The organism is Pseudomonas sp. Y24-6, from assembly GCF_020295325.1.
GTDB classification, from domain to species: domain Bacteria; phylum Pseudomonadota; class Gammaproteobacteria; order Pseudomonadales; family Pseudomonadaceae; genus Aquipseudomonas; species Aquipseudomonas gregormendelii.
In genome coordinates this window covers 1-115,343 of the sequence record NZ_JACBXG010000001.1, presented here as the reverse complement: position 1 = coordinate 115,343, position 115,343 = coordinate 1, and the positions used below count along the sequence as shown (strand labels likewise).

Genomic DNA, 115,343 nt, shown 5'->3' with positions numbered 1-115,343 from the left:
GCCGACCGTGAATTTTCCGGGGTCAAGGCGTCCGCCGACGTACCCGATGAGTGCTGCGGCCAGCACAATCAAAGGGAAGGGCACGTTCAACAACAGGATCGCGGCAAAGGAGGCGCCGGCAATGCCCCACAGCCAGTTGTTCTGCAACACCCTGGAACCCATGCGGTGCGCGGCTTGCAGCACGATGGCGGTGACCGCCGGCTTGATCCCGTAGAACACCCCGACCACGACCGGCACTTCGCCGAAAGCAACGTAGACCCAGGATAATGCAATGAGGATGAACAACGACGGCAGCACGAACAGCGCGCCGGCAATCACGCCGCCCCAGGTGCGGTGCATCAACCAACCGAGATAGGTCGCCAGTTGCTGAGCTTCGGGGCCCGGTAGCAACATGCAATAGTTGAGGGCGTGCAGAAACCGGCGCTCGGAGATCCAGCGCCGGCGCTCCACCAGTTCCTGGTGCATGATCGAGATCTGCCCGGCCGGGCCGCCGAAACCGATCAACCCCAGTTTGAGCCAGAACCCGAAGGCTTCCCGTAGCGGGACCGCCCGGGGTGATGCCTGAGCCTGTTGGTCGGCGGAGCAGGGGGTATGGCTCAAACAGGTGCTCCCGAATGACTTAACCGTGACCCAACGCGATCGCAAACGACACCACGATCATGCACGCAAACGCGAAATTGAGGTTCATGAGGGCTCGTTCCGTAAAGTGCTAAAAGTGCAGCCATCTTGAACAGGTCGCGCAGAAATAAAAAATTCGCCTTCATGATTTGAAAGATCGAAACAATTGATACCTCGGTCATTACTGGGTGCCAAACATCGCCGTCCAGTAAATCCCCGCATCGCTCTTCGGGTCTACTGCGTAGGCCGCGCCCAGTTCCTTGTACGCGGGGTTCATCAGGTTGGCGCAGTGACCGGGGCTGGCGATCCAGCCGTCGACGACCTTGCCCACGGTGTCTTGCCCTGCGGCGATGTTTTCGCCGATCTGCTGGCCGATGTAGCCGGCCAATTCCACCCGGTCACCCGGCGTGCGGCCGTCGCGATCCTTGTGATCGAAAAAATTGTTGTTGGCCATGGCTCGCGAATGGGTCTCGGCGGCGCTCGCCAATGTCGCGTTCCATGCCAGCGGGGTGGTGGCAGCGAACGATTGCGTGCCGCACTGGCGAGCCTGGCTGCGGGCGTTGTTGAGCAGGGTCAGGACTTTCTGGCCTTCGGCCTGGGAATCGCCCAGGCGTGCGGACATCAGCGGCCGCGCCAGCACGATGCGCCAATCGCGGTCGTCGCGACTCACGCCGATGTCGACAAACTGCGGGTCGAGCACCACGTGGCAGAAACTTTCCCGAATGGCTTGCATGGCCGATTGCGCATCGCGGGGGCCGGACAGGGTGATCGCCTGCACATTGACCATCGGGTAGCCGGCACTGGCCATGGCTTGCTGCAGGTTGCGCACGTTTGTCGCCGACAGTGCCAGGCGTGGATCACCTGCCAGTGGCGGCAGTTCCGGCGATACCTGGTCGGCGCAACGCTGGGGCTGGGTGCGGTAGAGGTTGATCGAATCGATCAGTTGTTTCTCATCGACCGCCAGCGCCTGGGCGGCAAATGACAGGCCCAGCGACAACGCGGCAAGGCGCATAACGGATGGAATGAAGCGCATGAAAATCCCCTTGGGCAGACTGCGCCCATGATGCGCGATTTCACCCCCGCTTGCGCAATGCCTTTTTTGCGCCTGAAACAGTTTTATTGGCCACCGGATGAAATGAATTTGGGCGACTACAATCAAGCCAGGGCGGACACAGTGCGTAACAGCGTCGATAATGCGCTGCCCCATCCGGTTCTTTGAGAAGGGTCGATCATGCGCTTGATGTGGACTGCAACCTGCCTGGCACTCTCCCTGATCGGCAGCCAGGTGATGGCCACTGAACTTGAACAGCAAAAAGCCGAGGACAAGGCTGAGGTGCTTGAGCAAAAGGCGGCGGAAAAAGGCCCCGACGTCCCGGTGCCCAAGGCCGAGGCGATCACCACCTCGGAGGTGCAGGCGGTCGATCCCGCCGGCTCGGCGCCGCTGGATGACGCCATAACCTGTCTTGCGCGCTCCATCTACTGGGAAGCGAAGGGCAGGCAGACCCGGGAAATGGAAGCCGTGGCCAGCGTGGTCATGAACCGCCTGGGGCACGAAGGTTTTCCCGACACGGTATGCGCAGTCGTCAAGGAGGGCTCGGAAAGCCGTAACTGTCAGTTTTCCTGGTGGTGCGACGGGCGTTCGGATCAGGTCAGGGAGGATGCCGAGTATGCGGTCGCCAAGGAGATCGCGCGCAAGGCGCTGAACCGCACACTCAACGACCGGACACTGGGGGCGATGTATTTCCATGACAAGACGGTGCGGCCGGATTGGGCGGCCAAGTACATCAAGACGGCGGATATCGGCAGGTTCAGGTTCTACAAGCCGCGGGGCGGGGACGCGAAGTAGCGGCGTGGGGACGACCTTCAAGAATGGACGACAAAAAAGGCACCTTCCCAGGTGCCTTTTTCGTGTGCCGCCGTTTTACAGTTCCTGACCCAGGAAGATCAGCGTATTGCCATGGGCTTCAGCCGCAGCGCGCTGGTTGTAGCTGTCGCGGTGCGAGCAGTTGAAACCGTGTTCGGCTTGCGGGTAGATGACGATTTCCACGAAGTCGTTGTTCTCGAAGCGCTCGGCGATTTTTTCCACGGCTTCCAGTGGAATGTGGCTGTCCTCTTCGCCGAAGTGCATCAACAGCGGCACGGTGATTTCGTCGGCGCGGTCCAACTGGTCCTGGATACCGCCACCGTAGTAGGTGATTGCCACGTCCACCAGGCCGTTGGCGGCGGTCAGGTAGGACAGCAGGCCGCCGAAGCAGTAGCCAATCGAGGCCACGCCACCATCCAGGCCCGGCTGGTCCTTGAGAGCGGCAATGGCCAGCTTGATGTCGTCCTGGGCTTTGGTGATGTCCGTGGCATTCATCAGTTCGACGGCGCGTTTCCAGCCGGCTTCGTCGTAGGTCAACTCGATGCGCGGGCCGCTACGCCAGAACAGATCCGGCACGACCACCAGGTAGCCGTCGGCAGCGTATTGTTCGGCGACCGAGCGGATGTGCTCGTTGACGCCGAAGATCTCCTGGATCAATACGATCCCCGGGCCTTTTTGCGTGTGGGGAATCGCCAGGTAGGCACCGAATTTACCGTCGGCGCTGTCGATCTCGATCCATTGGGTGGTTACGCTCATGGTGGCTCCTGTCTACGCGAGTGAGGGGGGTGTAGCTTGCCACGGTAACATTTCAACGAATGTTACGGCGCCAGAAAGTGCATGCCAGCAGCGCATCAAGGCTGAGTTTACCTGCCCCGGTCAATACCAGCGGAAGGAGCGCGGCGAGGTAGATCAGCGGCAGCTTGAAATTGCCATGTCCCTTGTTGCTGATGGCGTAGCCTTGGGCCAGCTCACTCAATGTAGACCAATCGGCCGGCCAGTGGACCGCTGCGGTGGCGACCACGGTCACTACCATCAGGATGAGCGCCGAGACTCGCGTGCCCAGGCCCACCAGCAGGGCCAGGGCGCAGATCAGCTCGGCCCACATCGACAGTTCCCAGTTGAAGGTGGCGGGGACATGGTTGAACGGAAACGGAAATCGCTCCTGAATGTCGGCAAACCAGTTCTGTCCGTTCCATTTTTCCAGGCCCGACTCGAAGAATTCCCAGGCCAGGAACACCCGCAAGGTCAGCGGCGCCATCCAGCTGCCGGCGCGGTCGAGGTTGAAGTGCAGGCCTTTGACGGCCGAAGACAGTGAGGTGTTCATGGGCGGGATCTCCGTTGCGCGTTTTGATCGGCCAGGCCAATCGACAGGCGGATTTCATCAGCCGGGTGTATCAGCGATGTGTCGTGGGCCAGGGAGATTGGAGGGTTAATGTGTCGGGGATGGAGGTGGATACACGTGGATACGCTTGAGCGAGTTGAAAGGCCGGGAATGACGCTCCGGGGATTTTCCGGTACCTTTTCTGCCCCTCCATTGCATGGTGAAACCGCTTCATGTCTCTTGCGCTCGATCGTCTAGTCGCTGGCACGCCCATTCCATTCGCCGGGAATCGTGTCACTGTCGTCAGCCCCGAACTGGCTGAGCGGTTCCAGCCCGGTGACCACCTTCTGGTGGAGCAGGTCAGTGGTGAATTGCTCTTGATTCCGGTGGCTGACCAGCAAGCCGCAGCCGTGGCGATCGAGCGCGCCGAAGCGGCTTTCAAGGCGATGTCGGCCGTGTCGGATGAGGCGATCAGCGAATTTTTCGACCGTTTCGCGCAGCGCCTGGAAAGCCCGCAGGCCTGGGCGTTGATCGAGGCGGCGAACCTGGCCGATATCGAGCGGGCCAAGTCCCGTGGACGTTCCACTACGCGACTGCTGGCCAATGAGCCGATGCGCCGCGACATGATCGCCGGACTCAAGGCCTGGCGCGATGCGTCGGCGTCTCGCGGAAAAGTCATCAGTTGCGTCGAGCATGACGGCTGGAAGGTCGAGCAGGTGGTCTCACCGCTGGGCATTGTTGCGTTTGTATTCGAGGGCCGGCCGAATGTCTTCGCCGACGCTGCTGGCGTTCTGCGTACGGGCAATACCGCCGTGCTGCGTATCGGCAGTGATGCGTTGGGCACCGCCCAGGCCATCGTTACCTATGCATTGAACCCGGCGCTGGCCGATGCAGGCTTGCCCGCCGGCGCTGTGTCGCTGGTGGAAAGTGTCAATCACGCAGCGGGTTGGGCCATGTTCGCCGACCGGCGCCTGTCGCTGGCCGTGGCCCGAGGTTCTGGCCGCGCAGTCAGCCAGCTGGGCAGTATCGCCCAGCAGGCCGGCACCGCCGTCAGCCTGCACGGCACCGGAGGTGCCTGGCTGATAGCGGACAAGGACGCCGACGCCCGGCGTTTTGCCGCCGTGGTGCGCAACTCCCTTGACCGTAAGGTCTGCAACACCCTGAACGTCTGCCTGATTCACCGCAACCGGGCGGCTGAATTGGTGCCGTTGTTTCTCGACGCCCTGCAGCAGGCCGGCAACAGCCGTGGCCAGGGCTGCAAATTGCACATCGTCGAGGGGAGCGAAGGGCGCTTGCCGCCGCAGTGGCAAACGGCGAGCGTCGAGGTCTATCGCGCCGATGGCTACCGCACCGAAGCGCTGGCTGAGCCATTGCCCGAGGCGCAACTGGGGCGTGAGTGGGAATGGGAGGAAACGCCCGAAGTCAGTCTGAAAATCGTGGATGACCTGGATCAGGCCATCGACCTGTTCAACCGCTACAGCCCGCAATTCACGGTGTCGTTGATCAGTGAGGACGCCAGCACCCAGGAGCGCTTCTACAACGCGGTGAATGCGCCTTTCGTGGGTAACGGAATCACCCGTTGGGTGGATGGCCAGTACGCATTGAACAAGCCGGAGCTGGGCCTTTCGAACTGGGAAAGCGGTCGCCTGTTTGCACGCAGCGCGATTCTCTCGGGGGATGGGGTGTTCACCATTCGCAGCCGCATGACCCAGATTGATCTGGGCGTTAAACGCTAAGGCAACTTCGCAAATAAAAAGGGCCTGCTCTTTGGCGAGAGCAGGCCCTTTTTATATTAGAGGTGTGAAGTTTCAGTAGAACCGGTCAATCACCCGAACTTCGTTCTGGTTCTGCATCGACGCCCACGCCTGCTTCAGCGTTTGCAGAACACTGCCGATGAAGTCTTTATCAGCGGCGGCTTTCTTGCCAACGTAGCCCTGGCCGCGACGGTACATTTTCAGTCGGGCAAGCAGGTTCTGGTTGTTCTTGTCGAATTCCGTCTCATCGGCGTGCGTTGCCAGGCAGTCCATATGAACCTGGCCCGACTTGCTGATCCACAGAATATGGCTGTCGTGGCTGTCTTTTTGCGCCGCGAACATGCGAGCCAGTTCTTCGATAGTTGGTTGATTGTTCAGATTCATGATTTGCCCCTTGACCATTTGGTGATCTTTCAAAGTTGGTTCGCTAATACAGGTAGCCCATCGGTTAGTTGATCCCTGGCACCGAAACCAGGACGTCAGCGTTCATTCGCCGAATGTGGCGAGGTCCCGCGTCTGTTGCATGTAGTCGTGTTGAATAACTGCTACGCAATAGCGTCACAACGAAGAGAAGCAGCGAAACCTGGAGGCCACTGCCGACTTTTCAGGGTCGGCCACAAGCTTCATGAGGATTGATCGCCAGCGCTTCTCGTCCTTGTACTGGACGTTCGGGCCAGGTCAGCTTCTTCAATCTGCCTTGTGGGCAGCGTGTATCCGGGAATAACAGCTCGGCGGTCAGACGAGCTTGCTCAAACATGTTGCCGTACTCCCGATCGGGGAGATGTCTGCATCATGCAAGGGCAAATCGGAGGCGTCAATGGTTATGTAGTGATTATTTTTGTGCACTACATATTGTCGGACAAAGCGGTTTGGAATTAGCAGGGAGGGCCAGTGTGCCCGGTTCAGACCGACTGGGGCGGGGTTTCAAAGCGGTAAAAGGTGCAGGGATATCCATCCACCGTTCGCTGGTGCACGCTGTAGCGATTGCCGGTGAGAATTGGTATGAGTCCGGCCCAGAACCGCCGCGCCGGCTGGTTTGCATCGATATGGAAAATTTGCCATTGACCCGGGTGGGCGCTCAAGAGGGCAGAGACGACAAACTTCGCGACGCCTTGGCCACGAAAACGTCGAGTGACGAACAGATAACCCACATTCAATTGCGCACCATCGAGGTGGGTCTGGTCGTCGACGGTCATGAAGCCGGCCAGTTCGCCGTCAACCGTGATCAGGAAGGGCCGGGTGGCCGGCTTTCTCCAGTAGTCCACCTGGGGCTGGATGCTGAAGAACCCGTGCCCTGCGAGCTTCAGCGGGAGCCATTCACTGAAGTCGTACAGGTAGAACTGCATCAGGTTTTCAATGGTGTCCAGATCGTCGCGTTGGGCGGCGTGCAGTTCTATCACGGGCATTGAAAGCGGCTCCTGACCGGGTTGATCAGTGGGGCGCGAAATCGTATGGGCCGCCGGTCTTCAGTGCGGCCGCGTAGGCTGGACGTTTCTGGAAGCGGTCGACCCACGCGGCGACGTGCGGGTACTGACCGAGTTTGCCTTGCGCCCTGGCGATCTCGCCGATAAAGCTCATCTGGATATCCGCAGCGCTGAATTCAGCGCCCAGCAGGTAGTCGCCCTGGCTCAGCGCAGTGTCGAGGTAACCCAGGTAGTTGGCCACTTCCGAGTTGATCCGTGGATGCAATGGCGCGCCAGCCTCGCCCAGTCGACCCACGTACAGGTTCAGCATCAATGGCAGCATCGCTGACCCTTCGGCGAAATGCAGCCATTGCACGTATTGATCATAGGCGGCTGTGGCGGGGTCGGGTTGCAGGCGTCCCTGGCCGTGGCGCCGGATCAGGTAATCGATGATGGCCGCAGACTCGATCAACTTCTGTTGACCGTCTTCGATGACCGGGGATTTGCCCAGGGCATTGACCGCCTTCAACTCCGGCGGTGCAAGGTTGGTCTTCGGGTCACGCTGGTAGCGCTTGAGCTCATAGGGAATGCCCAGTTCTTCCAGCAGCCAGAGAATCCGTTGCGAGCGAGAGTTGTTCAGGTGATGGACGATAATCATGTTGGAGGCCTTTTCAGGTAGTGGGCTGGCGCCGGGCTTGAACAACACTAGACCATCACGGTCCTTGCGAAGTGCCCTTATGGTTTGCTCGCCGGTTTTGCCGCGCGCCGGGCGCTGGTGGCCGGTTTGCGCTTGGCCGGTTTGCGTTTGTTTTTCCACGGCGTGGCTCCGTGCCCTGCCGGGCTTGCAGGCCCGCTGATGGTCAGGCTAAGGCCTGCGCAGCGGGCCACCTGTTTGCTCATCCAGGCGGCCTGTTTGGTGACAAACTCTTCCAGGCTCATCTCGCCGCTCTGCACCATGTCCAGCGCCTGTTCCCAGATCGCCGTGGTACCCGGGTCGGCAATGGCCCGGGGCACGGCGTCGATCAGGCTGAATGCCGCCGGGGTCGCGGCCAGCGCCTTGCCGTTTTTAATCAGGTAGCCGCGGTCGAGCAGCCCCTGGATGATCGACGCGCGAGTCGCTTCGGTACCGATGCCGGTAGTGTCCTTGAGTTTTTGCTTGAGCAGCGGATCTTCCACGAGCTTGGCGACATTTTTCATCGCCTTGATCAGGTCGCCCTCGGTGAAGGGTTTGGGCGGCTGAGTCCAGAGGTCCTTGAGCTTGACGTCGACAACCTTGCATTCACGACCTTCGGCCAGGGCCGGCAAGGTTTGCGGAACCGGCGCTTCGCGTCCCTTGGCCGGGGCCAGGGCCTCGGGCAGGGCGCGTTTCCAGCCGGGCTCGACGATCTGCTTGCCGACGGCCCGCAGTGCTTGACCGGCGCAATCAAAGTCGGCCTGGGTCCGGTCGTACTCGTGGTTGGGCAGGAACTGCGCCAGGTAGCGTGCGCGAATCAACGTGTACACCGCCCGCTGCTTGCCCACCAGTCGCTCGAGGTTGTTTGCCGCTGCCGTGGGGATGATCCCATGGTGAGCGCTGACCTTGGCATCGTTCCAGGCGCGGGAGCGTCGGTGCGGTTCAAGGTGATCATTCAATGCGTCCAGGCCGGGATCGGTCTGCCTCAACGCGGCCAGAATGCCAGGCGCCTCGCTGTGCTGACTGACCGGCAGGTAGCCGCAGTCGCTGCGGGGATAGGTGATGACCTTATGGGTTTCGTAGAGTGCCTGGGCGATGTCGAGCGTCTCCTGGGCACCGAGGCCCAGTTTCTTCGAACAGACCTCCTGCAAAGTGCCCAGGTCGAAGGGCAGGGGGGCGACTTCACGCAGGCGCTCGGTACGCAGCTTGACCACCCGGGCGCTGGCCGCCTGGCTGATAGCTGCTGCGGCCTGCCGGGCCAGTTCCGGGTTCAGGCAGCGGTCCTGGTCGTCGCAAACCTCGGAAGCTGCGCGCCATTGTGCGGTGAATGGTGTGCCCTCGTGCAGCAGTTGCACGTCAATCGCCCAATAGGCGACCGGGACGAAATCGGCAATGCTGCGATCCCGATCCACCACCAGGCGCAGGGTGGGCGTTTGTACTCGACCGACCGGCAACACGCCCTGATAACCGGACTGCCTTCCCAGCAGGGTGAACAGGCGGCTCATGTTCATGCCGATCAGCCAGTCGGCCCGAGAGCGGCCCAGGGCGGAGTGGTACAGGCTGAACGTCTCGGCTCCCGGCTTGAGCGCCGCCAGCGCCTTGCGAATTGACGCGTCGTCCAGCGCCGATAGCCAGAGGCGACGAATCGGCCCGCGATACCGGCAGTGTTCGACCAGCTCCCGAGCGATCATTTCGCCTTCGCGGTCGGCGTCCGTGGCGATCACCAGCTCATCGGCTTCGCCCAGCAATCGTTTGACTGCCTTGTACTGGCTGGCAGTGCGCGGCTTGACGGTCATCTTCCATTTATCAGGGATGATCGGCAGGTCTGCCAGCACCCAGCGCTTGTAGCGAGCGTCGTAGGCATCCGGTGGCGCGGTTTCCAGCAGGTGGCCGATGCACCAGGTCACCGTGACATCCGTTCCCAGCCAGCAGCCATCGCCGCGACGCCGGGCGCCGAGCACGGCCGCAATATCCTTGGCCTGGGAAGGTTTTTCACAGAGGTACAGCCGCATGACCACCATCGTTGTTCAATGTCCGAGAGGTTCACAGAATGGCGGTTGACGGGCGAGGGATCAACCTTTATCTGTATGGATGTACAGCGGATGAGTTTCCGATCATTGCCCTGAGCCACTGCCATCGGGCCGAGCCCATCACCGAAGAGCCTGGAGTGAAGCTTCCGTTCGGCTGTGAAGCGTTCGTGCAGGCGTAACTTGGGTTATACCTGATAGCTGGTGATGCAGGTTTTGACGACGCCAAGCTGCCCTTTAAGAGGATGCTTGCCCTGCGCGGGCACGCGCTTTCGCACCAATCGAGTCAAGTCTTCCAAGAGGAACCCACTCCATGCCAACTCCCCCCGCGGTCATAACCATTGCTGAACAACCGGGCTGTCTTCTGGTGAAATTCCACGGCATCCAGGTCGCCGCGTCCTCGCGCGCGCTGGTGCTGCTGGAGGCCAATTACCCGCCGGTGTATTACGTCCCGCGCGAAGACATCGACGAGAAGTACTTTGCCCGCACCGATCACACCAGTTATTGCCCGTACAAGGGCGATGCCAGCTATTTCAGCCTGCAGGTTCCCGGGCATGAGGGGGCCAACGCGGTATGGAGTTACGAGAAGCCCAAGGTGTCGGTGGAACAGATCAAGGATTACGTCGCGTTCTACCCGGATCAGGTGAAGTTCGAATTGCTGGACGCCGAGGTCTGATAAAACGCGTTCGGATGATGGGTATTGCCAATGACCTGTTACAAACATGACAATGCGAGTCATTATCAGTCGCGAATAATTCCATTGTCATGCCCACCCACGAATTGTCCCTGCGCAGTGCCGTCAATGAGCTGTACTGCGAACACCATGGCTGGCTCAGCAGCTGGTTGCGCAAACGGCTGGGTAACACGTTCGATGCAGCGGACCTGGCGCAGGATACGTTCGTCCGGGTGATCAGGGCGCGCAACGCGCTGGAGATCCGTGAGCCGCGCCCCTACCTGTCGATGATCGCCAAGGGCCTGCTGGTGGACCTGTTCCGGCGGCGCTCGCTGGAGCAGTCCTATCTGGAAGCGCTGGCGACCATGCCTGAATCGCAACAACCGTCGCTGGAAGAGCAGGCGATCCTGTTGCAGGCGTTGATGGAGATTGATCGGCTGCTGCAGGGCCTGGGGACGAAGGTCAAGCAGACGTTCATCCTGTCCCAGTTCGACGGCCTGACCTACCCGCAAATCGCCGAACGCCTGGGTATCAGCACCCGCACCGTGAACAATCACATGGCCAGGGCCATGGAGCACTGCTGCCTGATGCAGATTCAGTTGCAACTGACATGAGCCCTTCTGCAGAGGAGTTGAAGTCGATCAGCGCAGCTGCCCGCTGGTACGCCAGGCTTCAGTCCGGCGTAGCCACCGATGCAGAGCGAACCGCGTGGCGCGACTGGTTAAGCGCGGACCCTGCCCATCATCTGGCCTGGCAACGAATTTCAGCCGTGTGCGAGCAGATGACAAGCGTTCCCGGTGCCCTGGCATCCCCGGCCCTGCGCGGTGCCGAGCGGTCGCGTCGACACGTCTTGCGCAGTGTCCTGGTGCTGGCGTCGGCCGGGTCTCTGGGGTGGCTGGGCTGGCGTAGCGACGCTACGCAAACGCTGTTCGCCGACTTGCGCACTGCGGTGGGAGAGCGCCGTGAATGGCGGCTGGCCGATGGCAGTTCGTTGCTGCTCAATACCGCTACTTCGGTCAACGTGCGCTTCGACGGTCACCAGCGGGTACTGGAGCTGGTGCGCGGGGAAATTCTTGTGACAACGGCTGTCGATACTTCCCGGCGTCCGTTCAAAGTGGTCACCGGACACGGCGAGGTCCTGGCGTTGGGAACGCGCTTTATCGTCCGCGCCGAAGGCTCGGGCGGTGAGGTGGCCGTGCTGGAAAAAGCCGTGGAGGTCAGTGCGCACAAAGGCAGTTCGACGGTTCGCCTGGAGGCAGGCCAACGCATGGATTTCACCCTGCGCACGCTGGGCCCGGTGCGCCGCAATGATGCGTCGGTCGGCGCCTGGCAACAGGGCAGCATCATTGCCATCAATCGCCCGTTGGCGGATCTGCTCGAAGATCTTTCGCGGTATCGCTCGGGCGTGTTGCGTTGTGATCCGCGTATTGCCGATTTGAAAGTGTCGGGGGCATTCCCGATCGACAATACGGATTTGGCGCTGGCGGCGCTGGAGAGCGGGTTTTCGTTGCGGCTCGTTCGGTACAGCCGTTATTGGGTGACGGTTTCGCGGTAGGCGCCTGCTTGCTGGCGATCGCCGCGCCATCTGAGTGCCGCTTTCGCGAGCATGCATTGCTCCCACCGAGCCGGGCTGGCCCCACTGAAAATAATTTCAGAGCCCTTGCACTTTTCAGCAGCACCGTTCGGCTCATCCCTCAGTGAGATTTTATTGATGGGTTCTGGGGGAGGGTAAACATGTCTCGGGTGTACATGCCAGGTCGTCTGGCGATTGCAGTAAAAATCGGCTTGCTTGCAGCGACTACCAGCGCAGCCTGGCCAGGCGTAGCACTGGCTGCGCCGGCACACCAGCAACGCGCCGTGCAAACCTACGATATTGCTGCCGGCAGCCTCACCGAAGTGCTCAGTCGTTTTGCCAGTACGGCAGGCGCGGCCATCTCGTTTGATGCGCGTCAGACTCAAGGCTTGAGCTCTCCCGGCATCAATGGCGCGTTTGCTATCAGTGATGGCTTTGCGCGGATCCTGCACGGCAGTGGCCTGCAGGCCGAGCCCCAGGCCAACGGTACCTACGTATTGCGACCTGCACCGTCTGCCGGCTCGGCGCTGGAGCTTGGCGCCACCAACATCAATGGCCAACTGCTTGGGGCCACCACCGAGGACAGCGGCTCCTACACCACGGGCGCAATCACTATCGGCAAAGGCGAACATTCGCTCAAGGAAACACCGCAGTCGGTCACGGTGATGACCCGCAAAATGCTCGATGACCAGAACCTCAACACCATCGACCAGGTGATGGAAAAGACCCCGGGCATTACCGTCTATGACTCGACCATGGGCGGCAAGTATTTCTATTCCCGGGGCTTCCGGATGTCCGGCCAGTATCAGTACGACGGCGTGCCGCTGGACATGGGCAATCTGTATGTCCAGGCCGACAGTTTCAGCGGTGACATGGCGTATTACGATCGGGTCGAAGTGCTGCGTGGCGCTGCGGGGATGATGAAAGGCTCGGGCGGCACGGCGGGCGGCGTCAATTTCGTGCGCAAGCGTGGCACCAGCGCTGCACACACCGATATCACACTGTCTGGTGGCAGCTGGGACAACTATCGCGGCCAGGTCGACACGGCTGGCCCGTTGAACGAAGCGGGTACCCTGCGGGGGCGGGCGGTGGTGGCCGAACAGAGCCGGCACTACTCCGTCGACGATGCCAGTCGCAAGGATCAGGTCTACTACGGCGCGCTGGATTTCGACCTGAGTTCCGACACCACCCTGGGCCTGGGCGTGGCCTATGAAGACGTTGATGCCAGCCCATGCTGGGGCGGCCTGCCGCGTTACCGCGATGGCAGCGACCTGAAACTGGGGCGCTCGACCTGTCTGGATCCGTCCTGGAACACTTGGCGCAGCCAGCGCACCACGGTGTTCGGTGACGTGAAACACCAGATCAACGAGGACTGGGCGCTGAAGGTTGCCAGCGTCTACACAAAAAACACCCAGGACATCAAGTACGCCTTTGCTTCCGGCGCCGTCACCCCGGGTGTCGGTACCACCGGCATGCTGGGTAGCCTGTATGACTACGATCAGGTCGATTACGGACTCGATGCCTACGTGGATGGCAAGTTCGCTGCGTTTGGCCAGCAACACGAACTGGTTGTGGGCGTTAACGCCAGTCGATCGAAAAAAGATGATTTCTACAGCGTGGCGTTCCTGCCCCAGCGGCAGAATGTGTTCAACCCCGACAAACATATCCCGGAGCCGGATGAGAGTTACTTCATCGATAATTCCTCCCGCGGTGGCCCGGTCAACTCCGTCACCAGACAACAGGGCCTGTACTCGACCCTGCGCCTGAAGCTGGCAGATCCCCTGACGCTTGTGGTCGGCGGGCGGGTGAGCTGGTACGACTCCGACACCGACTCGGTGTTCATCAATTCGGGTACTTCCGAGCACTCAAGTACTACCGAGACCGGACAGGTCACGCCGTTCGCCGCAGTGCTGCTGGACCTCAACGAGAACCTCACGGCCTACGCCAGTTACTCGGATATCTTCACGCCCCAGGGTAACTACCGCTCCGAAGACGGATCGGCGCTCAAGCCGCTCGTGGGCCAGAGCTATGAGCTGGGGATCAAGGGCGCCTGGTTCGACGGTCGCCTGAACAGCTCGTTCAACCTGTTCCGTACCCTCCAGAAGGACCAGGCACAGACCGACTTCAACTCCTCATGCCCGTCATCGGATGGCTACTGCTACGTCAACGCGGGCAAGGTCCGGGCCCAGGGGTTCGAGGCGGAGATCAGCGGTGAGGTGATAGAGCGGCTGCAGCTGCTTGCCGGCTATACCTACACCCAGACCAAGACTCTCGATGACATCGATACCAGCCTCAATGGCGCGGCGTTCAACAGTTACGTGCCACGCCATGTGTTGCGCATGTGGGGCGACTACGCGCTCGATGGCGTCCTTGAACGCTTTTCGATTGGCGCTGGGGTGAACGCTCAGAGTGATAATTTCCGGGTGTCGCCGTCTTCCGGAAACAAAATCACTCAGTCGGGTTACGCGATCTGGAACGGGCGCATCGGCTACCGTATCGACGACACCTGGTCGGTGGCGCTCAATGGCAACAACCTGTTCGACAAGCGCTACTACGCAACGATCGGTACCGAGGCGTTCGGCAACTACTATGGGGACCCGCGCAATCTCATGTTGTCGGTGAAAGCGAGTTTCTAAGAGGCACAACTGTAGGAGCGAGCTTGCTCGCGATGGTCGTTAACGATAACGCGGGGGCCCAAATACCCCGCGGCGTCCTCTGGTTTTTCGCGAGCGAGCTCGCTCCTACAGTAGACGCAGAGACGCAGAGACGCAGAGACGCAGGGACGCAGTAGAAATAGCCGAAGCAGTCGAATCAGTTAAACCAGGTCCGATAGCTTCTGTGCCTGGACCAACGTGGTTTCGTCGATCTGATCGATCGACGTCACCCCGGTCAGCGTCATGGCCACGCGCATTTCCCGGGCAAAGATATCCAGCATGTTTTCCACTCCGCGTTGACCGTCGGCGGCCAGCGCGTAGGCCATTGATCGTCCCAGAAGGACGCCTTTGGCACCCAGCGCGAGCATGCGCACCACGTCCAGTCCCGAGCGAATGCCCGAGTCGACCAGCACGGTCAGGTCATTCGCCACGGCTTGCACGATCGGTGGCAATGCCCGGGCGGTCGAGAGCACGCCGTCCAGTTGGCGGCCGCCATGGTTCGACACGACGATGCCGTCAGCCCCGAAGCTGACAGCGTCCCTGGCATCCTGGGGATCGAGGATGCCCTTGATGATCATCGGCCCTTGCCAGAAATCGCGTATCCACTCCAGGTCACTCCAGCTGATCGATGGGTCGAAATTATTCGCCAGCCAGCCCATGTAGTCCTCAAGGGTCACGGCCTTGCCCAGGTATCTGGAAATGTTGCCCAGGTCATGGGGACGGCCCATGAGGCCGACGTTGAAGGCCCAGTCGGGCCGGGTCATGGCTTGCAGCATGCGCCGTGACGAAGCGTACGGACCGGACATCCCCGAATGCGCATCGCGATAACGCGCGCCGGGCGTTGGCATGTCCACGGTGAACACCAGGTTCCTCACGCCGGCCGCCTTGGCGCGCTCGAGTGCGTTTTTCATGAAACCGCGGTCCTTGAGCACGTACAGCTGGAACCAGATCGGTTGCTGGCTCTGGGCGACGACTTCCTCGATCGAACACACCGAGACCGTCGAAAGGCACAAGGGAATGCCTTTGTTCTGCGCAGCCCTGACGGCCTGGACTTCACCCCGGCGAGCAAACATGCCCGTCAGGCCGACCGGCGCCAACACGATCGGCATCGCGAGTTTCTGTTCGAACAGGGTGGTCTCCAGGCTCAGGGTCTCGACGTTTTTCAGGATCCGCTGGCGCAGGCTGATGCCGCTAAGATCGGCGCTGTTGGCCCGCAACGTATGCTCTGCATAGGCCCCGCCGTCGATGTAATCGAACAAAAAGCGCGGGAGTTTGCGCCGCGCCGCCTCGCGATAGTCGGATGCAGATGAAATGATCATGAAGACGCTGCCTCGGTCTGGTGATTGCGATGACCCATGTGCTCAGGTTAACGAAAACGCCCCGCGTGTGCGGGGCGTTTTTTCGTCTGCTGTCAGTTGGTGTCCAGGTCGACGTTTTTCGTCTCACGCAAACAGATCAAGCCGACCACCAGGCTCACCCCGGTGATCAGCACCGGGTACCAGAGCCCATAGAAAATATCCCCGGTGTAGACCACCAGCGCGAACGACACCGTCGGCAGGAAGCCACCGAACCAGCCGTTGCCGATGTGATAGGGCAGGGACATCGAGGTGTAGCGGATGCGCGTCGGGAACAGCTCGACCATCAACGCTGCCAGTGGGCCGTAGCACATGGCGGAGATGATGATCAGCCCGACGATCAATGCCACGATCATCGGTTTGTTGATCAGCTGGGTGTCTGCCTGTGAGGGATAACCGGCCAGGGTGATCGCACCGCGCAGGGCGGCTTCGTCATAGCCGTCGATCTTCACGTCGCCGACGCTGACCTGTACGGCGCTACCCGCAGGGGCGGCGGCGCTGCTGTAGGGCAGGCCTTGCTTGACGAGGAAGGTCTTGACCTTGTCGCACGGGCTGTCGAATTTCGCTTTGCCCACTGGATCGAACTGGAAGGTGCAGGTGGCCGGGTCGGCCAGTACCGTAATCGGCGCTTGTTGGCTGGCCAGGTCAATGGCCGGGTTGGCGTAGTGCGCCAGGGATTTGAAGATCGGGAAGTACAGGACCGTGGCCAGCAGCAGGCCGAGCATCAGCACCGGTTTGCGCCCGACCTTGTCCGACAGCCAGCCAAAGAAGATGAAGAACGGCGCGCCGATGATCACGCTGATGATCAGCAGGCTGTTGGCCAGGGCCGGGTCCATCTTCAGGAACTGGGTGAGGAAGAACAGCACATAGAATTGCGCCGCGTAGAAGGTGACGGCCTGACCGGCGTTGATGCTGAACAGGGCAATCAGCACCACCTTGAGGTTTTCCCATTTGCCGAAGGAGTCACGAATCGGCTGCTTGCAGAGCTTGCCTTCCTCTTTCATTTTCACGAATGAGGGGGACTCGTGCAGGCTCAGGCGAATCCAGGTGGAAATCCCCAGCAGCACGATGGAAAACAGGAACGGGATTCGCCAGCCCCAGACTTCGAATTGGTCGCCGGTGAAGTAGCGGCACCCCAGTACCACCAGCAGCGACAGCAGCAGGCCGAGGGTTGCGGTGGACTGGATCCAGCTGGTGTGGAAGCCGCGCTTGCCGATCGGTGCGTGTTCCGCCACGTAGGTCGCCGCGCCGCCGTATTCACCGCCCAGGGCCAGGCCCTGGAGCATGCGCAGCACCACCAGGATGATGGGCGCGGCAATGCCGATACTGGCGTAGGTGGGCAGCAGGCCGACGCAGAAGGTCGCCACGCCCATCAGCACGATCGTCGCCAGGAAGGTGTACTTGCGCCCGATCATGTCCCCCAGTCGGCCGAACACCAGCGCGCCGAACGGCCGCACGATGAAGCCTGCCGCGAAGGCCATCAGGGCAAAGATGAACGCCGTGGTGTCATTGACCCCCGAAAAAAACTGCTTGCTGATCACTGCGGCGAGCGCGCCGTAGAGAAAAAAGTCGTACCACTCGAAGACCGTTCCAAGTGACGAGGCGAAGATGACCTTGCGGGTGTCGTGACCGATCTCGGCGCGGCCCACGGTCTCCAGCGGCTGAACATGTTCTGACATATCGGTATCCCTTACAGTGATTGTTGTTTTTGTTCCACTGTCGGCGCCTGCCTTGTGGGCGGGTGCCGGTACTTCGATGTAGGTAGTGCGTGCGCGGGGGTTTCAGGTGGTGGTGACCCGTTCCTTTGGCGTGGTGGTGCTCCTTAAGGTTGGATTGAGGATCAACTCTGCGGCCTTTTCCGCAATCATCAGCGTAGGCGAACAGGTGTTGCCCGAGGTGATTCTTGGCATGATCGAAGCGTCGGCAATCCGCAGACCGGGAATGCCGTGGACTTTGAGCTGCGCGTCGACCACCGCGTCCCGATCGTTGCCCATGCGGCAGGTACCCACCGGGTGAAAAATCGTCGTGCCGATGCGCGCGGCCGCTTCGTGCAGTTCTTCCTCGCTTTGCAAACTGTCCCCGGGCAGATATTCCACCGGGTTGAAGCGGGCGAGGGCGGGGGCCGACACGATGCGCCGGGTCAGGCGAATGGCATCCGCCGCGACCCGCAGGTCTTGCGGATGACTCAGGTAGTTGGGCTGGATCAATGGCGCGTCCTGGGCATTGGCGCTGCGGATTTCCACGCGACCACGACTTTGGGGGCGCAAATCACACACCGACGCAGTGAAGGCGGGAAAGGCATGCAACGGCTCGCCGAAGCGCTCCAGCGACAGCGGCTGCACGTGGTACTCGAGGTTGGCCGAGGTCTGCTCCGGCCCCGACCGGGCAAAAGCGCCCAGCTGGCTCGGCGCCATCGACAGCGGCCCGCTGCGGTTGTAAAGGTAACGCAGGCCCATGCCCATCTTGCCCCACACGCTGCCGGCGATCTGGTTCAGGGTGCGGGCATTTTCCAGCTTGTAGATCAGGCGCAGTTGCAGGTGATCCTGCAGGTTGCCGCCAACCCCCGGTAGTTCATGGGCCACACCGATGCCGAGTGATTGCAGGAGTGGGCGAGGGCCGATGCCCGAGCGTTGCAGGATACTTGGCGAGCCGACGGCGCCTGCGCACAGGATGATCTCCTGGCGAGCCCTGAAGGTTCTCGGTTGGCCCTGGCAGCGGCTGATGACCGCCGAGGCGCGGCCATTGTCCAGTTGTACGCGATCGACTTCGACGTCAGTCAGTACCGTGAGATTGGGCCGGTGCCGCACGGGCTTGAGAAACGCCTTGGCCGCATTCCAGCGAACCCCGGCTTTCTGGTTGACCTGGAAATACCCGCAGCCTTCGTTATCGCCCTGGTTGAAGTCATCGACACTGGCAATTCCGCGCTGTTCGGCGGCGCTACGGAACGCGTCCAGAATCGGCCAGGACAGGCGCTGGCGTTCGATCCGCCATTCCCCGGCAGCGCCATGAAACTGCGAGTCGCCGGCAAAGTGGTCTTCACTTTTCCTGAACAGCGGCAACACCTGGTCCCAACCCCAGCCGGGGTTGCCGTCGGCGGCCCAGCTGTCGTAATCGCCGGCCTGGCCGCGCATGTAGATCATGCCATTGATCGAGGAGCAGCCGCCCAGCACCTTGCCCCGAGGATAGCTCAGGGCACGCCCTTGCAGGCCAGGTTGCGCCTCGGTCTTGAAGCACCAGTCGGTACGCGGGTTGCCGATGCAGAACAGGTAGCCCACCGGAATGTGAATCCACGCATAGTTATCGCGACCGCCCGCTTCGAGCAGCAAGACCCGATGCTGCGGGTTGGCCGAGAGTCTATTGGCCAGCAAACAACCGGCCGGACCGGCCCCGACTACTACATAGTCGTATTCATCAAGGGAAGTCGGCATCCCTGACCTCGTATTGTTGTTGTTCTTGTTGTCAGTCATCCTAGTTGTTAGCTTTCGTTTAAAGAATGTTAATTTTTGCGCAGCCGCTGTGCGTTTTTAAACAGTGCGGCCTTGGGGACGATCGATGTTCGACTGGAATGACCTGCGGTTTTTTCTTGAACTCCAGCGCAGCGGGCGCTTGCTCACCGCCGCGCGTCGTTTGAACACCACCCATGCCACCGTCGCCCGGCATATCGAAGCCATCGAAAAAAGCCTGGGGACCGCGCTGTTCGTCCAGCATGCCCAGGGTTACCAGATGACGCCTGCTGGCGAAGCGCTGCTCAAACATGCCGAGGCCATGGAAAACGTCGCGTTGCTGGCCCAGGAAGAAATGACCCAATCGACGGCGCCCCTCGGCAAGATCCGCGTGGGGGTCACCGAGGGGCTGGGCATCATGTTTCTCGCCAGCCGCATGAACGACCTCTTCGAGCGTTACCCCGGTCTGGAAGTGGAGCTGGTCGCGGTGCCGCGTTTTGTCAGCATCCTCAACCGCGAAGCCGAAATCAGCATCCACCTGGAACGGCCGGCGGCCGACATGTTGGTCACGCGCAAGCTCACGGACTACCGCCTGGCGCTCTATGCCAGCCAGGACTACCTGGATCGCGCGCCACCGTTGCGCAGCCGTGAAGACCTCGGCCGGCATGCGTGGATTGGCTATGTCGACGACCTGCTGTTCAGCCAGGAACTGATGTTCCTCAACAGTTTCTGCCGCAACCCCCAGGTGGTCTTCCACAGCACCAGCGTCATCGCCCAGCAGCAGGCGGCGCGCTCGGGGCTGGGGATCGCGGTGCTGCCGTGCTACATGGCCAGTGCCGATCCGGGGTTGGTGGCGTTGCTGCCGGATGAAAGCCTTCTGCGCAGCTACTGGATCAGCACCCGCCGCGAGCTGCACAAGTCGGTGCGGCTGCGGGTGTTGTGGGACTACGTGGTGGCGTTGTGTGAAAGCGAGCAGGAGCTGTTGCTGGGCACGGATCAAGCTGCACTGTAGGAGCGAGCTTGCTCGCGAGGGTCTTAAGGTCGCGGCGGGTCACCTGTTGCCCCGCGTTCTTGCGTACCTCCATCGCGAGCAAGGGATGGGTATTTCACGGGAGGATTTCGAAGGACGTTGTGGCCAACCGCTCGCCGTTCACCATCACATGCACCGCGTGCTTGCCCGCGTAATGGCGGCGGGTGGTGAGCTCCTTGATCTGCTGGCTGCGCGCCACTCGTTCGCAAGCCTTGCCCGGCAGGGTCAGCGCCTTGAGCTTGAACACCTTAGCCGAGGTGCTGCCATTGCCCTTGACGTAGTCGATCGCATAATCGATCACCAGCCGCTGGCCGTGCTCGACCGTGGATTGCACGGCAAACGACAGCGTGATCTTCTCCCCAAGCGTAATGACTGGCGGCTCAACCCGAACGTCCGTGATCTGGACTTCGGCCTTGCCGCCTGCGCCGATGATCGCCAGTGCCCGTCGGTTGCCTTGCTTGATCAGGCTGCGCAGGGCGTGCTTGGCGATCCAGGCAGTGTGCCGGTTTTCCAGCGACCAGCCTTCGATCAGGTCCAGCACCCAGTCGGGATGCTCCTTGGTGATGTCGTTCAAATGATTGGCCACGGACTTGCGCACGTACAGGCTGTCGTCGGCCTTGAGGTTGTCGAGGATCGCAGCGGCCAGGCCCGGATCAGCCTGGATCCGCTCCAGCCGGAAAGACCAGGGCAGTCGCGGCCGGCTGCCTTCGCTTGCCAGGCGGCGGACGTGTTCGTTGTCATCCAGCGACCACTGGTGCATGACCGCCAGGGTGCGTTCGAAATCGCTGCGCAGGAAATATCGGATTGCAAATTCCGATGAACCAAACACGGTGAAGTATTTGAGCGCGGCCATCGACTCTTCGAACGCATGGCTGCCATAGGTCGCGACATAATGCGGCAATGAAATGCTGACGAATCCGCTGTTCAACCTAGGCGCCAAGGCCCGCAGCACGCCGAGGGTTTCCTCGTAGCTCAACGGCAGCACCGCATGCAGGCATTCACTGACCCGGGCCATGCGCTGCATGATTGACAATTCGGCGAGGCCTTCGTTGGCCATCTTCATGAATGCCTTGGCGTTGAACTCGGGATACACCGCGCTCATCTCGGTCGCGATGTGCCGGAGGCGCTCGGCGTTGAAGATTTCCTTAAGCGCAGGAGCGGGTTGATCAGCAGCCATTGTGGGTTCCTTAGGTTGTGTGAGCTGCCTGGGGTAACGGCCCACCCTGTACTGAAGCAATCAGACCTTGCCCAGTTTTTCCTCTTCCAGCTGATCGGACTCAAACAGCTTCGCCAATTCCGCCCGGGCTTCCTGCGCCGTCTGCAGCACTTTGGCCTCATCGTCATAAATCGCATGCTGGGCTTCCAGCACCTGTTCATCGTGATGCTTGAAGCGTTTGATGCGGGCGTCGGCCTGGGCCTGGGTCAGGCCCAACCCTACCAGCGTGCGGCGGCTCATTTCCAGGCTCGAATAGTAGGTTTCCCGAATCGCCTCGGCTCCCAGGTCCACCAGGCGGTGCACATGCTGGCGGTTACGGGCGCGGGCGATGATCTTGATGTGCGGGTAGAGCTTGTGCACCACCTCGGCAGTCTTGATGTTGGTGTCAGGGTCATCGGTGGCAATCACAAAATATTCCGCCTGTTCGACCTTGGCGGCGCTGAGGATTTCCGGGCGCATAGGATCGCCGTAGAACACCGGCACGCCGCCAAAACTGCGAGACAATTCGATGGTTTCCACTGAAGTGTCGAGGGCGACGAACTTGATGTTCTGCGCCCGCAGGATCCGCGCGACGATCTGCCCCATGCGGCCCATGCCGGCGATCACGACTCGCGGGGCATCGGTGTCGATCTCACGAAACTTCTCCGGCACCACCACCGGCTGCACCTTCGGGCTCACCAGGCGTGCGCACACCAGCAACAGCAGCGGGGTCACAGCCATGGACAAGGTGATGGTCAACACCAGCAAATCGTAAAGGCGCGGCTCGAACAGGCCCTGGTCGCGGCCGATCTTGAACACGACAAAGGCGAATTCACCGCCCGCTGCCAGCACGATACCCAGGCGAATCGCACTGACCTTGCCCAGGCCACCGGCCAGCCGCCCGACAACAAACAGCAGCGGCAACTTGATGGCGATCAGCAACAGGGTCAGGCCCAGCACGGTGATGGGTGCACTCAGCAGCAGGCTCAGGTTGGCGCCCATGCCGACGCTGATGAAAAACAGGCCCAACAGCAAACCCTTGAACGGTTCGATCTGCGCTTCGAGTTCATGACGGTACTCGGAGTCCGCCAGCAGCAGCCCGGCGAGAAACGCCCCCAAGGCCATCGACACGCCCACCAGGTCCATCAGCCACGCCGTGCCGATCACCACCAACAACGCGGTGGCGGTGGACACTTCCGGCAGCCCCGTCCTGGCCACCACGCGAAACACCGGCCGCAACAGGTAGCGCCCGCCGATCACCACCACGGCGATACTGCCCAGCACCCGCAACCCATGATTGACATCTTCGGCTGCAGTGGAGGTGTGGTCGCCTCCCGCCAGCAGCGGCACCATGGCGATCAGCGGGATCGCTGCGATGTCCTGGAACAGCAGGATCGCAAAGGCCAGTCGGCCGTGGGGGCTGGTCAGTTCCTTGCGCTCGGCGAGGCTCTGCAGGCCGAAGGCGGTGGAGGACAGGGCGAGGCCCAGACCCAGCACGATGGCACTGTTGAGCGGCTGGCCGAACATGAACAAGGCGGTCACGCCAATCACCGAGCCGGTCAGCAGGACCTGTGCAAGGCCGACGCCAAACACGGATTTGCGCATCACCCACAACCGTCTCGGTGATAACTCCAGGCCAATGATGAACAACAGCAACACCACGCCGAGCTCGGAAATATGGCTGACGCTCTGTAGATTGCCGATCAGGCCCAGCACCGACGGGCCAATGATCACTCCCGCAAACAGATAGCCCAGCACCGCGCCCAGTTGCAGGCGCTTGGCCAGGGGCACGGCCAGCACCGCCGCAAACAGAAAGACGACAGCGGCTTGCAACAGGTTGCCTTCATGGGGCATGGCTTACTCCAGAACTCGGTACGGCGGGGGCGACAAGGATAAAGCCTGAAACCGGACGCGTCAGCCATGGGCCGGCATGATTGTATGAATGCAGCCTGTTTGGCGGCTTCGGCGAATCGTTGCGTCCTGAGTGAATGATTTTCTCCGCCCGTAGTCGGAGTTCAGGTATTACGACATTTCTGGAGGATCAACCATGAACAGCAAAACCCTCATCGCCGCCCTGGCCATTGCCGCCGGCGTTGCCGGAATCAGTCCCATCGTTCAAGCGGCTGACCCACCTGAAAAAACCGTGCAGCCAAGTGCTACCAATACCCGTGAACTGAATGTCAACGACCGCGCCCCGGATATCTATCAGCGTCCTGAAAAAGCGCTGAAAAACTGGAAGGCCAAAGGCTTGAAAGCGCCGGTGGAGCAAGCTCAGTGGGTGCAGGTGCATGACAAGTACATGATGGTGATGATTACCAACGGGACGATCGTCGATATCACCCCGGTGGAAAAATAAACGCCCGGTCATGCGCTAAAGTTTCGGCAATGCGGGATAAAGGCCGCTTCTGAAACCTCTTGCCAGGCTACAGGAGATTGAGTGGCCAGCCATCGGCTGACTTATAGCACTTCGCCCTTGTCCCACAGATTCACCAGATCCACAGGTGCCTGGTCTTCAGGCACTTTCATCAGCATCCGGTCATCTTGCTCGCCGCTACGATAGAGCACTTCAATTTCGTAAAAGCGCTGATCACCCTGGCCTGCGGCCTGTTCGGTGTAGGGCAGGCAGCCTTCCAGCACGCTGCAGATGCGCGAGCGCTGCTCCATGTCGCATTGGGCGAACTCGATGCTGCGCGGGCGTGTCAGGGCATGGATGGCGGCGACGCCGCCCTGGCGGGAAAGGTGGACGACTGCATCATCGCCCAGGGTTGGCAGGGTTTTCATGATGACTCCCGATTCGGTTCTACGCCCACATCGGACCAGGCTTGCGCCACCGCGTGCTGTTCGTCCGGGCCAAAGCGCTTGAGCGCCTGCTCGAGGGTCAGCGCGGCAAACTCACTGAATGATGCTTGCGTACCCAGACGCGGGTCGCACAACGTGTCGTACCAGATATGGCCGGCTTTCTGCCAGGCGAATCCGCCCAGCGCCTGGGCCGCCAGATAAAACGCCCGGTTGGGGATGCCGGAATTGATGTGCACGCCGCCATTGTCTTCCTGGGTGATGACAAAATTGCGCATGTGCCCGGGTTGCGGGTCCTTGCCGAGCAGCGGGTCGTCGTAGGCGGTGCCAGGGTGGGCCATCGAGCGCAGGCCGTCGCCTTTGATCTGCGGCGCGAGCAGGTCGGCGCCGATCAACCAGTCGGCCTCCTCGGCGGTCTGGCCCAGTACATGCTGCTTGATCAATACACCGAACACGTCCGATATCGATTCATTCAGCGCCCCGGACTGATCGGCGTAAATGAGCCCGGCTTCACTTTCGATCACGCCGTGGGTCAATTCGTGGCCGATGACATCCAGGGAGCGAGTGAAGCGCTCGAAGATCTCGCCATCGCCGTCGCCGAACACCATCTGCGCACCGTTCCAGAACGCATTCTCGTACTCCTGCCCGTAATGCACGGTGCCAATGAGGGCAAAACCCTGATTGTCGATCGAGTCGCGAGCGTGCACTTTCCAGAAAAAATCATAGCTGGCCCCCAAGGCGTCATAGGCTTCGTCGACCGCAGGGTCACCCGTGGCCGCCTGGCCCTCAACGCGTACCGGCATCCCTGGCAGGAGCATTTTGCCCTGAGCGTCATGGATACTGCGCTCGGCCACGCCGGGCCGAGTGGAGGGTGGCAGCAGGGTGGTCGCAGGCGGGCGCGCCGGCGGGCGAGGGGTGTGGCGCAGCGTGCGCACGTGGGTGAGGGTGCTCTGCGCACTGGAACGCTGCCGCTCGGAGCCGTGGGCAATGATGCGGTTAAGAATGTAGGGCGGGATGAAACTGCGCGGTGAGTCGGTCATCAGAGCGTCCTTTCCTGAGTACGGAGTCGATACTCATGTGGACGGACGGTTGCCGTTTCAGTTCCATGGATTGCCAACCACGCCGAATTCTGCGAAAACGCCCTGATTAACCGCTAGCGAGCAAGATTGATGAACGACGAATTACAGATCATTGACCTGTTGCCAGGCGACGGCAAGGCGGCGGTCAAGGGCGCCCTGATCACCACTCAATACCGCGGCTGGCTGGAAGACGGCACAGAGTTTGATTCGTCCTACAGCCGGGGCAAACCGTTTCAGTGCGTGATTGGCACGGGTCGGGTCATCAAGGGTTGGGATCAGGGAATCCCCGGCATGCAGGTGGGCGGCAAGCGAAAATTGCTGGTGCCGGCGCATCTGGCTTATGGCGAGCGGACCATGGGCGCGATTACGCCAAATTCGAACCTGATTTTCGAGATCGAATTGCTGGAAGTGCTGACCAGGGACGATTGAGCGCAGTCAACATCACAATCGCCAGCTCCGTAGGCGCCACGTCGGAGCTGCGTAGGCGCTGTCGAGTGCAACGAGGCTGCGATCTTTTGACCTTCTCTGAACTCTCAGACAATCAGACCAAGGGCCGTTTAACAACTTGAACCCCGACCCACGACCCTATACTGTATATCCAAACAGTTAGCGGCGTGCCCCCCATGGAACTCATCGACAAACTCAGCATTCTCGCCGACGCCGCCAAATACGACGCGTCCTGCGCCAGCAGCGGGGCGCCCAAGCGCAGCTCCGAGGGCAAAAGCGGCCTGGGTGCGAGCAATGGCATGGGCATCTGTCACAGCTATACCCCCGACGGGCGCTGTGTGTCGCTGCTGAAGATCCTGCTGACCAACTTCTGTCTCTATGACTGCCAGTACTGCGTCAACCGCCGCTCCAGCGACGTGCCGCGGGCGCGTTTCACACCGGAAGAAGTGGTGACGCTGACCATGGATTTCTATCGTCGTAACTGCGTCAGTGGGCTGTTCCTGAGCTCCGGGATCATTCGCTCGGCGGATTACACCATGGAGCAGTTGATTCGGGTGGCGCGGCTGTTGCGTGAAGAGCATGAGTTTCGCGGGTACATTCATCTCAAAACGATTCCCGAGGCCGACCCGGCGTTGATCGAGCAAGCGGGGCGCTATGCCGACCGGCTGAGCGTCAATATCGAGTTGCCCACGGACGCCAGCTTGCAAACCCTGGCTCCGGAAAAACACATCGGTTCGATCAAAGGCGCGATGCAGACCATCTACACGGGCGTTCAAACCGTTCTCAACGAGCCGCGAGCCCCCAGGTTTGCGCCGGCCGGTCAGAGCACGCAGATGATCGTGGGCGCCGATGACACCGATGACAGCACCATTCTCCACAGCGCCCAGTCGCTGTACGGCAACTTCAAATTGCGCCGGGTCTATTATTCGGCGTTCAGTCCGATTCCCGACAGTCCGAAAAGCGTGCCCCTGGCCGCGCCGCCATTGATGCGCGAGCACCGGTTGTACCAGGCTGACTTCCTGCTGCGCAGTTATGGCTACACCGCCGGGGAGCTGTTCAAAGGCCCGGGCCACCTGGCGTTGGACATCGACCCCAAATTGGCTTGGGCGCTGGAGAATCGGGATATTTTCCCACTGGACCTCAATCGCGCCGAGGCTTCCCTGATCTCGCGCATTCCCGGTATTGGACTGCGCACGACCGAGCGTCTGGTGGAACTGCGCCGCCAGCGTCGCATCCGTTATGAAGACCTGGCGCGCATGCGCTGTGTGCTGGCCAAGGCCAAGCCGTTCTTCATCACCAGCGACTACCATCCGCAGCAAGCGGAAGTCACCAGCCATCTGCTGTATCAACAACTGCGCGACCGCCCGCAGCCGCAGCAAATGGGGTTGTGGGGATGATTAATCTCAATTGCGACGACTTGTTCGAGACCTGGCGCCTGCAAGCGCGCTGGCTGCTAAGCCATGAGGTTGATCCTAGCCTGGTGGCGTGGGCCAGCGAAGGTGTGCAGGACCTGTTCGCCAGCGATCACGCGCTGCCCGAATCACAGGGGCCGTTCCTGGCGCGCATTCCGCGACTGCTGCTCGACACCCTGGAACAAGCCGCCCGTTATCGCGGTGATCAGCGCTGGAGTCTGTTGTATGAAGTGCTGTGGCGAGTCAGTCATGGGGATCGCACTGCAATGATGTCCGGGGACAAGCTGGGCAGCGAATTACAGAGAAGAATCAAACAGGTACAGCGTGAGTCTCATCATTTACATGCATTTGTGCGGTTCGTTGAATTGCCCGGCTGCGTCGGGCCGCAATATGTCGCCTGGCATGAGCCCGCCCACGACATTCTGCACAGTGCGAGCGAGCATTTCATTGGCCGCATGGGGCGCCATCGCTGGATGATTGCCACGCCCAGGGATGGGGTCTATTACGATGGCGAGCAGTTGAACTACCTGCGTCAATGCCCGGAGCAATGGCAGCAGATGGCGCAGAACGTAGACGATCCGCACGGTGACATGTGGCTGACCTATTACAGCCATATTTTCAACCCGGCGCGGTTGAACCCCAAGGTCATGCAAGGACACTTGCCCACCCGATTCTGGAAGAACCTGCCGGAGGGGGCGTTGATCCCGGGGTTGATCACCCAGGCCCGTACGGGCAAGCAGCAGGATGGCCAGGCCAGCGGGATCAAGGGGCGGCAGGGCAAGCGGATTGGTCAAACCAAGATGGAGTCGTCCCGTGGAACCCTATGAAACCCTATGAACCCCGCATCAGCTCCTACAGATCTATCCAAAATCTGTTATAGCCCAGGCAAAAAAAACCCCCCATTGCGGCAGCAATGGAGGGTCGGGGTGTCGCGAGCGTCAGGTCAGACCTTGACGATCCAGCCAGCGGGCGCTTCGATATCGCCGGTTTGTACACCCGTCAGCTCCTTGTAGAGCTTTTGGGTAACCGGACCAACCTCGGTTTCGCTGTGGAACACATGCAGATGATCGTTGTAGCTGATTCCGCCGATCGGCGTGATGACAGCAGCAGTACCGCAAGCACCGGCTTCCTTGAAGTCCGACAGCTTGTCGATCAACACGTCGCCTTCAATCACTTCCAGGCCCAGGCGCGATTTGGCCAGTTCGATCAGTGACAGACGGGTGATGCCCGGCAGCACCGACGGCGAGTTCGGCGTAACGAACTTGTTGTCGTGGGTGATCCCGAAGAAGTTGGCCGAGCCGACTTCTTCGATTTTGGTGTGGGTCATCGGGTCCAGGTAGATGCAGTCGGCGAAGTGAGCTTTCTTCGCCTGGGAACCTGGCATCAGGCTGGCCGCGTAGTTGCCACCGACCTTGGCCGCACCGGTGCCTTGTGGGGCCGCGCGGTCATAGCTGGAGATCAGGAAGTTATGCGGCGTCAGGCCACCCTTGAAGTAGGCACCGACCGGAATGCAGAAAATCGAGAAGATAAACTCCGGCGCAGTACGCACGCCGATGTTGTCACCTACGCCGATCACGAACGGGCGAAGGTACAGCGCGCCACCGGTACCGTAAGGCGGGATGAAACGCTCGTTGGCACGAACCACTTCTTTGCAGGCTTCGATGAACTGCTCGGTTTCGACGAACGGCATCAGCAAGCGCGCACAGCTGCGTTGCATGCGCAGGGCGTTCTGGTCAGGGCGGAACAGGTTGATCGAGCCGTCCTTGCAACGATAGGCCTTCATGCCTTCGAAGCACTGCTGGCCATAGTGAAGGGCCGTGGAGCCTTCGCTGATGTGCAGCACGTTGTCTTCGGTCAGGGTGCCTTTGTCCCACTCGCCGTTACGCCAGTACGAGAGATAGCGCTTGTCTGTCTTGATGTAATCAAAACCCAGCTTGTCCCAATTGATGCTTTCGTTACCCATGACACCCTCTATCACTGAACAACCGCCAAAGCGGTTCAAGGCTTCTGACGTTTTTTGGATGGGGACAACAATACTTCATTCCGGGCCTGTTTCGCAGCCCGGACTATCGGATGACAGGCAGATAAATCGAGTTGGCCTCGAGAAATCGCCAGCGGGCTAGCTCCCACAAGAGAACGCATTCCAAATGTGCGAGCCAGCCTGCTGGCGATGGGGCCATTTCTGCCGCCATCCATTGTTCTGAATTACAGATGCAACGCATGCCCCAAAGCACGCAATGCCGCTTCCTGCACCGCTTCGCCCAAGGTCGGGTGCGCATGGATGGTGCCGGCAATGTCTTCCAGGCGAGCGCCCATTTCCAGGCTCTGGCCGAACGCTGTCGATAACTCCGAAACCCCGACGCCGACCGCCTGCCAGCCGACAATCACATGATTGTCCCGACGTGCCACGACCCGCACGAAGCCGCTTTTCGATTCCAGTGTCATTGCCCGGCCATTGGCCGCGAACGGGAAACTGGAAACGATACAGTCCAGCCCGGCAGCCTTGACGTCGTCCGGAGTCTTGCCGACCACGACCAGCTCCGGGTCGGTGAAGCACACGGCGGCGATGGCGGTCGGGTTGAACTCGCGGGATTTGCCGCTGATCAGCTCGGCGACCATTTCGCCCTGAGCCATGGCGCGGTGCGCGAGCATCGGTTCGCCACTCAGGTCGCCGATGGCGTACACGTTGCGCATGCTGGTCTGGCAGCGGCCGTCGATTTTGATCGCCGCACCGTTCATGTCCAGATTCAGGGCTTCAAGGTTCCAGCCCTGGGTGTTGGGTTTGCGACCGACGGCCACCAGCACCTGATCCATTTCCAGGTTGAGCGTCGCGCCCCCCGGCTCAAGAACCTGGAGGGTATTACTAGAAGAATCAAAGCCTTGGACGCTATGCTTCAAGTAAAGCTTCACGCCCAGCTTCTTCAGTTCCTCATGCACAGGCTGGGTCAGTTCGGCGTCGTAAGCCGGCAGAATGCGCTCCTGCGCCTCGACCACACTCACGTCAGCGCCCAGTTTGCGATAGGCAATCCCCAGCTCCAGGCCGATATAACCGCCGCCAACGACAATCAGGCGCTTGGGCACCGAGGTCGGCGCCAGGGCTTGCGTCGAGCTGATGATCGGACCGCCAATCGGCAGCATCGGCAGGTTCACGGTTGTGGAACCGGTGGCCAGCACCAGATGCTCGCACTGGATTCGCGTGTCACCGACCTCGACGGTTTTGCCGTCGATGACCTTGGCCCAGCCCTGAATGACCTGGACCTTGTTCTTTTTCAGCAACGCGGCAACGCCAGTGGTCAGGCGGTCAACGATACCGTCCTTCCACTCGACGCTCCTGCCGATGTCGAGGGTGGGGGCCGCCACGCTGATCCCCAAGGCCGAGTGCTGGCTGTGTTGGCGGGTCTGGTGAAACTGCTCGGCGACGTGAATCAGTGCCTTGGACGGAATGCAGCCAATGTTCAGGCAGGTGCCGCCCAGGGATTGGCCTTCCACCAGGATGGTCGGGATGCCCAACTGGCCGGCACGGATCGCGGTCACGTAACCGCCAGGGCCGCCGCCGATGATCAGCAGCGTGGTGTTCAAAGTCTGATGCATGACCTACTCCACAAACAGGGTGGCGGGTTGTTCGAGCAAGCCGCGAACGGCCTGGATGAATTGCGCCGCGTCCATGCCATCGACCACGCGGTGATCGAAGGAGCTGGAGAGGTTCATCATCTTGCGGATCACGATCTGGCCTTTGACGACCATCGGGCGCTCGACGATTTTGTTCACGCCGACAATGGCCACTTCCGGCAGGTTCAGCACCGGCGTGCTGACGATACCGCCCAACGCGCCAAGGCTGGTCAGGGTAATGCTCGAGCCGGACAGCTCGTCGCGGCTGGCCTTGCCATTACGTGCAGCGCTGGCCAGGCGCGAGATTTCTGCGGCGTTGTCCCACAGGCTGCGGGCTTCGGCGTGACGCACCACCGGCACCATCAAGCCGATGTCGGCCTGGGTGGCGATGCCGACATGCACGGCACCAAGACGGGTGATGACCTGGGCTTCGTCGTCGTAGCGGGCGTTGATCTGCGGGAAATCACGCAGGGCAACTACCAGGGCGCGGACCAGGAACGGCAGCAGGGTCAGCTTGCCGCGGGTTGCGCCGTGTTTTTCGTTCAGGTGCGCGCGCAGTTCTTCCACGGCCGTGACGTCGATTTCCTCGACATAACTGAAATGGGCGGCGCGCTGGGTGGCATCCTGCATGCGCTGGGCAATCTTGCGGCGCATGCCGATCACCGGGATTTGCTCTTCGTCGTTACGCTGTGCGTACGCGGCGGTGGCGCTCGATGCGCTCGACTGACCTTGCGCCAGGTAGGCGTCGAGGTCTTCGTGCAGCACGCGACCGGCAGGGCCGGTGCCACGCACCAGGCGTAGCTGGATGCCCAGATCGAGCGCATGTTTGCGCACCGCCGGGGAGGCCAGCGGGCGTTCATCGGCCTCGCGAGCGACTATCGGGCCCTGGCAAACAGCTGCCCGTGGTGGCGCAGCGGCGACCGGTTTGTGTTCTACAGCGGCTTCGACTTTCGGCGCCGATGCTTCTTTTACAGCGGCAACGACCGGCTGGGCCGACTCTTTGACGTTGCCGGCGCCTTCGACTTCAATGCTGATCAGGACGCTGCCGACCGCCATGACTTCCCCGGGCACGCCGCCCAGTGAAATCACCTTGCCATGCACCGGCGATGGAATATCAACCATCGCCTTGTCAGTCATGACATCGGCCAGCACCTGGTCCTCGACGACCAGGTCCCCGACCTTGACGTGCCATACCGACAATTCCACTTCTGCAATGCCTTCGCCAATGTCCGGCATCTTGATAACGTGCGTGCCCATTCAGACCTCCATAACCCGATGCAAAGCCGCGCCCACTCGGGTCGGGCCAGGGAAATACGCCCACTCTTGCGCGTGTGGGTAGGGGGTGTCCCAACCGGTGACGCGTTCGATGGGCGCTTCCAGGTAGTGGAAGCAGTGTTCCTGCACCAGGGCGGACAGTTCGGCGCCGAAACCGCAAGTGCGGGTCGCTTCGTGAACGATCACGCAACGACCGGTCTTCTTCACCGACTTGACGATGGTTTCCAGGTCCAGCGGCCACAGGCTGCGAAGGTCGATGACTTCAGCGTCGATGCCGGTTTCTTCCGCGGCAACTTGCGACACATAGACCGTGGTGCCGTAGGTCAGGATGGTCACATCCTTGCCCGGACGCGCAATCGCGGCCACGTCCAGCGGTACGGTGTAGTAGCCATCCGGGACTTGCGCCGACGGGTGTTTCGACCAAGGGGTTACGGGGCGGTCGTGATGGCCGTCGAACGGGCCGTTGTACAGGCGCTTAGGCTCCAGGAAGATTACCGGGTCATCGTTCTCGATGGACGCGATCAGCAGGCCCTTGGCGTCGTAGGGGTTGGACGGCATCACCGTGCGCAAGCCGCAGACCTGGGTGAACATCGCTTCGATGCTCTGGCTGTGGGTCTGGCCACCGTAGATGCCACCGCCGCAAGGCATGCGCAGGGTCATCGGCGCGGTGAATTCGCCCGCCGAGCGATAGCGCAGGCGCGCCGCTTCGGAAATGATCTGGTCGGAGGCCGGGTAAACGTAATCGGCAAACTGGATTTCTGCCACCGGACGCAGGCCATAGGCACCCATGCCGACGGCTACGCCGACGATGCCACTTTCGGAAATCGGCGCGTCGAACACCCGGGAGGTGCCGTATTTGGTCTGCAGGCCTTCGGTGCAACGGAACACACCGCCGAAGTAGCCGACGTCCTGGCCGAAGACCACGACGTTGTCATCACGTTCAAGCATCACATCCATGGCCGAGCGCAGGGCCTGGATCATGGTCATGGTGGTCGTGGTCATGGCGGTTTCCAGCTCGATATTGTTGTTGTGATCGTTCATGTCAGATCCCCAACTCCTGACGCTGGCGCTTCAAGTGCTCCGGCATCTCTTTGTAGACATCCTCGAACATGGTCGCGGCGCTCGGAATCTGGCCCCCGGCGAGGGTGCCGTACTTCTCGGCTTCTTTCTGCGCGGCAATGACTTCGGCTTCCAGTTCGGCGCTGACGGCGACGTGTTCCTCTTCGGACCACTGGCCAATCTTGATCAGGTGCTGCTTGAGGCGCGCAATCGGGTCGCCCAACGGGAAGCAGCTCCAGTCGTCGGCAGGACGGTATTTGGATGGATCATCGGAGGTGGAGTGCGGGCCGGCGCGGTAGGTGACCCATTCGATCATGGTTGGGCCAAGGTTGCGGCGGGCGCGTTCGGCGGCCCAGGCAGAGGCGGCGTAGACCGCGACGAAATCGTTGCCGTCGACCCGCAGGGAGGCAATGCCGCAACCCACGCCACGACCGGCGAATGTCGTGGCTTCACCACCGGCAATCGCCTGGAAAGTCGAGATCGCCCACTGGTTGTTGACCACGTTGAGGATGACCGGTGCACGGTAGACGTGGGCGAAGGTGAGGGCGGTGTGGAAGTCCGACTCAGCGGTGGCGCCGTCGCCGATCCACGCCGAGGCGATTTTGGTGTCGCCCTTGATCGCCGAGGCCATGCCCCAACCCACGCCCTGTACGAACTGGGTGGCGAGGTTGCCGGAAATGGTGAAGAAGCCGTAATCCTTGACCGAGTACATGATCGGCAGTTGGCGTCCCTTGAGCGGGTCGCGTTCGTTGGACAGCAGTTGGCAGATCAGGTCCACCAGCGGCACGTTGCGCGCCATCAGAATGCTCTGCTGGCGATACGTCGGGAAGCACATGTCGTCGACATTCAGCGCCAGGGCCTGGCCGCTGCCGATGGCTTCTTCGCCAAGGCTTTGCATGTAGAACGACATTTTCTTTTGACGCTGGGCAACCACCATGCGGTTGTCATAGATGCGCGTCTTGAGCATGGCGCGCATGCCTGTGCGCAGGATCTCGGACGGTACGCCTTCAGCCCATGGACCCAGGGCATTGCCCTGGTCGTCGAGCACGCGAATCAGACCCTTGGCCAGGTCCGCGGTGTCGGCCGGTTCAACATCGATTGGGGGTTTGCGCACCGTGCCGGCATCGGTCAGACGCAGGTAGGAGAAGTCGGTTTTGCAGCCTGGGCGACCCGAAGGTTCGGGAACGTGCAGGCGCAGCGGTTCGTACGCTTGATTCATGGCTTCTACGCTCGATCTTGTGAATTTCTTGTAGTGAGCTGACGGTCATTCTTCTGTGGAAGAAATCTTGTCCTACAACAATCATAGGCCGGCTCAAGAAGAATATTTCTCTCTGTTTCGTTGCGCCGAAGATCATTTGAGGATAAAAAACCTGCATAAACATAAAAAACAGGTGATTTTGTCTCATGCGCAAACTGGACCGTACCGACATCGGCATTCTCAACAGCCTTCAGGAGAATGCGCGCATCACCAACGCCGACCTCGCACGCTCGGTCAACCTGTCACCCACCCCGTGTTTTAACCGGGTCAAGGCAATGGAAGAACTGGGCCTGATTCGCGAGCAGGTCACGCTGCTGGACGCCGAGCTGCTGGGGTTGCACGTCAACGTGTTCATTCACGTCAGCCTGGAAAAACAGGTGGAGGAGGCGTTGCAGCATTTCGAGGAGGCGATTTCCGATCGCCCGGAAGTGATGGAGTGCTACCTGATGGCCGGCGACCCGGATTATCTGATCCGCGTACTGGTGCCGACCATTCAGTCGCTGGAGCGTTTCATGATGGATTTTCTGACCAAGGTGCCCGGGGTGGCGAACATCCGCTCCAGCTTTGCGCTCAAGCAGGTGCGCTACAAGACCGCGCTGCCGTTGCCGGCGAACGGGTTGACGCTGGCTACCTGAAGATCAAAAGATCGCAGGCTGCGCCAGCGCCTGCATTGTCTACATGCACCGGGGGATCTCTGTAGGAGCTGTCGAGAGAAACGAGGCTGCGATCTCTTGACGTCAAAGCCGATTTACCGGGATCTTCAAGTAGGTAACGCCATTGTCTTCCGCCGGCGGCAGATTCCCCGCCCGCACATTCACCTGAATCGCCGGCAGCAACAGGTTCGGCATGCCCAAACCGGCATCGCGCTGGTTGCGCATGGCCACAAACTCGCTTTCGTCGACGCCGTCACGCACATGAATATTGCTTCGGCGCTGCTCACCAACCGTGGTCACGCAGCTGGGCTCGCGGCCCTCTGGCGGGTAATCGTGGCAGACGTACAAATTTACGCCGGCCGGAAACGCCAGGAGCTTCTGGATGGAAGCGAACATCTGGTTCGCGTTTCCCCCTGGAAAGTCGCAGCGGGCGGTGCCGACGTCCGGCATGAACAGTGTATCGCCCACTAGAATCAGGGTGCTGTCGACCAGATAGGCCATGTCCGCCGGGGTGTGCCCGGGCACGTGCAAGGCCGTCGCCTTGAGATTGCCGATCATGAATGACTCGTCCGGTGCAAACAGGTGATCGAACTGCGAGCCATCGGCGGCAAACCCGGGCTCCAGGTTGAACAGGCGCTTGAATACGTCCTGGACCTTGCTGATCGACTGGCCGATCGCGATCTTGCCGCCCAGTGCACGACGCAGGTAGGGCGCCGCTGACAGGTGATCGGCATGGGCGTGGGTTTCCAGCAACCACTGCACCTGCAATTGGTGAGTACGCACAAATGTACTGATGCGGTCGGCCTGGACCGTACCGGTGCGACCGGCCGCCGCGTCGTAATCCAGCACCGGGTCGACGATGGCGCAGGCACTGCCATCGCCCTCGTGGACTACGTAGCTCCAGGTCGATGAGGCAGGGTCAAGAAAAGCTTCAATCAGGGCAGGCATGTTGGCCGGTTCTTCGTTGAACAAGCGGTCAGCGTAGATTCATTTGCCCCGGATTGGCCAGCCCCTGGCAATTGGGGGAAGGAAAAATCGCGCCCTGGCTCTATCCTGTACACCATCGATACTGGGCGTTCCCGACTTTTCATGGATTAAGATTTTTTATGCTACTGGCAATTTTTTTTGGTGGGGTGATGGGCCTGGTCCTTGGGTTGACCGGGGCGGGGGGCGGCATTCTGGCGGTGCCGGCGCTGGTATTGGGGCTCGGCCTGAGCATGACCCAGGCAGCGCCCATTGCTTTGTTTGCCGTGGGCAGTGCGGCCGCAGTGGGCGCCATCGACGGTCTGCGCCACGGGCTGGTGCGTTATCGCGCAGCGTTGCTCATTGCGCTGCTGGGGGCGATCTTTTCGCCGGTGGGGGTTTTTTTCGCTCATCAGCTTCCGGAAAAGGTCCTGATGATGCTGTTCAGCCTGCTGATGATCATGGTCGCCTGGCGCATGCTGCGTCGCGAGCGCCATGGCGAAGGGCCGAGCGACCACGGCCATGCCAACTGGGGCCAGAAAAACTGCATGCTCGACCAGCAGACCGGGCGCTTTTCCTGGACCGCCAAATGCACCGCGACCCTGGCCGCGTTGGGCGCAGTCACGGGAGTGGTGTCCGGCTTGCTCGGGGTAGGCGGCGGGTTCCTGATCGTCCCGGCGTTCAAGCAACTGACCGACGTGCAGATGCGCGGCATCGTCGCCACTTCCCTGATGGTGATCAGCCTGATCTCGGCCATCGGTGTGATCGGCGCATTCCACGCGGGAGTGCGCATCGAAGGCCTGGGCGTGAGCTTCATTATCGCCAGCATCGTCGGCATGATCATCGGTCGGCGATTCTGTGCGCGGGTCCCGGCCCGGGCCCTGCAAGTCGGGTTCGCCAGCCTGTGTCTGGTCATTGCAGCCTGTATGTTGCTGCGTGCGAGCGTCTGAGCGTCTTACACCTTAAGTGGCGGGCCCAGGCGCGGGCCGGTCTTACGCCCAACTTGCCGCCTCACGCCAGCCAGTCCAAAGCACCTGCTGATCGCCCCCAAGGCAGCGTATGACGCCGCCGGTGCACTTTCGATAATCGCCTCCGACATCCAGTCCCCGCTGCGGAGCGCGTCATGCACAACAATAAGAATTTCAAGCATCGTTATTTGCCTGCCTTGATCGCCAGCCTGTCGGCCCTGGGCTTGAGCCCGATGGCCCAAGCCGAGATCGTGCTGTACGACAAGGACCAGACGACTTTTTCCACCGACGGTTACATCAATGCCTTTTACGTCAACAGTGATGTGGACCGCGAGGGCGAGCAGTACGACCGGCGCCAGTCGCGGGTCAAGATGGGCTTCCTGCCCAATTACCTGGGCTTCAACATGGGCAAGCAGATCGATGACCTGAAGCTCGGTGCGCGCGCTTCTTTCTGGGTGACCATCAACGACAGTGAAACCAATGGCACCGACACGGCCATCGACGTCCGCCAGTTCTACGGTACGGTCGCCAATCCCGAATGGGGCGAGGTGTTGATCGGCAAGGACTTCGGCCTGTTTGCCCGCTCCAACATCCTGCTCGACGAACTGCTCGCCGGGTACGGCCAGGTCAGCGATACCCTGGGCCTGGTGGACGGTGGCGGCGTGTCGTTCGGCAATATCGGCAGTGGTTATCCGTACCCGTTTCCCACTTCGCAGATCACCTACCGTACGCCGGTGATGGACGGTTTGCGGGTGGCGGTGGGGATCATGGACCCGGTGGACACCAACGACAGTAGCCCGACGGGCAAGGCCTACCAGGAGAACCCGCGAACCGAGAGCGAGATCACCTACCAGTTCGACCTGGCCGGTGCGCAGATCTACAGCTGGGTCAACGGCAGCTACCAGACCTCGGACAACACTGACTCAAGCGTCGAGTCCGTGACCTCCAAGGGCGTTGGTTACGGCGTGCAGGCGAAGATGGGGGGCTTGTCGCTGACCGGTTCCGGCTTCCAGGCCAAGGGCATCAACCCGTTCTTCACCAACAACGCCGGGGAGCCGACGTTGCGCAACGTCGACAGCGACGGTTACCTGCTGCAAGGCTCTTACAAACTCGGCAAGAACCGCCTGGCACTGTCCTACGGCAAGACCAAGGACGACGGCAACGGCGTCGTCGGCAGCGGCGCGGATTACGAGACCCGCGGTATTGCGCTGTTCCATGACGTCAACAGCAACCTCAAGCTGGTGGCCGAGTACAACCAGTTCGAAATCAACGGGCACGACACCAGTGCGCAGAATGAAGACACCGATACCTTCGCGGTGGGGGCGGTGTTGACCTGGTAAGAGCAAATTCGCCTCCCTTGTAGGAGCGAGCTTGCTCGCGATGGACGCACAGGCACCGCGTGTATGCAGGCAGTCCCCGTCATCGTTAACGTCCATCGCGAGCAAGCTCGCTCCTACAGGGGGGCGTTGTTTGGGAGATTCGGTGCGGCTCTCATCCCATCGAAGCGGCTACCCGCTACCCAAGTAGCATAGGTCGCAGCCTGCCGCGTTCGTACACTCGTGCCTCATACACGCGCACCTGCGGGAGGCGACAATGCAGCAGGTTCACAGTGATGGTGTGGTCAGTGCGATGTCCCAGGCCACCGATGCCCAGCAGGTGGCCCAGGAGCTGGCGCGGCAGTTACTGCATCCGCACCTGGGCTTCGTGCTGTTCTTCTGTTCCGCCGAATACAACCTGCAGGCGCTGGGCCAGGCGTTGCAGCAGAGCTTTGGCGGGATTCGCCTGGTCGGTTGCACCAGCGCCGGGGAAATCACCCCGCTGGGCTACGGGCGCAATTGCGTGACGGCGGTGGGGTTTGATCACCGGCACTTCTCCATCGACGCCGAGCTCATCGACGAAATGGAGCGTTTCAGCCTGATCGACGCCCAGCAGATGGTCGAGCGCCTGGTCAGCGGTTGTCGCAGCAATACCCTGGCACCGATCAAGGGCAACAGCTTCGCCCTGACCCTGCTCGATGGCTTGTCGAGTCGTGAAGAAATGGTCCTGGCTGCCCTCAGCGCCGCCTTCGGCGATATCCCGCACTTTGGTGGCTCGGCCGGTGACGACAACTATCTCACGCATACCCACGTGTATTTTGGTGGCGAGTTCCACAGCGGCGCGGCCGTGGTGGTGCTGGTCAACACCTGGCTGGATTTCGAAGTGTTCACCACCCACCACATTCTGCCCCGGGCGGAAAAACTGGTGGTGACCGGCGCCGACAGTGCGTCGCGGCGGGTCTTTGAGCTCAATGCCGAGCCCGCCGCCGAGGAATACGCCCGGCACATCGGCGTGCCGGTGGCCGAGCTCGATCACCGGATCTTCGCCGCGCACCCCTTGGCGGTGCGCATCAACGACCAGTACTACGTGCGGGCCATCCAGCAGGTTCATCCGGACCTGAGCCTGAGTTTCTACTGCGCGGTGGAAAACGGCATCGTCCTCACGGTCATGACGCCGGGGCCGATGCTGCCCAACCTGCAAGACCTGTTCGACGGCTTGCACGAGCGACTTGGCGAGCTGCTGCTGACCCTCGGCTGCGACTGTTTCCTGCGGCGCATGGAGCTGGAAAACAGCGGCAACCTGGAGCAGGTCGGGGCATTTTTGCGTGACCAGCGGGTGATGGGTTTCAACACCTACGGAGAACAGTTCAATGGCATGCATATCAACCAGACCTTCACCGGCGTTGCCATTGCCCGGGGCCGCACCCCTGGACAGCGCTGAACTCCAGGCGCAACTCGCCAGCCTGCGCCACGAAAATCAAAAGCTGCAGCGGATCAACAGCGCGCTGATCGAGCGCATCGAGTCGGGCGTCACCCGGGGCAATGATCCCTACGCGGCCTTCCAGCACTCAGTGGTACTGGCCGAGCAGGTGCGTGAGCGCACCGATGCGTTGAACCAGGCCATGGCCGAGCTCAAGTCGGGCAATCACTTGCTCAGCGAAGCACGCCTGCGCGCGGAAACGGCCCACCAGCATTTGATCGACGCCATCGAGAGTATTTCCGATGCATTCGTGCTGTTCGATGCCGACCAGCGCATCGTCCTGTTCAACAGCCGCTTCAAGGCGTTCTGGATCCATAGCCGCGTGAGGATCAATGCAGGCATGCGCCTGGCCGAGGTCAAACGGCTGATGAGCGCGACCGGGCTGTTCACCGAAGAGCCTCGTGGGCACGCCGACGAAAGCCTGTTGTATCGTCTGCAGGACGGGCGCTGGTTGCAAGTCAGCGAGCGGCCGACCCAGGAAGGCGGCCGGGTGATCCTGTTCACCGACATCACCGACGTCAAACTCAACGAGACCCTGCGCCGCGAGCAGGCGGTGGCGCAAAAATCCCACCTGTTGCAGCGTGCGGTCGACAACCTGTCCCAGGGTGTGGCGATGGTCAATGCCGACGGCGTGCTGGAATTGTGGAACCGGCGCTTCCTCGAATTGAGTGGCCTGGCGCCGGTGGCGGCCCACCGACCGTTTGCCGAGGTGATCGCCGACAGTGAGCTGCACCTGCTGACCCCTGCCAGCCGCGACGTCAACGGGCGGCCGGTGCAGGAATGCGAACAGCGCCTGTACGATGGCCGGGTGCTGGAAATTCGCACTCACCCGCTGCCCACCGGCGGCTTCGTCAACACCTTCACCGACATCACCGAACGCTACCAGCACGCGGAGGCCCTGAGCGAGAGCGAGCGCTGGATTCGCCTGATCACCGACCACGTGCCGGCGCTGATCGCCTACCTCAATGCCGACCTGGTCTACGAGTTCACCAACAAGGTCTACGAACAATGGTACTGCTGGCCCCGGGGCGTGATGCTTGGCCAGAGCCTGCGCGAGGTGCACAGCGAACAACATTATCAGCGCCTGGAAGCCTATGTGGCGCGGGCCCTGGCCGGGGAGAGCGTGACGTTCGAGTTCGCCGAAACCAATATCAACAACCAGGAGCGCTACATGTTGCGCTCCTACGTGCCCAATCGGCTGGCCACCGGGGAAGTGGTGGGGATCTTCGTGTTGATCCGCGACATCACCGAGCGCCGCCGCACCGCCGAGGCGCTGCATCAGGCGTATCAGAACCTGGAGTTGCGCGTGCGTGAGCGCACGGCGGAACTGACGACCCTCAACGACCAGTTGCTGCGTGAAATCGATGAGCGTCGGCGAGTGGAGTCGCGGCTGCGCGAGGCCAAGCTCGAAGCCGAACAGGCCAACCTGTCGAAGACCAAATTTCTTGCCGCGGTCAGCCACGACCTGCTGCAACCACTGAATGCCGCGCGTCTGTTTACCAGTGCCTTGCTTGAGCGCCGGGAGCCGATGGCCAACGAAATCCTGGTGCGCAACGTCAGCAATTCCCTGGAGGACGTGGAAAACCTGCTGGGAACCCTGGTGGATATTTCCAAGCTTGATGCCGGGGTGATCAAGGCCGACATCGCGCCGTTCGCCCTCAGCGAACTGCTGGAGAACCTCGCCGCCGAGTACACCCAGGTGGCCCGCAGCGAGGGACTTGAACTGCACTTCATCGGCTGTTCGGCATTGGTGCGCAGCGACATCCAGTTGCTCGCCAGGATCCTGCGCAACCTGCTCAGCAACGCCATTCGCTATACCTACAGCGGTCGTGTGGTGCTGGGTTGCCGACGGCATCATCAGCGCTTGTCGATCGAGGTCTGGGACAGCGGCATGGGCATCGCGGAGAACCGCCTGGAGGAGATTTTCCAGGAGTTCAAGCGCGGCGATGTCCAGCGTCCGGATCAGGATCGCGGCCTGGGGCTGGGCCTGGCGATCGTGGAAAAAATTGCCGGGATACTCGGGCACCGGATTCACGTGCGTTCATGGCCGGGCAGGGGGTCGATGTTTTCTGTCGAGGTGCCGATCAGCGCGACTGCGCCCAAGGCGTTACCCAACCCGTTGATGAGTGAGCCCATGCTGGAACGCCTGCGCGGGGCACGGGTATGGGTGCTGGATAACGACGCAGCCATTTGCGCGGGCATGCGCACGTTACTGGAGGCCTGGGGGTGTGTGGTGGTCACCGCGTTGTCAGAGCAGGACCTGGCACGGCAGGTGGACAATTACCACCAGGATGCCGATCTGCTGATCGCCGATTATCATCTGGATGACGAGCAAAACGGCGTGGACGCTGTCGCCCGTATCAATGCGCGCCGGGCCTGCACGATTCCGGCCATGATGATCACCGCCAACTACAGCAACGAACTGAAACTGCAGATTCGCGAGCTGGGCCACACCCTGATGCACAAGCCGGTGCGGCCAATGAAACTGAAGACGGCGATGAGTCATTTGCTTGGCAGGCCTTGAGCCTCGAGCCTTGCGCGGGTACTGCCGGCCTCATCGCGAGCAGGCTCGCGATGGGCACGATCCGACCTTGCAGGCCACTTAACGCCGCAGATATGAGCCGAAATCTATATCCCCTGCACTCAAGATCGCCTGCACCCGGTTGTGCACATTGAGTTTGCGCAAAATCGCCGACACGTGCGCCTTCACCGTGGTCTCGGCAATTTCCAGGGTGTAGGCGATCTGCTTGTTCGACTCGCCCTTGGTCATGCGCTCCAGTACCAGCAACTGCTTGCGCGTCAGCGCCTGGAGCAGTTCCGGGGGAAAGCTGGGGGTATCGTTCATCCGCCGATGGGTCCCGCTTTTCTGCGTGCGGATGATGTCTGGCGGCAGGTAGACGTTGCCGTTGAGGATCTGCTGGATGGCCTCGGTCATCTGCACCCGTGGCGAAGATTTGGTGATGAAGCCCACCGCGCCATAGGTGATGGCTTGCAGCACGATCTGCTTGTCCTGTTCGGCTGAGACAATCACTACCGGAATGGTCGGTGCCTCGTTGCGCAGGTTGATCAGGCCATTAAGGCCATGCATGCCCGGCATGTTCAGGTCGAGCAGGATCAGGTCGAGGTCATCGTGGTCCTGGGTCAACAGCAGGGCGCTGTCCAGGTCGGCGGTTTCCATCACTTCACTGCCGGGGAATCCGTCGCTGATGACATTGTGAATGGCTTCGCGAAACAGCGGGTGATCGTCGGCAATCAGAATTTTGTACATAGCCTTTCACCTCATTATTTTGATTATGGTGGGGCAACAACACGCAGGCGTAAAGATCAGGGAAAGGGTTCGGGCTGGGCGGGTGTCACGGGCAGGTTGGCGGCCTGCCAGGCGTCCAGGCCGTCGCGGTACCAGTACAGTGTCTTATAGCCCATTGCGGCAGCGCGCTTGACCGCGTTCCAGCTCAACCAGCAGTCCGAGCGGCAGTAGAACACCAGCGGTTGTGCCTGATTACCCTGGGTCAGGGCTTCAAGGTTACGCGCGAAATACGCAGTCCAGGCCGCAGTCAGGTCACCGTCACCGGTGTTGGCCAGCCAATGGCTGCCGGGTAGATTTTCGTGGGGCTGGTCTTCGATGAATTTCCCTTGCAGCCATTGGCGGCGGTATACGTCGATCAGCACCGGGCGCGGGGTCTGGCTCAGCAGGGCTTGCAGGGCGGCGGTGTCGATGATCGTCGCGCCCTGCGCTTGAGCCGGGGTAGGGCTGCGGTACAACCCGATGCGATAACCCTCGGCTGAGAACAACGCGGTCTCGGCGTGGGCGGTGCAAAGGAGCAGGCTCAGGGACAGCGCAGCGAGTGTGGGACGCAGAAGGCGACGTCGGGCACGGGACATGGGGGCAATCCTTATAGTTATGGGCCCATTACATGCCAGTCGCGGTGCGTTGGGAATGCGACGATAGACAGGAAAACCCGTACTAAAGTAGTAATTTTTACCCTGCGCACCCCGTTCCCGGTGAATGAATGAAGCTTCCACAGTGGGTCCCTGTCGGGGTGTCGAACACGATGCAGGCTCAGGTCGATTTGCGCAGGGCCGCGTGTTGCGGGTTGAAGGTCATCACCGCGAGCAGCGCAAACACCAGGGTCAATGCAACGCAGACGGCCAGCGCCAGCGGATTGAACCGCTCATACAACGCAAACCGCACCAATTCCACCGCATGAGTAAACGGGTTGATCGCGCACAGCCAATACAACCACTCACTCGACTCGCGCATCTTCCACAGCGGGTACAGGGCCGATGACAGGAAAAACAACGGGAAAATCACGAAGTTCATCACCCCGGCAAAGTTTTCCAGCTGGCGGATGGCGTTGGACAGCAACAACCCCAGGGCGCTGAGCATCAACGCCACCAGCAGCAACGCGGGCAAGGCGACCAGCAGGCCCATGGCCGGCGGTTGCACGCCGTACACCCAGGCAATCGCCAGGAAGGCATACACCTGCAACAGCGAAATCAGCGCGGTGGCCAGCAGCTTGCTGCACAGCAGGAAGGTCCGCGGCAGCGGGCTGGTCAGCAGCACGCGCATGCTGCCCATCTCCCGGTCGTAGACCATCGACAGCGAGCCCTGCATGCCGTTGAACAGCAGGATCATGCAGGCAAGGCCCGGGATGATGTACACCTCGTAGGGGATGTAGGTGTCGTAGGGCTCGATGATCGCGATCCCCAGCGCTGCTCGGAAACCGGCGGCGAACACCAGTAGCCACAGCAAAGGCCGCACCAGCGCGCTGAGGAAACGCGTGCGTTGCAGCACAAAGCGCAGCCATTCGCGCAGCACGATGCCGCTGAAGCATTGCCAGTACGCATTCATCGTGGAGCTCCCGGGTTGGTCAGGTGCGCGAAAGCCGAACCCAGGTCGCCGCCGTGCTCAAGGCTCAGGGCATCAGCCTGGCCACTGGCGACCAGGCGTCCTTGATGCAGGATCAACAGGTCGTCGCCGGCTTGCACTTCGTCGAGCAGGTGAGTGGTCCAGAGCACGCTGATCTGCTGCTCGCGGCACAGGCTGCGGATGTGCTGGTTCAGGGCCAGGCGGCTGGCTGGATCGAGGCCCGCACTGGCCTCGTCGAGCAGCAGCAGGCGCGGTTCGTGCAACAGCGCACGGGCGATTTCCACCCGACGGCGGTGCCCGCCATTGAGCTCGCGAACCCGTTCACCACGCCGCTCTGTCAGGCCCTGGCGCGCCAGCTCGGCATCGACCCGCAGCGCGGTCTGGCGGCGGCCCAGGCCATGCAACGCCGCGTGATAGCGCAGGTTCTGTTCAACGCTGAGGTCCAGGTCCAGGGTACTTTGCTGGAACACCACACCCAACTGCCTGAGGGCCGGGTGTGGCGCAGTGCGCAGTGAGCACTGACCCACGACAATGTCGCCGCGTTGCAGGTCGTAGAGTCGGGTAAGCAAGGCGATAAGCGTGGATTTGCCGGCGCCGTTGGGCCCCAGTAATGCGGCAAACCGCCCTGGCGCGAGGCTGAAACTCACCTTGCGCAACGCCTCACGCGCGCCGTAGGCAAAGCTCAGGTCACTGACCTCCAGCGCGTTCATGGCGTGACCACCACGCCCCACGGATAACGTCCAACCTTGACCGACTTGCTGACCTTGAGGCTGTCGACATCGATCACCGATACGTCACCGCTGACCCCGTTAGTGGCCAGCAGCTGCTTCTGATCCGGGGTAAACGCCATCTGCCAGACTCGCCGGCCCACCAGCAGGTAATCGAGGATCTCGAAGGTCTTGGCGTCAATCACCGCCACATGATTGGCCGGGCCGAGGGCGACGAAGCCGTATTTGCCATCGGCACTGAGCTTGATGCCCACCGGCTGCACCTTGTCCGGGTGCACACCCTTGATCTGGAACGTCAGGGTCTTGAGCACCTGGCGGGTCGCCACGTCGAGAATGGTCACCGTGCCGCCGATTTCCGCCGAGGCCCACAATTGCGCACCGCTCGGGGTGAACTCGACGAAGCGCGGGCGCTGGTCTACCAGCGTGCTGTCGGCCAGGGTCTGGGTGCTGGTGTCGATCCAGTGCAGCATGTTGGTGGTTTCGCTGGTGTTGACCGCCCATTTGCCGTCGGGACTGACGGCCATGCCTTCGGGTTCGACGCCGACACTGATCTGGCCCAGCACCTTGGAGGTTTCGGTGTCGATCACCGTCACCAGCGCATCGTCTTCGTTGGAGACATACAACCAGCGATTGTTAGGGTGCAGGGCGAACTGCTCGGGGTCCTTGCCGGATGGCAGTTCCTTGATGATCTTGCGCGTGGCGACGTCCATGACCTGCACGCGATCCGAGTCGCTGGCGCAGATGTACAGCAGCTTGTTGTCGTGGGACAGCAACAGGCCTCGTGGACGCTGGCCGACGGGCAGGGTATCGGTGACCTGCAGGGTCTGCATGTCGATCAGGCTGAGGCTGTTGTCCTTCTCGTTGGAGACCCAGGCGGTGCTCGCCGCGGCATGCCCGGCGGCGAGCAGCAGGGCGCATGAGAGCAGGGTGCGGCGCATGGCGGATTCCTTTTTGTTGTTGTAGTTGTTGAACGTCAGGGGTCAGGGAAAGCGGCAGCTGACCTCGGGCTTGTCGTAGCCCAGGCTGTCCATCTCATTGAAGGGGTGCAGGAAGCCTTCCTGGGGCGAGGTGCTGACCAGCGCCCGGGGTTGCACGACAGGAATGGGCTGGCGCAGTTGACCGTTCCACGGCCGATAACTGAGCTTGCGGCCCTTGAAACCGTCCAGGGGCAGTTGATCGCTGAGTTGCAGCTGACGGATTGCCAGGGGATCTGCCTGGCGCAGCTTGCTCACCGCGCTGGCGACGCTGCGCACGGCGATCCAGGCGGCAAAATCCCGGTCGTTCATCCAGCGGCCGGCCAGGGCTTCGAAACGCTTCTGCAACTGCGCGGCGCCGTAGGTTTCCACGGTTTTGTGCCAGCCCACCGGGGTCAGGCCCTGGGTGCCGGCGACGGGACGTGGGTACCAGGTCTGGTAGGGCACGTATTCACCAAAGTCGCCGCGCTCATCGGCTACCAGCACCACTTCGTACTCGGCGGTCTGGGTGAACAGTGGCATGTCGGCCTGGGCGCTGCGGCGCTGGTCGTTGTCGAAGCTCCAGGCTTTCTCCGCCACCAGCTTCAAGCCGAAGCGTTTCGCTGCACGCCTCAGGGCTGCGGCATAGGCTTGATCGTCGGCGGTCGGGCCGACGATCAGCAGCGCCCGCTGCCATTTGCGCACCACCAGGAATTGCGCCAGGGCGTCCGCCAGCATCGCCCGGCTCGGCAGGCTGTGCAGCACGTTCGCCAGGCAGTCGGTGGTGCGCAAGCTGTCGTCGGGGCTGCCCGCGTTGAACAGCAGGCTGTCGGGCAGGGCCGCACTGAGCTGGCGCAGGCTGTCGACAGGGACGTTCACCACGAACAACCGCAGACCTTGCTGGTGTTGCGCCTTGGCCGCCTCGAGCAGGGCTTGCTGGCTGTCGGCACTGCCGTCGACCAAGGTGTAGCTCTGGTTGAGAAAGCGCCCGGTACTGTTGCTGTCGGTGATCGCCAGTTCGGCGCCGCGCAGGCCGGCATCGACCGGTTCGGCAATGATGTTCGACAGCAAGGGACCCGGGTCGGGGCGATAGCCCAGGTAGCCGATCCGCACCTGCAACGGCGCCTCGGCGGCCCGGCTGTGAGCGGACGGCACGGCGCTGCAGGCGATCGCCAGCAGGCAGGTCAGGGCGTAGGGGGCTAGCTGGCGCATGGTGCACTCCGTTCCAGGTAGCGCCAGCATAGGAACCCGAAGGGCGATAAGAAATATGCAGAAAGTACCAGTCAGCCAGTACCAAGGTAGTAACTCCACCTGCGCGGCGCGGTTTTAGCATGGGTTGTAACAGCCACGACCTCTGGAGGCGCTCGGCCATGCGGATTTTCAAAGCGCTACTGCTGCCGTTCCTGCTGATCCTCAGTCTGATCGGCGTGGATAAACTGCACGGCCCGCGCCCCGCGACGCTGCCGGTGTTCTCCGCGACGCCGGGGCGATAGGCATGTCGGCGCTATGGCGAATCAACCTCTGGGTCTGCGGTTTTTTCACCCTGGTGACGCTGGCGTGCACGGGCTTGCTGTTGCATCAGGCGCTGGCGGATGTGGAGCGCGAACTGCAATCGGCCCAGGCCGTGGTCGAGTACCTGAGTGAAACTGCCGAGCGCGACCCGGCCAGTTTGCAACCCGGGCTCACCCGCAGCTTGCGGCATGTGCGGGTGCGCTGGCTGGAACCCGGCGAGGCGCCTCGGGAGGACGCTCAACATGGCCCGGAGGCGTGGCTTGCCGGCGTGCTGTTTGCCCAGACGCGGCACCACGAGCGGGTGCTGGCGCTGCAGGATGGCCGTCGGGTGCAGATTGCGGTCGATCCGCGTGACGAGATCGACGAGGTCTGGGATTCCCTCCAGCAACTGTTGGCATTGTGCGGCCTTGCGCTGCTGGTGAGCCTGCTCACCATTCGCTGGGCGGTTGGCCGCGGCATGGGCCTGCTCGATGAATTACTGCGGGCCCTGCAGCAGGTGTCCGACGGCCAGCTGAAGGTGCGCCTGCCCACCGAAGGGGTCCCTGAAGCACGGCAGCTGGCGACGCATTTTAATCAGATGGCCCAGGCGCTGGAGCAGGCTTGCGCCGATAACGCGCATTTGACCCGGACCTTGCTGGCAGTGCAGGAGCAGGAGCGCACTCATCTGGCGCAGACCCTGCACGACGATCTCGGCCAGTACCTGGCGGGTATTCGCGCCCAGGCCTGTCTGCTGCGCTGGGTCGCGGACCAGCCGCAAGCAGTGGAACGCACGGTGCGCGAACTGGAACACAACTGCGAGCATCTGCAGCAAGGTTTCCGCGCCCTGGTGCAGGACCTTTACCCGGTGGTACTGCAGCACCTGCCCCTGGAGGAGGCAGTGGCTGTGCTGGTGGAGCAATGGCAAGCCCGCCAGGGCATCGAATGCCAGCTGCGGGTCAGCGTGCAGATGCCAGCGTTGTCCAGCAGCAGTAAAACTCATCTTTATCGACTGCTGCAGGAGGCCTTGACCAACATCGTGCGCCATGCCGATGCCAGCCAGGTGCGGATCCGCCTGCAGCATCAGGGTGGTCGCTTGCGTTTGCTGGTGCGTGACAATGGCCGAGGCGCACGGCAACCGCAGCAGCCGGGCGTCGGCCTGTACTCGATGTGCGAGCGCGCCCGCAGCCTGGGCGGCGAGCTGCGGATTATCAGCCATCCCGGTGCCGGTTGGGCGCTGGCCTTGAACATGCCATTGGAGGTGTGATGAATATTCTGCTGGTTGATGACCACGCCGTGGTCCGCCAGGGCTACGCGAGTTTGCTGCGCGCCCTGCTGCCAGCTTTGCAAGTGCGCGAAGCCGCCACTGGCGAAGAGGCTTTGATCCGCGTGCAGGAAGCGGTGCCGAACCTGGTGATCATGGATTTTGGCCTGCCAGGCATCAGCGGCCTGGAGACCACCCGCCGCCTGCGTCAGCGCCTGCCGCAATTGCGCGTGCTGTTTTTCAGCATGCACGATGAATTACCGCTGGTGCGCCAGGCCCTGGAAGCGGGGGCCTCGGGTTACCTGACGAAAAGCTCGGCACCTGAGGTGCTGATCGAGGCCGTGCGGCGCATCCTGGCCGGGCACGCCTATATCGAACAACCCCTGGCCACGCAACTGGCCTGCCATCCGCAACACGACGCCAGCGACCCGCGCCTGCAGAGCATGACCCAGCGCGAGCTGGAAATTTTCGTGATGCTCGCCAAGGGCACCCCGGCCCGGATGATTGCCGAGCAATTGAGCATCAGCGCCAAGACCGTCTCCAATCACCTGACTTTGCTCAAGAGCAAACTGCAGGTCAGCTCCCACGCGGAGCTGGTGCATCTGGGCATCGATATGGGAGTGGTGCGCAAGGCGGGGTGAAAGAACACACCCGTTCCCATGGTAGAAGCTTGGCCGGCTCATTTATTCCACGTTGTCGGACATCCCGAACACCCCTCCATATTGGCATCCTGAAAGTTCGCATAATGCTGCCGCGAGCCGCTCAGGTTCGCCTGCTCGAGATTACTTTCACCAAATTTGGACTCCTGCAGATTCGCGTCTGCGAGATTTGCACCCTTGAGATCCGCCTTGCTCAGCCAGGTCATCTCCAGATCTGCCGCACGCAGGTTGGTATTGTGCATCCTGGCCCCGGAAAGCCGGGCGAATTGCAGGTAGGCACCACTGAGGTCGGCATCCTGGAATTGTGCGCCCTGGGCAAACATGCCCCAGCCCTGGATCGCCAGCAACTTTGCCCCGGTGAGATCCGCCAGGCGCAGGTTGCTCTGTTGCAGGCTGGCGCGTGTCAGGTTGGCGCCTTGCAACCGGGCTTTTTCCAGGTTTGCCAGGTCCAGGCGCGCATGGCGCAGGTCGGCCCCGCGCAAGTCGGCCCCGCTGAGGTTCATGTTGCGCAGGTCCTGGTTACTCAGGTTCGCGCCCTTGAGGTCGGCACCGGGGCACTGGCTGTGATCGGCGATGGTGCAGCCGTTGATGATGAGCGGAGCGTCGGCGTCGTCGGCGTAGGTCGGGGTGACGGTTAGCAAAAGCAGGAGGGGCAGGTATTTCATGGCGAGGTCTCAGAGGGAACACGTAGGAGCAATCCTGTGGGAGCAAGACTTGCCCGCGATGGCGGGGGCATATCCGAAACGGATCGGCCTGACACACTGCCATCGCCGGCAAGCCTTGGTCCCACAGGGGTAGTGGTTTACTTTTGGGCTACCTGGCTATCCCAACTCGGAATCTTGAACACCCAGAACGACCCGCCCTGAGCCACCGGCTTGGTCAGTTCGGCCATGTCGCCGCCCCACAACGGCACCGCGCCGCCATAGCCAACGGTCACCCCGATGTACTGCTCGCCATCCTGCTCCCAGGTGATTGGCGGCGAGACGATGCCGCTGCCGGTCTGGAACTTCCACAGCTCCTTGCCGGTTTTCGCATCGAAGGCCTTGAAGAAACCATCACCGGTACCGGTAAACACCAGGTTGCCCTTGGTCGCCAACACACCGGCCCACAACGGCAAGGCCTCCTTGTGTTCCCACACCACCTTGCCGGTGGTCGGGTTCATCGCGCGCAGGCTGCCGACGTGATCGTCGTACATGCGCTTGATACGGAAGCCCATGCCCAGATAAGCCGAGCCTTTCTTGTAGCTGACCTCCTCGGTCCAGTACTCCTCCTTCCACTGGTTGCCAGGGATATAGAACAGCCCGGTGTCCTGGCTGTAAGCCATGGGGTTCCAGTTCTTGCCACCGAGGAACGGCGGTGAAACCTCCACAGGCTTGCCCTTGGTCTCGCCCGGTAGTGGCTTGGCTGGACGCTGGCCTTCGTTTTCCACCGGCCGCCCGGTCTTGAGGTCGATGTGACTGGCCCAGGTGATGTTATCGACGAAGGGGAAGGCGTTCTGCAATTTGCCGTTGTTGCGATCGACCACATAAAAGAACCCGTTGCGGTCAGCATGGCCGGTGGCCTTGACCGTCTTGCCGTCCTTGTCCTTGTAGTCGAACAGGACCAGCTCGTTGTTGCCGGAGAAATCCCAGGCGTCGTTCGGGGTGTGCTGGTAGAACCATTTCACTTCGCCGGTGCTTGGGTCGACGCCGACCTGGCCCGAGGTGTAGAGGCTGTCGTAATCGTGGGGATTGCCATCCTTGGGCGTGCGCGCCCAGGTGTTCCAAGGGCCGGGGTTACCGGCGCCGACGATGATGGTGTTGGTTTCCGGATCGAAGCTCGCACTCTGCCACGGTGCGCCGCCCCCATGGCTCCAGGCCTCGACCTTGCCGGTTTCAGTGGTCGGGTCATTCGGCCAGGACGGCGCCTTGACGTCGCCGGTGGGGGTGCTGTCCTTGCCGTTCAGGCGGCCCACGTGACCTTCGACGAAAGGCCGCATCCAGACTTCCTCTCCGGTGTCCGGGTCGCGGGCAAACAGTTGCCCGACCACGCCGAACTCATCGCCGGAGCTGCCATGGATCAGCAGCACCTTGCCGCTGGTCTTGTCCTTGATCAGCACCGGTGCGCCGGTCATGGTGTAGCCGGCGGCATGGTCACCGAACTTCTTGTTCCAGACCACTTTGCCGGTGTTCTTGTCCAGGGCGATCAGGCGTGCATCCAGGGTGCCAAAGTAGATCTTGTCGCCGAAGATCGCGGCACCGCGGTTAACCACGTCACAGCACGGACGAATGTTGTCCGGCAGACGATGGTTGTAGGTCCACAGGCGCTTGCCGGTCTTGGCGTCCAGCGCGAAGACCCGCGAATAAGACCCGGTGACATAGACCACGCCGTCACTGACGATGGCCTGGGATTCCTGGCCGCGCTGCTTCTCGTCCCCGAACGAATAGGACCAGGCCGGCGTCAGCTTGAACACGTTTTTGTCGTTGACCTGGGCCAGCGGGCTCCAGCGCTGGGCGTTGGTGCCCATGCCGTACTGCAGCACGTCCTTGGTGGTCAGGTGATCATTGGCAATGTCCTCCCACGAAACGTTGCGGGTAGGGGCTGCGGCTGCAGTGGCGGCATGGCTGGCAGTGCCCAGCGACAGGCTGCTCACCAGTACGAAGGCCTGCACGGCAAGGGTCAAGGGGGAAAGGGCGGGTAGCGATCTTATTGTCATGGTTGCAGTTCCCTGTGGAAGTTTTGGCCTGCACAGGGTGGTGCGCCGGGTGGGTTGGCGGATACGGAAAATATCCCGCTGTGGCCGGGAAAACTTCCCAAGGGGCACCTGATTTGGGTGTGCGCCACAAGCCCTACTACCAAGGGACTAGAAGGCGGCCACCAAAGCAGCATGGGGCTGGCGCCAGGTGCTTCCTAAGATGGTTGCCATAGCCTCTTTAAAGAGGTTTTGCGTGCAATCCTGAGGGCATAACAATGACAACAAAACGCAACGCCTTGCTTGTTGCCGGACTGCTGGCCGGGTTTATCAGTACGGGGTCCGCCTGGGCTCACGGCAACGTCGTCCCCCAAGCCGTCGAAACCCAGGGGCTGACCCCTGTCAAGGACGCTGGCGTGCCGCTCGATGCCGATGGCTGGGCCGCAGTAAACCCTTATCGAACCTCGCCGCAGCACGACAAGGCGGTGGAAATCGGCTCTTCGGCCTACAACCAGAACTGCGCGGCCTGTCATGGCCTGGAAGCCAAGTCCGGTGGTATTGCCCCGGATCTGCGCATGCTCGATGTCGGAGATGCCGGTGATGAATGGTTCGTCGAACGAGTGCGCCATGGCGCCGTACGCGACGGCCGCGTGTATATGCCCAAGATGGCCGATTACCTGAGCCAGGAAGCCTTGTGGGCGGTGCGCACTTACCTGGATACGGTCCACGTCGAGGAGTAAGGCATGCGCCTGTTCACGCTGTTGATCAGTGCGTTGTTGCTGTGTTGCCAGGCGGTACAGGCGCAGGTGCGGACCTATGACGAAATGATCGCCGCCGGTGAGCTGAAAGTGGCGGTCTACAAGGATTTCGCCCCTTACAGTTTCGAAGACGCCGGTCAGGCCCGGGGCGTCGATGTAGACCTGGCCGCAGCACTGGCCAAGGCACTCGGTGTGCGCCTGACCCTGATGTGGGCGCCGGCGGGAGAAAAACTCGACGACGACCTGCGCGACTACATCTGGCGCGCCAGCCAATTGCACGACCTGCAATTGGCTGACCTGATGATGCGCGTACCCTACGATCAGGACTACGCGCGCAAGCGCAACGAGCTGGGTGAACTGGAGAACAGCCACGTGGTGATGTTCGGGCCCTACCAGAACGAGCAGTGGCAGGTCGCGTACGACCGTCGCCGCCTGGACAAGGTCGCCAGCGTGGCAGTGTTCGAGCAACATCCGATCGGCGTCGAGGTGGACAGCGTTCCGTCGTTCTACCTGACCTCGGTGTTCAACGGCATGCTCGCCGGCAAAACCCACCATTATCCCGGCGTGCCCCAGGCATTCGCCGCGATGAAGGCGGGTGAAGTCGATGCGGTGATGGCGATGCGCGGCGAGATCGACTGGCAAGTGCACGAAGCGGCCGACCCCCAGGTTGCGCTGGCGGAAAACGCCTACCCGAACATGGGCAAGCAACGCTGGGAGATCGGCATGGCGGTGCACGAAAGCAATCGACAGCTGGCGTACGCGGTCGAAGAGGCGCTGGAAGGGATGATTCGCGATGGTTCGGTCAAGGCGCTGTATGCCAGATACGGCCTTCGATATGACGTGCCTGAGATGTATCAGCAGTGAACCGGCGAGCGAGCTGCCTGCTGGCCTGCTGGCTGCCCATCGCTGCCCTTGCAGCGCCCACCGACCCCGGCAAAGACCCGGTGCCGTCGGTGATGTGGGCTTTTTACCACAAGCAAATGCTCGGTGACGCGCCGTTCGTGTTCGATGACCGGGTAAAATTGCTGGCCCCGCCATTCGCCGAAGACGCCCGGCAGGTACCGCTGGAGATCGACGCGCGGGCGTTCAAGGGCGAAGTGGTGAAAATCCTCGCCTGGGCCGAGTTGAATCCGTTGCCGAAGATCGTCGATTTCCAGCCGGTGAGCGGGGTCTTGCCCTGGCTGTCGATCCGTATCCGCATCGAACAGGCGACCCCGTTGCGCGCTGCCGTGTTGACCCGCGACGGCCTGTGGCATGTCGGTTCGACGCTGATCGACGCGGCGGGTGGTGGCTGCACCGCGCCCAGTGTGGTGCGCACCCAGCCGGGGTGGGAGGAGCACATCGGTGAAGTGCTGGGCGGTCGATACCCGCGGGGCGAATTCAGTCGCCTGCGCCTGCAGGTCGCACATCCGATGGACAATGGCATGGTCAGTGGCATCCCGGAATTCTTCATCAATCATGCCGAGTTGCGTGATGGTCATGATCAGGTCCTGGCGCGCCTTGAGCTGTTTCCCGCCGTCAGCGAAAACCCCAACCTGACGTTCGATCTCGAAGGGGCAGGGCAGACGCGCCTGTTACTGCGCGACAACAGCGGCAATGAGTTCGATGCGGCCATTCCCTGACCCCAAGGAGCGCCTGATGCGCTGGATGCTGTTGTTGTTCATTGGCATGAGCCTGCCGGCCTTGGCCGACCTCGAGTACTCGCTCAAGCCCAGGCTCATTGCCCAGGACACCTGGTTGCTGGAAGGCAGCACCGACAACTTCGCCAAGGGCAACGGCGGCAACATCGTCAACACCGCCTTCATCGTCACCGAGCGCGGCGTGGTGGTGATCGATACCGGGCCCTCGAAGCGTTATGGCGAAGCGATGCGCCAGGCGATTACGGCGACGACCGACAAGCCGGTGATCGAGGTGCTGTTGACTCATCACCATCCCGACCATGCGCTCGGCAACCAGGCCTTTACCGACGTGCCGATTGCCGCGCTGGCGGGGACTACGCAGTTGTTGCGTCAGCAGGGTGATGCCATGGCCGAGAACATGTACCGGCTGGTGGGCGACTGGATGCGGGGCACCGAAGTCATATTGCCAACCCGGACGCTGGAGCCGGGCGTGCACAGTTTTGGGAATCACGATTTACGCGTGCTGAGCCTGGGTGGGCACACCGGCGCGGATCTGGCTATTCTCGACCAGAAAACCGGCGTGTTGTTTGCCGGGGACCTGGTGTTTTATCAACGAGCACTGACCACGCCCAACAGCCCGGGGCTGGCGGTGTGGCTGGCCGACATCGCCACGCTTGAAGGCCTGCCCTGGACGCTGATCGTGCCCGGCCATGGCCCGCTGGCAACCGACGCCAGGCCCTTCGAACAGATGCGCGACTACCTGGGGTGGCTCGACCAGCTGATGCGCGACGGCGCGGCCAATGGCAGCGACATGTCGGAGATGATCCGCAGCCCCATTCCCGAGCGATTCGCCGCAATCAACCTGAGCCGATATGAGCTGATTCGCAGCGTCAGTCATCTGTTTCCCCGCTACGAGCGGGCCCAAATGACCCGAGTGGATTCCACCCCAAACAACTGAATACCACTCACCACCTGATCTTCTGTGGGAGCGAGCCCGCTCGCGATGGTCGCCAACGATAACCCTGGAAACCTGACACCCGGCGGCGGTCTCCCGTCCATCGCGAGCAGGCTCGCTCCCTCATTGGTTACGCGCTACGACCCCGTACTAAGGAACTACAAATCTCCACACTGCGGGCAATTGTTGCCAGGGCCCCGGCGACCAAGAATCTGCACCAGACCGGGAAATTTTCCCGGGTATAACAAAAAACCGCAGAGGCAGCCGTCATGACCCAACCCGCACGTCGCCAACCCTTCGTCTTGAGCCTGTTGCTCAGCGCCATGCTGCTGTCCGGCCAGGCGCTGGCGGCCGTCACCGACCAGGAAATTCTCCAGGACCCCAAGAACCCGGGGCAGATCGTCACCAACGGTCTGGGCGTGCAGGGTCAACGCTACAGCCCGCTCGATACGCTCAACGTCGACAACATCAAGGATTTGCGGCCAGTGTGGGCCTTCTCCTTCGGTGGCGAGAAACAGCGTGGCCAGCAAGCGCAGCCAATGATCAAGGACGGCGTGATGTACATGACCGGTTCCTACTCGCGGGTGTTCGCGGTGGACGCGCGCACCGGCAAGAAACTCTGGCAGTACGACGCTCGCCTGCCCGACGATATCCGGCCCTGCTGCGACGTGATCAACCGCGGCGTCGCGCTGTATGGCGACCTGGTGTTCTTTGGCACCCTGGACGCCAAGCTGGTGGCGCTGAACAAGGACACCGGCAAAGTGGTCTGGAGCAAGAAGGTCGCCGATCACAAGGAAGGCTACTCGATCAGCGCCGCGCCCATGGTCATCAACGGCAAACTGATCACCGGAGTGGCCGGTGGCGAATTCGGCGTGGTCGGCAAGATCGAAGCCTACGACCCGAAGAACGGTGATTTGCTGTGGACTCGCCCTACGGTCGAAGGTCATATGGGTTACGTCTACAAGGATGGCAAGCCCGTAGAAAACGGCATTTCCGGCGGCGAGGCGGGCAAAACCTGGCCGGGCGACCTGTGGAAGACTGGTGGCGCAGCGCCGTGGCTGGGTGGCTACTACGACCCGGAAACCAACCTGCTGCTGTTCGGTACAGGTAACCCGGCACCGTGGAACTCGCACCTGCGTCCTGGCGACAACCTGTACTCGTCCTCGCGCCTGGCGCTCAACCCGGACGACGGCACCATCAAATGGCATTTCCAGAGCACGCCCCACGATGGCTGGGACTACGATGGCGTGAACGAGCTGATCTCGTTCAACTACACCGAGGGCGGCAAGGAAATCAAGGCTGCCGCCACCGCTGACCGCAACGGTTTCTTTTACGTGCTGGACCGCACCAACGGCAAATTCATCCGCGGTTTCCCGTTCGTGGACAAGATCACCTGGGCGACCGGGCTGGATAAGGACGGTCGGCCGATCTACAACGAAGCCAGCCGACCGGGTGCACCGGGCACCGAAGCCAAAGGCAGTTCGGTGTTCGTCGCCCCGGCGTTCCTCGGCGCGAAAAACTGGATGCCGATGGCCTACAGCAAGGACACCGGCCTGTTCTACGTGCCGTCCAACGAGTGGGGCATGGACATCTGGAACGAAGGCATTGCCTACAAAAAAGGCGCGGCCTTCCTCGGTGCCGGTTTCACCATCAAGCCACTGAACGAAGACTACATCGGCGTGCTGCGCGCCATCGACCCGAAAACCGGCAAGGAAGTCTGGCGTCACAAGAACTTCGCGCCACTGTGGGGCGGGGTGCTGACCACCAAAGGCAATCTGGTATTCACCGGCACGCCGGAAGGGTTCCTGCAGGCATTCAATGCCAAAACCGGCGAGAAGGTCTGGGAATTCCAGACCGGCTCCGGTGTGCTCGGCTCACCTGTGACCTGGGAAATGGACGGCGAGCAGTACGTCTCGGTGCTGTCCGGCTGGGGTGGCGCGGTGCCGTTGTGGGGCGGCGAAGTGGCCAAGCGCATCAAGGACTTCAACCAGGGCGGCATGCTCTGGACCTTCAAATTGCCGAAGGACCTTGTGGCTAAGCACTAATCCAGGTTCACCACATCCCACAGAGTTTTCCACCCCATCGGGATTTGTGGGCAAACCTACTACCAAATAACGAGAGCCCCCCTGCCAACGGCGCATTCGTCTGGCACCTGGGGCTCTCTACTATCGGTTCATCGCCTGTTTGCCCGACAGGCATCGACCCAGACAGAGGCCCACCATGATCTACGCACAACCCGGAACACCCGGCGCCGTCGTTTCCTTCAAGCCGCGCTACGGCAATTTCATCGGCGGCGAGTTCGTTGACCCGGTCAATGGCGAGTACTTCACCAACACCTCGCCGGTCACCGGTGAAGTGATCGCCGAATTTCCGCGCTCCAGCGCCGCCGATATCGACAAGGCCCTCGACGCGGCCCACGCGGCGGCGGATGCCTGGGGCAAGACCTCGGTGCAGGACCGTTCGCTGGTCCTGCTGAAAATCGCCGACCGCATCGAGCAGAATCTGGAAATCCTCGCGGTTACCGAAACCTGGGACAACGGCAAGGCCGTGCGTGAAACCCTCAATGCCGACGTACCGCTGGCCGCCGACCACTTTCGCTATTTCGCCGGGTGCATCCGTGCCCAGGAAGGCGGCGCCGCCGAGATCAACGAACTGACCACCGCTTATCATTTCCACGAGCCTTTGGGCGTGGTCGGACAGATTATCCCGTGGAATTTTCCATTGCTGATGGCCGCCTGGAAACTCGCCCCGGCCCTGGCTGCCGGCAACTGCGTGGTGCTCAAGCCCGCCGAGCAAACGCCACTGTCGATCATGGTGTTTGCCGAACTGATCGCCGATCTGCTGCCAGCGGGTGTGCTGAACATCGTCCAGGGTTTCGGCCGCGAAGCCGGTGAGGCCCTGGCCACCAGCAAGCGCATCGCCAAGATCGCGTTTACCGGGTCCACTCCGGTGGGCGCACACATCATGCATTGCGCCGCCGAGAACATCATTCCAAGCACCGTGGAACTGGGCGGCAAGTCGCCGAACATTTTCTTCGAAGACATCATGAACGCCGAGCCGCAGTTCATCGAAAAAGCCGCCGAGGGCCTGGTGCTGGCGTTCTTCAACCAGGGCGAAGTCTGCACCTGCCCGTCCCGGGCACTCGTCCAGGAGTCGATCTACGAGCCGTTCATGGCCGAGGTGATGAAGAAGATCGTCAAGATCAAGCGCGGCAATCCGCTGGACACCGAGACTATGGTCGGCGCCCAGGCGTCCGAGCAGCAGTACGACAAGATTCTCTCGTACCTCAAAATTGCCCAGGAGGAGGGCGCGCAGCTGCTCACCGGCGGCGCCGCCGAGCGCCTTGAAGGCGACCTGTCGACGGGTTACTACATCCAGCCGACCCTGCTCAAGGGCCACAACAAGATGCGGGTGTTCCAGGAAGAAATTTTCGGTCCGGTGGTGGGGATCACCACCTTCAAGGACGAAGCCGAAGCCCTGGCGATCGCCAACGACAGCGAATTCGGACTCGGTGCCGGCCTGTGGACCCGCGACATCAACCGTGCCTACCGCATGGGCCGGGCGATCAAGGCCGGCCGCGTGTGGACCAACTGCTACCACCTGTACCCGGCGCATGCCGCGTTCGGCGGTTACAAGAAGTCCGGTGTGGGCCGCGAAAATCACAAGATGATGCTCGACCACTACCAGCAGACCAAGAACCTGCTGGTGAGCTACGACATCAATCCGCTGGGGTTCTTCTAACCCCCCGCGCCTACCTGTAGGAGCGAGCTTGCTCGCGATGGTCGCCAAGGACAACGCCGGGAAAATGATACCCAGCGTTGTTCTTGCGTCAATCGCGAGCAAGCTCGCTCCTACAGGTTTTGTGTAATCCAGCCGCCGCGCAACACCCCCTACCAACGCACCCCGCCACCTCCTTCGAAAGTAGCATTCGGTCACCTCCCGCCCCGTGCATTAATGGCTTTACCGGAATTGCCCGGCACAAGAAGAGGATTGACCCATGTGGCATAAACCCGCGTTTACCGATCTGCGCATTGGCTTCGAAGTGACGATGTATTTCGCCAACCGTTGATTGTTCACCCGGCCAGCCGTCGTGTTGGCCGGGCCTGCCTTCTGGAGCATTGTTCATGCACATCCGCGTTCTTGGTTCGGCTGCCGGCGGCGGTTTTCCGCAGTGGAACTGCAACTGCCGGCAATGCGCCGGCGTGCGCAACGGTACCCTGCGGGCGCAGCGGCGAACGCAGTCCTCGATTGCCCTGAGCGACAACGGGGTGGACTGGGTGCTGTGCAATGCTTCACCGGATATCCGCGCGCAGCTGGAAAGCTTCGCGCCGCTGCAACCGGCTCGACAACTGCGCGACACGGCGATTACCGCCGTGGTGCTGATGGACAGCCAGATCGACCACTGCACCGGCCTGTTGAGCCTGCGCGAAGGCTGTCCGCATACCGTGTATTGCACCGGCCGGGTCCACGAAGACCTGAGCAGCGGCTTCCCGCTGTTCGGCATGCTCGAGCACTGGAACGGTGGCCTGCAGTGGCAACCGCTCGGTCTGGACCGCGAACCCTTTCAGATCCCGGCCTGCAAACACCTGCGGCTGCGGGCGATCCCACTGGTGAGTAACGCACCACCGTACTCGCCCAACCGCGGCAATCCGCAGCCCGGCGACACCATCGGCCTGTTTATCGAAGACCTGCAAAGCGGCGCATCGCTGTTCTACGCCCCGGGGCTCGGGCAGGTCGACGCTGAGGTGCTGGGCTGGATGCAACGCGCCGATTGCCTGTTGCTCGACGGCACGTTGTGGCGCGACGACGAGATGCGTGTGTGCGAAGTCGGCCAGAACTTGGGCAGCGACATGGGCCACCTGGCCCAGAGCGGGCCTGGCGGCATGCTGGAAGTGCTGGAAGGCTTTCCCCGCCAGCGCAAGGTGCTGATCCATATCAACAACACCAACCCGATCCTCGATGAGGACTCGGCGGAACGGGCGTTGCTGGAGCGGCGGGGGATTGAGGTGGCTTTTGATGGCATGGACATTGTGCTGTAGCCAATGGCCCCATCGCGGGCAAGCCCGCTCCCACAGTGGATTTGCGGCACACACCTCTCCCTGTGGGAGCGGGCTTGCCCGCGAAGAGGCCAAGCCAGATACCACACCGCTTCCAGGATGATCCCAATGACCGACACCCCAATGACCCCCACCGAATTCACCGCCGCCCTGCAAGCCAAAGGCGCCTATTACCACATCCACCACCCCTTCCACCAAGCCATGTACGCCGGTCGTGCTACCCGCGAACAGATCCAGGGCTGGGTCGCCAATCGGTTTTATTACCAGGTGAACATCCCCCTGAAGGACGCTGCGATCCTCGCCAACTGCCCCGATCGCGAAGTGCGGCGTGAATGGCTGCAACGCATCCTCGACCACGACGGCGTGCCTGGCAGCGAAGGCGGCATCGAAGCCTGGCTGCGTCTGGGTGAAGCCGTGGGGCTCGATCGCGAACAGATTCTCTCCCAGGAACTGGTACTGCCCGGCGTACGTTTTGCCGTGGACGCCTACGTCAATTTTGCCCGGCGCGCCTGCTGGCAGGAAGCAGCCAGCAGCTCCCTGACTGAGCTGTTCGCGCCGCAGATCCACCAATCACGTCTCGACGCCTGGCCGAGCCATTACCCATGGATCGACAGCGCCGGCTACGACTACTTTCGCACCCGCCTGGGCCAGGCGCGTCGGGATGTCGAGCACGGCCTGCGCATTACCCTGGCGCACTACCTCACCCTGGAGGGGCAGCAACGTATGCTGGAAATCCTGCAATTCAAGCTTGATGTATTGTGGAGCATGCTCGACGCCATGAGCATGGCCTATGAACTGCAGCGCCCGCCTTACCATAGCGTGACCACGCAGAACGTCTGGCACCGGGGGATTGACCTGTGAACGGGAGCAAACCGCAACCCGGTCCACCGCTGTGGCTGCTGGCGGAGCTGACCTATCGTTGTCCACTGCAGTGCCCCTATTGCTCCAATCCGCTGGATTTTGCCCGGCAGGGTGCGGAGCTGAGCACCGAGGAATGGATTCGCGTATTCCGCGAAGCGCGGGAGATGGGCGCGGCGCAGCTCGGCTTTTCAGGAGGCGAGCCGCTGGTGAGGCAAGACCTGGCCGAGTTGATCAAAGCCGCGCGGGACATGGGTTACTACACCAACCTGATCACCTCCGGCATCGGCCTGACCGAGCAGAAGGTGCGCGACTTCAAGGTTGCCGGGCTGGACCATATCCAGATCAGTTTTCAAGCGGCCGACGAGGCGGTCAACAACATGCTCGCCGGTTCGCGCAAGGCCTTTGCGCAGAAGCTGGCCATGGCCCGGGCGGTAAAGGCCCAGGGTTATCCGATGGTGCTGAATTTTGTCACCCATCGGCACAACATCGACCAGATCGACCGCATCATCGAGCTGTGCCTGGAGCTGGAAGCGGATTTCGTCGAGTTGGCGACCTGCCAGTTCTACGGCTGGGCCGAGCTCAACCGGGTCGGGCTGTTGCCCACCCGTGAGCAGTTGCAGCGCGCCGAGCGCATTACCAACCAGTACCGCGCGCGTCTCGAGGCCGAAGGTCATCCCTGCAAGCTGATCTTCGTCACGCCGGATTACTATGAAGAACGCCCCAAGACCTGCATGAACGGCTGGGCCAACCTGTTTCTTGACATCACCCCGGACGGCACCGCACTGCCATGCCACAGTGCCAGGCAGCTCCCGGTGGCCTTCCCCAATGTGCGCGAGCACAGCATCGAGCACATCTGGACCGACTCGTTCGGCTTCAACCGTTTTCGTGGCGACGACTGGATGAAGGAGCCTTGCCGCTCCTGCGATGAAAAGCACAAGGACCTGGGCGGGTGTCGGTGCCAGGCGTTCATGCTGACCGGCGATGCCGAGAATGCCGACCCGGTGTGCAGCAAATCGGCGCATCACGGCGTTATCCTCAAGGCCCGGGACGAGGCCGATGCGCCCGGGCTGGGCATGGAGCACCTGACGCTGCGCAACGAAAAGGCCTCACGCCTGATCTACCGCGGATGACAACCATGCACAGGCCCCCGTAGGAGCCGGCTTGCCGACGATGGCGTGCGCACAATCTACGCAAGGCTTCAGGGCCTCATCGCCGGCAAGCCGGCTCCCACAAGGAATCTGTTGTCATTTCAGCCTTTAGCTACCCATTGGTCTGATTGCATTCACCGCCGGATGGGGTAGTGTGGCTTTACCTTCCAAAACAATAAAAACACAGGCTTTCCAATGAGCCAAAGTCTCAGCCAGCTGCGTAAATTCGTTTCACCTGAAATCATCTTCGGTGCCGGTTGCCGGCATAACGTCGGCAACTATGCCAAGACCTTCGGTGCGCGCAAGGTCCTGGTGGTCAGTGACCCCGGGGTGATTGCCGCCGGGTGGGTGGCCGATGTCGAGGCCAGCCTGCAGGCCCAGGGCATCGACTACTTTCTCTACAGCGACGTGTCGCCCAATCCCCGGGTCGAAGAAGTCATGCTCGGTGCCGAGCTGTACCGGGAAAACCACTGCGATGTGATCGTCGCCGTGGGCGGCGGCAGCCCGATGGATTGCGGCAAGGGCATCGGCATCGTCGTCGCCCATGGCCGCAACATCCTCGAGTTCGAAGGGGTGGACACCATTCGCGTGCCGAGCCCGCCGCTGATCCTGATCCCCACGACCGCCGGCACCTCGGCGGATGTTTCGCAATTCGTGATCATCTCCAACCAGCAGGAGCGCATGAAGTTCTCCATCGTCAGCAAGGCGGTGGTGCCGGACGTGTCGCTGATCGACCCGGAAACCACCTTGAGCATGGACCCGTTCCTGTCGGCCTGCACCGGCATCGATGCCCTGGTGCACGCGATCGAGGCTTTCGTGTCGACCGGGCACGGGCCCTTGACCGATCCCCATGCGCTGGAAGCCATGCGCCTGATCAACGGCAACCTGGTGCAGATGATCGCCAACCCCACGGACATTGCCCTGCGCGAGAAAATCATGCTCGGCAGCATGCAGGCCGGGCTGGCGTTTTCCAACGCGATCCTCGGTGCGGTGCATGCGATGTCCCACAGCCTGGGCGGTTTCCTCGATCTGCCCCATGGCCTGTGCAATGCGGTGCTGGTGGAACACGTGGTGGCGTTCAACTACAACTCGGCGCCGGAGCGTTTCAAGGTCATCGCCGAGACCTTTGGCATCGACTGCCGTGGCCTCAATCACCGACAGATCTGCGGGCGTCTGGTGGAGCATCTGATCGCGCTCAAACACGCCATCGGCTTCCACGAAACCCTCGGCTTGCACGGCGTGCGCACTGCCGATATTCCGTTCCTCTCGCAGCACGCCATGGACGACCCGTGCATCCTCACCAACCCTCGCGAGTCCAGTCAGCGTGATGTCGAGGTCGTCTATGGCGAAGCCCTCTGACGAGCAGCAACGGGCGCTGGCCGGGCTGCTGGGACTAGGCAGCCACTCGGCGCGCAAGAGCCACTACCCGGAGCTGGCCGCGCGCCTGGAAGAGCTGGAAGCCGAACGCAATCGCTACAAATGGCTGTTTGAAAATGCCGTGCACGGGATCTTCCAGGCCAGCCTGCTCGAAGGCATGCGTGCGGCCAATCCGGCGCTGGCGCGGATGCTCGGCTACCAGGATCCCCAGGACGTGTTGTTCTCCCTGGCGGACCTGGCGAGCAACCTGTTCGTCGGCGGCGCGCAGGAGCTGGCCAATATTGGCGAGATCCTCAGGCACCAGGGCAGCCTGCACGGCTACGAAACCCAATTGCGGCGCAAGGACGGCAGCAGCCTCGACGTGTTGATGAACCTGTTGCTCAAGCCTGATCAGGAAGGCCTGGTGGAAGGTTTTGTGGCCGACATCACCGAGCGCAAACTGGCCCAGGAGCGCCTGCAACAGCTCAACGACGAACTGGAACAGCGGGTCAACGCGCGCACCGACGAACTGCTCGAGGCCCGGGACGCCGCCGAGGCCGCCAATCGCAGCAAGGACAAGTACCTCGCCGCCGCCAGCCATGACCTGCTGCAACCGCTCAACGCCGCGCGCCTGCTGATCTCGACCTTGCGCGAGCGCAAGTTGCCCGACATCGAGCAGGTCCTGGTGGAGCGTACCCATCAGGCACTGGAAGGCGCCGAAGACCTGCTCACGGACCTGCTGGACATTTCACGGCTCGACCAGGCCGCCGTCAAACCGGACATCGCGCTGTATCGCCTCGACGAGTTGCTTGGCCCCCTGGTATCCGAGTTCCAGTCCGTGGCCGAGGCCGACGGCCTGCACCTGCGCGTGCACATGGGCGACTACGCGATCCGCACCGACTTGCGCCTGATGACGCGCATCCTGCGCAATTTTCTCAGCAATGCCTGCCGTTACACCGACCAGGGCAGCATCCTGCTGGCGGCCCGGCCCCGGGGCGAGATGCTGCGCCTGGAGGTGTGGGACACCGGGCGCGGGATTGCCCCGGACCGCCTGGATTCGATTTTCCTCGAGTTCAACCAGCTGGATGTCGGCCGCGCTGCCGATCGCAAGGGCGTCGGGTTGGGGCTGGCGATTGTCGAGCGCATCGCCAAGATTCTCGAGTACCGCGTGCAGGTTCATTCGCTGCCGGGGCGTGGTTCCAGATTCAGCATCGAGGTGCCCATGTCCCGGGAAGTGCCACTGCCGATCAGCCTGGCGGTGCCGCAGCCGGGCACCGGTAATCCGTTGCCGGGGCGTCGTTTGCTGGTGCTGGACAATGAAGTCAGCATCCTTGACAGCATGCGGGCGCTGCTCGGGCAGTGGGGCTGCGAGGTGGTGACGGCCACCGACCATGCCTCGGCGTTGAGCGCACTGGCCGGGCGGGCGCCGGAGCTGATCCTGGCCGACTATCACCTGGATCACGGGGTGGTGGGCTGTGAAGTGGTCAGGCACTTGCGCGAGCATTTTGCCCAAACGATTCCTGCCGTCATCATCACCGCCGATCGCACCGATCAATGCCGTCGCTCATTGCGGCGCCTGGATGCACCGCTGCTGAACAAACCGGTGAAGCCTGGCAAGTTGCGCGCGGTGCTCAGTCAGTTGCTGGGGTAGGGCAGCGCGCGATACTGCAGGCTGAAACCCAGCTCGGCAGACTGACCTTGTGCCAGCAGGCGCAAGCCCGGCCGCCCGGGCAGGTGATGGGCATTGACCGGGTGGCTTACCGGTTCGATACAGAAGAATCCCAAGCCAACCGGGCAATACAGCAGGTAATAATCGCTGCCGCTGGCCTCGCACTGCAGTTCGTAGCCCAGATCCGGCTGCTGGATCAGGCAGTGGCCGTCCCATTGGCAGAAACCGTTGTCGACCAGGGTATTCGGCAGCGCTTGCAGTTGCTGAAAATCCCATCGGTCGGGGATCGAATCGATTCGGGTAGGCAGTCTGGACGCGTCGCACATCCAGACCTGTCGGGCAGTTGCCTGCAGACGGGTGCCGGCGGTGCGCGGCAGATAGGGATGCAGTCCCAGCCCATGCCACGCGGCACGCTCGGCCAGGTGCGTAACCTGCACCTCGATACTCAGGCGGCCCTCGCTCAAGTGAAAGCGTTGCCGGGCGCGATAGGCAAAGGGGATGCTGCAGTCCAGCTGCAGCACCACTTCATCCTGCGTGTGGGAAACGACCTGCCATGGCTGTTGCCAGGCACTGCCGTGGATGGGTAGCGGGTCGGTGAGGCTGTTGGGCGCCAGGGCAAGCCAGCCATCGGGGCAGTCGAAACCGCCTTCGGCGATCCGGTTGGACCAGGGCACCAGCGGGAAGCAGCCGAGCTTGCCCGGCAGGCCGGTGTTCAATGCCTGCGCATCGTTGTGCCGCAGCAATGGCTGGCCGGTACTGCGTACGGTCCAGTTGACGATGCTGCCGCCGAGTTCGGGGGCGAGGGTCAGGTGGGTGAGTTCGTCTTCGAGTTCGAGCAGTGTTGGCGCCATAGCCGTTAACCTGTCTGAAAAACACCGAGATCCCCGTAGGAGCTGCCGAGTGCAACGAGGCTGCGATCTTTTGATCTGGGCTGTAAAAAGCAAAAATCAAAAGATCGCAGCCTCGTTGCACTCGACAGCTCCTACGACAGCTCCTGCAGGGGCTGCATTTGCCTTTTACAACACCAGATGCGGCAACCACAGCGACAGTGCAGGAACGTAAGTCACTGCCATCAGCACCAGGAACAGCACGGCATAGAAAGGCAGCAGTGCAATCACGGTTTTTTCGATTGTGACTTTACCCACGGCAGACCCCACAAACAGTACCGCGCCTACGGGCGGCGTGATCAATCCTATGCCCAGGTTCACCAGCATGATCATGCCAAAGTGCACCGGATCGACGCCTATGCCGAGAATCACCGGCAGCAGGATGGGGGTCAGGATCAGGATCAAGGGCGCCATGTCCATCACCGCGCCGAGCATCAGCAGCATGACGTTGATGCACATCAGGATCACGTAGCGGTTGTCTGACAGGGTCAGGAACATGGTGGTGATCTTTGCCGGAATCTGCATCAGCGTCATGATGTAGCCGAAGCTGGCGGCGAAACCGATCAGGATCATCACGATGGAAATGGTCCGGACCGTGCGGTGCATCAGTTTCGGCAGCTCACTCCATTTGTAGTCGCGGTAGATGAACATGGTCACGAAAAACGCCCAGAGCACGGCGATGGCTGCGGACTCCGTGGCGGTGAAAATACCCGAGAGAATGCCGCCGAGAATGATGACCATCGCCATCAGGCCCCACATCGCTTCGCCGCATATTTTCAGCGCCTGCTTGAGAGGAATGACCTCGCCCTTGGGGTAGTTGCGTTTTTTCGCGAAGATCAGGCAGAGCACCATCAGGCAGGCGCTCATCAACAGCCCCGGTACGATGCCCGCCATGAACAGCGAAGCAATCGACACCGTGCCCCCGGCAGCCAGCGAGTAAATCACCGAGTTGTGGCTGGGAGGCGTCAACAGGGCCTGGACCGACCCGCTGATGGTCACGGCCGTGGCGAATTCCCGTGGATAACCCTTGCGCTCCATTTCCGGAATCAGTACCGAGCCCACTGACGCGGTATCCGCCACCGAGGAGCCGGAAATCGCCCCGAAGAATGTCGAGGCCATGATGTTGACCAGCGACAGGCCGCCGCGCACGAAGCCCACCAGCACCCCGGCAAAGGCGACCAACCGGCGGGACATGCCACCTTCGGCCATGATCGCACCCGCGAGCACGAAGAACGGAATCGCCAGCAGGGAGAACTTGTTCACACCACCGGCGACTTGAATCATCAGCGCCTGAAACGGTATGTCGATCCACCATGCGCCGATCAGCGCAGAGAGCCCCAAGGCATAGGCGACCGGCATGCCGATCATGATCAGAGCGAGAAAACTGCCCAGCAGAATCAGAGCGTCCATTTATACGGCACCTTCGCTTTCTTCAACCAGGTCGAAACGCACGACCCGACGGTTGCTCTGGTCACCGAGCAGGAGTTTTTCCAGGACAAAAATCAGCGTGAGCAAACCGCCCACGGGGATCGGCATATAGGTAATGCCCACGCGCAGCGTCGGCAGGGCGCTCATGAACTGGTTCCAGGTGGACATGCACAGTTTGGTACCCCAGACGGTCATGAACAGGCAGACCGTGGCCATCAGCAGTTGCGAGAAGATCCCCACGACTCTGCGTACTTCGGGCGTCATCCGGTCGGTCACCATGGCCACCGCCATGTGCGCACCGGCGCGATAACTGGCGGCCGCGCCGATGAATGTGAAGACCATCATCAGCAAAATGGCGGTGGGCTCCGGCCAACTGGAGCCGGTGCCGAGGACATAACGAGCGAAAACGCCCCAGGGAATGATCAGGGCTATGGCCAGCACCGACAGCCCGGCGACCCAGATGCAGGTCATGTAAATCTTGTCATTGATGCGCAGCAGTAGATTCTTCATCGGGTTTCACCGTAACCGGGCGCGCGCCGGGGTACACAGACGTCAGCGGCGCCGGCCTTTCATGAGTGCCTGGGAGGGGTTATTGGACCGCTTCGATACGCTTGATCAGATCGGCATAGGGCGCGCCGTATTTTTCGCGGATCGACGCGGTGGCCTCGTAGAAAGGTTTTTTGTCGACGGTGATGAACTCGACGCCGGCCGCCTTGAGTTTTTCCTCACTGCTGGCGGACTTCGCGTCCCACAGGGTGCGCTCCTGGGCCTGGGCGGCCTTGGCGGTTTTCTTCACCAGGACTTGCTGGTCGGGGGTGAGCTTGTCCCAGGTGATTTTCGACATCACGATGGGTTCCGGCAGGATCAGGTGGCCGGTGAGGCTGTAGAACTTGGCATTCTGGTAGTGGTTGTGTTCGAGCAGGGTGGGCGGGTTGTTCTCCGCGCCGTCGATCACCCCGGTCTGCAGGGCGCTGAAGATCTCCCCGGTGTCCATCGCGATGCCGTTGCCGCCCATGGCGTTGATGGTGTCGATGAACATCGGGTTGCCTTGTACGCGGATCTTCATGCCCTTGAGGTCTTCAAGGCTGCGCACCGGTTTTTTGGTGTAGATGTTGCGCGTGCCGCCGTCCATCCAGGCCAGGGCGACCAGGCCGAATTCGGAATCGGTGATCTTGGCGAGGATTTCGTCGCCCACCTCACCGTCGATGACCTTGCGCATGTGCGCCTGGTCGCGGAACACGAACGGCATGTTGAACACGTTCACGTCCGGTACCACCGGCCCGACGATGCCAAGGCTGACCCGGGCCATCTGGATGGCCCCGACCTGGGCCTGTTCGACCACTTCCTTTTCCGAGCCGAGTACGCCGCCGGCAAACATCTTGAAAGTCAGCTTGCCGTCACTGTCGGCCACCAGGGTTTTACCCAGCTGCTCTTCGGCCACCACGGTGGGGTAACCGGCCGGATGGATGTCGGCGAATTTGATTTCCAGTGCCTGGGCGGCACTGCTAAGGGTGAAGGCCAGGGGGAGTGCAGCGGCGAGCAAGGTGCGTTTGAAGTCCATGGGGCAATTCTCCAGTCTTGTTGTTTTTTTTATTCAAGGCACAGCAGATTCAGCAAGGGCGGTTACAGCAAGTGATTGAACAGCGGTTCCGGCAAACCCCGGACGCCAGGGTTGAGGGCGAACACGCCACCGGCCAGTGACTGCGGATCCTGGTCGTCACCGGGGCGGATCGACGTCACGAACAGCGTGTCGAGCCGACTGCCACCGAAGGCGCACATCGTCGGTTTTTTCACAGGTACCGCCAGCGATCGGTCGAGGCGGCCATCGGGGGTAAAGCGATGAATCAGCCCGGCGTCATTGGCGCAGATCCAGTAGCAACCCTCGGCGTCCACCGCGGCACCGTCGGGACGACCTTCGTACTGGTTCATGTCGACGAACAGTCGGCGGTTGGTTGGGATACCCGTGTCGATGTCATAGTCGAAGGCCCAGATCTGCTGGACCAGCGGGTGTGAGTCGGAGAGATACAGGGTGCGGCCATCCGGGCTGAAGCCCAGGCCATTGGGCACGATGAACCCGCCCAGCCTGGCTTCCAGTGGCCCAGTCTGCCCGGCGCTGTAACGATAAAGGCTGCCGTTGGCGGCGTTGGCGCCCATGTTCAGCACCATGCTGCCGGCCCAGAAGCGGCCCTGACGATCACAGCGCCCATCGTTGAGGCGCATGTCTGCTCGGGCGTGGTCGACATGCGCCAGCAGCTCACTGTCCAGGCTGCCATCGCTGTGTGGTTGCAGCCGGAAGAAACCGCTTTCCATCCCGGCGACCCAGCTGCCATCGCTTTGACGAGCGATGCAAGCCAGCATCTGTGGGGTCTTCCAGGCGTGTACGTGGCCAGTATCAGCGTCCCAGCGTTGCAGGCCGCCGTTGGGAATATCCACCCAGTACAGGGCATTTTCCGCGGCGACCCACACCGGGCTTTCTCCAACCGCATTGCGGGCATCGACAATCAGTTCTGCGTACATGGCCACTCATTCCCTTGGTCGTTTTTGTGGGGACTGTTGCGCGGCTCAGTCGCCGAACGGACCGGCGGCACAGAACGCCCCGCCCTGGTAGACCCGCGCCGGATCATCGGCAGCGGGCATAGGTTGGGCCTCGACCTGGTCGCGGAACACTTCGGAGCTGTCTTGCGCCACATAACCAAGGCCCGCAGCCAAGTGGTTGTCCCACCAGACTTGCTTGTTGTCGGACAGGCCGTACACCACGGTATGGCCCACGTTGTGTGCATGGAGTGCGCGTTCGAGCAACTGGGTCAGGTCACCGAAGCTCAGCCAGGTGCTCATCATCCGGCGGTTTTGCGGGACCGGGAACGAAGAGCCGATCCGGATGCTGACGGTCTCGATGCCGTAGCGATCGAAGTAGAACGTCGCCATGTCCTCGCCATAGGATTTGGACAGGCCGTAGTAGCTGTCCGGACGGCGCGGGGAGTGGGCATCGAGGATCTCGCCCTGCTGGTAGAAGCCGATGACGTGGTTGGAACTGGCGAAAATCACGCGCTTGACGCCATGCTTGCGCGCCGCTTCGTAGATGTGAAATACGCCGCAGATATTGGCGCCGAGGATCTCTTCGAACGGACGCTCAACCGACACCCCGCCGAAGTGCAGGATGGCGTCCACGCCTTCGACCAGCTTATCCACGGCCTGCTTGTCCGCGAGGTCACAGATGACGACCTCTTCGCGATCATTCACCGCCGGGCTGATATCGGCGATATCCGAAAGACGAATGACGTTGGCATAGGGCCGCATGCTTTCGCGCAGCACTTTGCCAAGGCCGCCCGCAGCGCCGGTGAGCAGCAGGCGATTGAATGGAGCTGTAGGGTGAATAGTCATGGAAGTCCCTGGACAAACAGTCATTATTGATTTTGTTGTAGGTTGTCGTACGACGCAGCGAAGTATCCGTAGAGTTTTCCGCTCTTGTCAACGCGACTTAGGTTGAAAGTCGATGCAAGGTATTCAAACCGCTTCGCTGCTGGGCGGATTACAACAACGAAAGCGGGTAGCTGATGAAAATCCGGTTTTCGTCAAATTCGTTGGTGCTGAAATCCTTGCGAATCGACGCATTGCGCCACTTCACGTTGAGATTTTTCAGCGCGCCGCTTTGCACGGTGTAGGCCAGTTCCGACTCGCGGCCCCATTCCTTGCCGTCGGTGATGGCACCGGTGTGCACGTTATCGCCGCTGATGTAGCGGTTCATCATGGTCAGGCCAGGAATGCCCAGGGCGACGAAGTTGTAGTCATGACGCAGCTGCCAGGATTTTTCCTTGGCGTTGTCGTAGCTGGAGTTGTAGCTGTCGTTGGCCAGGGTGCCGCCGCTGGTGCCGTTGACACGCATCCAGGCGCTGTCGCCCGTCAGCTTCTGCAGGCCGACGTAGAAGGTGTTGCCGCCATACCTGGCCGAGAGCAGCGCAAAGGTGGTCTTGTTTTCCATGTCGCCGGCCAGGGCGCTGCCATCTTCCTTGCCGTTGAAAAAGCCCAGGTTGGCACCCAGGGTCCAGTCGCCCAACGGTTGGCTGTGACTGAGGTTGAAGTACTGCTGCTGGTAGATGTCGCTGAGCTCTGAGTACCAGACGCCGACCAGGGTGCGCTTGTCGTTGAAGGTGTATTCACCCCCTGCGAAGTTGAAGCGGTCCGAGGTGAACGCCGCCCGGCCATTCATGGACATGTCTTCCATGCTGGCATCATTGCGCGGGCTGTTCTGGCGGAACTGGCCGCCGTAGAGCGTCAAACCGCTGATCTCGGTGGAGGTGACCTGGCCACCGCGGAAGGTCTGCGGCAGTGAGCGCCCATCGTCCGAGCGCAGCACGGGCAATACCGGCATCCATTCGCCGACTTTGAGTTCGGTCTTGGAGATCTTGCCCTTGACCGCTACGCCCATGCGCCCGAAATTGTCGGCAGGGCGCCCGTCATCGTGAATCGGCAGCAACTGCGTACCACCCGTGCCTTTGCCTCCGTCGAGCTTTTGCGAGTACATGCCGAGCACATCCACACCAAAGCCGACCGGGCCTTGGGTAAATCCGGACTTGGCGTCGAGGATGAAGCTCTGCGTCCACTCTTCAGCCTTGCCCTGGGGATAGGCCGGGTTGGTGTAGTTGCGGTTGAAGTAGGCATTGCGCAGGTTCAGCGTCGCCTTGCTGTCATCGACAAATCCTTCTGCCTGGCTGGCGAGGGGCAGGGCCAGAACGATCCCGCCGAGGCTGAGCAGGCTGAGGGTATGACGGCGGGCAAAAGTCGGGCGGGGGGTGCAGGCGAAGGAATGGCGGACGAGTTGACTCACAGTGACGCTCCCTTTTGTATTTTTGTTTTTATAGTTGTTATACGTCGTCGTACAACATAAGGGTGATTATTTGCGAGGTGTTAGCGGGTTGTCAATCGGAAGTTATACGATGACTTCATGCTTGAGGGCGCCGTGACCTCTGAGGGCCGGGAGGGCGATAGACCGACGGGATATGGGTGTTGGCTAACAAGGTTTTACGGCAAACTGGCACCACCTCCGACACAAGGCCACTGAATGGATCATTACGCCCCGCGCAACTGGCAGCCCCACGAGCGGCCCAGCTTGCCCGGTTCGCCTTCCACACCGCTGCACTCCACGCCCAAGCGCCTGGCCTATGCGCTGGTCGGATTGCTGGTGGCGTTGACCGGGGGGTTGGGTAACTCCCTGGTGATCGCCAACCTGCCTTATCTGCAGGGCGCGCTGGGTGCGACCACCGCCGAGATGGCCTGGCTGCCGGCCGCGTACGTGATGACCAATGTGTCGATGAACCTGCTGCTGGTGAAGTTTCGCCAGCAGTTCGGCTTGCGCGCATTCACCGAAGTGTTCCTGGTGCTCTACGCGTTGGTGACCTTCGGCCACTTGTTCGTCAACGACCTGAACTCGGCGATTGCCGTACGGGCGGCGCACGGCATGGTCGGGGCGGCGTTGAGTTCGTTGGGGCTGTACTACATGATCCAGGCGTTCCCCGCGAAGTGGCGCATGAAGGCGCTGGTGCTCGGGCTTGGGACTTCGCAGCTGGCTCTGCCCCTGGCCCGGCTGTTCTCCGAAGACTTGCTGCAGATCGCCGAATGGCGCGGTTTGTACCTGTTCGAACTGGGCATGGCGCTGTTGTCCCTGGGGTGCGTGTTCCTGCTCAAACTGCCCCCCGGGGACCGTTTCAAGACCTTCGAAAAACTCGACTTCCTGACTTTCGCCATTCTGGCCAGCGGCGTAGCACTGCTCTGCGCGGTGCTCTCGCTGGGGCGTATCGACTGGTGGCTGGAAGCACCGTGGATTGGCGTGGCGTCGGCGGGTTCCATCGCGCTGATCATGACCGGCCTTGCCATCGAGCATAACCGCAGCAACCCGATGCTGATGACTCGCTGGCTGGGCAGCGGGGTGATGATTCGCCTGGCCCTGGCGGTAGTGCTGATTCGCATGGTGGCCTCGGAGCAGTCCACCGGCGCCGTCGGCTTCATGCAAGCCCTGAACATGAGTACCCAGCAGCTGCACAGCCTGTATGTGGTGATGATGATCGGCAGTATTGCCGGGCTGGTCACCAGCGCGCTGACCATCAACCCCAAGCACCTGTTCAGCCCGTTGATCGTGTCGCTGGCGTTGATGGCTGTCGGTTCGGTGATCGACAGCCATTCGAATAACCTGACCCGTCCGGAAAACCTGTATTTCAGCCAGTTCCTGCTGGCATTCGGCAGTACATTTTTTCTCGGGCCGACCATGGTCCTGGGCACGCGCAATGTATTGACCAACCCACGCAACCTGGTGAGCTTCTCGGTGCTGTTTGGTATCTGCCAGAACCTCGGCGGCTTGATCGGTGCAGCGTTGCTGGGCACTTTTCAGATCGTTCGCGAGAAATTTCACTCCAGTAACATTGTCGAACACCTGGTGTTGACCGATCCGCTGGTGGCTGCCCGGGTCCAGAGCGGCAGCAATGCCCTGGGTTCGGTGATCGCCGATCCAGCCTTGCGCAATCTGCAGGGCATACGCAGCCTGGCGACGGCCGCTACGCGCGAGGCCAATGTGCTGGCCTATAACGACGTGTTCATGCTCATCGCAGTGATCGCTGTGCTGACGATGATCTGGATCTCCATTCGCGCCCTGTGGCTGATGAGCACTACAAAGAACGTCACTCCAACGCCTTCCGACTCCACCAGCGGTGCCACACCTTCATGACCGAACCGACCACGACGACCACCAACGCCATTGCCGCCACCCCCGAGGGCGTCGCGCCACCGTCCACGCCCGCCACCGAGCCGCGCTCGCTACGGGTTCGGGTGCTTTCATCGATGGGCTTTGCGGCGATCGCCCTGGTGGGTGTGCTGATCGTGTTGTACGCCTGGCAGTTGCCACCGTTCAGCAGCGCGATCGAGACCACGGAAAATGCATTGGTGCGCGGCCAGGTGACCATCATCGGCCCGCAGCTCAGCGGCTATGTTTATGAAGTGCCGGTGTCGGACTTCCAGTTCGTCAAGACCGGCGACTTGCTGGTGCGCCTGGATGACCGGATCTACCAGCAGCGCCTGGACCAAACCCTGGCACAACTGGCGGTGCAAAAAGCCGGCCTGGCTAACGTAGTGCAGCAACGCAACAGCGCCGAGGCCACCATCAAGCTGCGCCAGGCAGCAGTCGCCGACAGCCAGGCGCAGGCGCGCAAAAGTGCCGCCGACCTGCGCCGTAATAACGAGTTGGTTCGCGATGGTTCGGTGTCCAGGCGCGAGCTGGATGTGAGCCTGGCGGCGAACGCGCAGTCGATTGCCGCGGTCGCCCAGGCCCAGGCCAATCTGGAGATCGCCCGCCAGGATCTGCAGTCAGTGATCGTCAATCGAGGCTCACTGGAAGCGGCAGTGGCGAGCGCGGATGCCGCAGTGCAACTGGCGCGCATCGACCTTTCCAATACCCGAATAGTCGCGCCCCGGGACGGCCAGCTGGGGCAGATCGGTGTACGTCTGGGGGCCTATGTCAACTCCGGCGCGCAGCTGATGGCCCTGGTACCGCATCAGCTGTGGGTGATTGCCAACATGAAGGAAACCCAGATGAACAACGTGCGGGTCGGCCAGCCGGTGACGTTCACGGTGGATGCACTGGACCACCGCACGTTCAATGGCCGGGTGCAGCGGATCTCACCCGGTACCGGTTCCGAATTTGCGCTGCTGCAAGCCGACAACGCCACCGGCAACTTCGTCAAGATCGCCCAGCGGGTGCCGGTGCGGATTACCGTGGACGAAGATCAGGCCGAGAGCGAGCGGCTGCGGCCGGGGATGTCGGTGGTGGTGAGCATTGATACGGCGGCGCAGGAGGGCTTCTAGGGCAAGATCTTTTGATTCTAGGCGGCCACCATCGGCGGCATGGTGCCCAGCAACGACACTGCAGCCACCGCGCCAATCCCTAATAGCCACTCCATGATCACGCTGGTTTTCAGCGCCCCCATGCGCTGGTCGCAATCATTGACCCGCAGCCGATTGAACAACGCCAGGCCCAGCATCGCCGCCACCAACCCGACCTTGATCAACAGAATCAAGGCAAATCCCGACCACAATGGCGTCGGCCACAGCTGGCCCGTCAGTACTCGCACGTTGATCAGCCCCGTCAGCACCAATCCCGCCACCAGCGCGTAACCCACACCACTGAACCGCTGGAGAATGACGCCGATCGGGTGGACTGATGCCTGGCGCAAGATCATCACCAGCAGCATCAAGCCGCCCAGCCAGATGCCAACGCACACCAGGTGCACGATCTGATTGAGGATCAGCAGTTGGCCGCTCAAGCCATCGAGCATCGCGCCATGGCCCACGGGTGCAAGCGTCGCCAGCAACAAGCCACCCAATACCAGGCGCGGCAACAGGGAGGCCTGCCAGCGTGTGAACAGCAACGTCAGCACCAGCCCGTTGAGTAACAGATGCCAGCGCCATACCTGGCCGAAAAACGTGTTGCCCATGACCAGTTGCAGGGTCGGCAGATCAAGGGCGGCCGCCCAGTCCCCGGCCATGCTGGCAGTGATCAACAGCAACCAGCAGACGCCGCTCACCAACGCCACCGCTGCCAGCCATCGGCTCACCCGCGCCAGCGGCTGATCCAGCGTGGTAATGCCACGCCCCAACAGCAGGGGCCTGAACACCCAGGCCCCGACCAGCATCAGCACCACGGTGAAATGCAGAAAGCGGCACAGCACCATCGCGCTCGTCATGAATTACTGACCGACCTTGAAGCTGTAGGCGCCTTCACTTTTGTGGGTATCGACGGACACTGCGTGCCATTCGACCTTGTATGCACCGGCAGTCAAAGGCGCTTGCGGCGTCACCACCAGGGTTTTCTTGTCACTGCCTTCGGTGGCCAGGCTTTTAACCGGTACGTTGTTGCCGTCCTTGCTGAGGGTCACCTTGGTGAAGGTCGCTTCCACCCCTTCGGAAAATACCAGGCGCAGTTCGGCCGGTGCGCTGACCGTGCTGTCGGCGGCCGGGCTCTGGCTTTTCAGGTGGGCATGGGCGAACACCGTCGAGGCGGCGAACAGCGAGCCGAGGAGGGTGACGGTGGTCAGGGTTTTCTTGAGCATCATCATGGACTACCTCTGGGACAGGTTTGAAGAGAGGTGCAGTTTACCTTCCAGGGCGCGCCGGGACGAAGTTTCGTTTTGCCCTGTCGCCGCGAAGTAGAGCGGATGCTAGTCTTGACCAACGCTGTCGTCAGGGAGCCCTCATGGGCAATCACAAGATCGAGATCCGTCGCAGTAACGTCGAGAAAATTCTGCTGGGGGCTGAAAAGGTCTTCGCCGAGAAAGGCTTCGGCAGTACCGCCATGGCCGACATTGCCGCCGAAGTGCAACTGCCGCGCTCCAACCTGCATTACTACTTCAGCACCAAGAGCGAACTCTACAGTGCAGTGCTGTTCGACCTGCTGGAAGTGTGGAAACAGGACGCCCTGTGCTTCGAAATGTTCGACGACCCGCGCGTGGTCCTCAGCAGCTACATCCGCGCCAAGATGCAACATTCGCGCAGCCGTCCGTACGGCTCCAAGGTCTGGGCCAACGAAATCATCCATGGCGCGCCGACGCTGGGTGAGGCACTGGACGCCAGCCTGTACGACTGGGCCAAGATGAAGGAAGCGAAAATCCGCCAGTGGGTGGAAGACAAACGCATCCTGCCGGTGGAGCCCTCCAGCCTGCTCTACATGATCTGGGCGTCGACCCAGCACTACGCCGACTTTGATCATCAGGTGAATATCCTGAATGATCACCAGCCATTGTCCGATATGCAGTTTGAGCGGGCAGTGCAGACGGTGACGAGTGTGATTTTGCGCGGGATTGGGTTGGAGCCCTAGATGTCCCATACATCAGCCGGTGTTGGACTGCTGATTGGCTGAAGAGTTGAGGATCGGTGTTGCATTTGAAAAGATCGCAGCCTCGTTGCACTCGACAGCTCCTACCAGGGTGGGGTGGCGCTGGGGCCGGGTAGGAGCTGTCGAGTGCAACGAGGCTGCGATCTTCTACTGTTTAAAGGTCAGACCGCGACATGGTAGGGGTTGCGCGGATCGTGGTTCCAGTCCAGGAACGGTTTGCCGCTGTCGATCGGCACCATCTCGATGCAGTCCTGCACCGGGCAGGTGATCTGGCACAAGTTGCAGCCCACACATTCATCGTCGATCACTTGATACTTGTGCGTGCCATCGGCCTGCTTGAGGCTGGCCACCGCCTGGTGCGAGGTGTCTTCGCAGGCGATGTGGCAACGGCCGCAGCCGATGCAGGCTTCCTGGTCGATTTTGGCGATGACCTGGTAGTTGATATCGAGGTACTTCCAGTCCGTTGTATTAGCCACCGCACGCCCGGAAAAGTCCGCGATGCTGGCGTAGCCCTGGCTGTCCATCCAGCGTGACAGGCCGTCTTTCATCTCCTCGACGATCCTGAAACCATGCAGCATCGCCGCCGTGCACACCTGCACCGAGCCGCTGCCGAGCGCAATGAACTCCGCTGCATCGCGCCATGAGCCGATGCCACCAATGCCGGAGATGGGTAGCCGCTGTGTCAGCGGGTCGCGGGCGATTTCGGCGACCATGTTCAAGGCGATGGGCTTGACTGCCGAACCGCAGTAACCACCGTGGGTACTCTGGCTACCGACCACCGGGTTGGCGACCATGCGTTCGAGGTTGACGCTGGTGATGGAGTTGATGGTATTGATCAGCGATACCGCATCGGCACCGCCGCGATGGGCGGCGCGGGCGGCGACGCGGATGTCGGTGATGTTGGGCGTGAGCTTGACGATCACCGGCAGCGAGCAGTAGGTCTTGCACCAGCGCGTGACCTGTTCGACGTACTCCGGCACCTGGCCGACCGCTGCGCCCATGCCGCGCTCGGGCATGCCATGGGGACAGCCGAAGTTGAGTTCAATGCCGTCAGCACCGGTAGCTTCCACCAGCGGCAGAATGAATTTCCACGACTCTTCCACGCAAGGCACCATCAGCGAGACGATCAGCGCGCGGTCCGGCCAGTCCTTTTTGACCTGGGTGATTTCCCGCAGGTTGATTTCCAGGGAGCGGTCGGTAATCAGCTCGATGTTATTGAAACCCATGACTTCCCGGTTGGCGCCAAACAGCGCCGAGTAGCGTGATGACACGTTGACTGCTGCCGGGTCCTCGCCCAGGGTTTTCCAGACCACGCCACCCCAGCCAGCCTCGAAGGCGCGGACTACGTTATAAGCCTTGTCGGTGGGCGGTGCGGAAGCCAGCCAGAAGGGATTGGGGGCTTTGATACCGGCGAAGTTGATCGAGAGATCGGCCATTTACGCAGCCTCCACATTGAGCATGAGTTGGGTGTGGATGGCCTCGGCGGCCAGTTTGCCGTGTTGCACCGCTTGCACGGTGAGGTCCTGATCGAGGCTGGTGCAATCGCCGCCCGCGTACACGCCAGGAATGCTGGTGCGCAGCTGTTCATCGACCTGGATGCGCTCGCCCTGGCGCTTCAACTCCCGGGCCAGTGGGTCGGCGAGGGCGCCGGAGTCGAAGGCCTGGCCGATGGCTTTGAAGATCGCGTCGGCGGCCAGTTCGAAGGTTTCACCGGTGGTTTGCAGACGACCTTCCACCAGGGCGGTGCGGGCGAAGCGCATGCCGCGCACCTGACCCAGGTCATCGAGCAACACGTGTTCCGGTTGTGCCCAGGTCAGCAGGCGCACCTGATTGGCCTTGGCGATGTCCTGCTCGTGGCCCGTGGCGCCCATTTCCTCGACGCCCCGGCGGTACACCAGGTTGACATCGCGGGCGCCGAGGCGAGCCATTTGCACGGCCATGTCGATGGCCGTGTTGCCGGCGCCGAGGACGATGCAGCGATCAGCCAGGGGCAATTGGGTCAGGTCGTCGGCCTGGCGCAGTTCGCGGATGTAGTCAGTGGCCGCGAGCAGTCCCGGCGCATCTTCGTGGGCCAGGCCCAGTTGCTTGCTGGCGTTCAGGCCAATGCCGAGGAATACCGCGTCGAATTGCTGGTGCAGTTCGCTGAGGGTCAGGTGCTCGCCGAGTTTTTGCCCGTGACGGATTTCGATGCCGCCGATTTGCAGGAGGAAATCCAGCTCTTTCTGGGCGTAGTCGTCCACCAGTTTGTACTTGGCGATGCCGTACTCGTTGAGGCCGCCGGCCTTTTCCCGTGCCTCGAAGATCACCACGTCGTGGCCGTGCATGGCACTGCGGTGGGCGCAGGACAGCCCGGCGGGACCGGCACCCACCACTGCGATGCGTTTGCCGGTAGCCGCCGCACGGGAGAATGGATGCGTGCTGAAGTGTGCGTTGTCGACTGCGTAGCGCTGCAGCAGGCCGATCAGTACCGGTGCGCACTCATGATCGTTGTTGCGCACGCAGGCCTGCTGGCAAAGAATTTCCGTGGGACAGACTCGCGCGCAACTGCCGCCCAGTATGTTCGCGGAGAGGATTTTATGGGCGGCGCCTTGCACGTTATCCGCATGGATATTGCGGATGAACGACGGAATATCGATTTCACTCGGGCAAGCATTCACACAGGGCGCGTCGTAGCAGTAGAGGCAGCGCGAAGCCTCCAGGTGCGCCTGCCGGTCGTTCAGTGGGGGCGCCAGGTCGGTGAAATGACCGGCGAGGGCGACCGCATCCTCATGGGGATGCGGGAGGTGGCTCAGACTCTTGATCACGGTGTTGGCCTCACGGTTATTGAGGTGCTGCCTCTGGTGGGCAGTGGGTTTTCTGTTGCGTCCGGGCTGGCCCGCAATGGCCGAAGGCCTGGATTTCAGCGCTTCACAGCAACTGGCTGATTCAACTCAGCCCGCTTGCTCAGCAGATCAAATACCGCCGGATATGCCGGCCGCTCGACATACCGCCCGGCACCGCGTTCTGCCCGCAGGTCACCATCGGCCCAGACCACGCGGCCCTGGCTGATCGTATGGCTGGGCACGCCGCGTACGGTCTTGCCTTCAAAGATATTGAAGTCGACCTGCTGGTGATGGGTGGCCGCGGAAATGGTTCGGGTACCTTGCGGATCCCACAGCACCAGGTCGGCATCGGCACCGATGCGAATGGCGCCTTTGCGCGGGTAGAGGTTGAAAATTTTCGCGGTGTTGGTCGAGGTCAGCGCCACGAACTGCTCCATCGAGAAACGCCCGGTGTTAACCCCTTCATCCCACAGCACGGCCATGCGGTCTTCGATACCGGCGGTGCCGTTGGGGATCTTGCTGAAGTCATCGCGCCCGGCCGCTTTCTGCTCGGCGCAGAAGCAGCAATGGTCGGTGGCAGTGGTGTGCAGGTTGCCCGATTGCAGCCCGTGCCAGAGTGCCTCCTGATGCCCGCGCGGGCGGAAGGGCGGGCTCATGACGTAGCCGGCGGCAGTGTTCCAGTCCGGGTGCTGATAGACGCTGTCGTCCAGCAGCAAGTGCCCGGCGAGGACCTCGCCGTAGACCTGCTGGCCCTTGCTGCGGGCATAGGTGATTTCGTCGAGGGCTTCCTTGGTCGAGACATGCACCAAGTACAGTGGCGTGCCCAGGGTTTCGGCAATGCGGATCGCCCGGCTGGCCGCTTCACCTTCCACCTGTGAAGGCCGCGACAGCGGGTGCGCTTCCGGCCCGGTGATGCCCTGGGCCATCAGCTTGCGTTGCAGGTGATACACCAGCTCGCCATTTTCCGCGTGCACGGTCGGCACGGCGCCCAGTTCCAGGCAGCGTTCGAAACTCGCCACCAGGGTATCGTCGGCCGCCATGATCGCGTTCTTGTAGGCCATGAAATGCTTGAAGCTATTGACCCCGTGCTGGCTGACCAGCTCGGCCATTTCTTCGCGAACCTGCTCGCTCCACCAGGTGATGGCGACGTGGAAGCCGTAGTCCGCTGCCGATTTTTCTGCCCAGCCGCGCCATTGGTGAAAGGCTTCCATCAGCGATTGCTGCGGGTTGGGAATCACGAAGTCGATGATCGAGGTGGTGCCACCGGCAAGCCCTGCCGCCGTGCCGCTGAAAAAATCTTCGCTGGCCACCGTGCCCATGAAGGGCAGTTGCATATGAGTGTGCGGATCGATACCACCGGGCATCAGGTACTGGCCGCTGCCGTCCAGCACTTCGGCACCTGCCGGAACATCCAGTTGATCACCGATGGCTTTGATCACGCCGTCGGCGCAATAGACGTCGGCGCGGTAACTTTCATCGTGGGTTACAACGGTGGCGCCACGGATCAACAGAGACATTCCGAGTTCCTCGCAGGCAAGACCGACTGGTGCCGGTTCTAAATGTTTTATATGAACCAGACGCAAACAGGTGTATTCCTGTCAGCGCTGTCAGGAATAGAAACTAGTCCGAGTTCGAAGAATGAGCAAGATTATTTTTTATAAGCTTATGTCTTTATTAAGTGTCTGATAAATAACGATTTAAATCTGAAATCACCAATTTGGTTCAGGCTTTCACCATTTTGACGCACTTGACAGGATGCCAAAATAGACGAGATTTCTTATGTGAAATCAGCTGCTTGAGAAGCGTCTATGGTTAACCCGCAAAGCGCGGAAAAAAGTTTGATGCACCAGTTTGAGTCCTGACGGTTTGGACAACTTTGCCTGGTAGCCGGCCTGAGCGCCGGGCAGTGTCCCGAGGACCGTTTGTTTATATAAATAAACATGATGAGTTTCAGAGAGTTAACGCTTTTTAATGGATCTGCCCGATGCGCAAGCGGGGCAATCGGCATGTTTATTGATGTCGCCAGCCCCTGATGAGCAAGATAATCAAAAATAACAGTGGAGCGGCCATGCAACAGATCAGATCGCAAGTGACCGAGCGCAACGGCTTGTATGAGCTGGAAGCCGGCACCGACGTCCTCGACAGTCCCCGTTACAACCACGACATGGCACCGACCAAGGTGCGCGAACGAACCTGGAACAAGTGGCACATCACGGCATTGTGGGTCGGCATGTCGATCTGCGTGCCGACCTACACCCTCGGTGGCGTGCTCACCGCCTATTTCGGCCTGAGTGTTGGCGAGGCGTTGCTGGCGATTCTGTTTGCCAACATCATTGTGCTGATCCCGCTGACGTTGAACGCGTTTCCCGGCACCAAGTACGGCATCCCTTTTCCAGTGTTGCTGCGTTCCTCTTTTGGCATTCTCGGCTCGAATATTCCCTGCCTGATTCGGGCGCTGGTGGCCTGTGGCTGGTTCGGTATCCAGACCATGTTCGGCGGGTTGGCGATTCACCTGTTCCTCGGTTCGGTGTTCGAGGGCTGGAAGTCCCTGGGCGGCACCGGCGAGGTGATCGGTTTCATGGTGTTCTGGGCCTTGAACCTGTGGGTAGTGATCCGCGGTGCCGAGTCGATCAAGTGGCTGGAGACGCTGTCTGCGCCCTTGCTGGTGCTGGTGGGGGTGGGACTGCTGGTGTGGGCGATGCCCAACGTGTCGATGACCGAATTGATGGCGATCCCGGCCAAGCGTCCGGAAGGGGCAAGCGTTGTCAGTTACTTCGCCGCCGGGCTCACCGCGATGGTCGGTTTCTGGGCGACCTTGTCCCTTAACATTCCGGATTTCAGCCGTTATGCCAAGAGCCAGAAGGACCAGATAGTCGGGCAGATTATCGGCCTGCCACTGACCATGTTCCTGTTCGCCGCCCTGGGTGTGGTGATGACCGCCGCTTCGGTGAAGCTGGTGGGGGTGACCGTGTCCGATCCGGTGACGTTGATTGGCCATATCCAGAGTCCGGTGTGGGTCGCCCTGGCCATGGCGCTGATCATTATCGCGACACTGTCGACCAACACTGCGGCGAATATCGTGTCGCCGACCAACGATTTCCAGAACATTGCGCCAAAGGTCATCAACCGCACCAAGGCGGTGTTGCTGACCGGGGTGGTCGGGCTGGTGCTGATGGCCCATGAACTGTTGAAGAAGCTTGGCTTGATCGTTTCCGACGTCAGCCTGGAGACGGTGTATTCCAACTGGTTGCTCGGTTATTCGAGTTTGCTGGGGCCGATTGCCGGGATCATGGTGGTGGATTATTTCCTGATCAGGAAACAGCAGCTGGACCTGGCAGGGCTGTACCGCGATGACGTGTACCCGGCCTGGAACTGGTTCGGTTTTATCGCCTTCGGGGTGCCGGTGGCGCTGACCTTGCTGTCGTTGGGCAGCGATGCGTTCAGCTGGTTCTACAGTTATGGCTGGTTTACCGGTTCGGCCTTGGGCGGGTTGATTTATTACGGGTTGTGTTCGATGCGACCTGACCCGTCTGTTGCGAAATCTGCGGTGTAAGTGCCGGCCTCATCGCGGGCAAGCCCGGCTCCCACAGGGGTGGTGTCAGACATCACTACTGGGGAAACCACGCACCTGTGGGAGCCGGGCTTGCCCGCGATGAGGACGGCAGTGCGAACACCGAAAAAAGCATCTGCATCAACCAATAACAAGTCGCCTGAGGAGATCAACATGAACGCTGCTGTAGACGTTCTGCAGTCCACCCATCAGCACATCAACCGCGATCGCCTGTGGCAGTCGCTCATGGAACTGGCCGAGCTTGGCGCCACGGTCAAAGGCGGTGTCTGTCGCCTGGCCCTGACTGACCTTGATCGCCAGGCTCGGGATATCTTTGTCAGGTGGTGCGAAGAGGCGGGCTGCACCGTCAGCATCGACGCGGTCGGCAATATTTTCGCCCGCCGTCCCGGGCGCAATCCGGACCTGCCTCCGGTAATGACCGGCAGCCACATCGACACCCAGCCCACCGGTGGCAAGTTCGATGGCTGCTTTGGTGTGCTGGCCGGCGTTGAGGTGCTGCGCACGCTCAACGATCTGGGCGTGGAAACCGAGGCCCCGCTGGAGGTTGTGGTCTGGACCAACGAAGAGGGCTCGCGTTTTGCGCCGTGCATGATGGGCTCGGGGGTCTTCGCGGAAAAATTCACGCTGGAGGAAACCCTGGCCAAAGTCGATGCCGACGGCGTCACCGTGGGCGAAGCACTCAATGCCATCGGCTATGCCGGCACTCGCAAGGTCAGTGGCCACGCGGTCGGTGCCTATTTTGAAGCGCACATCGAGCAAGGCCCGATTCTTGAGGATGAGCGCAAGACGATCGGCGTGGTTATGGGGGCTCTCGGGCAGAAGTGGTTCGACCTGAAGCTGCGCGGAGTCGAAGCCCATGCCGGCCCGACGCCAATGCACTTGCGCAAGGACGCCCTGGTCGGCGCCTCCATTATCGTGGGAGCGGTCAATCGTGCCGCCCTGGGTCATCAACCTCACGCCTGCGGTACGGTCGGCTGCCTGCAAGCCTATCCAGGCTCGCGCAATGTCATTCCCGGCGAAGTGCGCATGACCCTGGACTTCCGGCACCTGGAACCGGCTCGCCTGGATTCGATGATTGCCGAAGTTCGCCAAGTGATCGAAGCTACCTGCGAGCAACATGGCCTGAGCTACGAACTGACGCCCACGGCGGATTTTCCGCCGCTGTATTTCGAGCAAGGCTGTGTCGACGCGGTGCGCAATGCGGCGCAAGGGCTGGGTCTGTCGCACATGGACATCGTCAGTGGCGCGGGGCATGACGCGATCTTCCTCGCCGAACTGGGGCCGGCGGGGATGATCTTCGTGCCGTGCGAAGGCGGTATCAGCCACAACGAGATCGAAAACGCGGCGCCGGATGACCTGGCGGCTGGGTGTGCGGTGTTGTTGCGGGCAATGCTGGCGGCTTCGGCGGCGATTGCAGGGGGGCAACTGGCGGCTTGAATGATGAGGTCCCCGCAGGAGCTGCCGCAGGCTGCGATCTTCTTGGCTGCGTCGAAAGCGGCGCAAGATCAAGAGATGGCAGCCTGCGGCAGCTCCTGGCGGGGCTAGTCCTCGACGAGCATCAGTTGCTGCACGCCTTCCCAGGCTTCGGCGCGCATGCGCTCCAGGTCGAGCCCCGGGATCACGCCGTCATCGACCACCACCCGGCCACCCACCAGGCTGTAGCGCACGGTGATCGGTTCGCCCGCGACCACCGGTGCTACCGCCAGATCGTGGAAGCCGAAAAAGCGCGGGTGATCCAGGCCGTAGATCACCAGGTCCGCTGCCTGTCCGATCTCCAGTGTGCCCACTGCGCCGAGGCCCAATACCTGAGCGCCGCCGGCAGTGCCCCAGTGAATCACGTCTTCGGCGGTGGTGGCGCCCGCGCCTTGTTCCGCCCGGTGAATCAGCCAGGCGGTATGCGCTTCACCGACCATGCTTCCGGACTCGTTCGACGCCACCCCATCCACGCCCAGTGATATCGGCACGCCGGCCTCGGCCATCTGTGGCACTGGCGCGATACCGCTACCCAGTCGGGCGTTGCTCACCGGGCAGTGGGAAACACCGGTGCCCGTCTGCGCGAGCATGCGGATTTCGCCAGGTTGCAGGTGCACCGCGTGGGCGAACCAGACATCCGGGCCGAGCCACTCGTGCTCAGCAACGAATTCAACCGGCAGACAATTGTATTTCTCGCGGCAGAAATTGACGTAGTTCTGCGTCTCCGACAGGTGCGTGTGCAGGCGCAGGCCAAGGCCACGAGCCGTATGAGCCAGTTCCCGCAGCAGGGTGGGCGGCAGCGAGAAAGTGGGCGTGGTCGGCGCCACCACGACCCGGCGCATGGCGTCCGGAATGTCCTGGTGGTAGCGCGATTTCAAGCGCTCGATGTCGCCGACCATTTGGTCCAGCGACTCCGGCTGCAGCGCGGTTTTTGAAAAGCCGGGGTGTGCACTTGCCGACTCCAGGGCACCCCCTCGGCACAGCACGAAGCGCAAGCCGAATTCGTCCGCCGTGTCGAACAGCAGGTCACCGGTCTCGGTCGTGCCGTGGGCGTGGTACAGGTAGTGGTGGTCGGCGCAGGTCGTCACCCCCGACAGCAGCAACTCGGCCATGCCCAGCCGCGCGGCAATGCGCGACAGCTGCGGGGTGAAGCGGTTGAGGCGCGGGTAGGGCACGCTGGCGAGCCAGCCTTGCAGGTCCTGGTTCAACCCCTCGGGCACGGCTTTGAGCAGGTTCTGGAACAGGTGATGGTGGGTGTTGATCCAGCCTGGATACACCAGGCAATGACGGGCATCGATCACCCGCTCCCCGGGTTGCGCCTGCAGTCCGGCGGCCATTTCGGCGATGCGCCCGTTGACCACGCGGATGTCGACGCTGCCGGCCCGGGCGCGTTCGCCGCGCAGGCCGGTCATCACCTCCAGCGGGTTTTTGATCAGGATGTTTTGAAGTTGAGTCATGGGCTTCTCCGGTCAAAGGCTATGGGAGGCGGGTTTGCTGGCGGCGTTGTCTGGCGCGCTGACGCCATTGAGGGCGGCGTTAAGCAGTACTGACACCAGGCAGGCGATCACCACGCTGCTGTGCAGGAACGGCTGGCTCCACTCGGGCAATTGCTTGAACAGCGCCGGGGCCAGCACCGGCACCAGGGCGGCGGCGATGGTGAAACCGACGATCAGCACGTTGTAGCGATTACGCTCGTAGTCGACCTTGGCCAGGGTCTGGATGCCGGCGGCCGCGACCACGCCAAACATTGCGATCCCGGCACCGCCCAGGGCTGCGGTCGGCATTGAGGCGATGATTGCCCCGGCCTTGGGCACCAGGGCCACGGTGCACATGAGCAATCCGCTGATCGCCACTACCCAGCGACTGCGCACGCCGGTGAGAATCACCAGGCCGACGTTCTCCATGAAGGCAATGAACGGAAAGGCGGCGAACATGCCGGCAATGGTGCTCGCCAGGCCGTTGGCGCGCAGCCCGTTGATGACCTGCTTTTCTTCCACGGGTTTGTCGACGATGTCGCCAATCGCGACGAACAGCCCCATGGACTCGACCATCTGCACAATCATCACCACCACCATGGTCGCGATCGGGATCAGGCTGAAGGTCGGCAGGCCGAAGTAGAACGGGTAGGGCACTGTGAGCCAGGGCGAATCGCCGACGCTGCTGAAGCTGCCCATGCCCAGCCCGTAGGCCAGCCCCGCACCCACCAGCATGCCCACCAGCACTGCCATGTTGCGCAGCATCGGGCTGCCGTAGCGGTTGACCAGCAGGATGGTCAACAGCACCACGGCGGCGACAGCCAGGTACGCCGGCGCGCCGAAATCGCTGGCGTGACGCCCGCCACCGACCCACTCGTAGGCAATCGGGAACAGCTGCAGGCCGATCACGGTGACGATGCAGCCGGTGACCACCGGCGGGAAATAGCGCCGCAATCGGCCGATGAAGGGCGCGACCAGCATGGTAAAAATCCCTGCGCCGATCACCGCTCCGCAAACCCCGGCAAACCCCACCTCCGGGTTGCTGCCAATGGCGATCACCGGGCCGACGCTGCTGAAGGCCACGCCCTGCAGAATCGGCAGGCGTACGCCGAATTTCCAGAAGCCCACGGTTTGCAACAGCGTGGCGATGCCCGAGCAGAACAACGTGGTGCTGATCAACACCACGGTATCGGCCTGGGACATTTTCAAGGCGCTGGCGACAATCAACGGCACGGCGATGGCGCCTATGTACGAGACGGCCATGTGTTGCAGGCCGAGGGTGAGCATTTGGCGCACAGGTAGAACCTGGTCGACCGGGTGGATGGTTGAAGGGGGAGTGGCTGACGACATGGGAATCACCTCTTGCTGTTTTTATGCTGTAGAGAGGGGTATTCGTGCTGATGCCTGATACCTGTGGGCTACCACAGGTGTCAGGCATCCGTATGCCCGGAGCCGCCATCCACCGGCTCCGATGCCGCTGTTTCAGCCTGCCAGGCAGGCGGCAAAGCCCTGGTTCAGCGCCGCGCGGTCCAGGTCGCGGCCGATGAACACGATCTTGCTGGAGCGCGGTTCGGTGCCCCACAAGGTTGATGCGCGAAACTCCACCAGGCTGTGGACGCCTTGCAGTACGTAGCGCTGGTCCTGGTCCTGCACCGCCAGTACGCCTTTCATGCGGTACAGGTTGTCGGCCTGAGCGGTGCGCAATTCACTGATCCAGCGGTGGAACGCGCCAAGGTTCACCGCGCCGTCCACGGCAATGCCTACCGACGAGACGCTGGGGTCGTGGGCGTGATCCGGTTCGTGATGATGTTCGTGGGCGTGATGGTCATGTTCGGCGCCGATTTCCATGAGTTTTTGCGTGGACTCGAAGGCGCCGATGCCGAGGATTTTCGTCAGGTCGATTTCGGCGTAGCTGGAGGTCACCAGGTCCGCCGTCGCGTTCAAGCCACGGATTTTTTCGCTCAGTGCGTGCAACTCGGCGCTGCTCACCAAGTCGACTTTGTTGATCACGATCCGGTCGGCGCAGACGATCTGGTCCACAGCCTGGTTGTCGACGCCATCGAGTTGCAGGTCTTCCAGATGCTGGGCGATGTGCTTGGCGTCGACCATGGTCACGATCGCATCCAGTTCCACTTCATCGGCGATGGGATCGTTGATGAAAAAGCTCTGTGCCACCGGGTACGGGTCGGCCAGGCCGCTGGTTTCGATCAGGATGTGGTCGAGGCGTACGGGGCGCGCCACCAGTTCGCGAACGATGCGCACCAGGTCTTCGCGGACCTCGGCGGTGCAGCACACGCACCCGTTGACCATCTCGTAGATTTCCTCGGTCTCGGAACTGAGGACCAGGTCGCCGTCTATCCCGACCTCACCGAATTCGTTCTCGATCACGGCAATTTTGCGTCCGTGGTTTTCCTTGAGGATGTAGTTCAGCAGGGTGGTTTTACCGGCGCCAAGAAAGCCGGTGAGAATGGTCACCGGGATCTTGCGGTTCGGGGTCGGGGCGTTGAATGGGCTGTTCATGTGATGCTCCTTTGGAACCAATGGGTCGGGGTACTGCAGTGTGCAAGCGAGCCTGCTCGCGATGGCGCTGGATCAGTCGATACCGATGCTGGCTGTTGCGGCCTCATCGCGAGCAGGCTCGCTCCCACAGGTTTTGTTTTTCAATGAATGAAGGTCTGATTCACCCCAGCGCAACGCGGTGCCGGCGTCCAGGCCGAACAGGTCGAGGACCCGACCCAGGCTGTGATCGACCATTTGCGCAAGGCTTTGCGGACGGGCGTAAAAGGCCGGGACGGGCGGGGCGATGATCCCGCCCATTTCGGTGACGGCGGTCATGTTGCGCAGGTGCGCCAGGGTCAACGGCGTTTCCCGGGCCATCAGCACCAGAGTGCGGCGCTCCTTCAAGGTCACATCGGCCGCGCGGCCTATCAGGCCTGCGGAGGTGCCGGTGGCGATTTCCGCCAGGGTGCGCATGGAACAGGGCGCCACCACCATGCCCAGGCAACGAAACGAGCCACTGGCGATGCCCGCCGCGACGTTGTCTGCGCGGTGGTAGTGACTGGCCAGGGCGATCACGTCCGCCAGTTTGTAGTCGGTTTCATGGGCCATGGTCAGCAATGCGGCCCGGCTGATGACCAGGTGCGTTTCGATGTCGAGCCTGGCCAGCAACTCCAGGAGGCGCACGCCGTAGATAAACCCGGACGCGCCGCTGATACCGACCACCAGGCGCTGGCGATTCATGACCGATAACCCTGCAGCAGGCTGCGCGCGCGCTCCAGGACGGCTTGGTCGAGCTGTGCCTTGATGCCGTCAAACCCTGCGCCGCGGGTGGCGTCCAGGCCCATGCGCGAGGTGGTGCCGTTGACCGAGGACGAAGGGTCCAGGGGGCTGCCGGGCAAGCCGTCGATGACGAAGATGTCCTGATGCGGCTGGAAGTGCGTGGCCAAGGCCCAGAGCACCTGGCTGTCGTCATTGATGTCGATGTCGCTGTCCACCGCGATCACCGATTTCAGGTAAGGGTCCCAGCCCAGCAGCGCCAGCATGATCTGCCGCGCTTCGCCGTCGCGGCTCTGGTCCAGGGCCACGTAGCAATGAAAATGCGTACCGGAGTTGGGGTAGTGCACGGCGGTGACGGCGGGAAAGCGCGCCTTGAGCTTTTCGCTCATTTCCGCTTCCCGGGGCAGCCGCGCCAGGGTCAGGTGTTCGGCATAACGCCCGCCGACCACGTCCACCAGCCAGGCATCCTTGCGGCGCATCAGGGTGTCGACGCGCAGCACGTTGTTGGTCGAACGGTCCGAGGAATAACCGCTGAACTCGCCAAACGGACCTTCTTCGGCATAGGCCGTCGGGTCGATCGCACCTTCGAGCACGAATTCGGCGAACGCCGGCACGCCGATACCGTAGCGTGGGGTCTTGACCAGCTCCAGCGGGGCGCCGAACAGGCCGCCGGCGACTGCCCGCTCATCACTGCCGAAAGGTAACCGCGCAGCGGCGGCGAGCATGAACAGCGGATGGGCGCCGACGACCATGGCCACGCGCAATTCTTCCCCGCGTTCTCGGGCGGTTTGCAGCATGCGCCACAGGTGACCCCGTGAGTGCAGGCTGGTGGCGAGGGTCTGCCGGGCATGGCGCATGGAGCGGTGATAGCTCATGTTGGCGATGCCGGTCAGCGGATCCTCGGCAATGATGATCGCGTTGGTGATGTAGGGGCCGCGGTCGCTGTCGAAGTGCTTGAGCATCGGCAACAAGGCCAGGTCCACGGCCTCGCCTTCGAAAATTTCGTCCAGCACCGGGCCGGTTTCAACGTAGCGCGGTGCGATGGGCTGGTTCGCGCGCGCCTGGAACGTCTCGTGCAGTTGCGCCGCGGTGACGCCGAAGATTTTTGCGATCCGGTTGCGGGAGGCGAACAGGTTGGTGGCTACGGGCACGCCGAGGTTGCCGACCTGTTCGCAGATCAACAGCGGATCGCGGCCCTGGCTGGCGAGGGCGTCGACCAGGGCGGTGACGTCCTGGTCGGCGCTCAGGGGGTCGTGAATGGTCAGCACGTCGTCCGGGAACAACCGGCGATAGGCGTCGATGAAAACGTGGAAATCCTGGGTATCGCCAAGCGTCGAAACGGTCATGGTTTCACCTCGAAAAAAAGCAGGCGCGCAGGGTTGAGGGCGACGTTTGATCGACAAGCCGTTGGCCCGCCGGTCGATCGAATGCCGGTTCATCTTCGCGCCTGTAAAGTCGCTGTACCGCAATGTTGTGGATTGGCGCAGAACCTGTGGGAGCTAGCCTGCTGGCGATACCGGTGGGCCAGTCGACATGATTTTGACTGTGCTGCCGCCATCGCCAGCAGGCTGGCTCCCACAGGGTTCTGTGTGATGCCGATCTACAAATAAGTGGTAGTCAGGCGGATGTCCGCCTCGATCAGGTCCTTGGGTGGCGGCGTCGGTTCGATGCCGCACAGCCGGGCGATGTTGTTGCCCAGGTAGTCCTCCAGATGATCCTCATCGATGCCCAGGCCTTGGGGCGCCGGCGAGCACAACACCTCCAGTTCCCGCAGCCACATGCCCGGTTCGTTGGGTGGCGAGTCGGTGCCGAACACGATCTTGTTGCGCGGCAGGTCCTTGGCGAACTCGACGATCCGCGACTGGAAGCACCAGCCGGATTCGCAGTACACGTTGGGCGTGTCCATCGCCATCCAGAACGCTTCGAACGAGTAGTTGCCGCCGGTCTGGATGCCGAAGTGACCGATGATGAAGTTCACCATCGGGAACTCGCGGATGATCGGGTAGAACATCGTCGGGATGGTGTACGGGCCGTCGCCGGTGTGGATCAGCACCACGATGTTGTACTTGGCGCAGACCTTCATCGCCGGGCGCAGCCAGTCCAGTGCGCGATCGGGGCGATAGCCGTGCATGTTGGCGTGCAATTTCAGCATCTTGAAGCCGTATTCCTTGATGTGGAATTCCAGCTCCGCGGCGCCGTTCTCCGGTCCCCAGCGCGGGTTGAAGTTGAAGTTGCCGATGAAGCGATCGGGGTATTTCACACAGAGTTCGGCAATGTACGACATGTAGTCGCGCACGCCTTCGCGGCCCCGGCGGTTACCGTCGCGATAGCCGGTGTTGCCCGGTGGCGGCTGGATGAAACCCATGTCGATGCGGCGAGGTTTGCCGTTGATCATGTAGGGGCCGTCCATCAGCTTGAGCATGCGCTCACCGGTGAAGGGTTCGCCCGTGTGGCGCCAGGCCTCGTCGACCAGGTTGGTGGGGTGCAGATGGGTGTCGATGATCATCGATTCAGCTCCTGGCCAGTGGGGTGGTGACGGGGCGCTTGAGTTGCGCCTCGGCTTCGGACACGGAACGCGGCGGCGCAGTCGGCTCGAGGCCGATCATCCGTGCGGTGTTGTTGCCCAGATAGTCTTCGAGGGTGTCCTCGTCGAGGTTCAGGCCCTGCGGCGGCTCGTGGCACAGCACTTCCAGCAGGCGCAGCCACATGCCCGGCTCGTTGGGGGGGGTGTCGGTGCCGAAGAGGATTTTGTGGGTGGGCAGCACCTTGGCGAATTCGACGATCCGCGATTGCAGGCACCAGCCTGATTCGCAGTAGACGTTGGGCAGTTCCATGGCCCATTGCATGGGTTCGAACACGTAGACGCCACCGGTCTGCACGCCGAAGTGCGCCATGATGAAATCGACGTTGGGGAATTCCTTGATCATCGGCACCCATTCCGACGGGATGCTGTAGGGGCCATCACCGGTGTGCAGCTTGACCGGGATGCCGAGTTCGGCGCATTTCTCGAAGGCCGGACGCACCCAGTCCAAGGCGCGGTCCGGGCGATAGGCATGCATGTTGGCCTGCATTTGCACCATCTTGAAACCGTGTTCCTTGACGTAGCGTTCGATTGCTTCGACGCCGTTCTGCACTCCGCAACGCGGGTTGTACACAAAGCAGCCAATGAAACGATCAGGGTAGGTCTGGACCATTTTCAGGGTGTAGGCCATGTAGGCGTCGATGGACTCGCGACCTGTCAGGTCGCCGTCGGTCCAGGTGTAGATGGTGTTGCCCTGGGGGGGCTGGATGAAGGCTTTGTCGATGCGGCGAGGTTTGCCGTTGACCATGTACGGGCCATCCATCATCTCCAGCAGACGCTCGCCGGTGAACGGGTCACCGTCATGCCTCCAGGCGAGGTCCACCAGATCGGTGGGATAGCAGCTGATATCGATGATCATTGAAGTCGATCTCCTGATAGCGGAAAGGGAACCTTGCGGTTCGCTAGCAGCCACGTCCGGGCAATCGGCCATTTCTATGCGCAGCAGGCTGCGCATTCCCTCGCCTGGTCGCATCCGGCTCGGGACGCTGGCTGCTTGGGGAGGAGTATTGGAAGGGGGGGAGGGTTCGTACAATATTAATTGGGCGGGGGGGTGATATGCGTTCGATATGGTTTCGTATTGACTGGGCGGGCCTCATCGCTGGCAAGCCAGCTCCCACAGGTTTTTGTGTTGCCAGAAAAGACTGAGTCAACAATTTAATCCCTGTGGAACTGGCAAGCCAGCTCCCACAGGTTTTTGTGTTGTCAGAAAGGCTGGGTCAACACTTTGATCCCTGTGGGAGCTGGCTTGCCAGCGATGGCGTCAGGATTGTGTACGCAAGGCCAGCTGCTTGATCACCTCAACCACTGGCGCCACGCGCTCGGCTTGCCCCGGCGGCCACACCGCATACAAGTTGTAATGCGCCGGGATCTGCGCGGTGTTCAGTTCAACCAGGCGCCCCGCGCGCAACGCATCCGCCGCCAGCAGCCCACGCACCAATCCCGCACCGACCCCCGCTTCAGCCGCTGCTATCAGGTTCGCCGCATTATCGAAAATAACCCGCGCGGCCGGCTCGGTGGGGGTTAATCCTGCGGCATCCAGCCACGGAATCCACGACCGGCGCGTGTAGCCCAGCAACGGCAATTGCAACACCTGCGCCGGCGTCATCGGCAGCTGCATAGCGTGCCGCTCAAGCAGTCCGGGGGAGGCCACCGCCATGACCCGGTCACCGCAGATCTGCGTCATCTCGCAGTCCTCCCAGTCGCCATAGCCATAACGCAATGCCAGGTCCACCCGCTCGAACGAAGTGCGATCCGAGCGTGGCACCGACAGCATCACGACTTCATGCCCGGGCAGTAAATCCAGAAGCTCGGGCAAGCGTGGGTTGAGCCAGCTCTGCGCCAGCTCGCTGTCGACATCGAGCGTCAGCCGCTGCGCCACGCTGCGGTTCTTCACTGAGGACAACGCACGGTCGATTTGTGCCAGGCCGTCAGAGAGCACGCTGGCGAACAACTGGCCGGCATCGGTCAGGTTGCTGCCACCGCCTTCGCGCACGAACAGCGGCTGGCCGATGAAGTCTTCCAGGGCACGGATCTGCTGGCTGATGGCGCTGTGGGTCAAGTCGAGCTTGCGCGCAGCGCTGGAAAAACTGCCGCTGCGCGCAGCCTGGATGAATGCGCTCATGGACTGTACCGACGGGTATCGTTTGTACATGCTGTTAGTCCTACTTACACAGGGTGGCAGAAATCGTCGCTGGCCCGATTGGCCTGGGGTTACCACTATTCGATCACCAGGCCCGCACAAAGACGGGCCGCTCTTTTGGAGCCTGACAATGATCGAATTCACGGTAAACGGCGAACGACACGAGCTGGTAGAGACTGCGCCCTCCATGCCCTTGTTATGGGTGTTGCGTGACCACTTGAAACTCACCGGCACCAAGTTCGGCTGCGGCATGGGGCTGTGCGGTGCCTGCACGGTGCACCTGGACGGGGTCGCAGTGCGTTCCTGCCAGTTACCGGTGGCGGCGGTGGCGGGGCACAGCATCACGACCATCGAAGGCTTGTCGCCCACCGGGCAGCATCCGCTGCAGCTGGCCTGGGTTGCCGAAGATGTCCCGCAATGCGGCTACTGTCAATCCGGCCAGATCATGTCGGCGGCGGCGCTGCTCATCACCGGGGCGGCGGTCACGGATGAGTCGATCCGCGATGCGATGTCCGGCAACCTATGCCGCTGCGGCACGTACGGGCGCATCAACAAGGCGATCAAGCGCGCAGCCAATGCGCCGAAGGAGGCGTGATGACGAGCACCTGGATCGAACTGCCGCGCCGGCAGTTTCTCAAGCACAGCGCCACCGTTGCTGCGGGTATGGCGGTTGCCTTCTACCTGCCCGCCGGCATCAGCGCCAGCGACCCGAAAGCGCCGGCACCTGCCACTGCCTTTGAGCCGAATGCCTGGGTGCGGGTATTGCCCGATGGCACGGTCAAACTGGTGGTGCACAAACACGATTCCGGCACCGGCACCCACACTGCACTGGCCGCGTGCGTGGCGGAGGAGCTGGACGTCAACCCGATGACCGTGCAGGTCATCTCGCCGGAAAACCCCTTCTTCGAAACCTATATCCACCCGGTGTGGAAAGTCTATTCCACCGGGGGCAGCACCAGCGTGTCGCTGGAGTTTGATCGCTTGCGTATGGCGGGTGCCACCGCTCGAGCATTATTGATCGCGGCAGCGGCGAGGCAGTGGCAGGTCAGCCCTGACAGCTGCACCACCGAGGAGGGCCGGGTGGTCCACAGCACCAGCCAGCGCAGCCTGGGTTATGGCGAACTGGCGAGTGTGGCCGCGCACTTGCCGGCGCCCACAGCCGTCAAGCTCAAGGACCCCGCGCAGTTCAAGTACATCGGCAAATTGCGCCATAAACGCGATGCGGCGGCGAAGGTCTGCGGACGTTTCAAGTACAGCATCGATGTGCAATTGCCCGACCTGTTGGTGGCGCTGATCCTGCGCACCCCGGTGGTGGGGGCGAAAGTCTTGAAGGTGGACAGCACTGCAGCATTACAGGTCCCGGGTGTGCGCAAGGTGATCGCTGTACCGGGCCGTCCCGACGTGCTCGGCGGCAATCAGGAAGGTGTCGCGGTGTTGGCCGACACTTACTGGGCCGCGCAGCAGGGGCGGGCGCTACTGGTGGTGCAATGGAGCGAGTCGCCCCTCGCCGGGCTCGACAGCGATCAGCTGGCCACAGCCCAGGCGGCGGCACTCGCTGATAAAACCGCGCTGCGGGTCACGGCGATGCAGGCGGGTGATGTCGATGCTCAATGGCCGGGCGCGGCGCGGCTGCTGGAAGCTGATTACCGCATGCCCTGCAAAGTCCAGAACCCTCTGGAACCGATCTGCATCACCGCCCAGGTCAAGGACCACGCCATCACCTATTGGGGCGGCGTGCAGGTACCGTCTTCGGCATTGGAGGCGGCGCACGTGGTGTGCCGTATCGCCAAGGACAAGGTCACCATCAATGAGATGGTCTCCGGTGGCAGTTTCGGCGCACGGGAGGCCAAGTACTGGCTGTTCGAAGTGGCGTACCTGGCGCAACAGGCCAAGGTCCCGGTGAAGCTGATGAACAGCCGTGAAGATGAAATGCGCTCGCTGTTCATGCACCCGGCCACGTTGCACAGGGCCAAAGGCGCACTGGACGCCCAGGGCCGCCTGACGGCCTTGCGCCTTGAAGCCGTGTCGCCGGCCTCGCCGGAGCAGTGGGAGCCGGGCTATTTTGAACGGCCTGACCGCATGGACTACAGCACCACCGAAGCGCTCACCGCGTGGGACTTTGCGTATCGTCCGGCGAACCTGGACCTGGTCTGGGTCAAGCACGAAAGCCAGGTGCCGAGCGGCTGGTATCGCTCGGTGAGCTTCATCCCCAACGTGTTCGCCGTGGAAAGCTTCATGGACGAGCTTGCGCGGGGTGCGGCAGAGGATCCCCTGGCCTTCCGGCTGGCACACATGCACGAGCGGCCGCGTCATGTCGCGGTGCTCAAAAGTGCCGCCGAGCGCGCGGGCTGGGGTCAGCCGCTACCGGAAGGCACGGCCCTGGGGATTGCCACCAATCAGGGTTACACCAGCTATATCGCCGTGGTGGCGCGGGTGGCCAGAAAGGACGGAGTGATTCGCGTGGAGAAGCTCACGTGCGTGGTCGATTGCGGTCTGGCCGTGTCGCCTGGCGGCGTCGAGGAACAGATCTACGGCGGCCTGATGTGGGGCCTTGGTCACGCGCTTTTCGACCGCATGGACATCAAGCAGGGCCAGGTGGTGCAGAGCAACTTCCATGATTACCGGGTGCCGCGCATGTCCGACATGCCGCAGGTAGACATCCTGGTGCTCGACGGCGAACCGGGCAAACCAGGGGGCGTCGGTGAGCTGGGCAGCCCGTCGGTGGCCCCGGCCATTGCCAACGCGCTGTTCAGCCTGACGGGCGTGCGTCAGCGCTCGACACCACTGACTCTTGGGTAAGCCGCCATGGACCTGCGCTTGTTGCGGTATTTCATGGCCTTGGCCGAAGAGCTGCATTTCGGTCGGGCTGCGGCGCGGTTGCACATCTGTCAGCCACCACTGAGCCAGCAGATCCGCCTGCTGGAGGAAGAACTCGGTACGCCGCTGTTCGAGCGCAGCCACCATCGGGTCGAACTGACGGCGGCGGGGCAGATGCTCAAGGAGCAGGCGCCCCTGGTGTTCGAACAACTGAACCGCGCGCTGGACCTGACCCGCCAGACCGGTCGCGGCCAGTTGGGCGAGCTGGAGATCGGCATGATCAGCTCGGTGATGGTCGGCGTGCTGCCGCGGGCCCTGCACCTGTTTCGCGAGCGCTATCCGCAGGTCAACTGGCGGTTGCACGAGATGACCCCGGCGGCTCAGGTCAAGGCCTTGAAGGAAAAGCGTATTGACGCCTGCGTGTTTCGGGTCGGCTACGACGATCCGGGCCTGCGTAACGAACTGCTGATTTATGAGCCGATCCGGGTGGTCATGCCGGTGGACCATCCATTGGCGCAACGCGAACTGCTGGCGCCCGCCGACCTCGCGGCAGAACCTTTCGTGGCACTGGAACTCAAGCAATCGAGGTTTGCCGATTTTCTCTTCCAGTGTTGCATCAAGGCCGGCTTCACCCCGCAGATCCGCCAGCAGGTGATCGAGGTACAGACCTTGCTCAGCCTGGTCCGCGCAGGGTTCGGGGTGGCCTTGCTGCCAGCCTCGATCGAACAGCTGGCGCCCGCCGGGCTGGTGTTCCGTCGGTTGAGCCCGGCTCTGCCCGAGGTGCCGCTTTACGCCACCTACCGCGCCGACGATGAATCGCCGGTGCTGAAGCTGTTCCTGGATACGTTGCGCGAGTTGGTCGTCGAAGGCGCGACCCGGTAGACGCTGCCTAGGGCTGTGGGAGCAAGCCTTGCTCACACAGCTGCTACAAGACTTATTCGCACTTACGCCAATGGCTGCGGTCGACATCTTCACAGAGCACCACGGGTTGGTGCGGATATATCAGTGGAGATCCAATGAGCCAGGACGTCCTGACCACCGAAACCAATCGCCGCCATCTCCAGCAGATCATCGCTGGCCTGTCCGACGGGGTTATTTTGCTGGAGCTAGACCAGACCATCATCTGGGCGAACGAAGCTGCACTGTCCATGCATGGCGTCGAGCAACTGGGTGACCTGGGTGCCAATGCCCAGGAATACGCCAAGCGCTTCGCCCTGCGTTATCGCAACAACCATCCGGTAGTGTTCGACAATTATCCGATCAGCCGCGTGGGCCGTGGCGAGACCTTCAGTGACGTGTTGGTGGAGGTGACCCCCACCGATGATGAGGAGCGCACCTGGGTGCACAACGTGCGCAGCCGGGTCCTGACCAACAGTCGCGGCGATCCCGAGTCGCTGGTGCTGATCATGGACGATGTCACCGAATGGGCCAGCGCCGAACAGCGCTTCGAACGGACCTTCAACGCCAACCCCGCGCCGGCGGTGATCTGTCGCCTGAGCGATCTGCGCTATATCAAGGTCAATGCCGGTTTCCTGGAAATGACCGGTTATACCCGGGATCAGGTGATCGGTGCGTCGACCTACGAGCTGGACATTCTCGAAGGGGCCGAGCGCCGGGAACTGGCCATCGAGCGCCTGCGCGAGCACGCCACCATTCCGCAAATGCAGGCCGAGCTGTCATTGCCCGAGGGCGGCAGCAAGCAGGTGATAGTGGCTGGTCAGCCGCTGGCGTTCAACGAGGAAGACTGCATGCTGTTTTCCTTTGTCGACATCGAGCCCCGGCACAAGGCCGAAGTTGCGTTGCGCCAGAGCGAGGAGCGATTTGCCAAGGCGTTTCGCCTGTCGCCGGTGCCGATCCTGGTGTGCGGGGCTGCCGATCAGGTGGTGATGGATGTCAACGAAGCGTTCCTCGACACCTTTGCCTATCCGAGTGAAGAAGTGCTGGGCAAAACGGTTGCCGACATTGGTTTCATTCATGACAAGGGGGCCCAGACCCGTCTGTTCGCCGCCCTGGAAAAAACCGCAAGGCTGGACCGCATCGACGTCGGCATGCGCAAGAAAACGGCTGAACTGCTCGACTGCGCCATCTCGGCCGACACGGTGAATATCCAGGACCATCCGTCTTACCTGCTGGTGATGATGGACATCACCGAGCGCAAGCGCACCGAGCTGGAACTGGTGGCGGCGATCGAGGAAGTGATGAAGGACGCATCCTGGTTCAGCCGGACGCTCATTGAAAAGCTCGCCAACGTGAAGAGCGTCAATTCACCGAAACTGCCCAGCGTGTCATTAGCCGAGCTGACGGCGCGCGAACGCGATGTGCTGGGGTTGATCTGTGAGGGCCTGGCCGACAAGGAGATTGCGGCGCGATTGAAGCTGGCACCCAACACGGTGCGTAACCATGTGTCGACCATCTATTCCAAGCTTAATGTCCACAGCCGCAGCGAGGCCATCGTCTGGGCACGGGAGCGGGGATTGTTCTCGGGTGAATGGCGCACCAAGGGGCAGCGCTAGGGGTGCAAATGCACTAGGTGATGGGGTGCAAATGGATGTGTCTGGCGACTCGTCCTGTTCGTAGTCTGGGAGGGTGCGACACAGGTGCTGGAAAAACCTGTGGTGCCCCAACGGTACATCTCAAGGAACAGCAACATTGATAGCGAAAACATCGACATATCGATCCATTTTGCGCCAGTGCCAAGGTGAATCCCTATGATTTCTCTCGTGCAATTGCGTACGCAGTTGGAGCAGAGCTTCCCTCCGCTGGCCTGTGACTGCAGCCTGACCGGCGACAATTCGCTCACGGTGAAGCTCTATCACCCGACTTCAGGTCAGGTCGACCTGGTGGTGAGCGGGTTGAGTGTCGTCAATCTGCGAACACCTGATGCGGTCGCCGCGCTGGTCGAAGAGTTGCGTTATGAACTCGAGAGTAACAACTTGCGCCAATTGGGCCCTTTATAGTCCAAAGCGGCCATTTACTGGCGTTGGCGGCAGGCTAGGCTATAAGAAATGCGAAGGTATTATTTTCTGTAACCAGCGCGCGGCTTCGCGATGTTGTCGTCAGGTTGCCGAAAGTGTCGATAACTTACCGCAGGTCAGCCTATGAAAAGTCTTGGGAAACGCGTTTTTTCGCCGCTGTCGCTTGCCCTTTGTGCAGTGATCCTTGGCGGCTGCGCCAGTCCGCCTCCGCCGCCACCCCCACCGGCACCACCACCTCTGGAACGTACGTGCGAAATGATCGAAAGCACTGATGTCCAGGGCGACGTACGTGGGGAGAACGGGCAGGTTACGCGAGTGACCGAGCTGACCCGGTGCGTCACCCAATAGGTTTTGCCATCGATATTGGTTTAATGCATACCCCCTGTAGGAGCTGCCGCAGGCTGCGATCTTTTGATCTTGGTGTTGGTTTTTTAATCCAAATCAAAATCAAGATCAAAAAATCGCAGCCTTCGGCAGCTCCTACGGGGTGTGCGTCAAGTCAGTTCAGGACCAGGTGTGCGTCAAGTCAGATCACGCCCGGGTGTGCGTCAAGTCAAGTCTACTCAGGAGAGGAACCCGCCATCCACATTCAGCGACACACCCGTGGTGTAGCTGGACGCGTCGCTCGCCAGATAAAGCACCGCCCCGGCCATTTCACTGGGGTCTGCTACGCGCTTGAGCGGGATCTGCTGCAGTGCGGTCTTGAGGATCGCATCGTTTTTCACCAGTGCCGAAGCAAACTTGGTGTCCGTCAGCCCTGGCAGCAGGGCGTTGCAACGGATGCCGAACTGCGCGCATTCCTTGGCAAATACCTTGGTCATGTTGATCACGGCAGCTTTGGTCACCGAGTAGATGCCCTGGAACACACCCGGGGAAATACCGTTGATCGATGCCACGTTGATGATGCTGCCACCGCCGTTCTCGCGCATCAGCTTGCCGGCTTCCACGGACATGAAGAAGTAGCCGCGGATGTTCACGTCCACGGTTTTCTGGAACGCCCCGAGGTCGGTGTCCAGCACGTTGCAGAACTGCGGGTTGGTCGCGGCGTTGTTGACCAGGATATCGAGACGGCCGAACTGTTCCTTGATGCCGGCGAAGACCTGGCTGATCTGTTCCATTTCGCCAATATGACAGGCGATCGCCGTGGCTTTGCCACCTGCAGCGATGATGGCGTCGGCAACGTGCTGGCAGCCTTCGAGTTTGCGGCTCGAAACAATCACATGGGCGCCTTGCTGGGCCAGGAGTTTGGCAATGGCTTCACCAATGCCGCGGCTGGCGCCGGAAACGAAGGCGATTTTGCCATCGAGGTCGAACAACTGAGTCTTGGACATGGAATTCCCTTAATGAAGAGTCTTGTTATTGGGCCAGGGCGGATTCAGAGGCTGGATTTGGCAATGACCTGCAGGCTCATCTGCTCCAGCAGTTTGTTCATGTGAATGAACTGCGCGAAGCGTTTGTCCTGGGTCTGGCCATGGAAGAAGCGGTAGTAGATCTGCTGCACGATGCCGGCCAGGCGAAACAGGCCGTAGGTGTAGTAGAAATCGAAGTTGTCGATCTGCAGGCCGGCACGTTCGGCATAGTAGTCGACGAATTCACGGCGAGTGAGCATGCCGGGAGCATGGCTCGGCTGGCGGCGCATCAGTTGTACCGGCGGCGGGTCGTTGGCTTCTATCCAGTAGGCCAGGGTGTTGCCCAGGTCCATCAGTGGGTCGCCGAGGGTGGTGAGCTCCCAATCGAGCACGCCGATGATCTGCATCGGATTGCCGGGGTCGAGAATCACATTGTCGAAGCGGTAGTCGTTGTGCACGATGCTTGAGGTAGGGTGATCGGCGGGCATCTTGTCATTGAGCCAGGCCTTCACCGCTTCCCACTTGGGTGCATCCGGGGTCAGGGCCTTCTCATAACGATCGCTCCAGCCGCGAATCTGCCGCGCCACATAGCCTTCGGGTTTGCCCAGGTCGCCCAGGCCACAGGCCTGGTAGTCGACCCTGTGCAGCTCGACCAACTTGTCGATGAAGCTCTTGCACAGGGATTCGGTCCTGGCTGAATCCAGTCCCAGCTCCGCAGGCAGCTCGGAGCGCAGGATAATGCCTTTGACCCGCTCCATCACATAGAACTCGGCGCCTATCACCGATTCGTCAGTGCAGTGCACGTAAGCCTTGGGGCAATAGGGAAAACCGTCGCGCAGTTGATTGAGGATGCGAAACTCGCGCCCCATGTCGTGGGCAGACTTGGCCTTGTGACCGAACGGGGGGCGGCGCAGGACGAACTCCTGCCCGGGGTATTCCAGCAGGTAAGTGAGGTTGGAGGCGCCCCCGGGGAACTGGCTGATGGTGGGCAGGCCAGTCAATCCGGGAATATGGGCCTTGAGGTAAGGATCGATCAGGCTGGCATCGAGTTCTTCGCCGCTGCGGATAGGTGTGGATTGGTCAGTAAGCGCCATGCTTATCCCTTCTGCTTATTCTGGAGGCCTGAAACTATTGGCTAATCTAATGCGCACTCCTGGCACCCACAACCACGAACATCCCTTATAGGTGAGCGTGTTGCCGGCCAATCATTGTTTTTGATACACCTGTTTGAATTATCTCAGAGCACCGCACTGCTCAGATCGCTGGGCAGGTTGACGGGTGTCAGTACCGGTTCTCCGGAAAAGAATGCCACCAGGTTGCGCCCGACCATCTCCACGGTTCCCTGGGTCGCTTCGGGAGACAGTCCGGCGACGTGCGGGGTGAGGATCACGTTGGCCAGGGACTTGAGTGCATCGGGGACCCGGGGCTCGGCGTCGAATACGTCCAGCGCCGCGCCAGCGATCCTGCGTTGCTCAAGCGCGCTGATGAGGTCGGCAGTCACGACCACGCTGGCCCTGGCGATGTTGACGATAAAACCGCTGGGCCCCAGGGCATCGAGCACTTGGCGGTTGATCAGGTGCCGGGTACCCACCCCACCGGGCGTTGCGACGATCAGAAAGTCCGAGGCCCGGGCCAGCTCGGTGGGAGTGGAGCAAAAATCGTAGGGTACATCCTTGCGGTTCTGCCGGTTGTGGTAGCAGATCGTCATGTCGAAGCCATTGGACGCGCGCTTGGCGATGGCCATGCCGACTGCACCAAGGCCGAGGATACCCAGGCGTTTGCCCGCCAGCGACGGGCGCATGATTTTCGGCCACTCGCCCCGGCGCACGGCGGCGTCGCAGCGGGGAATGTCGCGCACCAGCGACAGCAGCATTGCCATGGCATGGTCGGCCACCGAGGACGCATTCACCCCGGCACCGTTGGTGACAGTGATGCCCCGGTCGGCGGCGGCATGCAGGTCGACGTGTTCGTAACCGGCGCCGATCACGCAGATGATCTTGAGGGCGGGCAGGGCGCTGATCTCTTCGGCGTACAAGCCAAGCGGCCCGCGGGTCAGCACTGCGTCGATCCGGTCACCATGACGGCTGATGGCGGCGGCCCGTTCGTTGGGCGTCGGTGCCAGAATCAGGTGAAAGCCCTGGTGTTCAAGAATCGGCAGGTAGTCATTGATGGTTTCGACCAGTACCAGAACGGTTGCGGGCATTGCGCGACTCCTGTGATCGGCGACTAGGTGGACAGCGCAAATGGGTCAAAAATGCTGATTCCCTGACAGTTTGGCAATCGTTGTCATTTACGCAGTAGTGCTTTGATTCTGGACGGGTTCACGCAAGAAGCAAGGTCGGCGGCACACCGGCTATCTACCGTGCGACCTCTCCCTGTTTACGGATGGCCTGAACCCATGACCGGACGACCGATACCCGACGCATCCCACAACGTCATGATTTGCGTCACCGCACGATCTATCTGTTCGAGGGGGACACCGTCCCGGGCAAGTACCGAAATTCCCAACAGAAAGCTGTCGAACACGGTGGCCAATGCATCGGGCGCCACAGTCGCCGCCAGCTCCCCGGCCGCAACAGCTCGTTCGATACAAGCCACGATGCCGGCCCGGTTGGTGGCACGTGCCTGCGCGAGTGGTTGAGATATGATTTTGCTCTCATCCGTGCAGGCACTCAAAAGGCCCAGCGCCACCAGGCACCCTTTGGGGTGGTCGGGTTCACACTGCATTTTCGCTGAGCGCCGCAGCGTGAGTTCGATCGACTCCCTCGGGGGGAGCGTGGTATCGAACAGGCTATCGGTCACCCGGCCGTGGGTGTTCAGATAATGTTCCATCACTTCATTGAACAGCGCCTGCTTTGAGCCGAATGCAGCGTAGAAGCTGGGTGCGGTGATGCCGCCGCCGATATTGGCCTTGAGCAGGCTGAGTGACGTTGCGTCATAGCCGTGCTCCCAGAACAAATGCAGCGCCTGAGTAATCGCCACGCCACGGTCAAAGGTGCGCGGACGTCCCATCTGTGCCATGTGAACCTCCTCTCGATGACTTAAATACTAATCGATATATAAGTCGTTGACTAGGTGGCGGGCCACCTCCATAGTGTACCGATCGGTATATATGTGAGGTGGCAAATGACTATAAATGAGCGACACAGCGAAAAGCTTCCGCTTGGGGCATTACTTGCACTGGCCATGACGGGTTTCATTTGCATTGTCACCGAGACCTTGCCAGCGGGCTTGCTGCCCGAAATTGGCAGTGGCCTGGGTGTCTCTGCGTCTCTGGCCGGACAGATGGTGACTGTCTATGCATTGGGGTCGTTGCTGGCGGCGATCCCGCTGACCATCGCCACGCAAAGCTGGCGCCGCAGAACGGTACTGTTGGTGACCATTGTCGGCTTCCTGGTATTCAACTCCCTCACGGCGCTGTCTTCCGATTACTGGTTGACGCTGATTGCACGGTTTTTCGCCGGGGTTTCAGCCGGGCTGGCCTGGAGCCTCATCGCGGGCTATGCACGGCGCATGGTCGCTCCTCATTTGCAGGGGCGCGCATTGGCGGTGGCGATGGTGGGTACGCCCATCGCGTTGTCGCTGGGTGTACCGATGGGAACCTGGTTGGGTGGATTCATGGGCTGGCGCCTGGCCTTTGGATTGATGTCCGGCATGACCCTGATATTGATCGTTTGGGTGCTGATCAAAGTGCCGGATTACCCAGGTCAATCTTCCTCACAGCGCATGCCCTTACGGCAGGTGTTTTTCACCCCAGGCGTGCGCTCGGTATTGGCGGTTGTCTTCACCTGGATGCTGGCCCACAACATTCTTTACACCTATGTCGCACCCTTCGTTTCCAAGGCTGGGCTGAACAGCAACGTCGATTTGGTCCTGCTCACATTTGGTGTCGCTGCGCTGGCCAGCATCTGGCTCACGGGTCGACTGGTTGACCGGCACCTGCGAACAACCGTGCTGGCCAGCCTTGCAGCATTCGCAGCGGTGTCGATTTTCCTCGGCGTGTTCTCAAGCTCCGCCGCGGCCATTTACGTGGGAGTCTTCATTTGGGGGCTGACCTTTGGAGGCGCGGCCACCTTGCTGCAAACGGCACTTGCCGACGCCGCAGGCAAGGGCTCTGACGTTGCGCTCTCCATGAACGTAGTGGTCTGGAACAGCGCTATTGCCGGCGGTGGACTGCTGGGTGGTGTGTTACTCGGCCAATGGGGAACCCGTGCATTTCCCGGCGTGTTGCTGGCACTGCTATTGATCAGCCTGGCCATTGCATTTCGGGCACGGGTGCATGGTTTTCCCCAAGGTCAACGGCAAAACACCCAGGCGGTCCACGGTCATTGACCGGAGGATAGCACGCCTTCGAACGGTCGTAATTTTCATCGGGCGGCATACCTGAAAGCGACAGATCATTCAGCTGATAACGACAGTTTTTGTGCTGATAACGACAAGTCGACGATCTGCCAGGCACAACCATTCCTCAGCTAAGTCTTTGCTTCTGCTCAGTTATCGCGGAGAATCGCGCCCCTGTTTCGGCCGGAGCATGTCTGTCGGTTTTTTCCGACGCGTCCTGACCGAGTGGCAAGTGACCGGAATGCGGAGATCCGACCGGATGAATGATCAGGCCAATAGCGTCGACGAACGCTATGTAGCGACGAAACCCACCAGCCTCGAAGGCTGGAATCGCCATGACACCACCTGGATGTTGGGGCTGTTTGGCACGGCCATCGGCGCCGGCACGCTGTTCCTGCCGATCAACGCGGGGCTGGGCGGTTTCTGGCCGCTGCTGATTCTGGCGCTGTTGGCGTTCCCCATGACCTTCTACGCGCACCGTGGCCTGACCCGGTTCGTATTGTCCGGGCGCGAAGGGGCCGACATTACCGAAGTGGTTGAAGAACATTTCGGCATCAAGGCCGGCGCGCTGATCACCTTGCTGTACTTCTTCGCGATCTTTCCGATCCTGCTGATCTACAGCGTGGCACTGACCAACACTGTGGGCAGTTTCCTTGAGCATCAACTGCACATCATGCCGCCACCGCGCGCGGTATTGTCGCTGGTGCTGATTCTGGGGCTGCTAGCGGTGGTGCGTTGCGGCGAACAGGTGATCGTCAAGGCCATGAGCCTGATGGTCTATCCGTTCATTGTTGCGCTGCTGTTCCTGGCGGTGTTCCTGATTCCCCACTGGAACGGTGGCATCCTCGCTACTGCCACCACAGTGCCGGCGCCTTCGGCGTTACTGCATACGCTGTGGCTGGCGATTCCGGTGATGGTGTTCTCATTCAACCACTCGCCGATCATCTCGGCCTTCGCGGTGGATCAGAAGCGTCGCTACGGTGAACATGCCGAAGAGCGCAGCTCGCAGATCCTGTCCCGCGCCCACGCTTTGATGGTGGTGATGGTGCTGTTCTTCGTGTTCAGCTGCGTGCTGACACTGTCACCGGCGCAACTGGCGGAAGCCAAGGCGCAGAACCTGTCGATTCTGTCGTACCTGGCCAACCATTTCAGCAACCCGACCATTGCCTTTGCGGCGCCACTGATTGCCTTCGTGGCCATTTCCAAGTCGTTCCTGGGGCACTACATCGGCGCCAGTGAAGGGCTCAAGGGGCTGATCGTCAAGAGCGGCAAGCGTCCGGCGGCCAAGACCCTGGACCGCATGACGGCAGCCTTCATGCTGGTGGTCTGCTGGATTGTGGCGACATTGAACCCGAGCATCCTGGGGATGATTGAAACCCTGGGCGGACCGATCATTGCGGCGATTCTGTTCCTGATGCCGATGTACGCGATTCGCAAGGTACCGGCCATGGCGCGTTATCGCGGGCAGGCTTCGAACGTGTTCGTGACGGCGGTGGGGCTGGTGGCGATATCGGCGCTGATTTATTCGCTTTCTGCCTGATGGTTTTTGTGTTGCGTTGAGTCCGCTATCGCTGGCAAGCCAGGCTCCCACAGGTTCAGCGTAGATCCTGTGGGAGACTGGCTTGCCAGCGATGAACGATAACGCGGTGTGCCAGAAGGCATAAAAAAACGCCGCTCATCTCACGATGGGCGGCGTTTTTTATTGCGTTGTAACCTTAGGCTTGAACGACCGGGATGTTGGCGTTCGCTGCAGCTTCACGGAACTCGGCGATCTGGTCGAAGGACAGGTAGCGGTAGACATCAGCCGCCATGCTGTCGATCTTGCCAGCGTATTCCATGTACTCCTCGACGGTCGGCAGGCGACCCAGGATGGAAGCCACCGACGCCAGTTCAGCCGAAGCCAGGTAGACGTTCGCGCCGTCACCCAGACGGTTCGGGAAGTTACGGGTCGAAGTCGACACGACGGTCGAATTCGGCTCTACACGTGCCTGGTTACCCATGCACAGCGAGCAGCCCGGCATTTCCATGCGTGCGCCAGCCTTGCCGTAGATACCGTAGTAGCCTTCCTCGGTCAGTTGGTGAGCGTCCATCTTGGTCGGCGGCGACAGCCACAGACGGGTTGGCAGCTGACCCTTGACCTGCTCCAGCAACTTGCCCGCAGCGCGGAAGTGGCCAATGTTGGTCATGCACGAACCGATGAACACTTCGTCGATCTTCTCACCAGCAACACTGGACAGCAGGCGGGCGTCGTCCGGATCGTTCGGCGCGCAGAGCACAGGCTCCTTGATGTCGGCCAGGTCGATTTCGATGATTTCAGCGTATTCGGCGTCCGCATCGGCAACCATCAGCTCAGGGTTGGCAACCCAGGCTTCCATCGCTTGGGCACGACGTTCCAGGGTACGCGCATCGCCGTAGCCTTCGCCGATCATCCAGCGCAGCAGGGTGATGTTGGAGTTCAGGTACTCGGTGATCGACTCTTTCGACAGCTTGATGGTGCAACCGGCAGCCGAACGTTCGGCCGAGGCGTCGGACAGCTCGAAAGCCTGCTCGATGCTCAGGTCGTCCAGGCCTTCGATTTCCAGGATGCGGCCGGAGAAGGCGTTCTTCTTGCCTTTCTTTTCAACGGTCAGCAGGCCAGCCTGGATCGCGAAGTAAGGAATGGCGTGAACCAGGTCACGCAGGGTGACGCCCGGTTGCATTTTGCCCTTGAAACGCACCAGGATCGATTCCGGCATGTCCAGTGGCATGACGCCAGTGGCTGCGGCGAACGCTACCAGGCCGGAACCGGCCGGGAACGAAATGCCCATTGGGAAACGGGTGTGCGAGTCACCACCGGTACCGACGGTGTCCGGCAGCAGCATGCGGTTCAGCCAGCTGTGGATGATGCCGTCGCCCGGACGCAGGGAAACGCCGCCGCGGGTCATGATGAAGTCTGGCAGGGTGTGGTGGGTGGTCACGTCGATCGGCTTTGGATAGGCCGCGGTGTGGCAGAAGGACTGCATCACCAGATCGGTCGAGAAGCCCAGGCACGCCAGGTCTTTGAGTTCGTCACGGGTCATTGGACCGGTGGTGTCCTGGGAACCGACGGTGGTCATCTTCGGTTCGCAGTAGGTACCAGGACGAACGCCTTTGCCTTCTGGCAGGCCGCAGGCCTTGCCGACCATTTTCTGTGCCAGGGTGAAGCCTTTGCCGGTATCGACAGGGGCTTCTGGCAGCTTGAACAGGTCGGTTGGACCCAGGCCCAGTTCGGCACGGGCCTTGTCGGTCAGGCCGCGACCGATGATCAGCGGGATACGGCCGCCGGCGCGAACTTCGTCCAACAGTACCGGAGTCTTCATTTCGAAGGTGGTCAGGACTTCGTCAGTGCCGTGTTTGCAGACTTTGCCAGCATGCGGGTACAGGTCGATCACGTCGCCCATGTGCATGTTGGTGACGTCGAATTCGATCGGCAGGGCGCCGGCATCTTCCATGGTGTTGTAGAAGATCGGAGCGATCTTGCTGCCGAAGCAGAAACCGCCAGCACGTTTGTTCGGGACGTAAGGCACGTCGTCGCCGAAGAACCACAGCACCGAGTTGGTGGCGGATTTACGCGACGAACCGGTACCGACCACGTCACCGACGTAGGCGATAGGGAAGCCTTGACCGCGCATTTCTTCGATCTGCTTCATCGGGCCGGTCTTGCCTTGCTCGTCCGGCACGATGCCTTCGCGAGCCATTTTCAGCATGGCCAGGGCGTGCAGCGGGATGTCCGGGCGGGACCAGGCGTCTGGAGCAGGGGACAGGTCGTCGGTGTTGGTTTCGCCGGTGACCTTGAACACGCGCAGGCTGATCTTGTCGGCCAGGGTCGGACGGTTGCTGAACCACTCGCCGTCAGCCCAGGACTGGATCACGCTTTTGGCGTGTTCGTTACCGTTGCGGGCTTTTTCAGCGACATCGTGGAACGCATCGAACATCAGCAGGGTGTGCTTGAGCTGAGCGGCTGCAACAGGGGCCAGTTCGGCGCTGTCGAGCAGGTCAACCAGGGTCACGATGTTGTAGCCGCCCTGCATGGTGCCGAGCAGTTCAACAGCGCGCTTCTTGTCGATCAGGGGGGAAGTTGCTTCGCCTTTGGCGAGGGCAGACAGGAAACCGGCCTTTACATAGGCTGCTTCGTCCACGCCTGGCGGAATGCGATTGGTGATCAGGTCAACGAGGAAAGCTTCTTCGCCAGCCGGGGGATTCTTCAGCAGCTCGACCAGGCCTGCAGTTTGTTCGGCGTTGAGCGGCTGGGGAACGATACCCAGTGCTGCACGCTCTTCGATATGTTTGCGGTAGGCTTCAAGCACAGTTATTACCCTCATCAGTGGTCCCAAATGGGTGTCCGGGACGCTCATCCCGAAATTGCCGTACTCATGCGCTGCGCGGCGTTGTGGGCCGCTTAGCCAGAATTACCGACAATTCCTTACAGAAGCTGCTTTCAAAGTTTTACGCCTGCAGAACGGGGAGCTGATGAGGGTTGGCGTTGGGCTTTTCCCCGCTGGAAAAACCCTTCGCCAACACCGCTCTGAAGGAACGACTGTGCTCGTGACGCTTTGAAAACAGCTTCTAACGGACATTGGCGCCTTAAAAGGCTGGCTGATTCTACGGCAAAAAAAAATTAAAGGTAAGTGAGGGCCTATTGGACTTTGGTGGCGAGTCGCGTTGTGCGCCTGCGTGTGCGAGGCAAGGCGCGGGATGCCGCTAATGACTGTTCCCTTGGCAAATCCCGCAACGCAGCTTCGCACACGTAGGCGCGCAACGCGGCCGGTGCCAAAGTCCAATAGACCCTCCGCCCCTCAAGATTGAGGGGTGATCAATGTTAGACAAAGGGCTAACATGCCGACCTGTCCTGCTCTCCCGTGTTCTCCTTACCTATGCCCAATCAGACCATCAAGACCCCTTGCGTCGGCCTCTGCTCCACTGTTTACGGTGACCTGGTGTGCCGTGGCTGCAAGCGTTTCCATCACGAAGTGATCAACTGGAATGGTTACAACGAGGAGGAGAAGCGCGCGGTGTGGCTGCGTCTGGAGCAGCTGTTGTCCCAGGTCATGGCCAGCAAGCTGGAGATTTTCGACCCCCAGCGCCTGCGGCTGCAGCTGGAACAGCGCAAGATTCGCTTCGTGCCGCATCAGTCGGAATATTGCTGGGCCTATCAGCTGATTGCCCGGGGGGCGCGGGTGATCAACAACCTCGAGGCCTACGGCATGGTGCTGATGCCGGAATTTCGCGACTGGAACCTGCCGGAGCTGCGCGATGCGATTGATCGGGAGTTCTTTTTGCTGTCGGAGGCGCACTACCAGCGCTATATCGCCCCTGGCTTTCTGAAAGACGCCTTCGGCGGCTGACTTAAAGTCAAAAGATCGCAGCGCCCACAGGCGCGTAGGAGCTGCCGAAGGCTGCGATCTTTTGATCTTGCTTTTGCTTTAATGCCGCGCCACCACCTCTTCCAGATGATCCTCGATCTCCTGCGGCTTGAGCACCAGCACATCACTCTCCACCGCATCCAGCACCACCTCTGCGGTATTGCCGATCAACGCCCCCGACAACCCGGACCGCGCCACGGTGCCAATCACTGTCACCACTGCACGCAGCTTGTGCGCCATGAACGGAATCAGCACGTCAGCCGGCCCTTCCTCGATGTGCAAGTGCTGATCGTCGATGTCGAACTCGGCCTGGAACGCCCGGCATTGTTCGCGATATCGCGCTTCTATGGTTTCGCTGAGTTGGAAGGTGGGGTCGGCCGACGACAGCATCGGCGACGGATGGGCGCTGATCACGTGCAGGCGGGCCTTGGCCAGGCTGGCGATGTCGTAGCCATGATCGATGATGATGTTGTGCAGGTGCCGGTGCTCCAGGTCGGTATTGCCGACATCGATGGCCGCCAGAACCACCCCGTCCTTCCACGGTTGGGCAGTTTTCACCAGCAGCACCGGGCACGGGCAGTGCCGCAACAGTTTCCAGTCCGCCGGCGTGAGCAGGGCTTTTTTCAGCGGGCTGTCGGGGAAGTGCTGCTTGATCACCAGGCCGCAACCTTCAGCCTGCTGCACATCGATGATGGTTTCATGCAGGCTTTCATTCCACGCCTGCTCGGTGGTGACGCTGTAGCCATCCGCCAACAGCGCCGCCTTGAGCACGCCGAGCATGCCGCCATGGTCGTGCTTGCGGTCGCATACCAGCAGATGCAGATGCGCCTGGGTCACGCCGGCAATCAGTTTTGCGCGTTTGAGCGCGAGGCTTTCCGAGTGTTCGGGCTCGATGACCACCAGGATGCTGCGGATGGCTTGCATGATCGGGTTCTCCGGGAGATGGAAAAATGCTGCGTGGGACAACTATAGTTGCTGGCCACGCATCCGGGACTTGATGCATATCAACGGTAAGCGACTGGTGGTCTGGCGGCAGGCCGGTATAATCGGCGCCCTTCGTTTTGTACCTTTCTTTGCGTGAGCCCCATGATCCTTCCCGAAATTCACGAGTTCCTCGGCTGCCGCACACCCGACGGCTGGGTTCAAGCCGCGCTGGCGGATCAGGAAACCCTGCTGATCGACCACAAGAACTGCGAATTCAAGGCGGCCAGCACGGCGTTGAGCCTGATCGCCAAGTATCACTCCCACGTCGACCTGATCAACCTCATGTCGCGCCTGGCCCGGGAAGAGCTGGTGCACCATGAACAGGTCATGCGCTTGATGAAGAAGCGCAAGATCGAGCTGCGCCAACTGTCGGCCGGGCGTTACGCCTCGGGCCTGCGCAAGGTGGTGCGTAGCCATGAGCCGGTAAAACTGGTGGATACCCTGGTGGTCGGCGCGTTCATCGAAGCCCGCAGTTGTGAGCGTTTTGAAGCCCTGGTGCCACATCTGGACGAAGAATTGGGCAAGTTCTATTTCGGCCTGCTCAAAAGCGAGGCCCGGCATTTCCAGGGTTATTTGAAACTGGCTTACCAGTATGGGGATGCGAAAGATGTTGCCCAGGTGATCGAGCGGGTGCGTGCGGCCGAGCAGGAGCTGATCGAATCACCGGACGTGGAATTCCGTTTCCACAGCGGCATCCCAACCGCCGCATAACCCCCGTATGAACGTGGCTTTCCCCTGATGACGCCCGCTAAATCGCCATCGCGGGCAAGCCGTGCTCCTGCAAAAAACGTCATCCGCAAGGCAGTAGAACCGCTTCACCACAGAGACTGTGACTACTTTTCCAGACCGAGGCGTATATGCCAATCGGCAATGGACTCCTCGGGGTAGACCTCGAACTGCTGGTCCTTGGGTTTCACCTCAACCTCCACCCACGACGCTTTCGAACCCAGCATCAAATGCGTGTGCTCCGGTGGCACCGGCAGCGCGGTGTCGATGGCCGAGGCAAACGGATGAATCAACTCCGGCCATTGCGGGCTGAACAGCCACAACCCAGTCCCGCAAACAGAACGGAAATGCCGCTCGGCGGTGCTGTTATGGGCGCGTTTATCACCCTCGTCCTTGAGCCGCGCATGGTAGATCGCGATGTGCTTGCGCCCGCGCACCTTCAGGCTGCGGGCGTCGCCACTGAGGTTGATCGCATAACCGCCGCCGCCCTGGGTCTTGCGGCAGATCGAGCAGTAGCAACGCTGGTAAGGGTAGGGATGAGCGCTGGTGAGGCTGAACGACACCGCGCCGCAATGGCATGAACCTTCGAGCTGCATGAGGACCTCCGACTGTTCTCGAATCGATTCAAGACAGCCTAGACCCTTAGCGACTGTCGACCGGCACCAGAATCGCGTCGCCGGTCGCCACCAGTTTTAACTCGTCACCGGTTTGCGCGAACAACTCGGCGCGGGCGAACACCTGCTTCTTCCCGGCCTTCACCACCTGCCCCTTGGCGATGAACACTTCACCGACAGCGGGTGCCAGGCAGTTGACTGAAAAATGCGACGCCAGCACGTTGCCGGCGACCGTCCCGGCGGCAAAACCGCAGGCGGTGTCGAGCAACGCGGCGATCAGGCCGGCATGCAGGAAGCCGGCGTACTGCGCCATGTCGGTTTCGCGAAAAACCAGGGTAAGTTCGGCTTCACCGCTTTGGGCGTAGGTGACTTCGAAGCCGGCCCAGCGGTTGAAGGCTGAGGTTGAGTTGATCTGTTTGAGTGCGTTGAGCATGGCGAATCCCTCCGGTTGAGGGATCAACATGCGCCGGGTTTGGGGGGAAGTCATGGTGGATAAAGGAGGGTGATGGGCGGGCGGAGTTGCGGTGAATGGACTGCTGCCAAAGGTACTGCTGCATATAGGTGGTGTAGGTGTAGAACGCCTGTAGGAGCTGCCGAAGGCTGCGATCTTTTGATCTTTTTTTGGCGCGGCGGCTTAAGATCAAGATCAAAAGATCGCAGCCTTCGGCAGCTCCT

Annotated in this window: 103 protein-coding genes (1 of these 103 running past the window's edge); 46 read left to right on the top strand and 57 right to left on the bottom strand. The window is 61.4% G+C overall.

Annotation, left to right across the window (positions count from 1 at the left end; translation table 11 throughout):
* A protein-coding gene (chrA, locus tag HYI44_RS00510; RefSeq protein ID WP_225568473.1) for a chromate efflux transporter crosses the window boundary here: on the bottom strand, positions 1-600 show its 5' end (the start). The gene continues 759 nt to the left of window position 1, outside the view; the window shows 600 of its 1,359 coding nt (coding positions 1-600); its start codon is at positions 598-600; its stop codon lies beyond the left edge, outside the window.
* A gap of 199 nt (positions 601-799) precedes the next feature.
* Positions 800-1,651, bottom strand: coding sequence for a CAP domain-containing protein (locus HYI44_RS00505; protein WP_225568472.1), 852 nt, complete (start codon positions 1,649-1,651; stop codon positions 800-802).
* A gap of 198 nt (positions 1,652-1,849) precedes the next feature.
* Between HYI44_RS00505 and HYI44_RS00500 the strand changes: the two genes are divergently transcribed.
* Positions 1,850-2,464, top strand: a complete 615-nt coding sequence (locus tag HYI44_RS00500) for a cell wall hydrolase (protein ID WP_225568471.1) — start codon at positions 1,850-1,852, stop codon at positions 2,462-2,464.
* A gap of 75 nt (positions 2,465-2,539) precedes the next feature.
* Here HYI44_RS00500 and HYI44_RS00495 read toward each other — a convergent pair whose 3' ends face one another.
* On the bottom strand, positions 2,540-3,238 hold the full coding sequence (locus HYI44_RS00495) for a dienelactone hydrolase family protein (RefSeq protein WP_122839571.1): 699 nt from the start codon (positions 3,236-3,238) through the stop codon (positions 2,540-2,542).
* A 52-nt stretch (positions 3,239-3,290) separates the two neighbouring features.
* Positions 3,291-3,806: a DoxX family protein gene (locus tag HYI44_RS00490; protein ID WP_122839572.1), complete on the bottom strand. Its 516-nt coding sequence runs from the start codon at positions 3,804-3,806 to the stop codon at positions 3,291-3,293.
* Positions 3,807-4,036: 230 nt separating this feature from the next.
* Between HYI44_RS00490 and HYI44_RS00485 the strand changes: the two genes are divergently transcribed.
* The gene (locus HYI44_RS00485) at positions 4,037-5,539 is read left to right on the top strand and encodes an aldehyde dehydrogenase family protein (RefSeq protein WP_225568470.1); all 1,503 of its coding nucleotides are present in this window, start codon (positions 4,037-4,039) and stop codon (positions 5,537-5,539) included.
* Between the two features lie 72 nt (positions 5,540-5,611).
* Here HYI44_RS00485 and HYI44_RS00480 read toward each other — a convergent pair whose 3' ends face one another.
* From HYI44_RS00480 to HYI44_RS00465, 4 genes are all read right to left on the bottom strand, one after another.
* A complete protein-coding gene (locus HYI44_RS00480; RefSeq protein ID WP_045057705.1) occupies positions 5,612-5,941 on the bottom strand; it encodes a hypothetical protein in 330 nt (109 codons plus the stop codon).
* 518 nt (positions 5,942-6,459) lie between these two features.
* Positions 6,460-6,963 carry a GNAT family N-acetyltransferase gene (locus HYI44_RS00475; RefSeq protein WP_201146928.1) on the bottom strand — a complete coding sequence of 168 codons (504 nt, stop codon included), beginning with the start codon at positions 6,961-6,963 and terminating at the stop codon, positions 6,460-6,462.
* A 25-nt stretch (positions 6,964-6,988) separates the two neighbouring features.
* Positions 6,989-7,618 (bottom strand): glutathione S-transferase family protein, encoded by a 630-nt coding sequence (locus HYI44_RS00470; RefSeq protein ID WP_122839906.1) that lies wholly within the window; start codon positions 7,616-7,618, stop codon positions 6,989-6,991.
* Positions 7,619-7,695: 77 nt separating this feature from the next.
* Entirely contained in the window at positions 7,696-9,645 is a 1,950-nt protein-coding gene (locus HYI44_RS00465; protein WP_225568469.1) for a DNA topoisomerase III, read from the bottom strand.
* Positions 9,646-9,683: 38 nt separating this feature from the next.
* Here HYI44_RS00465 and HYI44_RS00460 point away from each other — a divergent pair, with 38 nt between their 5' ends.
* The 5 genes from HYI44_RS00460 (at position 9,684) to HYI44_RS00440 (ending at position 14,542) form a co-directional block, all read left to right on the top strand.
* Positions 9,684-9,842 carry a hypothetical protein gene (locus HYI44_RS00460; protein WP_201146927.1) on the top strand — a complete coding sequence of 53 codons (159 nt, stop codon included), beginning with the start codon at positions 9,684-9,686 and terminating at the stop codon, positions 9,840-9,842.
* Between the two features lie 131 nt (positions 9,843-9,973).
* Positions 9,974-10,336, top strand: coding sequence for a DUF427 domain-containing protein (locus HYI44_RS00455; protein WP_122839575.1), 363 nt, complete (start codon positions 9,974-9,976; stop codon positions 10,334-10,336).
* Between the two features lie 89 nt (positions 10,337-10,425).
* Entirely contained in the window at positions 10,426-10,947 is a 522-nt protein-coding gene (locus HYI44_RS00450) for a sigma-70 family RNA polymerase sigma factor (RefSeq protein WP_225568468.1), read from the top strand.
* The gene (locus HYI44_RS00445; RefSeq protein WP_225568467.1) at positions 10,944-11,888 is read left to right on the top strand and encodes a FecR domain-containing protein; all 945 of its coding nucleotides are present in this window, start codon (positions 10,944-10,946) and stop codon (positions 11,886-11,888) included. The genes HYI44_RS00450 and HYI44_RS00445 overlap by 4 nt, the downstream gene beginning before the upstream one ends.
* Before the next feature lie 179 nt (positions 11,889-12,067).
* Positions 12,068-14,542 (top strand): TonB-dependent siderophore receptor, encoded by a 2,475-nt coding sequence (locus tag HYI44_RS00440; protein WP_225568466.1) that lies wholly within the window; start codon positions 12,068-12,070, stop codon positions 14,540-14,542.
* Positions 14,543-14,721: 179 nt separating this feature from the next.
* On the opposite strand, the gene lldD is transcribed toward HYI44_RS00440, so the two are convergent.
* The 3 genes from lldD to HYI44_RS00425 form a co-directional block, all read right to left on the bottom strand.
* A complete protein-coding gene (gene lldD, locus HYI44_RS00435) occupies positions 14,722-15,879 on the bottom strand; it encodes an FMN-dependent L-lactate dehydrogenase LldD (RefSeq protein ID WP_225568465.1) in 1,158 nt (385 codons plus the stop codon).
* Positions 15,880-15,971: 92 nt separating this feature from the next.
* Positions 15,972-17,594, bottom strand: coding sequence for an MFS transporter (locus HYI44_RS00430; protein ID WP_045057681.1), 1,623 nt, complete (start codon positions 17,592-17,594; stop codon positions 15,972-15,974).
* 102 nt (positions 17,595-17,696) lie between these two features.
* Positions 17,697-19,343 (bottom strand): GMC family oxidoreductase, encoded by a 1,647-nt coding sequence (locus HYI44_RS00425; protein WP_225568464.1) that lies wholly within the window; start codon positions 19,341-19,343, stop codon positions 17,697-17,699.
* 124 nt (positions 19,344-19,467) lie between these two features.
* Between HYI44_RS00425 and HYI44_RS00420 the strand changes: the two genes are divergently transcribed.
* Positions 19,468-20,370, top strand: coding sequence for a LysR family transcriptional regulator (locus HYI44_RS00420; protein ID WP_122839581.1), 903 nt, complete (start codon positions 19,468-19,470; stop codon positions 20,368-20,370).
* A gap of 94 nt (positions 20,371-20,464) precedes the next feature.
* Here the strand turns inward: HYI44_RS00420 and HYI44_RS00415 are convergent, their stop codons facing one another.
* A complete protein-coding gene (locus HYI44_RS00415; protein WP_225568463.1) occupies positions 20,465-21,565 on the bottom strand; it encodes a DNA alkylation repair protein in 1,101 nt (366 codons plus the stop codon).
* A 60-nt stretch (positions 21,566-21,625) separates the two neighbouring features.
* Positions 21,626-23,437 (bottom strand): monovalent cation:proton antiporter-2 (CPA2) family protein, encoded by a 1,812-nt coding sequence (locus HYI44_RS00410; protein ID WP_225568462.1) that lies wholly within the window; start codon positions 23,435-23,437, stop codon positions 21,626-21,628.
* A gap of 193 nt (positions 23,438-23,630) precedes the next feature.
* Here HYI44_RS00410 and HYI44_RS00405 point away from each other — a divergent pair, with 193 nt between their 5' ends.
* The gene (locus HYI44_RS00405; RefSeq protein WP_045057686.1) at positions 23,631-23,939 is read left to right on the top strand and encodes an RcnB family protein; all 309 of its coding nucleotides are present in this window, start codon (positions 23,631-23,633) and stop codon (positions 23,937-23,939) included.
* Positions 23,940-24,040: 101 nt separating this feature from the next.
* Here the strand turns inward: HYI44_RS00405 and HYI44_RS00400 are convergent, their stop codons facing one another.
* Positions 24,041-24,364 (bottom strand): protealysin inhibitor emfourin, encoded by a 324-nt coding sequence (locus HYI44_RS00400; protein WP_225568461.1) that lies wholly within the window; start codon positions 24,362-24,364, stop codon positions 24,041-24,043.
* Positions 24,361-25,419, bottom strand: a complete 1,059-nt coding sequence (locus HYI44_RS00395) for a M4 family metallopeptidase (protein WP_225568460.1) — start codon at positions 25,417-25,419, stop codon at positions 24,361-24,363. The genes HYI44_RS00400 and HYI44_RS00395 overlap by 4 nt, the downstream gene beginning before the upstream one ends.
* Before the next feature lie 129 nt (positions 25,420-25,548).
* Between HYI44_RS00395 and HYI44_RS00390 the strand changes: the two genes are divergently transcribed.
* From HYI44_RS00390 to HYI44_RS00380, 3 genes are all read left to right on the top strand, one after another.
* The gene (locus HYI44_RS00390; RefSeq protein WP_122839586.1) at positions 25,549-25,887 is read left to right on the top strand and encodes an FKBP-type peptidyl-prolyl cis-trans isomerase; all 339 of its coding nucleotides are present in this window, start codon (positions 25,549-25,551) and stop codon (positions 25,885-25,887) included.
* Between the two features lie 194 nt (positions 25,888-26,081).
* Positions 26,082-27,302 (top strand): putative DNA modification/repair radical SAM protein, encoded by a 1,221-nt coding sequence (locus HYI44_RS00385; protein ID WP_122839587.1) that lies wholly within the window; start codon positions 26,082-26,084, stop codon positions 27,300-27,302.
* Complete coding sequence (locus HYI44_RS00380; protein ID WP_225568459.1) at positions 27,299-28,144, top strand: TIGR03915 family putative DNA repair protein; 846 nt, start codon at positions 27,299-27,301, stop codon at positions 28,142-28,144. Before HYI44_RS00385 ends, HYI44_RS00380 begins: the two co-directional genes overlap by 4 nt.
* 116 nt (positions 28,145-28,260) lie before the next feature.
* On the opposite strand, the gene HYI44_RS00375 is transcribed toward HYI44_RS00380, so the two are convergent.
* The 5 genes from HYI44_RS00375 to HYI44_RS00355 form a co-directional block, all read right to left on the bottom strand.
* Positions 28,261-29,280: a branched-chain amino acid aminotransferase gene (locus tag HYI44_RS00375; protein WP_225568458.1), complete on the bottom strand. Its 1,020-nt coding sequence runs from the start codon at positions 29,278-29,280 to the stop codon at positions 28,261-28,263.
* A 242-nt stretch (positions 29,281-29,522) separates the two neighbouring features.
* Positions 29,523-30,908, bottom strand: a complete 1,386-nt coding sequence (gene lpdA / locus HYI44_RS00370) for a dihydrolipoyl dehydrogenase (RefSeq protein ID WP_225568457.1) — start codon at positions 30,906-30,908, stop codon at positions 29,523-29,525.
* Between the two features lie 3 nt (positions 30,909-30,911).
* Entirely contained in the window at positions 30,912-32,183 is a 1,272-nt protein-coding gene (locus tag HYI44_RS00365) for a dihydrolipoamide acetyltransferase family protein (protein ID WP_225568456.1), read from the bottom strand.
* A complete protein-coding gene (locus HYI44_RS00360; protein ID WP_122839592.1) occupies positions 32,184-33,242 on the bottom strand; it encodes an alpha-ketoacid dehydrogenase subunit beta in 1,059 nt (352 codons plus the stop codon).
* A 1-nt stretch (position 33,243) separates the two neighbouring features.
* Entirely contained in the window at positions 33,244-34,479 is a 1,236-nt protein-coding gene (locus HYI44_RS00355) for a 3-methyl-2-oxobutanoate dehydrogenase (2-methylpropanoyl-transferring) subunit alpha (protein ID WP_122839593.1), read from the bottom strand.
* A gap of 185 nt (positions 34,480-34,664) precedes the next feature.
* On the opposite strand from HYI44_RS00355, the gene bkdR reads away from it, so the two are divergent.
* A complete protein-coding gene (gene bkdR / locus HYI44_RS00350) occupies positions 34,665-35,153 on the top strand; it encodes a Bkd operon transcriptional regulator BkdR (RefSeq protein WP_122839594.1) in 489 nt (162 codons plus the stop codon).
* A 102-nt stretch (positions 35,154-35,255) separates the two neighbouring features.
* On the opposite strand, the gene HYI44_RS00345 is transcribed toward bkdR, so the two are convergent.
* Entirely contained in the window at positions 35,256-36,119 is an 864-nt protein-coding gene (locus HYI44_RS00345) for an MBL fold metallo-hydrolase (protein ID WP_225568455.1), read from the bottom strand.
* Positions 36,120-36,277: 158 nt separating this feature from the next.
* Between HYI44_RS00345 and HYI44_RS00340 the strand changes: the two genes are divergently transcribed.
* The 4 genes from HYI44_RS00340 (at position 36,278) to nahK (ending at position 42,422) form a co-directional block, all read left to right on the top strand.
* Positions 36,278-37,084, top strand: coding sequence for a sulfite exporter TauE/SafE family protein (locus HYI44_RS00340; RefSeq protein ID WP_122839595.1), 807 nt, complete (start codon positions 36,278-36,280; stop codon positions 37,082-37,084).
* Between the two features lie 173 nt (positions 37,085-37,257).
* Entirely contained in the window at positions 37,258-38,442 is a 1,185-nt protein-coding gene (locus tag HYI44_RS00335; protein WP_225568454.1) for a porin, read from the top strand.
* A 253-nt stretch (positions 38,443-38,695) separates the two neighbouring features.
* Positions 38,696-39,859 carry a nitric oxide-sensing protein NosP gene (gene nosP, locus HYI44_RS00330; protein ID WP_225568453.1) on the top strand — a complete coding sequence of 388 codons (1,164 nt, stop codon included), beginning with the start codon at positions 38,696-38,698 and terminating at the stop codon, positions 39,857-39,859.
* Entirely contained in the window at positions 39,828-42,422 is a 2,595-nt protein-coding gene (nahK, locus tag HYI44_RS00325; protein ID WP_122839598.1) for a hybrid sensor histidine kinase/response regulator NahK/ErcS', read from the top strand. The genes nosP and nahK overlap by 32 nt, the downstream gene beginning before the upstream one ends.
* A gap of 78 nt (positions 42,423-42,500) precedes the next feature.
* Here nahK and HYI44_RS00320 read toward each other — a convergent pair whose 3' ends face one another.
* The 6 genes from HYI44_RS00320 to HYI44_RS00295 form a co-directional block, all read right to left on the bottom strand.
* Entirely contained in the window at positions 42,501-43,166 is a 666-nt protein-coding gene (locus HYI44_RS00320; protein WP_045057702.1) for a response regulator, read from the bottom strand.
* Positions 43,167-43,222: 56 nt separating this feature from the next.
* Positions 43,223-43,780, bottom strand: a complete 558-nt coding sequence (locus HYI44_RS00315) for a PQQ-dependent catabolism-associated CXXCW motif protein (RefSeq protein ID WP_122839599.1) — start codon at positions 43,778-43,780, stop codon at positions 43,223-43,225.
* Positions 43,781-43,958: 178 nt separating this feature from the next.
* A complete protein-coding gene (locus tag HYI44_RS00310; protein ID WP_122839600.1) occupies positions 43,959-44,750 on the bottom strand; it encodes an ABC transporter permease in 792 nt (263 codons plus the stop codon).
* On the bottom strand, positions 44,747-45,478 hold the full coding sequence (locus HYI44_RS00305; RefSeq protein WP_225568452.1) for an ABC transporter ATP-binding protein: 732 nt from the start codon (positions 45,476-45,478) through the stop codon (positions 44,747-44,749). The genes HYI44_RS00310 and HYI44_RS00305 overlap by 4 nt, the downstream gene beginning before the upstream one ends.
* Entirely contained in the window at positions 45,475-46,434 is a 960-nt protein-coding gene (locus tag HYI44_RS00300) for a YVTN family beta-propeller repeat protein (RefSeq protein ID WP_201148089.1), read from the bottom strand. Before HYI44_RS00300 ends, HYI44_RS00305 begins: the two co-directional genes overlap by 4 nt.
* A gap of 42 nt (positions 46,435-46,476) precedes the next feature.
* Positions 46,477-47,661, bottom strand: a complete 1,185-nt coding sequence (locus HYI44_RS00295; RefSeq protein WP_225568451.1) for an ABC transporter substrate-binding protein — start codon at positions 47,659-47,661, stop codon at positions 46,477-46,479.
* Positions 47,662-47,819: 158 nt separating this feature from the next.
* Between HYI44_RS00295 and HYI44_RS29260 the strand changes: the two genes are divergently transcribed.
* The 3 genes from HYI44_RS29260 to HYI44_RS00285 are packed head-to-tail and all read left to right on the top strand — an operon-like array spanning position 47,820 to position 49,842.
* A complete protein-coding gene (locus HYI44_RS29260; protein WP_263868170.1) occupies positions 47,820-47,942 on the top strand; it encodes a hypothetical protein in 123 nt (40 codons plus the stop codon).
* 2 nt (positions 47,943-47,944) lie between these two features.
* Positions 47,945-49,204, top strand: coding sequence for a histidine kinase (locus tag HYI44_RS00290; protein WP_225568450.1), 1,260 nt, complete (start codon positions 47,945-47,947; stop codon positions 49,202-49,204).
* Positions 49,204-49,842, top strand: coding sequence for a response regulator transcription factor (locus HYI44_RS00285; RefSeq protein WP_201148088.1), 639 nt, complete (start codon positions 49,204-49,206; stop codon positions 49,840-49,842). The genes HYI44_RS00290 and HYI44_RS00285 overlap by 1 nt, the downstream gene beginning before the upstream one ends.
* Positions 49,843-49,880: 38 nt before the next feature.
* On the opposite strand, the gene HYI44_RS00280 is transcribed toward HYI44_RS00285, so the two are convergent.
* Positions 49,881-50,525 (bottom strand): pentapeptide repeat-containing protein, encoded by a 645-nt coding sequence (locus HYI44_RS00280; RefSeq protein ID WP_225568449.1) that lies wholly within the window; start codon positions 50,523-50,525, stop codon positions 49,881-49,883.
* Positions 50,526-50,662: 137 nt separating this feature from the next.
* A complete protein-coding gene (gene exaA, locus HYI44_RS00275; protein WP_201148086.1) occupies positions 50,663-52,555 on the bottom strand; it encodes a quinoprotein ethanol dehydrogenase in 1,893 nt (630 codons plus the stop codon).
* Positions 52,556-52,809: 254 nt separating this feature from the next.
* On the opposite strand from exaA, the gene pedF reads away from it, so the two are divergent.
* The 12 genes from pedF to HYI44_RS00215 all read left to right on the top strand — a co-directional run bounded on the left by pedF (position 52,810) and on the right by HYI44_RS00215 (position 65,936).
* Positions 52,810-53,271, top strand: coding sequence for a cytochrome c-550 PedF (pedF, locus tag HYI44_RS00270; RefSeq protein ID WP_201148085.1), 462 nt, complete (start codon positions 52,810-52,812; stop codon positions 53,269-53,271).
* 3 nt (positions 53,272-53,274) lie between these two features.
* Positions 53,275-54,153: a substrate-binding periplasmic protein gene (locus HYI44_RS00265; protein WP_225568448.1), complete on the top strand. Its 879-nt coding sequence runs from the start codon at positions 53,275-53,277 to the stop codon at positions 54,151-54,153.
* On the top strand, positions 54,150-54,911 hold the full coding sequence (locus HYI44_RS00260) for a quinoprotein dehydrogenase-associated SoxYZ-like carrier (RefSeq protein WP_225568447.1): 762 nt from the start codon (positions 54,150-54,152) through the stop codon (positions 54,909-54,911). Before HYI44_RS00265 ends, HYI44_RS00260 begins: the two co-directional genes overlap by 4 nt.
* Before the next feature lie 16 nt (positions 54,912-54,927).
* Positions 54,928-55,866, top strand: a complete 939-nt coding sequence (locus HYI44_RS00255) for a quinoprotein relay system zinc metallohydrolase 1 (protein ID WP_201148084.1) — start codon at positions 54,928-54,930, stop codon at positions 55,864-55,866.
* Positions 55,867-56,132: 266 nt separating this feature from the next.
* A complete protein-coding gene (locus tag HYI44_RS00250; RefSeq protein WP_122839613.1) occupies positions 56,133-57,908 on the top strand; it encodes a PQQ-dependent methanol/ethanol family dehydrogenase in 1,776 nt (591 codons plus the stop codon).
* 175 nt (positions 57,909-58,083) lie between these two features.
* Positions 58,084-59,604, top strand: coding sequence for an aldehyde dehydrogenase family protein (locus HYI44_RS00245; RefSeq protein ID WP_225568446.1), 1,521 nt, complete (start codon positions 58,084-58,086; stop codon positions 59,602-59,604).
* A gap of 256 nt (positions 59,605-59,860) precedes the next feature.
* Entirely contained in the window at positions 59,861-59,932 is a 72-nt protein-coding gene (pqqA, locus tag HYI44_RS00240) for a pyrroloquinoline quinone precursor peptide PqqA (protein WP_081499480.1), read from the top strand.
* Positions 59,933-59,987: 55 nt separating this feature from the next.
* Positions 59,988-60,902: a pyrroloquinoline quinone biosynthesis protein PqqB gene (gene pqqB, locus HYI44_RS00235; protein WP_225568445.1), complete on the top strand. Its 915-nt coding sequence runs from the start codon at positions 59,988-59,990 to the stop codon at positions 60,900-60,902.
* 126 nt (positions 60,903-61,028) lie between these two features.
* Positions 61,029-61,781, top strand: a complete 753-nt coding sequence (gene pqqC / locus HYI44_RS00230; RefSeq protein ID WP_122839616.1) for a pyrroloquinoline-quinone synthase PqqC — start codon at positions 61,029-61,031, stop codon at positions 61,779-61,781.
* Entirely contained in the window at positions 61,778-62,911 is a 1,134-nt protein-coding gene (gene pqqE, locus HYI44_RS00225) for a pyrroloquinoline quinone biosynthesis protein PqqE (RefSeq protein WP_225568444.1), read from the top strand. Before pqqC ends, pqqE begins: the two co-directional genes overlap by 4 nt.
* A 213-nt stretch (positions 62,912-63,124) precedes the next feature.
* Complete coding sequence (ercA, locus tag HYI44_RS00220; RefSeq protein WP_045060453.1) at positions 63,125-64,288, top strand: alcohol dehydrogenase-like regulatory protein ErcA; 1,164 nt, start codon at positions 63,125-63,127, stop codon at positions 64,286-64,288.
* Positions 64,272-65,936 (top strand): NahK/ErcS family hybrid sensor histidine kinase/response regulator, encoded by a 1,665-nt coding sequence (locus tag HYI44_RS00215; RefSeq protein ID WP_225568443.1) that lies wholly within the window; start codon positions 64,272-64,274, stop codon positions 65,934-65,936. Before ercA ends, HYI44_RS00215 begins: the two co-directional genes overlap by 17 nt.
* On the opposite strand, the gene HYI44_RS00210 is transcribed toward HYI44_RS00215, so the two are convergent.
* The 7 genes from HYI44_RS00210 to HYI44_RS00180 all read right to left on the bottom strand — a co-directional run bounded on the left by HYI44_RS00210 (position 65,921) and on the right by HYI44_RS00180 (position 73,094).
* Positions 65,921-66,805, bottom strand: coding sequence for an aldose 1-epimerase (locus HYI44_RS00210; RefSeq protein WP_225568442.1), 885 nt, complete (start codon positions 66,803-66,805; stop codon positions 65,921-65,923). The genes HYI44_RS00215 and HYI44_RS00210 overlap by 16 nt on opposite strands.
* A 165-nt stretch (positions 66,806-66,970) precedes the next feature.
* Positions 66,971-68,251 (bottom strand): TRAP transporter large permease, encoded by a 1,281-nt coding sequence (locus HYI44_RS00205; protein WP_122839620.1) that lies wholly within the window; start codon positions 68,249-68,251, stop codon positions 66,971-66,973.
* A complete protein-coding gene (locus tag HYI44_RS00200) occupies positions 68,252-68,779 on the bottom strand; it encodes a TRAP transporter small permease (protein ID WP_045060457.1) in 528 nt (175 codons plus the stop codon).
* Positions 68,780-68,858: 79 nt separating this feature from the next.
* Positions 68,859-69,830 carry a TRAP transporter substrate-binding protein gene (locus HYI44_RS00195; protein ID WP_122839621.1) on the bottom strand — a complete coding sequence of 324 codons (972 nt, stop codon included), beginning with the start codon at positions 69,828-69,830 and terminating at the stop codon, positions 68,859-68,861.
* 62 nt (positions 69,831-69,892) lie between these two features.
* The gene (locus tag HYI44_RS00190; protein ID WP_225568441.1) at positions 69,893-70,786 is read right to left on the bottom strand and encodes an SMP-30/gluconolactonase/LRE family protein; all 894 of its coding nucleotides are present in this window, start codon (positions 70,784-70,786) and stop codon (positions 69,893-69,895) included.
* 45 nt (positions 70,787-70,831) lie between these two features.
* Positions 70,832-71,650: an NAD-dependent epimerase/dehydratase family protein gene (locus tag HYI44_RS00185; RefSeq protein WP_225568440.1), complete on the bottom strand. Its 819-nt coding sequence runs from the start codon at positions 71,648-71,650 to the stop codon at positions 70,832-70,834.
* 148 nt (positions 71,651-71,798) lie between these two features.
* A complete protein-coding gene (locus tag HYI44_RS00180; RefSeq protein ID WP_122839624.1) occupies positions 71,799-73,094 on the bottom strand; it encodes an OprD family porin in 1,296 nt (431 codons plus the stop codon).
* A gap of 234 nt (positions 73,095-73,328) precedes the next feature.
* Between HYI44_RS00180 and HYI44_RS00175 the strand changes: the two genes are divergently transcribed.
* Both HYI44_RS00175 and HYI44_RS00170 read left to right on the top strand, forming a co-directional pair.
* Complete coding sequence (locus HYI44_RS00175; protein ID WP_045060462.1) at positions 73,329-74,984, top strand: MFS transporter; 1,656 nt, start codon at positions 73,329-73,331, stop codon at positions 74,982-74,984.
* Positions 74,981-76,117 carry an HlyD family secretion protein gene (locus HYI44_RS00170; protein WP_225568439.1) on the top strand — a complete coding sequence of 379 codons (1,137 nt, stop codon included), beginning with the start codon at positions 74,981-74,983 and terminating at the stop codon, positions 76,115-76,117. The genes HYI44_RS00175 and HYI44_RS00170 overlap by 4 nt, the downstream gene beginning before the upstream one ends.
* A 17-nt stretch (positions 76,118-76,134) precedes the next feature.
* On the opposite strand, the gene copD is transcribed toward HYI44_RS00170, so the two are convergent.
* Both copD and copC read right to left on the bottom strand, forming a co-directional pair.
* Positions 76,135-76,995 carry a copper homeostasis membrane protein CopD gene (gene copD, locus HYI44_RS00165; protein ID WP_122839626.1) on the bottom strand — a complete coding sequence of 287 codons (861 nt, stop codon included), beginning with the start codon at positions 76,993-76,995 and terminating at the stop codon, positions 76,135-76,137.
* A 3-nt stretch (positions 76,996-76,998) separates the two neighbouring features.
* Entirely contained in the window at positions 76,999-77,364 is a 366-nt protein-coding gene (gene copC / locus HYI44_RS00160; protein WP_225568816.1) for a copper homeostasis periplasmic binding protein CopC, read from the bottom strand.
* A gap of 140 nt (positions 77,365-77,504) precedes the next feature.
* On the opposite strand from copC, the gene HYI44_RS00155 reads away from it, so the two are divergent.
* A complete protein-coding gene (locus HYI44_RS00155) occupies positions 77,505-78,125 on the top strand; it encodes a TetR/AcrR family transcriptional regulator (RefSeq protein WP_122839627.1) in 621 nt (206 codons plus the stop codon).
* A 179-nt stretch (positions 78,126-78,304) separates the two neighbouring features.
* Here HYI44_RS00155 and preA read toward each other — a convergent pair whose 3' ends face one another.
* From preA to hydA, 3 genes are all read right to left on the bottom strand, one after another.
* On the bottom strand, positions 78,305-79,579 hold the full coding sequence (gene preA, locus HYI44_RS00150) for an NAD-dependent dihydropyrimidine dehydrogenase subunit PreA (RefSeq protein ID WP_122839628.1): 1,275 nt from the start codon (positions 79,577-79,579) through the stop codon (positions 78,305-78,307).
* The gene (locus HYI44_RS00145; RefSeq protein WP_225568438.1) at positions 79,580-80,947 is read right to left on the bottom strand and encodes an NAD(P)-dependent oxidoreductase; all 1,368 of its coding nucleotides are present in this window, start codon (positions 80,945-80,947) and stop codon (positions 79,580-79,582) included.
* A 95-nt stretch (positions 80,948-81,042) separates the two neighbouring features.
* The gene (gene hydA / locus HYI44_RS00140; RefSeq protein ID WP_225568437.1) at positions 81,043-82,482 is read right to left on the bottom strand and encodes a dihydropyrimidinase; all 1,440 of its coding nucleotides are present in this window, start codon (positions 82,480-82,482) and stop codon (positions 81,043-81,045) included.
* A gap of 551 nt (positions 82,483-83,033) precedes the next feature.
* Here hydA and HYI44_RS00135 point away from each other — a divergent pair.
* Positions 83,034-84,518 carry an NCS1 family nucleobase:cation symporter-1 gene (locus HYI44_RS00135; RefSeq protein ID WP_122839631.1) on the top strand — a complete coding sequence of 495 codons (1,485 nt, stop codon included), beginning with the start codon at positions 83,034-83,036 and terminating at the stop codon, positions 84,516-84,518.
* Positions 84,519-84,689: 171 nt separating this feature from the next.
* A complete protein-coding gene (locus HYI44_RS00130; RefSeq protein WP_225568436.1) occupies positions 84,690-85,973 on the top strand; it encodes a Zn-dependent hydrolase in 1,284 nt (427 codons plus the stop codon).
* 104 nt (positions 85,974-86,077) lie between these two features.
* On the opposite strand, the gene HYI44_RS00125 is transcribed toward HYI44_RS00130, so the two are convergent.
* The 8 genes from HYI44_RS00125 to HYI44_RS00090 form a co-directional block, all read right to left on the bottom strand.
* The gene (locus HYI44_RS00125; protein ID WP_225568435.1) at positions 86,078-87,466 is read right to left on the bottom strand and encodes an amidohydrolase family protein; all 1,389 of its coding nucleotides are present in this window, start codon (positions 87,464-87,466) and stop codon (positions 86,078-86,080) included.
* A 12-nt stretch (positions 87,467-87,478) separates the two neighbouring features.
* Positions 87,479-88,834 (bottom strand): nucleobase:cation symporter-2 family protein, encoded by a 1,356-nt coding sequence (locus HYI44_RS00120; RefSeq protein ID WP_122839634.1) that lies wholly within the window; start codon positions 88,832-88,834, stop codon positions 87,479-87,481.
* A gap of 132 nt (positions 88,835-88,966) precedes the next feature.
* On the bottom strand, positions 88,967-90,004 hold the full coding sequence (locus HYI44_RS00115; RefSeq protein ID WP_122839635.1) for a CobW family GTP-binding protein: 1,038 nt from the start codon (positions 90,002-90,004) through the stop codon (positions 88,967-88,969).
* Positions 90,005-90,076: 72 nt separating this feature from the next.
* Positions 90,077-90,724 carry a UbiX family flavin prenyltransferase gene (locus HYI44_RS00110; RefSeq protein ID WP_225568434.1) on the bottom strand — a complete coding sequence of 216 codons (648 nt, stop codon included), beginning with the start codon at positions 90,722-90,724 and terminating at the stop codon, positions 90,077-90,079.
* Positions 90,721-92,106, bottom strand: coding sequence for a UbiD family decarboxylase (locus tag HYI44_RS00105; RefSeq protein ID WP_225568433.1), 1,386 nt, complete (start codon positions 92,104-92,106; stop codon positions 90,721-90,723). Before HYI44_RS00105 ends, HYI44_RS00110 begins: the two co-directional genes overlap by 4 nt.
* A 254-nt stretch (positions 92,107-92,360) precedes the next feature.
* On the bottom strand, positions 92,361-93,266 hold the full coding sequence (locus HYI44_RS00100) for an amidohydrolase family protein (RefSeq protein WP_045060517.1): 906 nt from the start codon (positions 93,264-93,266) through the stop codon (positions 92,361-92,363).
* 4 nt (positions 93,267-93,270) lie between these two features.
* Positions 93,271-94,200 carry an amidohydrolase family protein gene (locus HYI44_RS00095; RefSeq protein WP_122839637.1) on the bottom strand — a complete coding sequence of 310 codons (930 nt, stop codon included), beginning with the start codon at positions 94,198-94,200 and terminating at the stop codon, positions 93,271-93,273.
* A gap of 402 nt (positions 94,201-94,602) precedes the next feature.
* Entirely contained in the window at positions 94,603-95,493 is an 891-nt protein-coding gene (locus HYI44_RS00090) for a LysR substrate-binding domain-containing protein (RefSeq protein WP_318653918.1), read from the bottom strand.
* Positions 95,494-95,611: 118 nt separating this feature from the next.
* Between HYI44_RS00090 and HYI44_RS00085 the strand changes: the two genes are divergently transcribed.
* The 5 genes from HYI44_RS00085 (at position 95,612) to HYI44_RS00065 (ending at position 101,255) form a co-directional block, all read left to right on the top strand.
* Entirely contained in the window at positions 95,612-96,076 is a 465-nt protein-coding gene (locus HYI44_RS00085; protein WP_225568431.1) for a (2Fe-2S)-binding protein, read from the top strand.
* On the top strand, positions 96,076-98,280 hold the full coding sequence (locus HYI44_RS00080) for a xanthine dehydrogenase family protein molybdopterin-binding subunit (protein WP_263868169.1): 2,205 nt from the start codon (positions 96,076-96,078) through the stop codon (positions 98,278-98,280). Before HYI44_RS00085 ends, HYI44_RS00080 begins: the two co-directional genes overlap by 1 nt.
* A 6-nt stretch (positions 98,281-98,286) precedes the next feature.
* Positions 98,287-99,180, top strand: a complete 894-nt coding sequence (locus tag HYI44_RS00075; protein WP_122839641.1) for a LysR substrate-binding domain-containing protein — start codon at positions 98,287-98,289, stop codon at positions 99,178-99,180.
* A gap of 134 nt (positions 99,181-99,314) precedes the next feature.
* Positions 99,315-100,811 carry a helix-turn-helix transcriptional regulator gene (locus HYI44_RS00070; protein WP_122839642.1) on the top strand — a complete coding sequence of 499 codons (1,497 nt, stop codon included), beginning with the start codon at positions 99,315-99,317 and terminating at the stop codon, positions 100,809-100,811.
* Between the two features lie 195 nt (positions 100,812-101,006).
* The gene (locus tag HYI44_RS00065) at positions 101,007-101,255 is read left to right on the top strand and encodes a DUF1652 domain-containing protein (protein ID WP_122839643.1); all 249 of its coding nucleotides are present in this window, start codon (positions 101,007-101,009) and stop codon (positions 101,253-101,255) included.
* Positions 101,256-101,836: 581 nt separating this feature from the next.
* Here the strand turns inward: HYI44_RS00065 and HYI44_RS00060 are convergent.
* From HYI44_RS00060 to HYI44_RS00045, 4 genes are all read right to left on the bottom strand, one after another.
* Positions 101,837-102,604, bottom strand: a complete 768-nt coding sequence (locus HYI44_RS00060; protein WP_045061630.1) for an SDR family oxidoreductase — start codon at positions 102,602-102,604, stop codon at positions 101,837-101,839.
* Positions 102,605-102,648: 44 nt separating this feature from the next.
* Entirely contained in the window at positions 102,649-103,716 is a 1,068-nt protein-coding gene (locus HYI44_RS00055; protein ID WP_225568429.1) for a phosphotransferase family protein, read from the bottom strand.
* A 143-nt stretch (positions 103,717-103,859) separates the two neighbouring features.
* A complete protein-coding gene (locus HYI44_RS00050; protein ID WP_122839645.1) occupies positions 103,860-104,825 on the bottom strand; it encodes a 2-hydroxyacid dehydrogenase in 966 nt (321 codons plus the stop codon).
* 176 nt (positions 104,826-105,001) lie between these two features.
* Entirely contained in the window at positions 105,002-105,643 is a 642-nt protein-coding gene (locus tag HYI44_RS00045; protein WP_225568428.1) for a TetR/AcrR family transcriptional regulator, read from the bottom strand.
* 105 nt (positions 105,644-105,748) lie between these two features.
* Here HYI44_RS00045 and HYI44_RS00040 point away from each other — a divergent pair, with 105 nt between their 5' ends.
* Both HYI44_RS00040 and HYI44_RS00035 read left to right on the top strand, forming a co-directional pair.
* Positions 105,749-106,954 carry an MFS transporter gene (locus HYI44_RS00040; protein ID WP_225568427.1) on the top strand — a complete coding sequence of 402 codons (1,206 nt, stop codon included), beginning with the start codon at positions 105,749-105,751 and terminating at the stop codon, positions 106,952-106,954.
* A gap of 268 nt (positions 106,955-107,222) precedes the next feature.
* On the top strand, positions 107,223-108,503 hold the full coding sequence (locus tag HYI44_RS00035; RefSeq protein WP_122839648.1) for a serine/threonine transporter: 1,281 nt from the start codon (positions 107,223-107,225) through the stop codon (positions 108,501-108,503).
* Positions 108,504-108,678: 175 nt separating this feature from the next.
* Here the strand turns inward: HYI44_RS00035 and acnB are convergent, their stop codons facing one another.
* Positions 108,679-111,288 (bottom strand): bifunctional aconitate hydratase 2/2-methylisocitrate dehydratase, encoded by a 2,610-nt coding sequence (gene acnB, locus HYI44_RS00030; RefSeq protein ID WP_122839649.1) that lies wholly within the window; start codon positions 111,286-111,288, stop codon positions 108,679-108,681.
* A 567-nt stretch (positions 111,289-111,855) separates the two neighbouring features.
* Between acnB and HYI44_RS00025 the strand changes: the two genes are divergently transcribed.
* A complete protein-coding gene (locus tag HYI44_RS00025) occupies positions 111,856-112,326 on the top strand; it encodes a DUF1289 domain-containing protein (protein ID WP_010459705.1) in 471 nt (156 codons plus the stop codon).
* Between the two features lie 78 nt (positions 112,327-112,404).
* On the opposite strand, the gene HYI44_RS00020 is transcribed toward HYI44_RS00025, so the two are convergent.
* Positions 112,405-113,268: a universal stress protein gene (locus tag HYI44_RS00020; protein ID WP_201148592.1), complete on the bottom strand. Its 864-nt coding sequence runs from the start codon at positions 113,266-113,268 to the stop codon at positions 112,405-112,407.
* Between the two features lie 162 nt (positions 113,269-113,430).
* Here HYI44_RS00020 and HYI44_RS00015 point away from each other — a divergent pair, with 162 nt between their 5' ends.
* Complete coding sequence (locus HYI44_RS00015) at positions 113,431-114,039, top strand: tRNA-(ms[2]io[6]A)-hydroxylase (protein ID WP_225568426.1); 609 nt, start codon at positions 113,431-113,433, stop codon at positions 114,037-114,039.
* 122 nt (positions 114,040-114,161) lie between these two features.
* Here HYI44_RS00015 and HYI44_RS00010 read toward each other — a convergent pair whose 3' ends face one another.
* Both HYI44_RS00010 and HYI44_RS00005 read right to left on the bottom strand, forming a co-directional pair.
* Positions 114,162-114,650, bottom strand: coding sequence for a GFA family protein (locus HYI44_RS00010; protein WP_225568425.1), 489 nt, complete (start codon positions 114,648-114,650; stop codon positions 114,162-114,164).
* 46 nt (positions 114,651-114,696) lie between these two features.
* On the bottom strand, positions 114,697-115,101 hold the full coding sequence (locus HYI44_RS00005; protein ID WP_201148593.1) for a PaaI family thioesterase: 405 nt from the start codon (positions 115,099-115,101) through the stop codon (positions 114,697-114,699).
* Between the last annotated feature and the right edge of the window lie 242 nt (positions 115,102-115,343).

Coding starts and splice junctions, on each gene's coding strand:
- HYI44_RS00025 (WP_010459705.1), top strand. CDS start 111,856: ATGCCCAATCAGACCATCAAGACCCCTTGCGTCGGCCTCTGCTCCACT.
- HYI44_RS00490 (WP_122839572.1), bottom strand. CDS start 3,806: ATGAACACCTCACTGTCTTCGGCCGTCAAAGGCCTGCACTTCAACCTC.
- HYI44_RS00055 (WP_225568429.1), bottom strand. CDS start 103,716: ATGGCGCTTACTGACCAATCCACACCTATCCGCAGCGGCGAAGAACTC.
- HYI44_RS00170 (WP_225568439.1), top strand. CDS start 74,981: ATGACCGAACCGACCACGACGACCACCAACGCCATTGCCGCCACCCCC.
- lpdA (WP_225568457.1), bottom strand. CDS start 30,908: ATGCATCAGACTTTGAACACCACGCTGCTGATCATCGGCGGCGGCCCT.
- HYI44_RS00310 (WP_122839600.1), bottom strand. CDS start 44,750: ATGAATGCGTACTGGCAATGCTTCAGCGGCATCGTGCTGCGCGAATGG.
- HYI44_RS00075 (WP_122839641.1), top strand. CDS start 98,287: ATGGACCTGCGCTTGTTGCGGTATTTCATGGCCTTGGCCGAAGAGCTG.
- HYI44_RS00115 (WP_122839635.1), bottom strand. CDS start 90,004: ATGAACAGCCCATTCAACGCCCCGACCCCGAACCGCAAGATCCCGGTG.
- HYI44_RS00185 (WP_225568440.1), bottom strand. CDS start 71,650: ATGACTATTCACCCTACAGCTCCATTCAATCGCCTGCTGCTCACCGGC.
- ercA (WP_045060453.1), top strand. CDS start 63,125: ATGAGCCAAAGTCTCAGCCAGCTGCGTAAATTCGTTTCACCTGAAATC.
- bkdR (WP_122839594.1), top strand. CDS start 34,665: ATGCGCAAACTGGACCGTACCGACATCGGCATTCTCAACAGCCTTCAG.
- HYI44_RS00470 (WP_122839906.1), bottom strand. CDS start 7,618: ATGATTATCGTCCATCACCTGAACAACTCTCGCTCGCAACGGATTCTC.
- HYI44_RS00300 (WP_201148089.1), bottom strand. CDS start 46,434: ATGCGCCGCACCCTGCTCTCATGCGCCCTGCTGCTCGCCGCCGGGCAT.
- HYI44_RS00110 (WP_225568434.1), bottom strand. CDS start 90,724: ATGAATCGCCAGCGCCTGGTGGTCGGTATCAGCGGCGCGTCCGGGTTT.
- HYI44_RS00495 (WP_122839571.1), bottom strand. CDS start 3,238: ATGAGCGTAACCACCCAATGGATCGAGATCGACAGCGCCGACGGTAAA.
- copD (WP_122839626.1), bottom strand. CDS start 76,995: ATGACGAGCGCGATGGTGCTGTGCCGCTTTCTGCATTTCACCGTGGTG.
- HYI44_RS00005 (WP_201148593.1), bottom strand. CDS start 115,101: ATGCTCAACGCACTCAAACAGATCAACTCAACCTCAGCCTTCAACCGC.
- HYI44_RS00020 (WP_201148592.1), bottom strand. CDS start 113,268: ATGCAAGCCATCCGCAGCATCCTGGTGGTCATCGAGCCCGAACACTCG.
- HYI44_RS00405 (WP_045057686.1), top strand. CDS start 23,631: ATGAACAGCAAAACCCTCATCGCCGCCCTGGCCATTGCCGCCGGCGTT.
- HYI44_RS00105 (WP_225568433.1), bottom strand. CDS start 92,106: ATGACCGTTTCGACGCTTGGCGATACCCAGGATTTCCACGTTTTCATC.
- HYI44_RS00395 (WP_225568460.1), bottom strand. CDS start 25,419: ATGACCGACTCACCGCGCAGTTTCATCCCGCCCTACATTCTTAACCGC.
- exaA (WP_201148086.1), bottom strand. CDS start 52,555: ATGACAATAAGATCGCTACCCGCCCTTTCCCCCTTGACCCTTGCCGTG.
- HYI44_RS00385 (WP_122839587.1), top strand. CDS start 26,082: ATGGAACTCATCGACAAACTCAGCATTCTCGCCGACGCCGCCAAATAC.
- pqqC (WP_122839616.1), top strand. CDS start 61,029: ATGACCGACACCCCAATGACCCCCACCGAATTCACCGCCGCCCTGCAA.
- HYI44_RS00065 (WP_122839643.1), top strand. CDS start 101,007: ATGATTTCTCTCGTGCAATTGCGTACGCAGTTGGAGCAGAGCTTCCCT.
- HYI44_RS00295 (WP_225568451.1), bottom strand. CDS start 47,661: ATGCGCCAGCTAGCCCCCTACGCCCTGACCTGCCTGCTGGCGATCGCC.
- HYI44_RS00390 (WP_122839586.1), top strand. CDS start 25,549: ATGAACGACGAATTACAGATCATTGACCTGTTGCCAGGCGACGGCAAG.
- HYI44_RS00475 (WP_201146928.1), bottom strand. CDS start 6,963: ATGCCCGTGATAGAACTGCACGCCGCCCAACGCGACGATCTGGACACC.
- pqqB (WP_225568445.1), top strand. CDS start 59,988: ATGCACATCCGCGTTCTTGGTTCGGCTGCCGGCGGCGGTTTTCCGCAG.
- HYI44_RS00060 (WP_045061630.1), bottom strand. CDS start 102,604: ATGTCCAAGACTCAGTTGTTCGACCTCGATGGCAAAATCGCCTTCGTT.
- HYI44_RS00245 (WP_225568446.1), top strand. CDS start 58,084: ATGATCTACGCACAACCCGGAACACCCGGCGCCGTCGTTTCCTTCAAG.
- nosP (WP_225568453.1), top strand. CDS start 38,696: ATGCAGCAGGTTCACAGTGATGGTGTGGTCAGTGCGATGTCCCAGGCC.
- HYI44_RS00070 (WP_122839642.1), top strand. CDS start 99,315: ATGAGCCAGGACGTCCTGACCACCGAAACCAATCGCCGCCATCTCCAG.
- HYI44_RS00345 (WP_225568455.1), bottom strand. CDS start 36,119: ATGCCTGCCCTGATTGAAGCTTTTCTTGACCCTGCCTCATCGACCTGG.
- HYI44_RS00420 (WP_122839581.1), top strand. CDS start 19,468: ATGTTCGACTGGAATGACCTGCGGTTTTTTCTTGAACTCCAGCGCAGC.
- HYI44_RS00080 (WP_263868169.1), top strand. CDS start 96,076: ATGACGAGCACCTGGATCGAACTGCCGCGCCGGCAGTTTCTCAAGCAC.
- HYI44_RS00320 (WP_045057702.1), bottom strand. CDS start 43,166: ATGTACAAAATTCTGATTGCCGACGATCACCCGCTGTTTCGCGAAGCC.
- HYI44_RS00040 (WP_225568427.1), top strand. CDS start 105,749: ATGACTATAAATGAGCGACACAGCGAAAAGCTTCCGCTTGGGGCATTA.
- HYI44_RS00410 (WP_225568462.1), bottom strand. CDS start 23,437: ATGCCCCATGAAGGCAACCTGTTGCAAGCCGCTGTCGTCTTTCTGTTT.
- HYI44_RS00355 (WP_122839593.1), bottom strand. CDS start 34,479: ATGAATCAAGCGTACGAACCGCTGCGCCTGCACGTTCCCGAACCTTCG.
- HYI44_RS00340 (WP_122839595.1), top strand. CDS start 36,278: ATGCTACTGGCAATTTTTTTTGGTGGGGTGATGGGCCTGGTCCTTGGG.
- preA (WP_122839628.1), bottom strand. CDS start 79,579: ATGGCCGATCTCTCGATCAACTTCGCCGGTATCAAAGCCCCCAATCCC.
- HYI44_RS00455 (WP_122839575.1), top strand. CDS start 9,974: ATGCCAACTCCCCCCGCGGTCATAACCATTGCTGAACAACCGGGCTGT.
- HYI44_RS00400 (WP_225568461.1), bottom strand. CDS start 24,364: ATGAAAACCCTGCCAACCCTGGGCGATGATGCAGTCGTCCACCTTTCC.
- HYI44_RS00335 (WP_225568454.1), top strand. CDS start 37,258: ATGCACAACAATAAGAATTTCAAGCATCGTTATTTGCCTGCCTTGATC.
- HYI44_RS00130 (WP_225568436.1), top strand. CDS start 84,690: ATGAACGCTGCTGTAGACGTTCTGCAGTCCACCCATCAGCACATCAAC.
- HYI44_RS00155 (WP_122839627.1), top strand. CDS start 77,505: ATGGGCAATCACAAGATCGAGATCCGTCGCAGTAACGTCGAGAAAATT.
- HYI44_RS00015 (WP_225568426.1), top strand. CDS start 113,431: ATGATCCTTCCCGAAATTCACGAGTTCCTCGGCTGCCGCACACCCGAC.
- HYI44_RS00210 (WP_225568442.1), bottom strand. CDS start 66,805: ATGGCGCCAACACTGCTCGAACTCGAAGACGAACTCACCCACCTGACC.
- HYI44_RS00085 (WP_225568431.1), top strand. CDS start 95,612: ATGATCGAATTCACGGTAAACGGCGAACGACACGAGCTGGTAGAGACT.
- HYI44_RS00365 (WP_225568456.1), bottom strand. CDS start 32,183: ATGGGCACGCACGTTATCAAGATGCCGGACATTGGCGAAGGCATTGCA.
- HYI44_RS00430 (WP_045057681.1), bottom strand. CDS start 17,594: ATGTCAGAACATGTTCAGCCGCTGGAGACCGTGGGCCGCGCCGAGATC.
- HYI44_RS00280 (WP_225568449.1), bottom strand. CDS start 50,525: ATGAAATACCTGCCCCTCCTGCTTTTGCTAACCGTCACCCCGACCTAC.
- copC (WP_225568816.1), bottom strand. CDS start 77,364: ATGATGCTCAAGAAAACCCTGACCACCGTCACCCTCCTCGGCTCGCTG.
- HYI44_RS00175 (WP_045060462.1), top strand. CDS start 73,329: ATGGATCATTACGCCCCGCGCAACTGGCAGCCCCACGAGCGGCCCAGC.
- HYI44_RS00205 (WP_122839620.1), bottom strand. CDS start 68,251: ATGGACGCTCTGATTCTGCTGGGCAGTTTTCTCGCTCTGATCATGATC.
- HYI44_RS00465 (WP_225568469.1), bottom strand. CDS start 9,645: ATGCGGCTGTACCTCTGTGAAAAACCTTCCCAGGCCAAGGATATTGCG.
- HYI44_RS00195 (WP_122839621.1), bottom strand. CDS start 69,830: ATGGACTTCAAACGCACCTTGCTCGCCGCTGCACTCCCCCTGGCCTTC.
- HYI44_RS00450 (WP_225568468.1), top strand. CDS start 10,426: ATGCCCACCCACGAATTGTCCCTGCGCAGTGCCGTCAATGAGCTGTAC.
- HYI44_RS00045 (WP_225568428.1), bottom strand. CDS start 105,643: ATGGCACAGATGGGACGTCCGCGCACCTTTGACCGTGGCGTGGCGATT.
- HYI44_RS00375 (WP_225568458.1), bottom strand. CDS start 29,280: ATGGGTAACGAAAGCATCAATTGGGACAAGCTGGGTTTTGATTACATC.
- HYI44_RS00500 (WP_225568471.1), top strand. CDS start 1,850: ATGCGCTTGATGTGGACTGCAACCTGCCTGGCACTCTCCCTGATCGGC.
- HYI44_RS00315 (WP_122839599.1), bottom strand. CDS start 43,780: ATGTCCCGTGCCCGACGTCGCCTTCTGCGTCCCACACTCGCTGCGCTG.
- HYI44_RS00200 (WP_045060457.1), bottom strand. CDS start 68,779: ATGAAGAATCTACTGCTGCGCATCAATGACAAGATTTACATGACCTGC.
- HYI44_RS00050 (WP_122839645.1), bottom strand. CDS start 104,825: ATGCCCGCAACCGTTCTGGTACTGGTCGAAACCATCAATGACTACCTG.
- HYI44_RS00010 (WP_225568425.1), bottom strand. CDS start 114,650: ATGCAGCTCGAAGGTTCATGCCATTGCGGCGCGGTGTCGTTCAGCCTC.
- HYI44_RS00505 (WP_225568472.1), bottom strand. CDS start 1,651: ATGCGCTTCATTCCATCCGTTATGCGCCTTGCCGCGTTGTCGCTGGGC.
- HYI44_RS00095 (WP_122839637.1), bottom strand. CDS start 94,200: ATGATCATCGATATCAGCTGCTATCCCACCGATCTGGTGGACCTCGCC.
- HYI44_RS00125 (WP_225568435.1), bottom strand. CDS start 87,466: ATGACTCAACTTCAAAACATCCTGATCAAAAACCCGCTGGAGGTGATG.
- HYI44_RS00290 (WP_225568450.1), top strand. CDS start 47,945: ATGTCGGCGCTATGGCGAATCAACCTCTGGGTCTGCGGTTTTTTCACC.
- HYI44_RS00305 (WP_225568452.1), bottom strand. CDS start 45,478: ATGAACGCGCTGGAGGTCAGTGACCTGAGCTTTGCCTACGGCGCGCGT.
- HYI44_RS00380 (WP_225568459.1), top strand. CDS start 27,299: ATGATTAATCTCAATTGCGACGACTTGTTCGAGACCTGGCGCCTGCAA.
- HYI44_RS00440 (WP_225568466.1), top strand. CDS start 12,068: ATGTCTCGGGTGTACATGCCAGGTCGTCTGGCGATTGCAGTAAAAATC.
- HYI44_RS00480 (WP_045057705.1), bottom strand. CDS start 5,941: ATGAATCTGAACAATCAACCAACTATCGAAGAACTGGCTCGCATGTTC.
- HYI44_RS00255 (WP_201148084.1), top strand. CDS start 54,928: ATGCGCTGGATGCTGTTGTTGTTCATTGGCATGAGCCTGCCGGCCTTG.
- HYI44_RS29260 (WP_263868170.1), top strand. CDS start 47,820: ATGCGGATTTTCAAAGCGCTACTGCTGCCGTTCCTGCTGATCCTCAGT.
- HYI44_RS00445 (WP_225568467.1), top strand. CDS start 10,944: ATGAGCCCTTCTGCAGAGGAGTTGAAGTCGATCAGCGCAGCTGCCCGC.
- HYI44_RS00415 (WP_225568463.1), bottom strand. CDS start 21,565: ATGGCTGCTGATCAACCCGCTCCTGCGCTTAAGGAAATCTTCAACGCC.
- HYI44_RS00285 (WP_201148088.1), top strand. CDS start 49,204: ATGAATATTCTGCTGGTTGATGACCACGCCGTGGTCCGCCAGGGCTAC.
- HYI44_RS00190 (WP_225568441.1), bottom strand. CDS start 70,786: ATGTACGCAGAACTGATTGTCGATGCCCGCAATGCGGTTGGAGAAAGC.
- HYI44_RS00120 (WP_122839634.1), bottom strand. CDS start 88,834: ATGTCGTCAGCCACTCCCCCTTCAACCATCCACCCGGTCGACCAGGTT.
- HYI44_RS00100 (WP_045060517.1), bottom strand. CDS start 93,266: ATGATCATCGACACCCATCTGCACCCCACCAACCTGGTCGACGAGGCC.
- HYI44_RS00485 (WP_225568470.1), top strand. CDS start 4,037: ATGTCTCTTGCGCTCGATCGTCTAGTCGCTGGCACGCCCATTCCATTC.
- HYI44_RS00360 (WP_122839592.1), bottom strand. CDS start 33,242: ATGAACGATCACAACAACAATATCGAGCTGGAAACCGCCATGACCACG.
- HYI44_RS00250 (WP_122839613.1), top strand. CDS start 56,133: ATGACCCAACCCGCACGTCGCCAACCCTTCGTCTTGAGCCTGTTGCTC.
- pedF (WP_201148085.1), top strand. CDS start 52,810: ATGACAACAAAACGCAACGCCTTGCTTGTTGCCGGACTGCTGGCCGGG.
- hydA (WP_225568437.1), bottom strand. CDS start 82,482: ATGTCTCTGTTGATCCGTGGCGCCACCGTTGTAACCCACGATGAAAGT.
- HYI44_RS00265 (WP_225568448.1), top strand. CDS start 53,275: ATGCGCCTGTTCACGCTGTTGATCAGTGCGTTGTTGCTGTGTTGCCAG.
- HYI44_RS00460 (WP_201146927.1), top strand. CDS start 9,684: ATGGCGGTTGACGGGCGAGGGATCAACCTTTATCTGTATGGATGTACA.
- HYI44_RS00135 (WP_122839631.1), top strand. CDS start 83,034: ATGCAACAGATCAGATCGCAAGTGACCGAGCGCAACGGCTTGTATGAG.
- lldD (WP_225568465.1), bottom strand. CDS start 15,879: ATGATCATTTCATCTGCATCCGACTATCGCGAGGCGGCGCGGCGCAAA.
- HYI44_RS00035 (WP_122839648.1), top strand. CDS start 107,223: ATGAATGATCAGGCCAATAGCGTCGACGAACGCTATGTAGCGACGAAA.
- HYI44_RS00425 (WP_225568464.1), bottom strand. CDS start 19,343: ATGCCGACTTCCCTTGATGAATACGACTATGTAGTAGTCGGGGCCGGT.
- HYI44_RS00215 (WP_225568443.1), top strand. CDS start 64,272: ATGGCGAAGCCCTCTGACGAGCAGCAACGGGCGCTGGCCGGGCTGCTG.
- HYI44_RS00090 (WP_318653918.1), bottom strand. CDS start 95,493: ATGTACAAACGATACCCGTCGGTACAGTCCATGAGCGCATTCATCCAG.